Source organism: uncultured Corynebacterium sp., assembly GCF_947253065.1.
Taxonomy (GTDB): Bacteria; Actinomycetota; Actinomycetes; order Mycobacteriales; family Mycobacteriaceae; genus Corynebacterium.
The window spans coordinates 1-86,738 of record NZ_CAMXWS010000004.1; the positions used below are offsets into that span (position 1 = coordinate 1).

Annotated in this window: 78 protein-coding genes and 4 tRNA genes; 63 read left to right on the forward strand and 19 right to left on the reverse strand. The window is 59.5% G+C overall.

Translation table 11 applies throughout. The features are described 5' to 3' along the window. Positions 1 to 40: 40 nt before the first annotated feature. Positions 41 to 1,078, reverse strand: a complete 1,038-nt coding sequence (locus Q0X21_RS01790; protein WP_297849986.1) for an HAD family phosphatase — start codon at positions 1,076 to 1,078, stop codon at positions 41 to 43. A 117-nt stretch (positions 1,079 to 1,195) separates the two neighbouring features. Between Q0X21_RS01790 and Q0X21_RS01795 the strand changes: the two genes are divergently transcribed. From Q0X21_RS01795 to Q0X21_RS01845, 11 genes are all read left to right on the forward strand, one after another. Further along, entirely contained in the window at positions 1,196 to 1,444 is a 249-nt protein-coding gene (locus Q0X21_RS01795) for a glutaredoxin family protein (RefSeq protein ID WP_297849987.1), read from the forward strand. 115 nt (positions 1,445 to 1,559) lie between these two features. After that, on the forward strand, positions 1,560 to 2,951 hold the full coding sequence (locus tag Q0X21_RS01800; protein ID WP_297849988.1) for a glutamyl-tRNA reductase: 1,392 nt from the start codon (positions 1,560 to 1,562) through the stop codon (positions 2,949 to 2,951). Next, the gene (gene hemC, locus Q0X21_RS01805) at positions 2,948 to 3,862 is read left to right on the forward strand and encodes a hydroxymethylbilane synthase (RefSeq protein ID WP_297849989.1); all 915 of its coding nucleotides are present in this window, start codon (positions 2,948 to 2,950) and stop codon (positions 3,860 to 3,862) included. Before Q0X21_RS01800 ends, hemC begins: the two co-directional genes overlap by 4 nt. A 196-nt stretch (positions 3,863 to 4,058) precedes the next feature. Beyond that, entirely contained in the window at positions 4,059 to 5,783 is a 1,725-nt protein-coding gene (locus tag Q0X21_RS01810) for a uroporphyrinogen-III synthase (RefSeq protein ID WP_297850059.1), read from the forward strand. Positions 5,784 to 5,841: 58 nt separating this feature from the next. Further along, positions 5,842 to 6,915 (forward strand): porphobilinogen synthase, encoded by a 1,074-nt coding sequence (gene hemB / locus Q0X21_RS01815; protein WP_297849990.1) that lies wholly within the window; start codon positions 5,842 to 5,844, stop codon positions 6,913 to 6,915. After that, entirely contained in the window at positions 6,915 to 7,571 is a 657-nt protein-coding gene (locus tag Q0X21_RS01820) for a hypothetical protein (protein ID WP_297849991.1), read from the forward strand. The genes hemB and Q0X21_RS01820 overlap by 1 nt, the downstream gene beginning before the upstream one ends. Before the next feature lie 34 nt (positions 7,572 to 7,605). Further along, complete coding sequence (locus Q0X21_RS01825; RefSeq protein WP_297849992.1) at positions 7,606 to 8,079, forward strand: hypothetical protein; 474 nt, start codon at positions 7,606 to 7,608, stop codon at positions 8,077 to 8,079. A gap of 74 nt (positions 8,080 to 8,153) precedes the next feature. Further along, on the forward strand, positions 8,154 to 10,835 hold the full coding sequence (locus Q0X21_RS01830; RefSeq protein WP_297849993.1) for a cation-translocating P-type ATPase: 2,682 nt from the start codon (positions 8,154 to 8,156) through the stop codon (positions 10,833 to 10,835). Positions 10,836 to 10,868: 33 nt separating this feature from the next. Beyond that, positions 10,869 to 11,918 carry a uroporphyrinogen decarboxylase gene (gene hemE, locus Q0X21_RS01835; RefSeq protein ID WP_297849994.1) on the forward strand — a complete coding sequence of 350 codons (1,050 nt, stop codon included), beginning with the start codon at positions 10,869 to 10,871 and terminating at the stop codon, positions 11,916 to 11,918. Further along, positions 11,918 to 13,342: a protoporphyrinogen oxidase gene (locus Q0X21_RS01840; protein WP_297849995.1), complete on the forward strand. Its 1,425-nt coding sequence runs from the start codon at positions 11,918 to 11,920 to the stop codon at positions 13,340 to 13,342. The genes hemE and Q0X21_RS01840 overlap by 1 nt, the downstream gene beginning before the upstream one ends. A 35-nt stretch (positions 13,343 to 13,377) precedes the next feature. Beyond that, positions 13,378 to 14,130 (forward strand): DedA family protein, encoded by a 753-nt coding sequence (locus Q0X21_RS01845; RefSeq protein ID WP_297849996.1) that lies wholly within the window; start codon positions 13,378 to 13,380, stop codon positions 14,128 to 14,130. 28 nt (positions 14,131 to 14,158) lie between these two features. Here Q0X21_RS01845 and galK read toward each other — a convergent pair whose 3' ends face one another. From galK to Q0X21_RS01870, 5 genes are read right to left on the reverse strand one after another with little or no spacing between them, the layout of a single operon-like run. Next, the gene (gene galK / locus Q0X21_RS01850; RefSeq protein WP_297849997.1) at positions 14,159 to 15,385 is read right to left on the reverse strand and encodes a galactokinase; all 1,227 of its coding nucleotides are present in this window, start codon (positions 15,383 to 15,385) and stop codon (positions 14,159 to 14,161) included. Beyond that, positions 15,382 to 16,491 (reverse strand): galactose-1-phosphate uridylyltransferase, encoded by a 1,110-nt coding sequence (gene galT / locus Q0X21_RS01855; protein ID WP_297849998.1) that lies wholly within the window; start codon positions 16,489 to 16,491, stop codon positions 15,382 to 15,384. The genes galK and galT overlap by 4 nt, the downstream gene beginning before the upstream one ends. A gap of 4 nt (positions 16,492 to 16,495) precedes the next feature. Continuing rightward, positions 16,496 to 16,792 carry a hypothetical protein gene (locus tag Q0X21_RS01860; RefSeq protein WP_297849999.1) on the reverse strand — a complete coding sequence of 99 codons (297 nt, stop codon included), beginning with the start codon at positions 16,790 to 16,792 and terminating at the stop codon, positions 16,496 to 16,498. 50 nt (positions 16,793 to 16,842) lie between these two features. Next, positions 16,843 to 18,486, reverse strand: coding sequence for a sodium:solute symporter family protein (locus tag Q0X21_RS01865; RefSeq protein ID WP_297850000.1), 1,644 nt, complete (start codon positions 18,484 to 18,486; stop codon positions 16,843 to 16,845). Between the two features lie 18 nt (positions 18,487 to 18,504). Continuing rightward, complete coding sequence (locus tag Q0X21_RS01870) at positions 18,505 to 19,392, reverse strand: hypothetical protein (RefSeq protein WP_297850001.1); 888 nt, start codon at positions 19,390 to 19,392, stop codon at positions 18,505 to 18,507. A 119-nt stretch (positions 19,393 to 19,511) separates the two neighbouring features. On the opposite strand from Q0X21_RS01870, the gene hemL reads away from it, so the two are divergent. The 7 genes from hemL (at position 19,512) to Q0X21_RS01905 (ending at position 26,184) form a co-directional block, all read left to right on the forward strand. Beyond that, entirely contained in the window at positions 19,512 to 20,852 is a 1,341-nt protein-coding gene (gene hemL, locus Q0X21_RS01875; protein WP_297850002.1) for a glutamate-1-semialdehyde 2,1-aminomutase, read from the forward strand. A gap of 27 nt (positions 20,853 to 20,879) precedes the next feature. Next, entirely contained in the window at positions 20,880 to 21,482 is a 603-nt protein-coding gene (locus Q0X21_RS01880; RefSeq protein ID WP_297850003.1) for a histidine phosphatase family protein, read from the forward strand. Next, positions 21,482 to 22,093 (forward strand): TlpA disulfide reductase family protein, encoded by a 612-nt coding sequence (locus tag Q0X21_RS01885; protein ID WP_297850004.1) that lies wholly within the window; start codon positions 21,482 to 21,484, stop codon positions 22,091 to 22,093. The genes Q0X21_RS01880 and Q0X21_RS01885 overlap by 1 nt, the downstream gene beginning before the upstream one ends. After that, a complete protein-coding gene (locus tag Q0X21_RS01890) occupies positions 22,094 to 22,876 on the forward strand; it encodes a cytochrome c biogenesis CcdA family protein (RefSeq protein WP_297850005.1) in 783 nt (260 codons plus the stop codon). 33 nt (positions 22,877 to 22,909) lie between these two features. After that, positions 22,910 to 24,631, forward strand: coding sequence for a cytochrome c biogenesis protein ResB (locus tag Q0X21_RS01895; protein WP_297850006.1), 1,722 nt, complete (start codon positions 22,910 to 22,912; stop codon positions 24,629 to 24,631). Positions 24,632 to 24,736: 105 nt separating this feature from the next. Continuing rightward, positions 24,737 to 25,747 (forward strand): c-type cytochrome biogenesis protein CcsB, encoded by a 1,011-nt coding sequence (gene ccsB, locus Q0X21_RS01900; protein WP_297850007.1) that lies wholly within the window; start codon positions 24,737 to 24,739, stop codon positions 25,745 to 25,747. A 122-nt stretch (positions 25,748 to 25,869) separates the two neighbouring features. After that, positions 25,870 to 26,184, forward strand: a complete 315-nt coding sequence (locus tag Q0X21_RS01905; RefSeq protein ID WP_297850008.1) for a helix-turn-helix domain-containing protein — start codon at positions 25,870 to 25,872, stop codon at positions 26,182 to 26,184. Positions 26,185 to 26,187: 3 nt separating this feature from the next. Here Q0X21_RS01905 and Q0X21_RS01910 read toward each other — a convergent pair whose 3' ends face one another. Next, a complete protein-coding gene (locus Q0X21_RS01910) occupies positions 26,188 to 26,496 on the reverse strand; it encodes a hypothetical protein (protein ID WP_297850009.1) in 309 nt (102 codons plus the stop codon). Positions 26,497 to 26,562: 66 nt separating this feature from the next. On the opposite strand from Q0X21_RS01910, the gene Q0X21_RS01915 reads away from it, so the two are divergent. Further along, the gene (locus tag Q0X21_RS01915) at positions 26,563 to 26,901 is read left to right on the forward strand and encodes a DUF4229 domain-containing protein (protein ID WP_297850010.1); all 339 of its coding nucleotides are present in this window, start codon (positions 26,563 to 26,565) and stop codon (positions 26,899 to 26,901) included. On the opposite strand, the gene Q0X21_RS01920 is transcribed toward Q0X21_RS01915, so the two are convergent. Both Q0X21_RS01920 and Q0X21_RS01925 read right to left on the reverse strand, forming a co-directional pair. Beyond that, positions 26,898 to 27,839 (reverse strand): AEC family transporter, encoded by a 942-nt coding sequence (locus Q0X21_RS01920; protein WP_297850011.1) that lies wholly within the window; start codon positions 27,837 to 27,839, stop codon positions 26,898 to 26,900. The genes Q0X21_RS01915 and Q0X21_RS01920 overlap by 4 nt on opposite strands. 47 nt (positions 27,840 to 27,886) lie before the next feature. Continuing rightward, complete coding sequence (locus Q0X21_RS01925; RefSeq protein ID WP_297850060.1) at positions 27,887 to 28,858, reverse strand: 1,4-dihydroxy-2-naphthoate polyprenyltransferase; 972 nt, start codon at positions 28,856 to 28,858, stop codon at positions 27,887 to 27,889. Between the two features lie 97 nt (positions 28,859 to 28,955). On the opposite strand from Q0X21_RS01925, the gene Q0X21_RS01930 reads away from it, so the two are divergent. Further along, positions 28,956 to 29,834, forward strand: a complete 879-nt coding sequence (locus Q0X21_RS01930; RefSeq protein ID WP_297850012.1) for a glycosyltransferase — start codon at positions 28,956 to 28,958, stop codon at positions 29,832 to 29,834. A 164-nt stretch (positions 29,835 to 29,998) separates the two neighbouring features. On the opposite strand, the gene menE is transcribed toward Q0X21_RS01930, so the two are convergent. Next, positions 29,999 to 31,135, reverse strand: a complete 1,137-nt coding sequence (gene menE / locus Q0X21_RS01935) for an o-succinylbenzoate--CoA ligase (RefSeq protein ID WP_297850013.1) — start codon at positions 31,133 to 31,135, stop codon at positions 29,999 to 30,001. A gap of 165 nt (positions 31,136 to 31,300) precedes the next feature. On the opposite strand from menE, the gene Q0X21_RS01940 reads away from it, so the two are divergent. From Q0X21_RS01940 to Q0X21_RS01965, 6 genes are all read left to right on the forward strand, one after another. Further along, positions 31,301 to 32,461 (forward strand): AAA family ATPase, encoded by a 1,161-nt coding sequence (locus Q0X21_RS01940; protein ID WP_297850014.1) that lies wholly within the window; start codon positions 31,301 to 31,303, stop codon positions 32,459 to 32,461. A gap of 69 nt (positions 32,462 to 32,530) precedes the next feature. Beyond that, on the forward strand, positions 32,531 to 33,670 hold the full coding sequence (locus Q0X21_RS01945; RefSeq protein WP_297850015.1) for a sensor histidine kinase: 1,140 nt from the start codon (positions 32,531 to 32,533) through the stop codon (positions 33,668 to 33,670). A gap of 1 nt (position 33,671) precedes the next feature. Next, positions 33,672 to 34,322 (forward strand): response regulator transcription factor, encoded by a 651-nt coding sequence (locus tag Q0X21_RS01950; protein WP_297850016.1) that lies wholly within the window; start codon positions 33,672 to 33,674, stop codon positions 34,320 to 34,322. A 55-nt stretch (positions 34,323 to 34,377) separates the two neighbouring features. After that, on the forward strand, positions 34,378 to 35,094 hold the full coding sequence (locus Q0X21_RS01955) for an ATP-binding cassette domain-containing protein (RefSeq protein ID WP_297850017.1): 717 nt from the start codon (positions 34,378 to 34,380) through the stop codon (positions 35,092 to 35,094). A 5-nt stretch (positions 35,095 to 35,099) separates the two neighbouring features. Continuing rightward, the gene (locus tag Q0X21_RS01960; protein WP_297850018.1) at positions 35,100 to 36,545 is read left to right on the forward strand and encodes a hypothetical protein; all 1,446 of its coding nucleotides are present in this window, start codon (positions 35,100 to 35,102) and stop codon (positions 36,543 to 36,545) included. 307 nt (positions 36,546 to 36,852) lie between these two features. Beyond that, positions 36,853 to 37,908: a LacI family DNA-binding transcriptional regulator gene (locus Q0X21_RS01965; protein ID WP_297850019.1), complete on the forward strand. Its 1,056-nt coding sequence runs from the start codon at positions 36,853 to 36,855 to the stop codon at positions 37,906 to 37,908. Positions 37,909 to 37,967: 59 nt separating this feature from the next. Here the strand turns inward: Q0X21_RS01965 and Q0X21_RS01970 are convergent, their stop codons facing one another. Genes Q0X21_RS01970 through Q0X21_RS01995 form a run of 6 tightly spaced genes read right to left on the reverse strand, consistent with a single transcriptional unit; the run spans position 37,968 to position 43,508 of the window. After that, positions 37,968 to 38,663 (reverse strand): DUF1868 domain-containing protein, encoded by a 696-nt coding sequence (locus Q0X21_RS01970; protein ID WP_297850020.1) that lies wholly within the window; start codon positions 38,661 to 38,663, stop codon positions 37,968 to 37,970. Between the two features lie 23 nt (positions 38,664 to 38,686). Further along, the gene (locus Q0X21_RS01975; protein WP_297850021.1) at positions 38,687 to 39,997 is read right to left on the reverse strand and encodes an ABC transporter substrate-binding protein; all 1,311 of its coding nucleotides are present in this window, start codon (positions 39,995 to 39,997) and stop codon (positions 38,687 to 38,689) included. After that, positions 39,997 to 40,827, reverse strand: coding sequence for a carbohydrate ABC transporter permease (locus Q0X21_RS01980; RefSeq protein WP_297850022.1), 831 nt, complete (start codon positions 40,825 to 40,827; stop codon positions 39,997 to 39,999). The genes Q0X21_RS01975 and Q0X21_RS01980 overlap by 1 nt, the downstream gene beginning before the upstream one ends. An 8-nt stretch (positions 40,828 to 40,835) precedes the next feature. Then, positions 40,836 to 41,789, reverse strand: coding sequence for a carbohydrate ABC transporter permease (locus tag Q0X21_RS01985; protein WP_297850023.1), 954 nt, complete (start codon positions 41,787 to 41,789; stop codon positions 40,836 to 40,838). Next, the gene (locus Q0X21_RS01990) at positions 41,789 to 42,868 is read right to left on the reverse strand and encodes an ABC transporter ATP-binding protein (RefSeq protein WP_297850024.1); all 1,080 of its coding nucleotides are present in this window, start codon (positions 42,866 to 42,868) and stop codon (positions 41,789 to 41,791) included. Before Q0X21_RS01990 ends, Q0X21_RS01985 begins: the two co-directional genes overlap by 1 nt. 10 nt (positions 42,869 to 42,878) lie before the next feature. After that, on the reverse strand, positions 42,879 to 43,508 hold the full coding sequence (locus tag Q0X21_RS01995) for an HAD-IA family hydrolase (protein ID WP_297850025.1): 630 nt from the start codon (positions 43,506 to 43,508) through the stop codon (positions 42,879 to 42,881). A 288-nt stretch (positions 43,509 to 43,796) separates the two neighbouring features. Between Q0X21_RS01995 and Q0X21_RS02000 the strand changes: the two genes are divergently transcribed. After that, the gene (locus Q0X21_RS02000) at positions 43,797 to 44,729 is read left to right on the forward strand and encodes a DMT family transporter (protein ID WP_297850026.1); all 933 of its coding nucleotides are present in this window, start codon (positions 43,797 to 43,799) and stop codon (positions 44,727 to 44,729) included. A gap of 37 nt (positions 44,730 to 44,766) precedes the next feature. On the opposite strand, the gene Q0X21_RS02005 is transcribed toward Q0X21_RS02000, so the two are convergent. Continuing rightward, a complete protein-coding gene (locus Q0X21_RS02005; protein ID WP_297850027.1) occupies positions 44,767 to 45,720 on the reverse strand; it encodes a 1,4-dihydroxy-2-naphthoyl-CoA synthase in 954 nt (317 codons plus the stop codon). Between the two features lie 133 nt (positions 45,721 to 45,853). Here Q0X21_RS02005 and Q0X21_RS02010 point away from each other — a divergent pair, with 133 nt between their 5' ends. The 9 genes from Q0X21_RS02010 to Q0X21_RS02050 all read left to right on the forward strand — a co-directional run bounded on the left by Q0X21_RS02010 (position 45,854) and on the right by Q0X21_RS02050 (position 53,898). Continuing rightward, positions 45,854 to 46,075 carry a type II toxin-antitoxin system Phd/YefM family antitoxin gene (locus tag Q0X21_RS02010; protein WP_297850028.1) on the forward strand — a complete coding sequence of 74 codons (222 nt, stop codon included), beginning with the start codon at positions 45,854 to 45,856 and terminating at the stop codon, positions 46,073 to 46,075. Beyond that, entirely contained in the window at positions 46,072 to 46,476 is a 405-nt protein-coding gene (locus Q0X21_RS02015; RefSeq protein WP_297850029.1) for a type II toxin-antitoxin system VapC family toxin, read from the forward strand. The genes Q0X21_RS02010 and Q0X21_RS02015 overlap by 4 nt, the downstream gene beginning before the upstream one ends. Next, entirely contained in the window at positions 46,473 to 47,447 is a 975-nt protein-coding gene (locus Q0X21_RS02020) for an o-succinylbenzoate synthase (RefSeq protein ID WP_297850030.1), read from the forward strand. The genes Q0X21_RS02015 and Q0X21_RS02020 overlap by 4 nt, the downstream gene beginning before the upstream one ends. Before the next feature lie 107 nt (positions 47,448 to 47,554). Next, positions 47,555 to 49,150, forward strand: coding sequence for a DASS family sodium-coupled anion symporter (locus Q0X21_RS02025; RefSeq protein ID WP_297850031.1), 1,596 nt, complete (start codon positions 47,555 to 47,557; stop codon positions 49,148 to 49,150). 36 nt (positions 49,151 to 49,186) lie between these two features. After that, the gene (locus Q0X21_RS02030; RefSeq protein ID WP_297850032.1) at positions 49,187 to 49,846 is read left to right on the forward strand and encodes a hypothetical protein; all 660 of its coding nucleotides are present in this window, start codon (positions 49,187 to 49,189) and stop codon (positions 49,844 to 49,846) included. Positions 49,847 to 49,856: 10 nt separating this feature from the next. After that, positions 49,857 to 51,500, forward strand: coding sequence for a 2-succinyl-5-enolpyruvyl-6-hydroxy-3-cyclohexene-1-carboxylic-acid synthase (gene menD, locus Q0X21_RS02035; protein ID WP_297850033.1), 1,644 nt, complete (start codon positions 49,857 to 49,859; stop codon positions 51,498 to 51,500). Next, positions 51,500 to 51,943 (forward strand): DUF3592 domain-containing protein, encoded by a 444-nt coding sequence (locus tag Q0X21_RS02040; protein ID WP_297850034.1) that lies wholly within the window; start codon positions 51,500 to 51,502, stop codon positions 51,941 to 51,943. Before menD ends, Q0X21_RS02040 begins: the two co-directional genes overlap by 1 nt. A 45-nt stretch (positions 51,944 to 51,988) precedes the next feature. After that, positions 51,989 to 53,137: a glycosyltransferase family 1 protein gene (locus Q0X21_RS02045; protein ID WP_297850035.1), complete on the forward strand. Its 1,149-nt coding sequence runs from the start codon at positions 51,989 to 51,991 to the stop codon at positions 53,135 to 53,137. Positions 53,138 to 53,211: 74 nt separating this feature from the next. After that, complete coding sequence (locus tag Q0X21_RS02050; protein ID WP_297850036.1) at positions 53,212 to 53,898, forward strand: demethylmenaquinone methyltransferase; 687 nt, start codon at positions 53,212 to 53,214, stop codon at positions 53,896 to 53,898. A 21-nt stretch (positions 53,899 to 53,919) separates the two neighbouring features. Here the strand turns inward: Q0X21_RS02050 and Q0X21_RS02055 are convergent, their stop codons facing one another. Beyond that, the gene (locus tag Q0X21_RS02055) at positions 53,920 to 55,161 is read right to left on the reverse strand and encodes a geranylgeranyl reductase family protein (protein ID WP_297850037.1); all 1,242 of its coding nucleotides are present in this window, start codon (positions 55,159 to 55,161) and stop codon (positions 53,920 to 53,922) included. A gap of 80 nt (positions 55,162 to 55,241) precedes the next feature. Between Q0X21_RS02055 and Q0X21_RS02060 the strand changes: the two genes are divergently transcribed. The 24 genes from Q0X21_RS02060 to Q0X21_RS02170 all read left to right on the forward strand — a co-directional run bounded on the left by Q0X21_RS02060 (position 55,242) and on the right by Q0X21_RS02170 (position 82,025). After that, a complete protein-coding gene (locus Q0X21_RS02060; protein ID WP_297850038.1) occupies positions 55,242 to 56,258 on the forward strand; it encodes a polyprenyl synthetase family protein in 1,017 nt (338 codons plus the stop codon). 74 nt (positions 56,259 to 56,332) lie between these two features. Continuing rightward, positions 56,333 to 56,418 (forward strand) — tRNA-Tyr (locus tag Q0X21_RS02065). A 144-nt stretch (positions 56,419 to 56,562) separates the two neighbouring features. Continuing rightward, positions 56,563 to 58,116, forward strand: coding sequence for a lamin tail domain-containing protein (locus Q0X21_RS02070; RefSeq protein WP_297850039.1), 1,554 nt, complete (start codon positions 56,563 to 56,565; stop codon positions 58,114 to 58,116). A 203-nt stretch (positions 58,117 to 58,319) separates the two neighbouring features. Then, positions 58,320 to 58,392 (forward strand) — tRNA-Thr (locus tag Q0X21_RS02075). Between the two features lie 29 nt (positions 58,393 to 58,421). Next, positions 58,422 to 58,493: transfer RNA gene (locus Q0X21_RS02080), tRNA-Met, on the forward strand. Between the two features lie 135 nt (positions 58,494 to 58,628). Then, positions 58,629 to 58,704: transfer RNA gene (locus tag Q0X21_RS02085), tRNA-Trp, on the forward strand. A gap of 23 nt (positions 58,705 to 58,727) precedes the next feature. Then, positions 58,728 to 59,051 carry a preprotein translocase subunit SecE gene (gene secE / locus Q0X21_RS02090; RefSeq protein WP_297850040.1) on the forward strand — a complete coding sequence of 108 codons (324 nt, stop codon included), beginning with the start codon at positions 58,728 to 58,730 and terminating at the stop codon, positions 59,049 to 59,051. 211 nt (positions 59,052 to 59,262) lie between these two features. After that, a complete protein-coding gene (gene nusG / locus Q0X21_RS02095; protein ID WP_367172640.1) occupies positions 59,263 to 60,126 on the forward strand; it encodes a transcription termination/antitermination protein NusG in 864 nt (287 codons plus the stop codon). 227 nt (positions 60,127 to 60,353) lie between these two features. Beyond that, positions 60,354 to 60,782, forward strand: a complete 429-nt coding sequence (rplK, locus tag Q0X21_RS02100) for a 50S ribosomal protein L11 (RefSeq protein ID WP_297850042.1) — start codon at positions 60,354 to 60,356, stop codon at positions 60,780 to 60,782. A 118-nt stretch (positions 60,783 to 60,900) separates the two neighbouring features. Beyond that, complete coding sequence (rplA, locus tag Q0X21_RS02105; RefSeq protein ID WP_297850043.1) at positions 60,901 to 61,611, forward strand: 50S ribosomal protein L1; 711 nt, start codon at positions 60,901 to 60,903, stop codon at positions 61,609 to 61,611. Positions 61,612 to 61,768: 157 nt separating this feature from the next. Beyond that, on the forward strand, positions 61,769 to 62,041 hold the full coding sequence (locus Q0X21_RS10335) for a colicin E3/pyocin S6 family cytotoxin (protein ID WP_367172636.1): 273 nt from the start codon (positions 61,769 to 61,771) through the stop codon (positions 62,039 to 62,041). Continuing rightward, entirely contained in the window at positions 62,034 to 62,255 is a 222-nt protein-coding gene (locus tag Q0X21_RS02110; RefSeq protein WP_297850044.1) for a hypothetical protein, read from the forward strand. Before Q0X21_RS10335 ends, Q0X21_RS02110 begins: the two co-directional genes overlap by 8 nt. 67 nt (positions 62,256 to 62,322) lie before the next feature. Beyond that, positions 62,323 to 63,291: a serine hydrolase gene (locus tag Q0X21_RS02115; RefSeq protein WP_297850045.1), complete on the forward strand. Its 969-nt coding sequence runs from the start codon at positions 62,323 to 62,325 to the stop codon at positions 63,289 to 63,291. A gap of 199 nt (positions 63,292 to 63,490) precedes the next feature. After that, the gene (locus tag Q0X21_RS02120) at positions 63,491 to 65,104 is read left to right on the forward strand and encodes a TIGR03773 family transporter-associated surface protein (RefSeq protein ID WP_297850046.1); all 1,614 of its coding nucleotides are present in this window, start codon (positions 63,491 to 63,493) and stop codon (positions 65,102 to 65,104) included. Beyond that, entirely contained in the window at positions 65,101 to 66,720 is a 1,620-nt protein-coding gene (locus Q0X21_RS02125; RefSeq protein WP_297850047.1) for an anchored repeat ABC transporter, substrate-binding protein, read from the forward strand. The genes Q0X21_RS02120 and Q0X21_RS02125 overlap by 4 nt, the downstream gene beginning before the upstream one ends. Beyond that, positions 66,717 to 67,670 carry a choice-of-anchor M domain-containing protein gene (locus tag Q0X21_RS02130; protein WP_297850048.1) on the forward strand — a complete coding sequence of 318 codons (954 nt, stop codon included), beginning with the start codon at positions 66,717 to 66,719 and terminating at the stop codon, positions 67,668 to 67,670. The genes Q0X21_RS02125 and Q0X21_RS02130 overlap by 4 nt, the downstream gene beginning before the upstream one ends. Beyond that, positions 67,670 to 68,470: an anchored repeat-type ABC transporter ATP-binding subunit gene (locus tag Q0X21_RS02135; protein ID WP_297850049.1), complete on the forward strand. Its 801-nt coding sequence runs from the start codon at positions 67,670 to 67,672 to the stop codon at positions 68,468 to 68,470. The genes Q0X21_RS02130 and Q0X21_RS02135 overlap by 1 nt, the downstream gene beginning before the upstream one ends. After that, positions 68,463 to 69,368 (forward strand): anchored repeat-type ABC transporter permease subunit, encoded by a 906-nt coding sequence (locus tag Q0X21_RS02140; protein WP_297850050.1) that lies wholly within the window; start codon positions 68,463 to 68,465, stop codon positions 69,366 to 69,368. The genes Q0X21_RS02135 and Q0X21_RS02140 overlap by 8 nt, the downstream gene beginning before the upstream one ends. Further along, positions 69,349 to 71,781 (forward strand): choice-of-anchor M domain-containing protein, encoded by a 2,433-nt coding sequence (locus tag Q0X21_RS02145; protein ID WP_297850051.1) that lies wholly within the window; start codon positions 69,349 to 69,351, stop codon positions 71,779 to 71,781. The genes Q0X21_RS02140 and Q0X21_RS02145 overlap by 20 nt, the downstream gene beginning before the upstream one ends. Before the next feature lie 239 nt (positions 71,782 to 72,020). Further along, positions 72,021 to 72,545, forward strand: coding sequence for a 50S ribosomal protein L10 (gene rplJ / locus Q0X21_RS02150; protein WP_297850052.1), 525 nt, complete (start codon positions 72,021 to 72,023; stop codon positions 72,543 to 72,545). Between the two features lie 70 nt (positions 72,546 to 72,615). Continuing rightward, complete coding sequence (gene rplL, locus Q0X21_RS02155) at positions 72,616 to 73,005, forward strand: 50S ribosomal protein L7/L12 (protein WP_297850053.1); 390 nt, start codon at positions 72,616 to 72,618, stop codon at positions 73,003 to 73,005. Positions 73,006 to 73,127: 122 nt separating this feature from the next. Then, the gene (locus Q0X21_RS02160) at positions 73,128 to 74,078 is read left to right on the forward strand and encodes a DUF3068 domain-containing protein (protein WP_297850054.1); all 951 of its coding nucleotides are present in this window, start codon (positions 73,128 to 73,130) and stop codon (positions 74,076 to 74,078) included. Between the two features lie 340 nt (positions 74,079 to 74,418). Next, positions 74,419 to 77,916 (forward strand): DNA-directed RNA polymerase subunit beta, encoded by a 3,498-nt coding sequence (locus Q0X21_RS02165; RefSeq protein WP_297850061.1) that lies wholly within the window; start codon positions 74,419 to 74,421, stop codon positions 77,914 to 77,916. Positions 77,917 to 78,023: 107 nt separating this feature from the next. Further along, on the forward strand, positions 78,024 to 82,025 hold the full coding sequence (locus tag Q0X21_RS02170) for a DNA-directed RNA polymerase subunit beta' (protein WP_297850055.1): 4,002 nt from the start codon (positions 78,024 to 78,026) through the stop codon (positions 82,023 to 82,025). Positions 82,026 to 82,271: 246 nt separating this feature from the next. Here the strand turns inward: Q0X21_RS02170 and Q0X21_RS02175 are convergent, their stop codons facing one another. Continuing rightward, positions 82,272 to 82,901, reverse strand: coding sequence for a DUF1707 domain-containing protein (locus tag Q0X21_RS02175; protein ID WP_297850056.1), 630 nt, complete (start codon positions 82,899 to 82,901; stop codon positions 82,272 to 82,274). A gap of 257 nt (positions 82,902 to 83,158) precedes the next feature. On the opposite strand from Q0X21_RS02175, the gene rpsL reads away from it, so the two are divergent. The 3 genes from rpsL to fusA all read left to right on the forward strand — a co-directional run bounded on the left by rpsL (position 83,159) and on the right by fusA (position 86,340). Beyond that, positions 83,159 to 83,530 carry a 30S ribosomal protein S12 gene (gene rpsL, locus Q0X21_RS02180; RefSeq protein ID WP_034665197.1) on the forward strand — a complete coding sequence of 124 codons (372 nt, stop codon included), beginning with the start codon at positions 83,159 to 83,161 and terminating at the stop codon, positions 83,528 to 83,530. 6 nt (positions 83,531 to 83,536) lie between these two features. Next, positions 83,537 to 84,004 carry a 30S ribosomal protein S7 gene (rpsG, locus tag Q0X21_RS02185; protein WP_297850057.1) on the forward strand — a complete coding sequence of 156 codons (468 nt, stop codon included), beginning with the start codon at positions 83,537 to 83,539 and terminating at the stop codon, positions 84,002 to 84,004. A 212-nt stretch (positions 84,005 to 84,216) separates the two neighbouring features. Further along, positions 84,217 to 86,340, forward strand: coding sequence for an elongation factor G (gene fusA / locus Q0X21_RS02190; RefSeq protein ID WP_297850058.1), 2,124 nt, complete (start codon positions 84,217 to 84,219; stop codon positions 86,338 to 86,340). Positions 86,341 to 86,738: the final 398 nt, after the last annotated feature.

Below are 86,738 nucleotides of genomic sequence, written 5' to 3' on the forward strand. Positions count from 1 at the left end.
TGATCGGGCGAGCTTGGTGGGAGGGTGCTCTCGTTTGTAATTAGTGGCGCTTGCGTCGGCGCCACAGGAATGCGCCGACGCCGGCCGCGGTGATGCCGGCGGGCAGAATCCAGCTGAACAGAACGCGGCGCACCGGGCGGTAGTCGCGGATGAGCCAGCCGTGCTCTTCTGCATGCTTGCGCAGCTTGCTGTCTGGGTTGATGGCCACTGGTGTGCCCACCATGGACAGCATGGGGATGTCGTTGGCGGAATCGGAATAGGCGGTGCACTCGGCAAGGTCGAGACCTTGGATGGCGGCAAGGGCAGCGACAGCGTGAACCTTGCCGGGGCCGTGGAGGATATCGCCGACGAGGCGGCCGGTGAATTTACCGTCTTCTTCCTCAGCGACAGTGCCAAGCGCGCCGGTAAAGCCCATGCGGCGGGCGAGGAACTGGCCGACCTGGACGGGGGTGGCGGAAACAAGCCAAACTTGCTCGCCGGCGGCGACATGTAGGGCGGCGAGTTCGCGGGTACCGGAATAGGTGCGGTCGATGAGGCGCTCGTCGACAATATCGCTGCAGATTTCTTTGAGTGCTTCGACTTCTTGGCCTTTAACGAAATCGAGGGCCATTTCGCGGCCGGAACCGATGGCGTCGGGAAGCTCTTTGCCGAAGACGCGGTACTGGATCTGTGCCACGAGGTACGGGAAAATCTCGCTCAAGCTCAAGAATTTACGGCGGAATAACTCGTATCCGAGCAGGATTAGCGAAGAACCCTGGATGAGGGTGTTGTCGATGTCGAAGAAAGCCGCGGCACCGGCCTGTTGCGGAATGTCCGGGTCAGGTTTGGTCACTTCGATCCCGCCGGCAGTGGCGGCGGCGCCGGAGACAGAATCAACACCTGTGACGAATTCGTCGATGCTGATGCCAAAAGTCTCTTCAATAGCGGCTTCGGCGGCGGCTTCACCGGCGGTGCGCTGGTGGGCATCGTCGATAGGCGGAAGCGCTGTTTCCTCAATGAAGCGGCGCAGATTTCCCCGTGAAATAGACCATTGCGCGAGGTAATCGCGGCCGGAAAGGGGTCCGTTGTCGGGGCTCACGGCGAGATGGTCTCCTTATTTCACTTCAGGGCACGGGGCGCAGCACATTGCCGCGGGTAGTCTTGGTGAACATCGTATTCCCTTCAGTAGAGCGTAACCGTGACAAGGAGGCCCCGCATGGCGCGTTTGGTGCAAGTAATGGTCCGGCAGACCTGCGGTTCGTGCGCACGGGTCGTGGATCAAATCACCCCAGTGGTGGCGGAAGCAGGCGCGCAACTCGAAATAGTTGATGTAGATGAGAGCGATGAGCTCGCCGCTGAGTTCGGGGACCGCGTGCCAGTGATCGTCATCGATGATGAAGAGTTCGCTTGCTGGGAAGTAGACAATGACGAACTTGCGGCGGAGCTGGGGGCAAAAGCTGGGTGACCCCGTGAGGGCAGGGCGGTTGTGGCGCTCCTGCATGTCGGGGGTAGTCTTTGGGTTGACTTGTGGCGCTGCCTTTGTGCTGGTTGCCGAGTGAGCTGGTCTGGAGGAATTTTTCGTGAGTGTTCTCGTGGTGGGCATGTCCCACCGCTCGGCGCCGGTCGCGCTGCTTGAGCGGTTGAGCATGGATGACGCCGTGAAGAACGAGGCTGGCGAAGCTTTCACTCAGCAGCCGAGCCTGTCTGAGGCAATGATCATCTCCACCTGCAACAGGCTTGAGGTCTATGCAGTCACGAATGCTTTCCACACTGGTGTGAATGATGTGCTGCGTGTACTGGAGCAGTTCTCCGGTGTTGACGTCGCTGAACTGCGGAGTTACTTGTACGTCCGCTATGCGGATGCGGCGGCAGAGCACCTGATGCGCGTGGCTGCTGGCTTGGATTCCATGGTGGTGGGCGAGCAGCAGATCATCGGCCAGGTGCGTGCGGCGTACCAGGATGCCACCGAGCGTGGCACGATCGGCCCGGCCCTGCATGCATTGGTGCAGTCTGCACTGCATACCGGTAAGCGCATCCATTCGGAGACCGCTATTGACGATGCGGGTGCATCAATGGTTACCTTCGCGCTCGATGAGGCGATGAAAGAAATGGGTGTGGAGTCCCTCAAGGGACGCACAGCGTTGGTGCTCGGTGCTGGGGCAATGTCGTCATTGGCGGCAACGAACCTGGGTAAGCGTGGCGTGGACCGGCTCATTTTGGCTAACCGCACCCGTTCACGCGCGGAGCGTCTCGCCGAGCATGCACGTGAGGCAGGCGTGGCAGCAGAAGTCGTGGATTTCTCTGCCCGGGCTGGTGCTTTGTCGCGTGTGGATATTGCTGTGTCCGCCACCGCGAGCGATGGTTTCACGCTCACTCCAGAAGATATTTCGGGCCCGGCGACCTTGGTGGATCTGTCTTTGCCACGCGATATTGATGATGCGGTGGTGCAGCTTGACGGTGTCACGTTGATCAATATCGAAGCGCTGCACGCAAAGCTTGACGACGATGATGTGAACCCAGGCTCAACGCATGAAGGGTCTTCGGCACGTCGGATGGCTGAGCAGATTGTTGCTGATGAGATCGCTAATTTCAGCAGCGAGCAGCGTGTGCGAGATGTCGCACCGATGGTCAAGCAGCTGCGCGTGAATGCGGCGGAGACTGCCCAGGCGGAATTGGAACGGCTCCGTTCGCGCCTGCCGCAGCTGGATGCCGATGAATTCGAAGAGGTCTCCCGCACTGTTAAGCGTGTGGTGGATAAATTGCTCCACCAGCCGACGGTGAAAATCAAAGAGCTCGCGGCGTTGCCCGATGAGGTCAGCTATGAGATCGCTATCGAGGAATTATTTGGCCTCACCGGCGGGAAAGATACGACGACCGGCTTAGCTGGTGGCGATACAACCGGGATTAAATCCGCTGGAAGTTTTGAGAAGAACTCGCTGTCCGGGTTCTGCGAGAAAGGAAACGAGCAGTGACTGAAGCGACCAACAACACCAATGCGTCCCGTACCTTGCGCGTAGCTACGCGTGGTTCGAAACTTGCCCAGACCCAAGCAGGGCACATGCGGGATGCGCTTATCGAAGCTGGCCATGACGCCGAGCTGACCATTGTCACCACCGCTGGTGACCTGAGCCAGGCGCCGGTTGAACGGATCGGTGTCGGTGTGTTCACCACCGCGATCCGTCAGGCCGTTTTCGATGATGAGGCCGATGTGGCGGTGCACTCTTTCAAGGATTTACCCACGGCAGATGAGCCGCGGACGCACTTGATCATTCCGGTGAGGGAGGACCGCCGTGAAGCGCTTATTGCGCGCGATGGTCTGACGTTGGCGGAGCTTCCGCAGGGCTCGAAGGTGGGTACGTCGGCGCCGCGTCGTATTTCGCAGCTGAAGGCAATGCGTCCGGACCTGGATATCCGTCCGCTGCGCGGCAATATTGATTCGCGTATGGGCCGTGTGACCAGTGGCGAACTTGATGCCGTGGTTCTCGCTTACGCTGGTTTAACCCGTGTTGGTTTGGGTGATCGTGCGACGCAGGTCTTTGACCCGACTGAATTCATGCCAGCTCCCGCGCAGGGTGCATTGGCGGTGGAATGCCGTGCGGATGATGATTATGCGCGCGCAGCGATCGACAAATTGGTCAGCGCTGATGATACGAAGTGCGCGATGGCAGAGCGCACTGTTCTGGCTGTACTGGAAGCTGGCTGCACGGCACCGGTGGCTTCCACCGCGACTATTGATGGCGATGAAATCACCCTGCGTGGTGGCGTTTTCGCGCTCGATGGTTCGGGCCAACTCGTGGAAGAAGCAAAGGGCACGGACCCAATTGAATTGGGCCGTGAAGTGGCCAAGAAGCTTTTCGACGGCGGAGCTGCCCAGTTCCTCTAGCCCTCGCTCGACGGCATTAATTTCTTGAATTCGCCCTACTAAATTAAGGTGTAGTTACCATACGCCGTCAGCGCCGCTACTCATCTGGTCCCCGTTTTGGTTTTTTGGGGCTTTTAGCAGGCGCGATGCGCACCTTTGTAAGTAATGTTTGTCGCGATCTGCTTAGAAAAGATTTGAGTCAATGACGAGTGCTGCCATGCCGCTGTCCGCGGATGAAAACGCGTCTGTTACCCCTTCGGCGACCCCAACGCCGCGGGGCAAAGTGATTTTCGTTGGTGCTGGCCCAGGCAACCCTGATTTGCTCACCATCCGTGCGCGCGAGGTGCTTGAGCGTAACGCAGTCGCAGTGATTGATCCGGACGTCTCTGCAGGTGTCCGCGATGTTGTGGCTGCAGGCCTGCCTGTGCCGGAGGATAAACTCAAGGCGGCTGAGGAAGCATACGAGGAGATGTGCGCTAAGGCGAAGGAGGCCGGTGCACGCCGTAAACCGCCGAAGCCGGCGGATCCGACTGCCGCGGAGTTGTCTGAGGTTGAGCCCCAGGGCGAGGGCATTGTCGCTCCGCTTGAATCGGCTTTGGATGAGGCTGCTGCTGCGATCGATCGTGGGGAAACGGGCGATGGTGATGTGATTCGTTTGGTTGCCGGTAACCCGTTGACCCGGAACGCGATCATGGAGGAGATCTCCGCAGTTGCTGCTGCTGGCCTGGAATTCCAGGTGGTGCCGGGCATGTCTTTGCCGTCGACGGTGCCGTCTTTCGCAGGTATCGGTCTGGGCTCTACGTACACCGAGGCAGATTTGAATAATGAGCCGGTGGACTGGGACGGCCTGGCCGCGGCTCCGCAGCCGTTGGTGCTGCAGGGTGAGGCACACCATTTGTCGGTGATCGCTGAGGAGCTCACTTCACGTGGCTACAGCGCATCCACTCCGTTGACTGTGACGGTCAATGGCACGACGCGTCTGCAGCGGACATTTGATGCGACGCTGGGCACCGTGGGCAAGTTGGACACGGATTTGGATGGCACGCTTGTGGTCACCATTGGCACGGCCGTTGATGATCGTTCGAAGTACTCCTGGTGGGAGAACCGTCCTCTGTATGGCTGGCGTGTGCTCGTGCCGCGCGCGAAGCAGCAGGCGGGCCCGATGAATGCACGTCTGACGTCGTACGGTGCAATTCCGCAGTCGGTGCCGACGATCTCGATGGAAGCTCCCCGTAACCCGGCGCAGATGGATCGTGCCATCAAGGGCATTGTTGAGGGCCGCTACCAGTGGATTGTGTTCACCTCGGTCAACGGTGTGAACGCCGTATGGGACAAATTCGAGGAGCTCGGCCTGGATGCCCGTTCGTTCGCGGGCGTGCACCTTGCGGCAGTGGGCACCAAGACCGCTGATGCGATTCGTGCTCGTGGCATGTTCCCGGAATTGTTGCCGCACCGCACGAAGCAGAATGCGCAGGGGCTTGTCGACGTCTTCCCGGAGTACGTCGAGGAGATCGACCCGGTTGGCCGTGTGCTGTTGCCGCGCGCGGATATCGGCACGGACGTGCTGGTCGATGGCCTGGTGGAGAAGGGCTGGGAGGTCGACGATGTCGTGGCCTACCGCACTGTGCGAGCAGCACCGCCGGCGCCTGAGGTGCGCGACATGATCAAGACCGGTGGTTTTGATGCTGTCTGCTTCACGTCTGCTTCGACGGTGAAGAACCTCGTGGGCATCGCAGGCAAGCCACATGCGCGCACGATCATCGCGTGCATTGGCCCGATGGCTGCAGCAGAAGCGAAGGAGCAGGGACTGCGTGTCGACGTTGTGCCTGAGGTGGCGGATGTGCCCTCGCTTGTCGACGCATTGGCGGAGCATGTTGCCGGCTTGCGCGCTGCTGGCCAGCTGCCGCCGCCGCGTAAGAAGCGTCGCACTCGTCGTTCCTAAGACACTTTAAGTACTGACATTCACCGGCCATTTTCCCGTGGTCGGTGAACTTCCTAATATGGGGTGCGTGTCTGATTCAGCTCTAAATCCCCAGAATGTTGGTCCCGTGCGTCGTCCGCGTCGTCTGCGCCGCAGCCCAGTGATGCGTGCGATGGTCGCCGAGACCCAGTTGCACCCGAGTGATTTCATCCTCCCGTTGTTCGTCGCTGACGACCTTGGGGAAAGCGGTGAGAAGCGCGAGATCCCGTCCATGCCAGGTGTGTACCAGCACAGCATGGATTCTTTGGTGGAGATCTGCCGCGAAGCCGTGGAGCTCGGTGTTCCGTGCGTGGACTTGTTTGGTGTCCCGCGCGATGAGGACAAGGATGCAGAAGGCTCGCAGGCGTGGGCGCCGGACGGCATTTTGAATCGTGCGCTGTCTCGTCTGCGTGAAGAATTCGGTGATGATCTGCTGATCATGGCCGATACGTGCCTTGATGAATTCACTGATCACGGCCACTGCGGTGTGGTCACTACTGATGCTCACGGCAATGATGTTGTGGACAATGATGCGACGCTGCCGCTGTATGTGAAGATGGCGGTTTCCCAGGCAGAAGCCGGCGCGCACATTGTGAGTCCGTCGGGCATGATGGACGGCCAAATTGAGGTGATCCGTGCCGCGCTTGATGAGGCAGGGTGGCAGGATGTCGCCATCATGGCGTATTCCGCGAAGTACGCTTCGGCATTTTTCGGTCCATTCCGTGATGCTGTCGGATCTTCGCTGACTGGTGATCGTCGTACGTACCAGCAGGACCCGGCGAATATTCGTGAGTCCCTTCTTGAGGTGGAGTTGGATCTTGCCGAGGGGGCGGATTTTGTGATGGTCAAGCCGGCTCTGCCATACCTGGATGTGCTGACCAAGATCGCGGAGATCTCCCCGGTCCCGGTGGCGGCCTACCAAGTCTCCGGCGAGTACGCGATGATTCAGGCGGCCGGTGCGAATGGGTGGACTGATCGGGATGCCACGATGATGGAGTCCTTGATGTCCATCAAGCGTGCTGGTGCTGACCAGATCTTCACATATTTCGCACTTGATGCAGCTCGAATTCTTTCAGGACAAGCAGGTGGCGCTGGCAAGAAAGCAGGCAAATAATGACGGTGCCTAATCCCGGCAATTGGCCAGGCAGCGGGGTGGAGCAGCCGGTGGGGAAGAAGGGGGCGTCGATAAGCGATAGCTCTGATCCGCACGACCGGAAGACCCCTCCGGAGACTGTGCGCTACCTGCTGTTGGCATGGGTGATCATGCTCGGTGGCGAGCTTGTACACCAGCTTTTCGGTGTGGTTATGGGCATGCTCAATCCATCGCGGATGATGGAGGCGGCGCGTGAGGCGAATAAGTCTGTCGGCAGCGACGCGATCGGCGATGACCAGGTCAAATTCATTGTTTATGTCGCGTTGGGCCTGATGGCAGTGTTCACGCTCGCTGTCGTATTTGTGCTCGTCTTGGCTTTGAAAGCTGTGGCGCAACAAAAGGGCTGGGCGCGCAATGCGCTGATGCTACTGGTGGTTTTCTCCGTGTTCTTCGCTATGCGCATGCTCACGGTGGTGCTGGTTGGCGGTGCCGCAACGGATGGTGTGCCTACCGCTGTTGTCGCGCTCGACGGGGTGATTCAAATCATCGCTGGTGTTGCTGCCGTGTGTGGTCTGATTTTCGCGTCTCAGGAAGAGACGAAGAAGTGGACCGCGAAGCCGGAGTCTGGTGCCAATGGTGCGCGGCGCGACCATAATGATTCCAGCCCTGTTGCGTAGAAACTGACCAGAAAGCACCCCCATCATGGCCGGAATGTTCCCAACTTTCATTAGTCACCCGGATGACGCCAACCGCCGTTATTCGGCGCAAGCTGGCGATGAATGGCCACGGAATTTGCAGATCGGTTTTTATCTGATCTGCACAGCGTCGGTGATCATGCTGCTCACTGGCATGTTGCTGTTTTCTGAGGGTGCACCTCAGATGGGCGATGTGGCAGCGCAGCAAAAAGCCACGATGAATTGGCGCACCGTGACATTCGGCAACATCATTCTGGGCGTTTTGCTCGTTTCGGCAGCGGCATATTTCCGGCAGGGCAATAAGGTCGCGCGGCGCTTCGCAGCTGGTTTCACTGCGGCCGCCCTGTTTTTGAATCTGACTGCTTTTCTGGTTCACCTGGTCACGGCGTGGACAGCTGTGTTGGTTGCTGTCCTTCTTGCTTTCGCGATGCTGTTTGCCTTCCGCCCGGACTCCAATGCGTTTGTGGATAAAATGAGCCCCCGGTTCTAAGCTGACCATTCAGATTAATGACGAGCATGAAATGGCTTGTCGCAGACTACAAGTGCGCAAAAGAGGTGAAATAAGTGCCCCACGAGATGGACGAAGAGAATAAAGAGGCGGCAACTGCTGCTGACTCTGCTGTAGATCTCGGCGATGATGCCAGCGAATCTGATGATTCGGGTGAGCTTGGCCGCTCCATCGAAGACGCGCACGAAGCGGCACGCCAAGCTGGTTTTGGCATTGGTAGCGAAGCGGATGACACCGATCATTCTGGTTGGGCCGCCGCCGGTGAGGTCCCAGACCGCCCTCACGTTTCTTATTCCTTCCTATTGGAGGGGCTTCCAGCTGCGCCGGACGTGGAGGAAGTGGAACAGGCAGTTGAATCTCTCGACGGGGTGGAGTGCCGCATTGTTTACCCGCGTTCGACGGCATGGATCACCGCGACGGTAGACACGAGCCCGCAGGCGATCATTTCGAAATTCGCGGCGATGGGGGTCACGGCGACAATGTCGGAGACCTCCTTGTTGCGGTACACAACGCGCACGCAGAGCGCGGAGCACCATGCTCGCCGGAAGCCAATCAAGGACATGCCGAGCCGTATGCGTCGGCAGCGACGTCTGCTTGAGCGTTCGCTCGACCAGGCACGTCAGGCGGGTTACGGTCAGCGCCGCCAGACGCACAAACAGCACGAAGATGTCTTGTACACCGCGCGCGATCTGGTCACTCCGGCGCGCATGTGGTTGGCGCTTGTGCTCACTATTCCGGTGTTGGTTTTCGCGTATTTCGAGCCAGCTCAATTTGATGGTTGGCAGTGGGTTTCGCTCGCGTTGTCCACACCGGTTGTCACGTGGTGCGCGTTGCCTTTCCACCGCGCGATGTTGGGCGGTGTGCGCAGAGGTATCGCGGCCCTTGATGGGGCGAGCTCGGTTGCTGTGCTCATTGCGTATTTGTGGTCAGCTGCGGTGATCGCATTTGCCCCGACCGGGCACCGTGGGTGGCATTCCGGCTTTTCCTGGTTTGCCACGACTCAGGGCACAGTGGATGGGCCTGAGCTTTTCCTCGACGTGGCTTGCGGGATTACGTCGTTGTTGCTCATCGGTCGCAGGTTTTCCATCCGGTCGCGCAGCACGCTTATCGACGAGCTTGCCGACGCCACGCTAGATCCGGAAACCGAGTACACCCGCGTGAACAAACGACGCGGAGGAGCGGACTGCGACGAGGAGAAAATCCCTGTTTCAGAAATCAACCATGGTGACGACATCAAGGTGTACCGCGGGGAGATCATTCCGGTGGACGGCAAGATCATGGGTGGCCGTGCGATGTTGCGCCCGGGATTGATCGATGTTCACGAACCAGTGGACGTGAAGGTCGGCTCGTTTGTGTACGCCGGTTCTGTGATTCACGAAGGTGAGATCAAGGTTCGTGCGCAAAAGACTGGTCACTCGACTCGTTGGCAGGCTGTCCAGACCTGGTTGATGGATGTGGAGCGCCGTCAGCGTTTCGCTTCGATGGAGTACGCCCGTGGTGCGGCTTTGCTGTTGCCGTTGGCGATGGCTGTGGCATTGTTCAGCTTCATTCTGTGGGGCTTGATTGCACGTGATTACAACGCTGCACTTCGCACAGCCCTTGCGGTGCTTGCTGGTGTGGCGCCGGCCGCATTGGCTCTTTCGCCAGCGCTGGCTTTGCGCCTTGGTGTTGAATCCGCGGCACGCAACGGCATGCTTGTTCGTGAGGGCGAGACGCTGCGCAGCCTTGAAGATGTGGACACGGTGGTGTTCAACCGCGTGGGCACGTTGGCGGAGTCGAAGATGTTCGTCGAGTCCGTCACGGCGCTGGAAGGCGAGAGTGAGGAGATGGTGCTGCGCATCGCTGGTGCGTTGTCCATGGAATACACTCACCCGGCTTCCCGTGCGTTAGTGCATGGTGCCCGTGAGGCGCGTTCGCAGGCAGACGATAATCCGGCGCTGCCAACGCGCTATGAACTCGTTGCTGTTGAACAGCAGCCGAGTGGTGATGTGACGGGTCGAATCTCGCTGACTTACGTCGATGAGGAAGGCTGTGAGACCGTCTCTCAGGTCGAGGCGCACCTGTGGCGTCCGGTGAACCTGTCGCATCTGCATGGCCGGTTGGCTGTGGCGGCCACCTCGGGTGGCACCCCGATCGTTGTTGGCTGGAAGGGCAAGGACCGCGGTGTGGTCACGTTGTTCGATCCTTTCAAGGACGATGCCGATGAGGCTGTGACGATGTTGGAATCGCGCGGCATTGAGACGGTCATGCTCACCCGTGATACCTATCCGGTGGCGCGTCGTTTCGCTGATTATTTGGGCATTTCAACGGTGCTGGCGGGTATTACCAATGACCGTAAGCCGGGTGCGATCCGCAACCTGCGCGCCGGCGGAGCACATGTCGCAATGGTGGGCGATAACACCGTGATTGATGCGCTGCGGGCAGCGAATATCAGCATGATGTACGCCAGTGCTGATGACATTGATACCGGCCAACGGCGGAAGCGGAAGCTGTCTGCGGTCTTGCTCCGTGAGGATGTCGCGGCGGTGCCACAGCTGATCGTTCATGCGCAAAGAGTCGGTGCGCTGATTGATCGGAATCAGGCGCTGTCGTGGGGGTACAACATCACGATTCTCGCTGTTGCTGCCGCAGGCGCTATCCCGCCGATCGTTGCGACGGTGCTGATGCTCGGCTCATCAGTGCTCATTGAACTGCTCTCTCAACGGGCGCGGCACTTCCCCCGAATCGACCGGTTGTGACACCTGTGGCCTGTATGGGCCACAATGGACAGCATGACTCGACGTGAGCTGAATCAAGCCCCCATTGTGGAGGCCGCTTTGGGCCGTACACCGTCGCGAACCCCCGTGTGGTTCATGCGACAAGCTGGCCGATCCTTGCCCGAATACCGCGAAGTGCGTGAGGGCATTGCCATGCTCGACTCGTGCTTCATGCCGGAGCTGCTCGCGGAGATCACGCTACAGCCAGTCCGGCGCCATGATGTCGATGCGGCGATCTTGTTTTCCGATATTGTCGTGCCGCTCAAGGCTGCTGGTGTTGATGTAGAGATCGTCCCGGGCCGTGGCCCGGTGATGGGCGAGGCGATCCGCACGAAGGAAGATGTGGCTAATTTGCCGATTCTTGACCATGAGGTCGAAGAAGTCGCACAGGGCATTGGCCACATTCTGGATGAGTTGAGTGATACTCAGGCCCTCATCGGTTTCGTTGGTGCACCCTTCACTTTGGCCAGCTATCTCGTTGAGGGTGGGCCGAGCAAGAACCATGAGAAGACCAAGGCCATGATGCACGGTGATCCGGAGACGTGGCATGAGCTCATGCGTCGCCTGGTGCCCACGATCACCGCGTTTTTGCGTACGCAGGTCGAAGCTGGCATTGATGCGATGCAGCTGTTTGATTCCTGGGCTGGTTTCCTTACGGAGGCGGACTACCGCCGCCACGTGCTGCCGTATTCCACGGAGATCCTGGAAACAGTTGCTGGTGAGATCCCGCGTATCCACTTCGGTGTCGCTACCGGTGAATTGCTCGGTGCGATGTCGGAGGCTGGCAGCGAAGTAATGGGTGTGGATTGGCGCGTGCCGTTGGATAAGGCAGCTGAGCGCTTTGCATCCCCACGTGTTCTGCAGGGCAACCTGGACCCAGCATTGCTGTTCGCGGGCGAGGACATCGTGCGTGAGGAAGTCACCCGCATCAAGGCCGAGGCTGCCCGCGCAGTGGCTGCAGGCACCGCCACGGGCCACATTTTCAACCTAGGCCACGGCGTGCTGCCGACCACTGATGCCGAGGCGATCACCGAGGCAGTGCGCATCATTCACGAGGAGAGCTAATGAATATCGCCATCATCGGCGCAGGCTTGGCTGGTCTGACCGTCGCCTATGAGCTCCGTAACGCTGCGAACATGCACGTGGACGTCTACGAGGCCACCGACCGGATTGGCGGCAAGCTCCACACCGTCGCTTTCGAGGGCGGCCCGACGGATATGGGTGCGGAAGCATTCATGGCCCGCCGCAAGGATGCAGTCGATTTCTTCACGGAGCTCGGCCTGGGCGATTCGCTAGTTGAGCCTTCTGGTCTTCGTTCGCTCGTCTGGGTCGACGGGAAGGCACAGTCGTTGCCGACCGGCGGCGTCATGGGCATTCCGGGAGAATCAGCGACGGTCGCGCACCTCGTTTCAGAACAAACAGCGAAGCTTATCGACGACGAAGCTAACCGCCCCGGCTTCACTTGGCCCGAAGATGGCGATCTGAATGTCGGCGCGCTTGTGCGTGAGCGTTACGGCGATGATGTGGTGGACAATGTCGTCTCTGCCTTGCTGGGCGGGGTGTATTCGTGCACGGCTGATGATCTCGGTGTGCGTGCCACGATCCCCCAACTCGCTGCTGAATTTGATCGACTCGCGGCCAAGAATCCCGAGCGAACCGTTCACCTGTCCACTGCCGTGCGCAACCTCGAGGCACAACGCAAAGAGCTGCCCACCGGCCACGGTGCGGTATTCAACGCGTTCCGTGATGGCTACCAAGAGGTCTACGAGACTCTCGCGGAGAAGTCCGGGGCAGATATCTACATCGATGCTTTTGTCTCCGGGATCCAGCGCGCTGAATCCAAAGACAGCAAGGACGACAACAGTGGGGCGACCACCGGCTTCCGCCTCAAGGGTGGGGAGGACAAAGTCTATGACCATGTTGTCCTCGCTGTTCCCGCACCGACCGCCGCGCTGTTGCTCAAGCAGATCGCGCCGGAGACAGCACAGAGCTTGTCGGGCATAAAGCTGGCTAATTCCGTGGTGGTGGGCATGCGCTTTGCCACCGATGAGGGCCTGCCACAGAATTCTGGCGTTCTCGTCGCCACTGGGGCAGATGATGTGAAGGCGAAGGCCTTCACGTTCTCCTCCCGCAAATGGCCACACCTGGCTGAGCGTGGTGGCGCGCTCGTCCGTGCTAGCTTCGGTCGCTTCGGCGACGATATTGCAATCCGTGCTGATGAGGATGACTTGGTGGACTGGGCGCTCGATGACCTTGCCACCATCACCGGTTTTGATGGCCGCGAAGCGGGTCTGGAAGAGATCTACGTCCAGCGCTGGTTTGGCGGGTTGCCGCGCTTTGATGAGAAGCATGTGGAAACGGTGGCGGACGTCGATAAGCAACTTGCTTCCCTCGACGGCATTTCCGCAACGGGTGCGTGGGCCGGTGGCGTCGGCGTGCCCGCTGTGATCGCGCATGCGCGCAAGGTGGCCCAAGAGCTGGCGCGGTGACATTCGTCGTTGTTCACGCGGTAGGTTAAGAAACCATGTCGCATGACAATGACAAGATTGACGCGAACCAGCCCGGCGTGGACAACGAGCCCACCGCCAACGAAGCTGAGCGCGAATGGTGGGAAGAGCCCGGCATGCCGTGGAATTCCAAACCGACCAAGGAAGACTATTGGTGCCTTGGTTGGATTGGTTTTGTCGGCTTGTTCGGAATGGCCCTGATCCCGCTGCGTGCGTGGCTGCTGGGTCTGGATCCGCCGATCTTGTTGGCGTTGACCGGTTCCCGTATCGGTGCGGCCTCCACCGGCGCTCTCGCTGCAGTGGGGGAGGCATCCGGCTGGCTTTGGTACGTGCTCATCGGTTCGCTGGTGGCCATCAAATTCGACTGGGTCTATTGGTGGGCAGGCAAGCTGTGGGGCCGTGGCATCTTGGATGTGCAAGCGCAGAATTCGAAGCGCACAGCAAAGAACTTCGAACGGGTGGAAGGTTGGTTCCACAAACTCGGTTGGCTGGCGATTTTCTTTGCCTACCTGCCTATTCCGCTGCCCATCAAGTTTGTTGTGCTCGTGCTCACCGGTGCCACTGGAATGTCGTGGCAGAAGATGATGGTGTTGGACTTCCTGTCCAAGACGGCGTGGACGCTGCTGTACTTCTGGCTCGGCTGGATGATTGGCGAGCCAGTCGTTTATGTCCTTGAGCAGTACGCCAAGATCGCCAACTGGATCGCGATCGGGCTGCTGGTGGTCATCTTCGTCGGCGTGTTCCGCCGCCAGGCGAAGAATGCGAACTAGGTAGCAGCGCCGATCGCGATCGGGCGAACTACACCTTCCGGGCACCGTCCTGGGCGCTCGTGGCGTAGATCGCGGGGGTGGGGAAACCGCCTTTATCGGTGGCTTCAATGATCGCGGTGGCGATCGCTTCAGCCCGGTCTGCGGGGCACAGAGCGATGGTGGAACCACCGAATCCACCACCAGTGATACGGGCACCGACAGCACCAGCAGCACGTGCTGCACGCACGGCTGTTTCAAGTGCATCCGGGACGATCTCATAATCATCACGCAAAGACGCGTGACTGTCGTTCATCAGACGACCGAAGTGTTCGATATCCCCGGCCTTGAGCGCTTCCACCGCTTCGATGGTGCGTGCGGTTTCGGAATGGACGTGGCGCACACGGCGGCGCACCACCTCCGGATCATTACCCAGGGCATCTTCGGGGTGATCAGTTGTCCAGGTGACTGCCCGCTCAACAATGTCATTTTCACGGAAGGTGCAGGACAGAGCGGCTGCGGTGGCGTCGATAAGCCCGCGGCGTGAACTGTACTCGCCGGTGGCGTGGGAGTGCTCGACGCGGCTATCCACGACGAGCAAGGTGTAGCCCTCAAGATCGCAGGGGACCTGCTCGTGCGTGTTTTCCAGGAAGTCCAGGGCGAGTGCGAAGCCAGCGCGTCCACGCACGACTGCATTTTGGTCCAGCCCGCCAGTATTGGCGCCGACGTAGAAATTCTCCGCGCGCATCGTCGCGGCAATGAGATCCTCGTCGCTGGTGCCCAGCTCATAGAGATCACGCGCAGCCACGCCGACTGCGCACTCGAGCGCGGCGGAACTGGACAGCCCGGAACCGAGCGGAACATCGGAAACGACCGCGAGATCCATGCCGCCCGCGCCGAGCGCGTGAACGGTGCCGGCGATATAGCCCCGCCAATCTGGCAAGATGCCTGGCTGCGCATCCGTAGCATTCACTGCCGCGTCGAGGTCCGCGAGGGGGACAGAGGCATCCAGCAGCTCCCCATTCGGTGACTGGGAGAGCATGCGCAAAACACCGTCGTCACGCTTCCGTGCTGCGACCGCCGTTGCCATAGTGGTGGCAAACGGCAAACAGACACCAAAGGCATAGTCGACGTGATCACCAATCAGATTCACACGGCCAGGGGCGAGCCAGGTGCCCACCGACTCAGAAGAAGCAGCGGTATCAGGGGTGTGTGCAGTGAGGAATTCGCGTGCCGCCGCGGCGAGCTCTTCCGGCGAGCGAGTAGCAGAAACGATCATGCGTAATGCTCCTTGATGGTGGATGCGATGGTTTCCGGAGTGGTGTCGTTGATCCACACACTCATGCCGGATTCGCTTCCGGCGAGGAACTTCATGCGATTCGGTGATCGCATCAACGAGAACAACTGCAGGTGGAAACGACCATCAGTTGGCGCATCCACCGGGGCCTGGTTCCACGCCGCGATATACGGGGTGCGCTCCACGCCCTCGAAGAAGTGATCAACAGCGGCGAAGAGCTTGTGGCAGATCGCTGCCAGGTCATCGCGTTCCTCATCGTTAAGTGCTGCGAAATCCGGGACGGCACGCTTTGCCATCACCATGACCTCCAGCGGCCACTTGGCGCCGGCGGGTGTGAAGACAAGGAAGTGCTCAGAATCCTCAATCACGCGGGTAGCGGCGCGCTGCTCGGCGGCGATAATGTCGTCGAAAAGCTCGTGGCCGTGTTGCTCACGGTGACTGGCGGCGCGCCGGGCAATTGCAGCGGTGCGGGGTGGAACGAACGGGTAGGAATAAATCTGCCCATGCGGGTGGTGCAAGGTCACACCGATTTCTTCGCCACGGTTCTCAAAGGGGAACACGGCCTTTACCTCGTCGATCGCGGAAAGCTCCGCGGTACGGTGAGCCCAGACGTCGATGAGGGCGCGCTTGCGCTCCAACGACAGATCCTTAAACGAGCCATCAGCATCAGGGGTGAAGCAGACGACCTCGCAGCGGGCGAGTGCTGGTGCACGCTCGAAAAGGTCCTCGCCGTCAACACGCAGATCAACATCCTCGCTGATCGTCTGGTGCATGCTGAGTGAAGGGAACCGGTTCTCAAACACCACTACCTGGTAATCCGCCTCCGGGATCTCACTCGGCTTTTGGCCCGGACGCGTCGGCGCCAACGGGTCCTCATTTGCCGGTGGGAGGAACGTGCGGTTCTGGCGGTGCGCTGCGTAGATTGCCCACTCACCGGTCAACGGGTCGCGGCGCATCCACGATTCAGTCTCCACCACCGGCAGGCCACGCTCATCGGCGGCGGTGCGGTCCGGGGTGCCGGGCTCGTCGAAGTAGATGAGCTCGCGGCCATCCGACAGATTCGTGCGAGTGATCTTGAGATCGGTCATGTGCTTAAGCGGCTTCCAGAGTCTCGGGGTTGAAAACAATCGGGCGCAGCCGTGCCCACGCGAAGAAAACCACGGCGGCAACGGCCAAAGCGATGCCCACCCACAGGTTATCGGCGGAATCCTTCGCGGCGCCGGTGTCAGCATTGACGCCCGGGTCCAGAACAAACGAACAAATGATGAGCACCAGGCCATAGATGGCCAGCAGAGCAGCGATGACATTGCGGATATCAAATGCTGCGGTGGCTGCCTTCGGCTTCGGCTCCTGTGCGGGATTTTGTCCCTGAGAATGTGCAGTAGTCATGTGAATCAGATCCTTAAATTGATCGAGAATCAGTGGCCGACATCAGCCGTTTAGAGGAACACCAGGTTGAGAGCAACAACGAGAACACCGGCGATGATGCCGAGCGGGATCGTGCGCTGGTACCAGGGGAGGGTGGCCTCGGAGGCGTCGACAAGCTGTTCCTTTGGGGTGACGCTGCGGACAAAGCCAACGAGCTCCTTGTCCGGCTTCGGGGCAGTGAACAGCGAAACGATGACGCTGACTGCGATGTCCACGACGAAAGCGAGGGAAGCTGCGACGAATGCGGTGCCCTGACCCGGAAGGGTGACCATCGGGTTCTCGCCCAGCGAGAGCGCCCAGAAGCAGATCGCTGCTGCGGTACCGGCGACCAGGCCGGACCAACCTGCATGCGGGGTCATGCGCTTCCAGAACATACCGAGGATGAAGGTGGCAAACAGCGGGGCGTTGAAGAAGCCGAACAGTGTTTGCAGGTAGTCCATGATGTTGCCGAAATTCGCGGCGAGCAGCGCGGTGAAAACAGCAATCACGGTCGCACCCACGGTGGCCAGACGGCCAACGCGCAAGTAGTAATCATCCTCACGGTCCTTGACCACATAGGTCTGCCACAGGTCGTAGCTGAACACGGTGTTGAACGACGAAATATTGGCGGCCATACCGGCCATGAATGCAGCCAACAGGCCAGCGATACCAACACCCAGCAGACCGTTGGGGAGCAGGTCACGCATCAGGTACAGCACCGCGTCGTTCGGGTTTGCCGCACCCTCCATGATCGGGGTGACCAGAACAGAGGCGATCATGCCGGGCACGACCACGATGAATGGGATGAGCATCTTCGGGAAGGCGCCGATGATCGGAGTCTTGCGTGCCGACGCCAGCGAGTCCGACGCCATTGCGCGCTGGACCTCCACGAAGTTGGTGGTCCAATAACCGAAGGACAAAACGAAGCCCAGGCCGAAGACAATGCCCACGACAGACCACACCGGGTGCTCGAAACCGGACAGGCCCTGGCCAGGCCATGCGGAGAAGTGAGTCGGGTCATTGATGGATTCCTTCAGTCCGCTCCAGCCACCAACATGACGCAGACCAATGATGGTCAATGGCAAAAGCGCAGCGATGATGACGAAGAACTGCAGCACCTCGTTATAGATCGCTGCAGACAGACCACCGAGGGTGATGTAAGCCAAAACGATCACGGCAGCGACCACCAGGGTTGCCCACAACGGCCAGCCGAGCAGTGCTTCGACGACGGTGGCCAGCAGATACAGGTTCACACCAGCGATGAGCAGCTGCGCAACTGCGAAAGACAGAGCATTGACCAAGTGTGCGGCTGGACCGAAACGCTTGAGCATGAACTCCGGCACGGAACGGACCTTGGAGCCGTAGTAGAACGGCATCATCACAATGCCGAGGAAGATCATGGCGGGAACGGCACCGATCCAGAAATAGTGCATTGTCTGCACGCCGTATTCCACACCGTTGGCGGACATACCGATGATTTCCACCGCGCCCAAGTTGGCGGAGATGAAAGCTAGGCCAGTGATCCAGGCGGGCAGGCCACGGCCGGAGAGGAAGAAGTCGATGGAGGACGACACGCCGCGTTTAGCTGCCCAGCCAATGCCCAAGACAAAGGCGAAGAAGACAGCGACGAGGAGATAGTCGACCCAGGAGGCGTCGAGCCGCAAGGCGGTATCCATGTGCGGGAATCTCGCTTTCTAGTTTTCGTGTGTAATCGCCCGTACCGACCAGCCCACCGTCAGGTGGCCGCCGGGGTCGAGCACGGTCAGATCCTCGCCGGTGGCGAGTGCATTTGGGGGAGCAGTCATCGGTTCGACTGCTACGTGACGCTGCGGGGAGGTGAAGATCTGTGTCCACGGCAGATTCGCCGTAGCGGCCAGTTCCACACCGGTTCCGCTTGCATCCACCAAGCGTGCGACACGTGGCCGGTCGGGCACTGGGTCGTACCCGGCATCATCAAGCCACGTATCGCACATCTGGATGGGACTATTCGGCCAGGGCTCGAGTTCCCCGGTCGGGATGTTGCGTGCATCCAGCGGTTGTCGCTGCGCGATGGTGTGGTGCAAGGTGCATTCATCTGAATGCGCGCCTTGTGCCTCCAGGTAGGTGTGCACACCGAGTGCGCACGGGGCTGGTTCATCGGCGAGGTTCACCGCTGTCATGGATGCATCAAGGCCGTCGTCGGTGAGCTGGTAGTGCACGGTCAGCTCGATTGGCCAGGGCCAACCAGGCTCAGGGCCGAGCACGGTGCGCAGCGTTGCGTGATCATCGCCTGTAGCTGACCGGTCGATCTCAAAGATGCGGTGCACGGTGAAGCCGTGGAGTGCATGTCCGAGGTTCGGCTCGGTCACTTCAAGCGAATAGGTGGTGCCGCGGAAGGTGAAGGTCGCATCAGCGACGCGGTTCGGCCAAGGCGCGAGCACAATATTTGCAGCTTGCGGTGGGTGCGTGCCCTTTTCAAAGCTGCGTAGCAACGGACGTGAATCAACCGTAAGCGAACGAATTGCCGCACCGGAAGCAGAAACACTAGCTTCCACCGCGCCGCGCTTCAGCGTCATTTCGGGGACCAAGTGGTCAACATCCATACCCCGAATTATCCAACTGGATACCCCCGAACCAAAAATCTGTCCCGCAGATTCGGGGGATGAACCACAGCGATTCGGGGTTCTTCGCGCATGAGGGGCTCTGGCCTAGAATCGTGGCCATGACTTCTTCCGCATCTAATGTGCCATCCGCCCCGACGTCGCAGAATACCGCTCGCTCCGCTGAGCTTTTCGCGCGCGCCAAGGCCGTCACCCCAGGTGGCGTGAATTCGCCGGTGCGCGGCTTCGGTTCTGTGGGGGGACAAACACGCTTCATCAAGGAAGCGCACGGCTCGACGCTTATCGACGTCGACGGCAATTCCTACGTTGACCTCGTCGGTTCTTGGGGCCCGATGATTCACGGCAATACCCACCCGCAGATCGTTGAGGCTGTTGAGAAGGCCCTGAAAGATGGCTTGTCTTTCGGTGCGCCGACTGAGGCAGAGGTGCGATTGGCCGAGATGATTGTGGATCGCACCAGCGTGGAGCAGGTCCGCATGGTCAATTCCGGTACGGAGGCCACGATGAGTGCTGTGCGCCTGGCGCGTGGCTACACGGGCCGGTCGAAGATCCTGAAATTTGAGGGCTGCTACCACGGCCACGTGGATGCTTTGCTGGCATCTGCTGGTTCCGGTGTGGCCACCTTCGCGCTGCCGGATACCCCTGGTGTGACTGGTGCGCAGGCAGGCGACACGATCGTCGTGCCGTACAACGACCTTGATGCTGTGCGTGAGGCTTTTGCTGCTCACCCGGGTGAGATCGCCGCGATTATCACCGAGGCTGCTGCCGGCAATATGGGCACGGTCGCCCCGGTGGAGGGTTTTAACCAGGGGCTCAAGGACATTGCTCATGCTGATGGCGCGCTGCTGATCATCGACGAGGTCATGACTGGCTTCCGCACCTCCTACCAGGGTTGGTACGGCGTCGATCATGTCGCAGGTGACCTGACCACCTTTGGCAAGGTCGTTTCCGGTGGTCTGCCTGCTGCAGCTTTCGGTGGCCGCAAGGAGATCATGGAGAAGCTCGCGCCGACCGGTCCCGTTTATCAGGCAGGCACGCTGTCGGGTAATCCGGTGGCGATGGCGGCTGGTGCTGCGTCGCTAAGCCTTGCTTCTGAGGAGATCTACCCGCAGCTTTCCGCGAATGCCGACCGCATGGCTACCTTGCTGCACGAAGCGCTTGATCGCGCAGGTGTCGCACACAATATCCAGCGCGCAGCCACGATGTTCTCCGTGCGCTTCGCTGAAGGTCAGGGCAATAATTTCGCCGACATGAAGGCAGCGGACACGTTCCGCTACGCGCCCTTCTTCCACGCGCTTCTCGACGCAGGTGTGCACGCCGCCCCGAGCGCCTTCGAAACCTGGTTTGTGTCCACGGCTTTGACCGATGCAGACTTTGAAAAGATCGAACAGGCGCTGCGTCCTGCAGCTGAAGCAGCGGCGGCAGCCACACCGGACGCTTAAAACACACGGCGCGGAGAGGAACCCACCATGGCGAAAACCGTCGTGCACCTGGTGCGTCACGGGGAAGTGCACAACCCGGGCAAGATCCTGTATGGGCGGCTACCCGATTTTCACTTGAGTTCCCGCGGGCGCTCCATGGCGGCATGCACCGCGAAGAGCTTTGCGGGCCGGGACGTGGTGTACTTGGCGGCCTCCCCAATGGAGCGCGTGCAAGAAACCGCAGCGCCGATCGCGGAAGTGACCGGTCTGGAGATCCAGACTGACCGGGATCTGATCGAAGCTGGCAATATCTTCGAAGGCCTGCGCACCAAGGGTTTCCCGAATCAGCTGCTCAACCCGATCCGCTGGCGGCATATGACGAATCCGCTCAAGCCGAGCTGGGGTGAGCCGTACACGGAGATTCTCGAGCGCATGCAGCGTGCTGTTGCTGGTGCGCGCCGGGAAGCTGAAGGTCATGAGGCGATCTTGGTTTCGCATCAGTTGCCGATTGTGATGATGCAGCGTTGGGCCGCTGGCAAGCCTTTGGCTCACGCCTCCCGCCAGTGCGAACTTGCCAGCGTGACGTCCCTGGTTTTTGAAGGGGACACTTTGACCGATTGGACCTACGACGAGCCAGCGAGGGATATCTAATGGCTAACCGCCCCCGCAAAATCGCCGCACTGTTGTGCGCAGGTGCACTGTCCGCAACGACGTTGACGGCGTGCACGAGCCCGGATTCCGCTGAGACATTCTCCTTCCATTCGCCCGGTGGCCAGGTGGAGATCTTCTATGACGAAGCGGATCGCGCACCGCTGGAGAATTTCTCCGGTGAATCGCTGATGGAGCCCGGCAAAGAAATCTCCCTGTCAGATTTCGACGGCCAGATCGTCGTGCTCAACGCCTGGGGGCAGTGGTGCGCGCCGTGCCGCGCGGAGGTCGACGACTTGGAAGAGGTGCAGCAGCATCTCGCTGACACTGGTGACGGCGGTACGCCAACTGGCACTGTGCTGGGCATCAATGTGCGCGACTACCAGCCGGAGATCGCCCGGGACTTCGTCACCGACAACGGCGTGACCTACCCGTCGATCTACGACCCACCGTTCCGCACCGCCGGTGCGCTGGGCGGTTTCCCCACCTCGGTGATCCCCACCACCGTGATCCTGGACAAACAACACCGCCCGGCCGCGGTGTTCCTGCGCGAGATCTCCGCCGATGACATCATCGAAGTCACCGACCGTCTGGCGGCTGAGGCAGAGGCGTAAATGGGACAGACATTCGCTGACCTCGCCGCCTCCGGACCGCTGCTGCTGGGAATTCTCGCGGCGGCGCTCGCCGGGCTGGTGTCTTTCGCCTCCCCGTGCGTCGTCCCGCTCGTGCCGGGCTACATGTCGTATCTCACCGGCATCGTCGGTGGGGAAGTGACCACTGAGAACGGTGAAGTAGCCGTGGGGCGCAAGCGCAAATGGGCAGTGGTCGGCGCTGCATGCCTGTTCATTCTCGGTTTCACCGTCGTCTTCCTGCTGGCCACCGTCACGGTGCTGGGGGCGATCAGCCTGATCAGGCTCAATGAAGAGACACTCATGCGCGCCGGCGGTGTGATCACCATCCTCATGGGCCTGGTGTTCATGGGCACGGTGCCCATGCTGCAGCGCGATACCCGCATGCAACCGAAGAAATGGGCGACCTGGCTTGGCGCGCCGCTGCTCGGCGGGGTCTTCGCGCTCGGCTGGACCCCGTGCTTGGGGCCCACGCTCGGCGCGGTGATCTCCGTGTCGGTGGGCACCGATGGGTTCACTGCCGTGCGCGGCATCATCCTGGTCGTCGCGTACTGCCTCGGCCTGGGCATTCCGTTCCTGCTCATGGCGCTCGGCTCCGCGCATGCGGTGGAGGCGATCGGTTTCCTGCGCAAGCACTCGCGTACTATCCAGATCATCGGCGGAGTGGCCATGATCATCGTCGGTGTGCTGCTGCTCACCGGAGCATGGAACGTGTTCATCGGTTGGACCCGCCAATGGGTGGACGGCTACGGCACCACCTTGCTGTAGTTGTAACGGACGTGAAAATGATTCGGAAACGACATGCTTAACACCGCGATGACTTGGGCAAAGAAGCTCTGGCATTGGCTGACCAGTATGCGTACCGCGCTGGTCCTGCTGTTCCTGCTCGCGCTCATCTCCGTTCCGGGCGCACTTTTGCCGCAGCGTGAGATCAGCGAAAGCCAGGTCAACGAGTACCTGGAAGCCAACCCGGTGATGGGCAAGATCTACGACAAGCTCATGCTTTTCGACGTCTTCTCGTCCCCCGTCTTCGTCGCTCTGCTGACGCTTTTGATCATCTCCTTGATCGGCTGCATCATTCCGCGCTCGATCGACCACTACAAGGCATATAACGCGGATCCGACGCGTGCACCGAAATACCTGCAGCGCATGCCACACCACGCCACCGGCGAGGTGGACATGCCGGTCGAAGATGCAGTGGCACACGCGAAACGCACCCTGCGCAAGTGGCGTGTCGCGCGTTATGAGCCTTCTGCCGACCGCGCCGGGGCAGTGTCCCTGTCCGCGGAGCGCGGCTACACCCGTGAGCTCGCGAACTTGTTGTTCCACATCTCCATCGTGGCGATCATCGCGATTTTCGCGTACGGCCGCATGGTCTTCTACGAAGGCCAGGTCATCATGGTCACCAATTCCGAATCGGAATACGCAGTGCCCGTGGAACAGACACGCGAGTTCTGCAATACGTCCCCCGCCAATTTTGATACCTTCCGCGCCGGACCGCTTTTCGACGGCACCGGTCTCACCCCCTTCTGCTTCGTCTCCCACGACTTCACCGCGGAATACCTAGATAATGGCCAGGCTGATTCCTTCGGCTCCCGTGTCTCTTTCGCAGCAGGCGATGAGATGGCTACCGACCCTGAGACCTGGGAGGACTACCGGCTGCAGGTCAACCACCCACTGCGCATCGGCGGTGATCGTGTCTACCTGCAGGGCCACGGTTTCGCCCCGCAGATCACGGTGACGTGGCCGAATGGTGAATCCCGCACGCAGATGATCCAGTACCGCCCAACGGACCTGACTTTCTTCTTGTCCAACGGCGTGATGCGCTTTGATCCGCCGGCGGGCATGTACCCGGATCTTGGCGAGCGTCGCCAGCACCAGTTGGCCATCGAAGGTGTCTTTGCCCCGACTGCGCAGTGGACTGGTCCGAATGGTGACATGCTGCAGTCTGCGTTCCCGTCGATGAATGACCCGGCGGTCTCGCTCGATGTCTATGCCGGTGATGCCGGTCTGGATACGGGCCGCCCGCAGAACTTCTTCACTCTGGACCAAGCACTCATCGCAAACGGGCAGCTGCAGCGCGCCGACCGCGTGCATCTGGCCGCCGGGGAGGAAGCGCAGATTCCCACCGGTAAGAAGACACCGGAGGGCGAGGACGAGGTAGTCACCGTGCGTTTCGACGGTGCCGCTGAATACGCCAACTACCAGATCTCCCGCGACCCGACGCAGTTCTGGGCACTCGTGGCCACCACGATCATGCTTGGTTCACTGATCGGCTCACTGCTGATCAAGCGTCGTCGCGTGTGGGTGCGTTTCTATCCGACCGATGGCGGTACCGTCCGCGTGGAACTCGCCGGTCTTGCCCGCACCGACCGCGCCGGATGGGGCGGTGAATTCGATGACATCGTCGAAGAGATCCTGCATGGTCGTAGCACTGATACTGACGATGGCGCTGACACTGACAGTTCCGGTCGTGCTGGCGGTGCCGATGAGCGCGACGATGACGAAGAAGAGTGGCACTAGCTTTTCTAGGTGGGTGACGTTCCCAACAGGGCATTTCACCCCCGTTGGCGCGTTTTCAACCTGAACACCTTGGCCGTTTTGGCGACGTGGAGTAGCGTAACTTCCATGCCCGTCAATACTTCCCTGGCCCAAGTGTCCGATCTGTCGCTGCGCACCGCATTCGCGGTCTACATTGTCGCGCTGATTCTGGCCTGCATCCACTACATGCGTTCACAGGCAGTGATTGATCTGCGCCGTGAGCTAAAGACAGAAGCCAAGGATCGTGAACTCATCGCGGTTGGCGATGGGGGATCGACGGCGGTTGATGGCGTCGATAAGCAGGCTACTACCGCTGCGGACCTGGAAACCGCGCGTGAACGCTCCCGCAAAATGGCGGGCGCTGCGCAGGGCTTAATCTGGGTCGCGATTGCATTCCACGTGGTCGCCACCGTGACTCGTGGCCTTGCCGTGAGCCGTTTTCCCTTCGGAAATATGTACGAGTTCGTGCTCAGCTTCACTGCGATTGCGATGGTCGTGGCTGCCGTGATCATTCAGAAGAAGCGCTGGCACACGATGTGGCCGTGGCTGCTCGCCCCGGTGATCGTGCTGATCTTCTTGGATGCGACGGTGCTTTACGCTGAGGCCGCTCCGCTGGTGCCGGCACTGCAGTCGTTCTGGTACCCATTCCACGTTTCCACCGTGTCTATCGGTGCGTCGCTGGGTCTGATCTCCGGCATGTTCTCCCTGTTGTACCTGCTGCGTATCTGGCAGCCACGCGGTGAGGAAAAGGGCTTCTTCGGTGCGGTGGCTAAGCCGCTGCCGACGGCGAAGAAGCTGGACTCTTATGCATACAAGACCGCGATTGTCACCCTGCCGGTCTTCGGTATTGGCATCATGCTCGGCGCGATCTGGGGCGAGGTCGCCTGGGGCCGTTTCTGGGGCTGGGACCCGAAGGAGACCGTCGCGCTGATCACCTGGATTCTCTACGCGGCATACCTGCACGCACGCGCTACTGCTGGCTGGCGCAATTCGAAGGCGGCGTGGATCAACGTGGCGGCATTTGTCACCAGTATCTTCAACCTGTTCTTCATCAACCTGGTGGCTAGCGGCCTGCACTCTTATGCTGGTCTGAACTAGGTTTTCAGGAGTTCGTCGGGAGTGCTTTTCGCACTCCCGATTTTGCTTTTGGGGGCTGGACTAAGCGCACAGCGTGTAGTAAAAATTATTTTCACTTACGTTTGGTGACAAGGAGATTTCACTTGCCTTCCCCTCGCAATAAAACCGGCAAACCCGCGAGCGATATCCCTGTCCTGATCAAGCTGGGCGCCACATTGGCGCAGCGGCGCCGTGAGGCTGGGCGCTTGCAGCAGGAAGTCGCCACCGCCGCAGGAGTGTCACGCTCAACGCTGCACACCATTGAGCACGGTGGTGCGGGCGTGCGATGGGAGAAGGTCGCCGCAGTCGCAGACGCGCTGGGGTTGACCATTAAGTGGGTGGAAAAGACAGATGCGGATGTTTCGACCGATGCATCCACTGATGCTTCCGCTGCTGCGGGGGCCGGGGAGAACGCTTAAGCCTTAAGACTGCTCCGGATCTGACCCGGTGTCTGGGTCTTCCGGCCGCTGCAAGCGTTCGCGTCGCAGCCGGCGCTCTTCCTCTTCGCGTGCTTTGCGCTCAGCTTCTTCTTTTGCGCGCCGCTCTTTAAAGCGGTTCTTCTCGATATTCCAGAGGAATTCCTCGTCATCATCCGGCCCCTTGATGGCCGGTGGCTGCTGTTGCTTATTCGGGCGCAGTGAACCGTAGCGCTCGTTGCTGCCAGGCCCGAACGCCCGCCACAGCATCCACACTGCGAGGATGACCAGAAGAATGAGAATGACGCGTCCCATGCCTCCACGATACTGGCAGGTGGTTGGTTTCCTCGATAACGGTTGGGGCGGGTACCCTCTACAGGCGTGACGGACTCAGCAGCACCTCAGACCAGCCACGACTCGACGGCCCCCGCCTTGGATGAATCGGTGCGTAAGCGCGCCAACCGCGCAGCCCTCGTTTATGGTGGGCTGCGTCTTGCGCTTTTCGTTGTGCTCACGGTGGTTATTCAGGCAGTAGCAGTGCTTATCGACGCCCCGATTCCCCTCGTCATGTCCGCCTTGCTTGCCCTGATCGTGGCATTCCCGCTGTCCATGCTGATCTTCTCCAAGCAGCGCGTTGCCGCTACCGAAGCAATGGCGATGTGGAATGAGCAGCGTCGTGCCCGCAAGCAGTGGGTCAACGACGAGCTGGCTGACCGCTAGATCCCTTTGCCGAAGAGCAAGGCGATGATGATCATCGCTGGCAGGGACGCGAACGTTGTGATGAAGACTGTGTCGCGTGCGACTGTTTCACCCGCCTGATAATTCGCGGTGTAGTTGTACACATTCTGGGCCGTGGGCAGTGCTGACAGAATCACAGCGGCATAAAGCGCCGTTCCCTCCAGACCCGCTGCAAATCCCAAGAGCCAGGCAATCGCCGGCATGAATGCCAGCTTGAGTGCCGATGCCGTGATCGTGGCCGGACGGTCCGGGCCTTTCGCCAGCACGCTGCCGCCACGCAAGCTGGCGCCGAAACTCATCAGGATCATCGGGATGGAAGCCCCACCGAGAATCTCCAGCGGCTCCATCACCGGCGCAGGCACAGTCCACCCGGCAGCCGAGACCGCCAGGCCAGCTAGGGGAGCGACCACCACTGGGGCGGTAATGCCCGATTTCACGGCCTTAAGCACGTTCTGCTTGCGCGATCCGTCCGAATCCGGATTCACATCAAGCCCCGCGATGACAACAGGCGAGATGATCACCATCTGCATCAACAGCACCGGCGCCACGTATGTCGCATCACCGATGACATAGATCGCGATTGGAAGACCAATATTCACCGAGTTGAAATAGCTTGCCGACGCTGCCCCCGCCATCCGTGTCGGCACATCCGCCTTGAAGAACACAGTGGAGATGCCCCAGAACACCGCCATGGTCACCGCAGTAGCCAAAAAGACCACCACGACGACAGGGGAGAGGAATGTCGACGTATCTGACTTAGCCACCGTGGTGAACAGCAAAGAGGGGGAGGCCACCCAGTAGGCGACCCGATTGAACATCAGACGCTGCTCGCCCGGACCGATGACACCGCGGTGTGCCAAGACATATCCCGCGCTGATGACAACGAAGATGATGGCAAAGCCAGTGATGACATCTAACACGTATAAAAACTCCCAGCAGGGGTGTGCCCCCACGACTCAATTAAGCGCTACATATTGTCAGGGATATGCGTTGTCCAGCCGAAATCGGTGTAAGGAACTGCCTTGCCCAAGGTCAGGAACGGCGAGCCAGCGATCAGGGCTCCAGCTAGGACGATCGCCCACACCAGCATTGCTCGGCCATTGGCGCCGAGTACCGGGATCAGGTCTTTGCCGGTGGCACCGCGGTGGACCTTCAAGATCGAACCAAGCGCCAGCGGCAGTGCGATGAGCGCCAGCAGCGTCGGTGTGTAGGCCGCGCCGATGAAGACCGTGATCACAAAAGGTGTGAGGGTCAGGGCGATGAAGAGGCGGCGAGCTCGGACGTCGCCAAGCATGACTGCGAGTGTGCGCTTGCCTGCTTCCGTGTCCGTTGGAATATCGCGGATATTATTGGCCAAATTGATCGCAGCAGAGATCGCGCCAACGCCCACCGCGCAGCCGACGCCCACCCAAGAAATGTTGCCGACCTGCGTGTACTGCGTTCCCAGCACGGCAACGAGACCGAAGAAGATGAAGACAGACACCTCGCCGAAACCGCGGTAACCATACGGGTTCTTCCCGCCGGTGTAGAACCATGCGGCGAGGATGCAGACGATGCCGACGAGGATCAGCCACGGCGCGCTGATGATCGCCAGGATCAGTCCAGCAACAGCAGCAATACCGAAAGAAATGAATGCCGCAAGCTTCACCTGCTCCGGACGCACAAGGCCAGATGCTGTGAGGCGTGTCGGACCTGTTCGGTCGTTATCTGTTCCGCGGATCCCGTCAGAATAGTCATTGGCGTAGTTGACACCGATGATCAAGCCCATCGCCACCACCAGCGCGAGCAAAGCCCCCGGCAGGCTCAGCCAGAACTCAAAAGCCGCGGCACCAGTACCCACGATCACGGGTGCGGCAGCGTTGAACCAGGTGTGCGGGCGGGCGGCCTGCCACCAATCTTTCGCAGTGGCCGACCCGGCGTTATTGCTAGTGTTATTCATTTCACCGGAGGATCCGGTGGTGTCATCGCTCTCACTCATGACAACCATCATGCACTCAAAGCGGGACCCAAGTGAAGCTCGACTAGAGTAACGCTTCATGTGGATCGACTATGCCGTCCGCCAAGTGCTGCACACTGCCGGAACGATTGCCCGCCAACCGGGCTTGCTTCTGGCTGCCCGCGCACCCCGGCTGTCGTTCCCCCAACTCGGTGAGGCCGGTGAGGATAAGACAGTCATTTCATTGACGTCTCACGGCAAGCGCCTTTCCACGTCTGTGTACTGTATTGCCTCCCTGCTCGTGGGGACTCGTCGTTTCCCGGTGATCCTCTGGCTCGATGAGGAGGATTACAACGGTCGTTGGCCCAAGGGCTTGCACCGTCTGCAGGAGCGCGGCTTGATCATTCGCTGCTCCGATGGCAAGTACGGGCCGCACACGAAGTACTTCGGCACCTTCCGTGAGATGGCTGGAACCGGTACACGCGTGATCACGGTTGATGACGACATGATGTACCCACGCTGGTTCGCCGAGAAACTGGTCAATGCCGCTGATGCGGATCCGCGCTGCGTGGTGGCTTATCGCGCACACACGATCACGCTCGATGAAAACGGCATGCGGCCATATAAGGAATGGCGCGCAACCAAGTCCACTACCCCCTCACATCGGCACTTTGCCACCGGTGTCTCGGGCGTTGCCTACCCGCCTTCCATGGTGGATTATGTTGCGCAGCAGGGAAGAGCATTCGAAGACAAGGCCTTGCGTGCCGACGATGTCTGGCTCAACCACTGCGCCCTCCGCTCCGACCACCTGGTCCGGCAGGTCTACCCACACCCGCGCGAGTTCTCCGTTATCCCGGCTAGCCAGCGTGAAGCACTCGTGCACCACAACCACTGGCGTGGTGGCAACGATGTGCAGATCGCGAAGACGTATACGGACGAGGACGTCGATAAGCTGCAAGCTGCTTTGCCGGTGGACTAGCTCCTTGATGGTGGCGTCCGAAACTATCGGCTGAGACAAAGCGGTGAATCTGTTTACATCGGCCACCCTGCCCACCCAAGGCCAAAACCGTGCAGCCAGGGCTTATAAACGCCCAGGCATACGGCCGATGTAAACAAATTCACTCCGCTGATGGAGTGCCCTGACTAGAACAGCTCGCGGACTGCCAAACGGTCGACCTTGCCCGGCCCGATGGTGGGCATCTCATCGATGTGGCGGAGATCCTTGGGCACTTGCCAGCGGGGGAGATCATCGAATGCCTCCATCAAGTCACTGACTGGAGCCGGACCTGTGTATGCAGCGCATACCTGGTGGCCGAAGCGCGTGTCGGGAATGCCCACGACGCAGGCAGCGGTGACACCGTCGATGCTCTGCATGAAGGATTCGAGGACTTCGGGCTGGAGCTTCAATCCACCGGTCTCAATGATGTTGTCCAGCCTGCCGGTGACGCGCAAGATACCGTTGTCCAGCTCGCCAGCATCGGAGGTGGCGTACCAGCCGGGCTCGGCAAAGGCTTCATGATCGGGGATATTGCGGTAACCGCGGGCGATCATGGGCCCACCGAGGTAGATGCGGCCACCGCTGACACGGACCTGTGCCCCGGCAAGGGGGGTGCCGTTGTAGACGCAGCCACCTGATGTTTCTGATGATCCGTAAGTGGTTACCACATTGATGCGGAGTTTCTTTGCGGATTCGAGCAGCTTTGGGTCGATCATTCCGCCGCCGACAAGAACGGCGTCGAAAAGCCTGAGTGCTTCAATGCCGGTGAGCGTGCTCATGGTTTTGTCCAGCTGCATCGGGGCAAGAGAGGTGTACATGTGCTCACCGGTGGTAGCGAGTTCATCAGCGCGTGCAGCGAATTCAACGACGTGGAACCCGCTGGTGAGGTCCACAAATGCGGGCTCAACTCCCGCGACCATGCTGCGCACAATGACCTGCAGGCCAGCGATATGGTGCGCGGGCATGGCCAACAGCCACTGCCCAGGCCCGCCGAGGAATTGGTGGGTGGCATCCGCGCTGGAAATGAGGTTGACCGGGGAAAGCTCCGCGCCTTTTGGCGTGCCCGTCGATCCGGAGGTGGCTACCACCATGGCCACAGAATCATCGATCGACTGGCCCGCCCGCATTGTCGTCCGCAGTGTTTCTGCCCGGTCCCGGTCGTTCTTTGGCACCGGCAGGACCGCGCATTGCCCGGCGATCGCTGCTTCTAATTCCGGCATGATCGCCAGCGGGTCAGCGAGGTCAACGGGGAGCAATTCGAGCATGTTTGGCACGCGCGTCATCCTAGCGCGGGTGCGTTTCGGCCCGACGGTCCGACATTTACGTTTGTTTACGATTGGCCCAAACGTAAATTACTCTATAGCGAATATTGCGAGATGGAAGAATTTACCTGCTACTTTAGTGTTTACGCTTGTTTACGATTGGCTTAAACGTAAAAAGGGGGAGCCATGAATATCAGTCCGTACACTCCTGGCCAAGTCGCGCGAGAGATCTATGGGCGCGACAAAATACTGGAAGATCTTAAAAGGGATTTAGCGTTCCAGATTGCCGAACCGCACCTGATAGGGCGTATCAAGGTTTACTCGGGGCCAAGAGGCGTTGGAAAGACCAGCCTGCTGCGTTCAGCACAGTCGTACTCCGTTTCGAAAGGATTTGAGACGGTGTGGGTGACTGCTGGAGAGGGTTCTCTGGTGACCTCCTTGATTGAGTCATTGTCAGGTCTCACACGCTCGTGGAAGGGAGAACTCGGGGACAAGCTCGGCGAGCTTCTCGAGTCAGTGAGGATTCAGATAGGCGGCATTTCAGTTGGAGGGGTATCCGGGGAGGAAGCGGAAATCACTGCTCCCAGTAGATTGCTGCAGGAGATTCTCATAGCGGCTGGTCAAGCAGCTGTACAACGTGGAAACGGGCTCATCGTATTTATCGATGAAATTCAAGCAGCAGATGCGGAGAGTCTGAAAGCTGTCGCCTATGCATGGCAACATTTGCAATCTGAGGCCCCCAATTTGCCGATGGCGGTTTTCAGCGCAGGTTTGAGCCATGCCCAAGATGTGATTACTGATGCAGTCAGTTTCGCAGAGCGCTTCAGCTACCAGCACCTGGGAAATCTTTCAGGCCGAGACTCCAAGGAGGCATTGCGGCGCCCAGCTGCGGATAAGGGAGTTCGTTGGGACGAGGAGGCGCTTGAAATGGCGCTGGATTCTGCGAATGGTTACCCCTACTTCATCCAGGTCATTGGAGATGAGACATGGCGGTCCAGTGGGTACCCAGGGTCCGGCACAACAATTGAGGCTGAACAGGTTCGAGCCGCGTTGGAGGGATTTAACGCAATGCGAAATTCTTTCTTCCGGGCTCGTTGGCAGAAGGCAACGCCAGCAGAAATGAGCTTTTTGCAGGCGATGGCAGCTGAAGGAGATGAGCCGGTCAAGCGTGCTTCCATTGCTCACGCGATGGGCAAGCAATCGGATGGGCTCGGCGTAGCTAGACGCTCTCTATTAAATAAAGGCCTTATCGACACAGCAGGGCATGGATATGTTCAATTCAGCGCTCCTGGTTTTGCACGATTCATACGTGAAGAAATTGACCCCGGTATGGATTCGGGTTTCTAGTTTCCTGGATCTCAATCTCCTCCCGTGGGAGGAGGAGCGCACCGTCGCTGGCCGGATAGGCTCGAGCGCGTGCATGTGAAATCCGGTGAGCTCGTGGTGGCCCTCTTGGGGGCAGTGCTGGCGCTGCTGCACACTGCGTTGCTGTTCACCGAGGATGCGGGCGCAGCGGAGTGGGTGCAGGCACTGTTGTCGTGGGGGTTCGTCGCTGCTTTGTCGAGGTGGCAGTCGCGCCCGAGGACGGCATCGGCGCTGATGGTGGGGCTGAATGTGGCGTGGTCGGTGCTGTGGCTGGTCGCGCCGACGAATATCGGTTACACGTTCTGGGTCGTCCTTGTCCCGCTGGCTATCTATACCGCGCGACGCAACGCCCGCAGTGTGAAAGCGAAACCAGGGATGACACTCGCCGGCATTCTCACGGCAGTAGCGGCCGCGTGGTGTTTCATCTCGCCGTTCATGTGGACGTGGGACGAGCGGCTCGTGCTGTTCTACCGGCGGCCGTTCGATGCGGCGTTGATGCTGGCGCTTCATTGGACGGTCCTTGCGGTGGCGTACCTGGTCGCGGCGAACGGGGCGGCTGAGGAGGAGTCCAAGGAAAATAAGGCCCGGATGCGGGAGGAGCGCTTGGCGGCGGCGCGGGAGCAGGAGCGGCTGGACACGGCACGCGACATTCACGATGTGCTGGGGCATTCGCTGGCGCTCATCAAGGTGCAGGCGAATGCGGGGCTTACCGCGGGCACGGAGCGGGAGTCGCTCGAGCTCATTCGGGACACAGCGGGGGACGCGCTCGCAGACATCCGCCTGCTGGTCAAAGGGTTGCGCGACGAGGGGCCGGGGCTCGCGCCAGCCGCCACAGCTGACGAGCTACCAGGGGTGATCGCGCGTTTCCGCGCCAGCGGCATGGACGTTGCGCTCGACGCGTCGGAGCGCCTCAGCATACCCACTGTCACGGCCCAGGCGGCCAACAGGATTGTCGCGGAAGCGCTCACCAACGCGGTCAAGCACCAGGAGAATCCGGTTGCGCGGGTCACGGTCGAGCAGGGCACAGAGGCGATCGTCGTGACCGTTGCGTCGACGGGGCGCATGGCGCCGCGGCCGGGGGCGGGCACGGGCATCGTCGGTATGCGGGAGCGCGCTCGCGCCACAGGCGGATCGCTCGAGGTCACGCAGGAGAACAACACGGTCACCGTCACCGCGACGTTGGGAGTATGAGATGCGCATTCTGCTTGTCGACGATCAACCCATGCTCCTTTCCGCCCTCTCCACCATCCTGAACACACAGCCGGATATTGAGGTGGTGGCCACTGCCGCGAACGGTCAAGAAGCCATCGAACAGGCGAAGAACCACGGCATCGATGTTGCGGTGCTGGACATCCGGATGCCGGTGCTCGACGGGATTTCGGCGGCGCGGCAGATCATGCCGTTGGGGCCCAAGGTGATCATGCTGACCACGTTCGACGACGATGCTCTGGTGCAGCAGGCGATTGAAGCGGGCGTGCACGGCTTCCTCCTCAAAGACGCAGATCCGGACGTGCTTGCCGACGCCGTCCGCACGGTCGCCCGCGGCGAGTCCGTCCTGGCCAGCGGTGTGACGGGGAGGGTGCTGGAATGGGTGAGAGGAGGTGTGGATAAGCGAAATGCGTTGAGTGATACTCAGCGGCAGGCACTGTCGCTGCTCACGCGACGGGAGGTCGAAGTGCTCGCGGAAATCGGAGCGGGGGCGACGAATGCTGAGGTGGCGGCCCGGCTGTTCATCGCGGAGACGACCGTGAAAACGCACGTGAAGAATTTGCTGCACAAGCTCGGCGCGCGCGACCGCGTGGCACTGGTGCTGATCGCGCAACGGGCGGGAATCGCTGAGTAGAAATTCCTCCCGCAGGAGGATCACAGCGCTGACCTGGCGCTGAAGAATGGTGCGCATGATCAACTCGCACCTTGCCTGCAAAGACGTTTCCGTCGCTTTCGGCGACCACCGTGCACTGGACGGAGTGTCGCTGACGACCGTTCCCGGACGTGTGCATGCGCTGCTCGGGCCGAATGGCGCCGGCAAGTCGACGCTGATGTCGGTGCTGCTCGGACTCGTTGAGCCGAACAGCGGCGCGGTGACGCTGATGGGGCAGCCGTTTGAGCGTTCGCGGTTGCGCTTTGTCGGTGCGTCGATCAACGACCCGGCGTTCTACGGGCACCTCAGCGCGCGCGACAACCTGCGGGTGCACACGACGCTGCTCGGGTTGCCGGATTCGGAGGCGGACCGGGTCATTGAGCTCGTCGGGCTGGGTGCCGCGGGCAAGAAGAAGGCGTCGACTTTCTCCACCGGCATGAAGGGGCGCCTCGCACTGGCGCAGGCGCTGCTCGGCGAGCCGCCAGTGCTGGTGCTCGACGAACCGCAGAACGGCCTCGACCCGGAGGGGATCGCGCACCTGCGTGGGTATTTGCGGGACTATGCCCGCGCCGGGCGCACGGTGCTGGTCAGCTCGCACCAGCTCGGTGAGGTGCTGCACCTGGCCGACGATGCGACCGTGATCGCCGACGGTACGGTGCGTTTTGCTGGGGAGCTGCGCGAACTCGGGCCGAACCTGGAGGAGTCCTTCTTCCAGCTCACCCGCGGTACCGCTGTGGCAGGGGAGGTGCGCTAGACACGATGCGGGAATTGCGCGCTGAATGGATTCGGGCCAAAGGGTCCGTCCTGTGGTGGCTCGCTGGCGGCGGCCTGGTTTTGAGCGTGGTGCTCTCCGCACTGTCACTGGTGGGCAACATTGACGACGCCACCGACATGCTCAACTGGCAGGCATTGCTGGTCACAGGAATGCTCGCCCCGATCGCCGCGCTGTATGCCGGACTGGTGGAGCAGCGGGAGAAGCAATCTCGCTCGGGCGGTACGCTGTGGCGCCCGGCATCGAGGCATGCGACGCGTGCTGCACGCCTGCTGGTCGTGTGGGCTGCGCTCGGGCTGTTCTTCTTGCTCAATTTTGGTGCAACGTGGGCACTTGCTGTGCTGTTCGGTCTGGACCATGCGCCACGTGTCCTGTTGATCGGGCTTTTCTCGTGGGTCGGCGCGCTCGGTGTAGCTGGTCTCGCTGCTGGGATTAGTCGGCGCTATGGTCTGCTCGCTGCGCTTCTTGGCTCCTTGGTGTGGCAGTTCGGCCTCGGCCTTCTCGCGGAGCGTGACTGGTGGTGGTTCAACCCCGGGGCATGGCCAATGCGGCTGGTCGTGCCGGCGATGGGCCTCCACATCAACGCCACACCGCTGGAACCGGATTCTCCTCTGTTGAACGAATCACCGTGGCCAGCTTTCGCGCTGTGTGTGCTGCTCGCGGTGGTGGGGATGGTCTGCGCAGTGGCGGTATCGCCACGGACTGCGCCGCTTCGTCTGCCTCGCCGGACTGTCCATGTGATGACCGCTCCGGTGGCCGATGACCCCGCGTTGCCGGCGGTGAACCGCCCGGTCGCCGCACCGCGTCTGGCCGCGCTGCGTGGCATTCACCGTGCTGCGCTGAACCCGGTTGTGATCGCGTGCGTCATTGTGTCCGCGCTGGTCATGCTGTTTGCCTTGCGCTATGACGCATCCGTGCGCACGGGCCTGTTCACCTACGCGATCCTTCCCGTCGGCGCGGGCCTTTTGCCGGTGCTTGTGTGGCCACAGCTGCGCCCGGCATGGTCGCTCATGCAAATCGAGCACCCCCGCGTCCGTGGGGCACTGCTTGGTTGGCTACTCATTGTGGTCGTGCTTGTCGCGCTCATTGCCACAGCTTTTGGCGGGGCAATGCCTATCGATAGCGCCCGTCGTTTTCTACTCGCCGTTCTGATCGGCGGTGCGATGGCATTTATTTCGCTGGCCGTCACCGTCCGCTGGGGCGTGGGCTGGGCCCTTGCTCTAACGCTGGTGGTGACCATCTTTTCCGCCACGATCGGCGGGGATGTCCTCGCCGACAGTGCTCTTTGGATCATTGCGCCGACCGCTTGGCCGGAGACCGCCGCGACCCCAGCGCGCTTCCTCATAGCGCTTGCGGTGGGTGTGGCGCTCTTCGCTGGAAGCACAGCACTCACACACCGGTGGCTGCGGGGATCGTTGCGGATTTCATCGTGATGGACATACGTAGCTGTTGCCGTGATTTTCTTGCGTTAGGGACTGGTGAGCACAGTCTGGGAAGGGCTTTGTATAAAAGTCCTGTGTAGCGTGCTGTTCAGGTCTAGCAATCATGGATTGACGCCGTAGTTTGTTCTGGAAATCTTGGGATCTTGCGCCAAGCAGATCTGGTAATTAGTTATAAATAAGGAAAAGGGCGTAGCAGACCTAGTCCTGTGGATCAAGGGCTTTGAGCTACGCTCGTTGCCTTTTTAATTTGGGCAGCCGAATAATAAATAGAATTGCGAGTAACTCCTAAAACCGAAATATGTCTGTCGCGAAAAAACCGGGATCCCCTAGGCACACACGTGCAGGGCGCAAGCTTGTTAAGCCCACGATTGTGGATGTCGCCAAGGTAGCGGGGGTCTCTAAATCGACAGTCTCCCGAGTGATCCAAGAAGATGCCCGAGTTGCAGACCAAACGAGGAAAGCCGTTCAGAAAGCGATCGCTGAACTGGAGTATATCCCTGCTTTTTCAGCACAGATGATGCGTGCAGAGCCTGCGCCGACGATCGGTCTTTTCTTGAGCTCCGTTGAAATCCCTGTGTTCGCACAACTCAACCGCTATCTGCATGAAGAGCTGTTCGCGAGGGGCTACCACGTCATTCAGCACACGATCGTCGATGCATCGCACGATAACCGCGAGGCTGTGATGGAGAACCTGGCACGAATGCCTATCCAGGGAATGATCGTGTCAGTTGGTGGGGTTGAGCCTGATCAGTTGCAACGCTTCGCGGATCGGCTGCCGTTGGTTGTTGTCGGCCGTCCAGAACCTACCGGTGAGCTGCATGCAATTGGCTTCGATGAAAAACAGCATGCACGAATGTTGATCGATCATCTCGTTGAATTAGGGCACGAACGCATCATGATGCAGGATGCGCCGAAGGATCGTTCAATGGGGACTTGGGCGCGAGTGCACGCCCAGAAGCAATATGCCGAATCGATCGGGCTCGAGGTACACAGTGAGAACGCTTTCGGGGTGCATGGCGCTGAGCTTCGAGCCTGGGTGGAAAAGACTGTTGAGAGAGGTTTCACCGCGATAACCTCGCTGTACGATAGGAAAGCCTTGGAAGTGCTTCGGGCAGCGACCGAGAGCGGGATTGATATTCCTGGGGATGTTTCCGTGACTGGTTCGGATGGGGTTCTGGACGGACTTGATCTGATCGGGTTGACGACGATTAAGAAACCAGTCGAGCTGGTAGGACGGAGAGCCGCAGAACGAATTGTGGGTCTTGTGGAATCCCCTGACGCCTCCTTCGAACCACTGCATGAGCATCATGCGGGCGAGCTAATCGCCAGACGCACTACGGCTCAACCAAGATAAACAAACTGCCAACAACAAAAGCCGCCTCCGTGGTCTGGAGGCGGCTTCTGGCTGTGTGGCTAGAAGAACATCAGGGGCGGGAAAGCCAGCATGTCGTCGAAGATATTGAATGCTGGTCGTTCAAGTTCCAGAGTGTCGAGTTCTGTTGCCCAGCCGGTGTAGATCTCGGAGAGATCTTGATTGACATCATTTGTCAGCTCCGGGTCGGTCAAACGGTAGCCAAGACTGCAGTGGAACCTGTAGCTGTCCAGATTCGTATCCTTCGCTTCGAGGATTTCACGGAGTGCCTCCCGGAAGCTTTTCAACGCCGCAGCCATTTCTTCGTCCGCCGGTACGAGTCCGACAGTCAGAGAGACTCCGAGATCGTAGACACCAGTGGGGCGCATACGCAGGTTCGGAAGCTCAGGAATCTGGTCGACATTTTCACGCAGACGGTCACACATCAGTGCTGCCGCGGTGGCCATGTTCGGAGCGGACTTCAGCCAGTCGGGCCACCGATCTTCTTCGCCTGCAAACTCGCGGCTTTTCAGACCGGGGTAGACGGTCATGTGAAAACTCGCAGGAGGTAGCAAAGCGAAGTGATGATCGAGACCGCGTTCGCGCACATCCGCCTGGATGCGCTCACACAGTTTGTAGCTTTCGCTATCTGGAACAACGTGAGCAACAAAAGTGGAGCCGCGATGCCTCTTTGCAACACCACTGGGTGTGAATTTTTCGAATGTTCGCTGATCTGGAGCGAGAGGGAGTTTAGACATACAGGAGTGACCTTCGATCGAAATTACTTACCAGCACGCTCGTTGTACGAGGCAATCTCGTTGTTTGCGCCCTGCTGAGCTTCGGCGAGAGCCTTCTTAACGTCGGTACCGTTCGCGATGGAAGACATTGCGGCCTCGTAAGACTTCCGGGCAGCGTTGAGCGCACCGGTCTTGCATCCAGCGGTCACCTTGTTCTCCGGCGTGCTCTGCAGCTGCTCGATGAGCGCTTCCTGCTGGGGCTCCAGATCGGACAAGCTTTCGCCAGCACCGGTGGTCGTGGGCAGGTAGCCGGTCTCGTCAAAGATCTTCTTCTGTACATCGTCCGAGCCCACGTACTTCATGAACTCAGCTACAGCTTCCTGTGTCTCTTCGGAGTGACCTTCCTTGATCGACCACAGCGAATTACCGCCCGGGACAGCGCCAGCCTCATCGGTGTCGCGCGGGAGGGAACGGATCGACCATTCGAAGTTCGGGTTACCACTTTGAATGTTGCCGTAGTTACCCGATGAATTCAGCTGGATGGTGGCCTCGTTGGACAGGAAGGCACCCGTAGCTGCGGAACCATCGGACCCGGGGTTATGGATCGCGCCCTTCGCGTACAGTTCGCCGATGCGCTCCCAAAGGGCGACATTCTCCTGAGACTCGAGGTTGAACTCGGTGGCCTGTTCAGAGACACCGTTTTCAGGCGAGCACAGATAGTCACCCATCGAGGACTGGAGTTCCTCCATGTACCAGCCGGAGTGGTGGAAAGTCAGGCCAGCATGACCCGTCTTCTCGTGGATCTTCTCGGTGGCATCCAGCAGACCTTCGACAGTCTTAAGATCGTCGGGGTTGACACCAGCCTGCTCTAGCTCATCGTCGTTCGTGTACATGGCCGGCTGAGACACCATGAATGGCATCGAGTAGACCTTGTCTTCGAACTGGTAGTAGTTCTTCACCGCGTCGACCAGATTGCCGTAGTCATAATCATCAGTGATCTCCTGAGCCGGAGTAATCACACCGGAATCACGCAAGTACGCAGTCTGGATATCGGAAGCCTGCAGCATCGCAGGCAGGTCGCCGGTCTGCACGGACGCAATAAACTTCGAAATGGAGTCCTCGTAGGAGCCCTGGTAAGAAGCATTGACCTCAATCTCGCCTTCGTGCTCGGCGTTGAAGTCGTTGACAATCTCTTCGAGCGTCGTCGCAGCAGCACCAGAAGCGGAGTGCCAAAAATCAACGACGATTTCTCCATCGGCATTCTTGGTGGTTTCACCACCGCCGGCTCCGCCGCATGCGACGAGGGTGGTGGAGGTCAACAGGGTGGCAGTGGTGAGTGCGAAAAACTTCTTCATTACTTAACAGCTCCTTCGGTAAGCCCGCGGGTCAAGTACTTCTGACCAAAGATCACGAGCAGGACAGTGGGGATGACAGCGATGATCAGACCGGCAAGAACAAGGCCAGTGTCCACAGCGGTTTCGTCTGCGAGCGCCTTGATGCCGGGCTGGATGGTTCGGACAGATGCCGACTGGGTGATGAGCAACGGCCACATGTAGCCGTTCCACGCGGCGATTGCGCTGGTGACAATCGCAGTCATGCACACAGATCGGTTGAGAGGGAGAAGGAAGGACCAGAGGAATTTGAATGGCCCTACGCCTTCCAGGATGGTTGCCTCATGGATTTCTTTCGGGAAATCGCGGAAGGCTTGGTAGAAGAGGAACAGGGAAAAACTAGAAGCCAGATAGGGCAAGAAAATGCCAACCACAGTGTCGTAGAAACCCATCTGGCGCACCGTCAGGTAGTTACCAATGACAGCGACCTCTGACGGGATCATCATCGGAAGCAGGAAGAAAATAAGCCACTTCGATGCTGCTGGAAGACGCCCAAAAACCAGTGCGTATGCGGCGAGGACGGATGTGATGAACTGTCCAGCAGTCTGGCAGACAGTCACGATCACAGAGTTGATCAACTGTTGCCCGATTGAGGACTGGCTCCAGGCACGTGGGTAGTTGTCAAAGGTCGTTTCGCCGAAAAAGAGGGACTGCAGGCCAGCTTGGATATCGCCCGAGGCGCGGAATGAGCCGATCAGTGCGTAGACGACCGGAAAAGCGATGCTGAGGCACACGAGCAGCAGCCAGATCCAGATCACGGCTGTCGCAAAGGGGGAGCGCAGATTGTTATTCACTGCTACACCTACTTCTTTCCTCGGCTAGTCAGCCGGAATTGGATCAGGGTGAGTACAAGGATGATGAGGAACAGGACCATGCCGCGAGCAGACGCTGCAGCGAAGTCAGCGGTACCTCCGCCGAACGCCAAGTCGTAGATATCCAGCACCATCGTGCGTGTTGAGTTTCCAGGGCCTCCGTTGGTGAGCACCTGGAAGACCGTGAATTCTTTCATCGCGGCCATCGCCTGTGTCACAGAGAGGACCAGAAGCATCGGAGCGATCGACGGCAGGATGATGTACCGGATGTACCTGAAACCTGTGGCACCGTCGAGGTTCGCTGCTTCGATCATCTCGGCGGAGATGCCGTCGATCGCCACCATCATGAGCAGCGCGACGAATGAGATACCGATCCATACGTCTGTGATCAGAACGGAGATCAAGGCGACTTTCGGGCTCGTGAGCCAACCGACCTGGTCGAACCCCATGAGGCCGGCAACCTGGTCAAAAAAGCCGACGACGGGAGCGAACATTTGGCGGAAGACAAGAGTGCCCACAGCGGTCGAGATCGCCATCGGGATGAGAACCACGGGACGCATCCAGAAGGTTCCCTTCAACCGGTAAGAGAGCGGGAGCGCGATCGCAAGCCCCAGTGCCAGCTTTAGGATGACCGACAGAACCGTAAAGATCAGGGTTCGAGCGAACGTGGAGAGAAACGTCGGGTCGGCGAACATGCTCGCGTAGTTGTCGAAGCCCGCGAAGCCGGCAGGACGACCGAACAAGTCAGTCGATGTGAACGACAAGTAGATAGCCCGGAAGAACGGGAAGAAATCGAATACGCAGAAGAACAGCAGAGCCGGCAAAATGCAGAACCAGGCCCAGGTTTCCGGTTTCTCGCGGGGAACTCGTTGCTTTTCAGGCTTCTCGAGATCTGCGTCTGGGGTCGGGGCGTTGTCCGCGTTGCCCTTCAACGACGTAGTCATCAGTTCAGCCTCTCCTTCGTCTCTCCGTCGAAGAGGTGGATGAACTCGTTGTCGAAGTCGATGCCGAATACATCCCCACGGGTAATCTTCGCGGTGTTCGGCACACGAATGAGGATGTCACCAAGATCATTCAAACCGTCGATGGAGACGTGAACGTACTTATCGGACCCGAAATTCTCTACATACTCTGCGCGAGATCTTGCGACGCTTTCTTCAGCCGACACAACGCGGAAATTTTCCGGGCGCATGCCCACGAGTACCTTCTCGGTTGAGGGCTGAACCTTGAGTGCCGGAAGAGGAAGTTGAATGTGGCCAATGGCAATCTGGTTGCCTTCGATAGTTCCTGTCGCCATGTTCATTGAGGGAGTGCCAATGAACTGAGCCACGAAAGCGTTGGCGGGCTGCATGTACAGCTCGTCAGGGGTTCCTACTTGTTGCATATTTCCGCCCTCGAGGACGGCGATACGGTCTGCCATGGTCATGGCTTCCGTCTGGTCATGCGTCACGTAGAACATTGTGGTGTTGAGGCGGCGCTGCAATTGGCTGATCTCAGCACGGGTAGACACGCGGAGCTTCGCATCAAGGTTGGATAGTGGCTCATCCAGCAAGAAGACCTGCGGATCGCGAACGATTGCACGGCCCATAGCGACGCGCTGGCGCTGACCGCCAGAGAGCGCCTTGGGGTACCGCTCGAGGTACTGGTCAAGATCCAGTAGGCGCGATGCTTCAGCTACTCGACGAGCTTGTTCGTCCTTCTTGATGTTCTGCATCTTCAGTGCGAACGCCATATTCTCCGCGACAGTCATGTGCGGGTAAAGGGCATACGACTGAAACACCATTGCCACGTCACGCTTGGACGGGGCTACCGTCGATGCAGGAACGTCACCGATATAGATTTCACCTCCTGTCAGTTTCTCGAGACCCGCAACCATGCGAAGCGTGGTGGACTTGCCCGACCCGGATGGGCCGACGACAGCTACGAATTCGCCGTCACGAATTTGCAAGTCCATGTTGTTGATAGTTGGGCGGGGGTTGCCGGGATATTGGAGGGTCGCCTTGTCAAAGGTGATTGCTGCCATGTCACTTCCCCTAGGGATTGTTCTTTGGAAGGACGTCGAGGTCGTGGAGCAGTTCACGAGCTTGTTGGGGTGACGACCAAAGGTGGCCGTTCCAACCTGCTTCGTTCGCTCCGACGATGTTGATCTCTCGGTCATCAAAGAAGTGGAAGATGGGTGACTCCACACCGGAGAACTGGCTTTGCACGTGCGCGTAGATGGCGGCGTCGGGTTTCTTGATCCCGTGATCCGAAGAGAACAAGAGGTGGGAAAAGCACGACGACCAGTCACTGTGGCGCACTTGTTCAGCCATCTGGCGTGGAGCGTTGCTCAAGATTCCCAGTGGCACACCGGAGGCCTCTAGATCCTTGACCAACTGAAAGGGTTCCCGCGCAATCTGAGAGTTAAGGCTTGCGTCTTTTCCCGCCGCAAGCTCGATGACCGCTCCATTTGCTTCAATTCCCGCCGCATCTAAAACGGGGGACCAGAAGAGGGAATCGGACTGCCCAAGGTCGTAGTCGTCGCGGAGGTTCCAGTAGGCATCCTTGAACGCATCTCGGTCGAACTCACCGACATGTGAAACAAGAAAGTCCTGGAGCTGTTCCATCCGGTTACCTTCCGGCACCAGAACTCCTCCGATGTCGAAAATGACGATCTCAGTCATGTGCTTCCCTTCCTGTGGCAAATACGTGGGAACGTTCTCACCTAATCGCAACGGAGTTTCCACAAGGTGAGATTCAGTTGAATATCGCTTAAACAGATGGGAACGATTTCATGCGGTTCAGGCGGTATATTTTGTTTGTATGCTTGTGCCGTGTGCGGGGGCGATTGAGTTTGGTAAACCGGCCTCTTATACGCGAGAAACGTTGGTCTTGGCGAAGGGTCCGGTGAAGATTCCATTTCGCGCGCACGATCATCTGGTGATTGAAAACCGTTAAAGGAAGCGAGATCCATGCTTGTAGGAGCTGCTCTTGGCGTTGGCGCCTTCGTTCCTATTCAAACTGCGGTCAATGACCGCTTGCGTGCCAGCATTGGTGCGCCGATTCCCACCGCGTTTGTTTCTGTGTTCTCAGCTTTTCTCTGTGCGATGATCATCGCTCTCGTCGTCTCTGGCGGTTCATTGGATCTTGCTCGCGCAGCGGGAGAGCCGTGGTGGGTGTGGATCGGCGGCATCATGGGCGTGATCTTTATTACCGGGAACGTGATCATCTTTCCGAAGCTCGGTGTGGTGGAGACAATCGTCATTCCCATTCTTGGCCAGGTCATTATGGCCCTGGCTATTGATCATTTCGCTCTCTTCGGGGCTGTTGAGAACAGGATTAGCTTCTGGCGCTTGCTTGGTGCTGCTGTTGTCATCGCTGGCATCGTCATGGTGCATGTCGTGCGTGCGCCTGGGGAGCTTGATTCTTCGGTCGTCGAAGGTGATGCGGGCGAGGTTTCAGTATGGATTTGGCGTGCGGTCGGCGTGATGATGGGAATGTGTTCGGCGACGCAAACCGCAGTTAATGGCTATCTCGGCACGGTCTTGGGTAGTTCTCTCCAAGCCGGTTCGGTGAATTTGGCAGTCGGCTCAGTTTTTCTGCTCACGCTGAGTTTGTCGTTGCCGAAATCGCGCAGAGCTGTCTTCTCTGGCGTTAAACCCGGCCCGTGGTGGATGTGGATCGGTGGCATTTTCGGCACGATTCTGGTCGTTGGTGCTGCCATGCTTGCGCCGATCCTCGGCACCGGCACGACCGTTATCGGCATGCTCGCTGGCACGATCATCTGTGGCCAGATCATTGAGGCTGGCGGGCTGCTGGGCACGCCCCGCCAGCGCCTGCAGCTTTCACGCGTGATCGGATTGATTCTCGTGTTTGTGGGCGTCGCGATGGTGCGTGTGCTCTAGTTTCATCAACGCTCCGACTGGCGCTCTCGGTCCGCTTTTAGTAGTAGAACGGGAACTCGTCCCAGTTCGGGGGTCGCTTCTCCAGGAAGGAGTCGCGGCCTTCGACGGCTTCGTCGGTCATGTAAGCCAGGCGGGTGGCTTCGCCGGCGAAGACTTGTTGGCCCATGAGGCCGTCGTCAAGCAGGTTGAATGCGAATTTGAGCATGCGCTGTGCGGTGGGGGACTTGCCGTTGATTTCGCGGGCAACCTGGATTGCTTCGTTCTCGAGTTCGGCGTGGTCAGCGACGATATTCACAGCACCCATGCGGTGCATGTCCTCGGCGGAATAGGTGCGGCCGAGGAAGAAGATCTCGCGTGCGAATTTCTGGCCGACTTGCTTGGCCAGGTAGGCGGAGCCGTAGCCGCCGTCGAAGGAGCCGACGTCGGCGTCGGTCTGCTTGAAGCGTGCTTCCTCGCGCGAGGCGATGGTCATGTCGCACACGACGTGGAGGGAGTGCCCACCGCCGGCGGCCCAGCCATTGACCACGGCGATGACCACCTTGGGCATGGTGCGGATCAGGCGCTGGACTTCAAGAATGTGCAGGCGCCCGCCCTCGGCTTTCACGCGGGCTTCATCGACGTGGTCGGCGGTGGCGGCTTCCACATCACCGTCGTGGCTGGTTGCGTACTGGTAGCCAGAACGGCCGCGAATGCGTTGGTCGCCGCCGGAACAGAACGCCCAACCGCCATCCTTCGGGGAGGGGCCATTGCCGGTGAGCAGCACGACGCCGACGGACGGGTCGCGGCGTGCGTGGTCGAGCGCGCGGTACAGCTCATCGACCGTGTGCGGACGGAACGCATTGCGCACCTCCGGCCGGTCGAAGGCGATGCGCACGATGCCGTTCGCGCGGCCCTCGCCAGCGTGACGGTGGTAGGTGATGTCAGTGAAATCAAAGCCGTCGACGGTCTTCCACTGGGAGGCGTCGAAAGGCTGGGCGGTGGAGTAAGGCATGGCTGTGATCTTACGGATCCCACGGAGTCCACGGTGATGTCCCGAAGCTTTTGCAGGCAGGGGATGGTCGAGCGCCGGTGGTAGGGTTAGTCCACAAAAGTAGACTAAGTAAGAGCAAGTAGGAGGAGCCCATATGGAAAGCATCAATGTCCATGACGCAAAGACGCACTTCTCCCGGCTTCTCCGTCAGGTAGAGGCAGGGGAGGAAGTGGTGATATCTCGGAGCGGAAGACCTGTGGCGCGAATGGTTCCGCTTGAGGTCGATGTGGCTCGTCCCCTCGGTTTTGTTGACTACACACTTCCGGACAGTTTTTTCGACGATCTCCCCGAGAGCGAACTGGAGGCGTGGGAATGACACAGGGCGCTAGCTACATCCTTGATACTCACGCGTTCATGTGGGGTTTAACGGACCCGACGCGGTTGGGGGAGGCAGCTTTCGAAGTGATGCGCACGCGAGAGAACCGTCTGTTCGTATCGGCAGCATCAGCATGGGAGATCGCAACGAAGTTCAGGCTAGGGAAATTGCCTGGCGCAGATTTCCTTGTGCGTAATTTTGAAAGATATGTGGCGGAATTAGGGGCACAACCTTTAGATATTTCAACGTCGCATGCATTGCTGGGAGGAAGTTTGGACTGGGAGCACCGTGATCCTTTCGATCGGATGCTTGCGGCGCAGGCACTGATTGAAGGTCATCGGCTCATCACACGCGATGTTGCCTTCAGTGACGTACAAGGCCTTGAGGTGATTTGGGATTGAGTAGAGAAAAAATAGACGACATTCTCGACCGCGCCCACGTCGTTGCCCTTCCGATGGCAGTGCCGTTTCGGGGGATTACGACGCGGGAGGCATTGCTTATCCACGGCCCGGCGGGCTGGGGCGAGTTCGCGCCCTTCGTCGAATACGGCGATGCGGAGGCCGCGACGTGGCTGAAAGCTGGCCTGGAAGCGGCCTTCGAAGGCTATGCGGATCTTGATACTGGCGATGGCTGGGTGGAAGTCAACGGCACTGTTCCTGCGGTCGATGCGGATCGGGTCCCGGAGGTGCTCGAGCGCTATCCGTCGGCGCGCACATACAAGATCAAGGTCGCGGAAAAAGGGCAGACGCTTGCCGACGATGTCGCTCGCGTCGCCGCTGTCCGTTCCGCCCGCCCAGAAGCGGCCCTGCGTGTGGACGCCAATGGTGGGTGGAGCGTTGATGAAGCAGTGCGCGCAGCTGAAGCCTTGGGGGAACTCGAATACATCGAGCAGCCCTGCGCCACGGTGGAAGAACTCGCAGAGGTGCGTGCCAGGGTGGACACTCCGATCGCGGCGGATGAGTCGATCCGTAAGGTGACCGACCCATACCGAGTTGCTGAATTGAATGCTGCTGATGTGGCAGTGACCAAGGTGGCACCGTTGGGCGGAGTGAAACGGTTGATGCAGATCAGTAGGGATCTCGGATTGAAACTGACCGTGGCCTCGGCACTCGACACTGCGGTGGGCATTCACGCTGGTCTGATCGCGGCGAAGGTGACCGGCTCGCAGGCGGCGGGATTGGCCACGCAAAGGCTGTTCGTTGAGGATGTCGCCGAACCGTTTGAATTTGTGGAAGGTCGCATGCGTATTAGTAATGCCGCCCCGGATCCTGACCGTCTTGCAGCCTTGGCCGCGCCGGGGCAGCGCAAAGACTGGTGGTTTGAACGGTTGCACCGATGTATGGGGTACTTTTCCGCTGAATCGGGCATGTAAACCTTTTGGTTTGGGGGCTTCCGGGGGTGATTTCTAGTGTGTGGGAGACATTTGTCTTAAGTTATGCGTAGGAAATCTTTAGCTCGAATACAGGAAGAGAGCTCATCATGACCACAGGTTATTCAACCGCCGTGACGGAGCACGCCACGGAACTATCGGATGGCGATCTCGCCGAAGCGCCAGAAAAGGGTGTTTGGCGCCGTCAACTCATTGGCCTGATCCTGGGCCTGGTCGCTGCAGCTGTTGTCTACTTCATCTTCCCGTCTGGTGCGGCTGATGTTGTGCGTGAATCTTCCGGTGCTGATCCGGAGGTGGAGTACACCGCTCAGACCATGCGCGTTGTCGCTGCCGTTGCTGTGTGGATGGCTATCTGGTGGATGACTGAGGCGATTCCGCTCGCCGCCACCGCGCTTATCCCGTTGGCAGTGTTCCCACTGGCCAATGTGGCGAAGTTTAAAGAGGTCGGTAGCCCGTACGCCTCATCCACAATCTTCCTGTTCATGGGTGGCTTCCTCCTGGCTCTGGGCATTCAGCGTTGGAACCTGCACCGTCGTCTGGCGCTATGGGTGGTCAAGCTGATCGGTACAAGCCCGCGCCGCATCATCCTGGGTTTCATGGTGGCTACTGGCTTCCTGTCCATGTGGGTGTCCAATACGGCTACCGCTGTGGTGATGCTGCCGATCGGTGTTTCGGTTCTGACCCTGACTGCTGATCACGTCGGTGGCATGCACAAGCAGAAGAAATTCGCTACCGCCCTCATGCTGGCTATTGCATACTCCGCATCTATTGGTTCGCTGGGCACCCTGATTGGTACCCCGCCGAATACGCTGCTGGCTGGCTACATGAAGGAAACGCACGATATTGAGATCGGCTTCGCCAAGTGGATGCTGGTTGGCGTCCCAGTTGCTGTTCTGTTCATTCTTATCGCGTGGGTCGTGCTGATCAACGTGTTCAAGCCTGAGATTGATGAGATCCCGGGCGGTAAGGAACTGATCCGCGACGAGCTGGACAAGCTCGGCGGGTGGACCACCGGCCAGATTCTCTCCGCGATCATTTTCGTCGCCGCCGCATTGTCCTGGGTCTTCGTCCCGCTGGGCATTGATTACTTCGGTTGGGAGATCGGCTACGACGATGCTGCTGTGGGTATCATCGCTGGTCTGCTCATGTTCACCATCCCGGCAAGGAAGGATGGCACGCGCATTCTGGATTGGGAGACCGCGAAGGATATCCCGTGGGATGTTCTGCTGCTCTTCGGTGGTGGCTTGTCGCTGTCCGCGATGTTCTCCCAGTCGGGTCTGTCTCTGTGGATCGGTGAGGCTTCCAAGGGTCTTGCGGGTCTGCCGATGATTCTGCTGATCGCTGCTGTCGGCGCTCTCATCCTGGGTCTGACGGAGCTGACCTCGAATACTGCTACGGCCGCGACCTTCCTGCCGATCATGGGCGGTGTCGCAGTTGGTATTGGTCTGACGGCATCTGGTGATATCAACGTCCTGCTGCTGACCATCCCGGTTGCACTGTCCGCAACCTGTGCATTCATGCTGCCGGTTGCAACCCCGCCGAACGCGATTGCCTACAGTTCCGGCTACGTCACCATGGGTGAGATGATCAAGGGCGGTGTCTGGCTGAACGTCATCGGCCTGGTCCTGGTCACCCTGGCCACCTACGCCATCGCTGTTCCGGTCTTCGGTCTGACGCTTCCGTAACGGGCCTGGTCCATGGTGGGGTCTAGAATGACCCCCATGGATAACGAGACTCGACAGTTTGGGCGGCCCGACGACCGTGGTGATCGTCATGGTCGCGGCGATGATGCCGCTGACATGAACACCCGTTACTTGTCCCCGTCCGATTCTTCCGCGCATTCCCAATCTTCCCCGCGCCAGTACATGCCGGGGGAGGGGGATGCGCGTTATGCGTCCCAGGGGGATTATCCGGAAACGCAGTACGGCGGTTATGGCGGTGGTTACGGGGGCTACGACGGGTATGAGCCGTATGAGCAGCCGTACCAGCCAGCACCGACTTCCGCGGAGAAGTCCGGTGGGATCAACACCGGTCTCGTCATGGCGGTATTGGCTTTCCTGCTCGGGTTGGCTGCCATTGCCATGTTCTTTTTGTGGCGTGGTGCGGAAACGCGGGCGAATAAGCCGGAGGTGCCGCCAGCAACGATCACGCAGACAGAAACGGTGACCACGACGCCGTCGAGTCTGCTGGATGAGTTGTTCAAGCGTGACCGTGAGAAGAACAACGACGAGAATCCGGATGGTACCCCGGGGGAGGATCCAGCCCTGCCATCGTTGCCGGAAGATTTCCCGACTGAGCTGCCCACCGATGTGCCGGATGAGTACCGCCAGGATGCGGAAGACCTGCTCAATCGCATTGATGAGTTTTTGAATGCCCGTTAAGGATATGGATATGTACCCTTCCACCCAGCTCGCGGCGTTTGTGGCGGAAGAGCTCGCAGCGCACGTCACAGATGTCGTGTTGTGCCCAGGTTCGCGCAATTCACCGCTTGCATACGCGTTGCTTGCCCGCAGGGATATCACTGTGCACGTGCGTATCGACGAAAGGGCGGCCGCTTTCACCGCCTTAGGCCTGGCCCGTGTGCAGCGCCGCCATGTCGGTGTGGTGATGACATCAGGGACCGCTGTGGCAAACACGTACCCGGCTGTGGTTGAGGCGCATATGTCGCATGTGCCGTTGGCGATCATTAGTGCTGATCGTCCGGAGCGTCTGGTGGGCACCGGTGCCTCCCAGACAATCTGGCAGCAGGGCATTTTCGGGCGCTATGCCGAAACACAGCAGGTGACTGAGCCGGGGGATGCAATCAGTTTTGCTGCGGATCAGGTGCACATCAATGTCGCCTTTGATACACCGCTCGTGCCCGAGCAATTGCCGGAGCCAGCAGGCACGCCACGTCGGGTCGGTCCGGGGCGGTTGTGTCCGTCGGAGAGCCAGCGCGCAGTGGTCAGTGCCGGTGCGGCACAGGTGGACCACGGGGTGGTTGACGTCGACCTGACCAAGAACACTCTTGTCATCGCCGGTGATGAGGCGTGGGAGGTGCCGGGCCTGGAGCATGTGCCCACGATCGCGGAGCCGACTGCGCCGACACCGTTCCACCAGGTGCACCCATTGGCAGCGCGTTTTTTCACACAAGATGAAGTGGCCATCAGTCATGACGGTGGGGATTTCGCTGCATCCACGAAGCCTGATCAGGTGATCGTGGTGGGGCACCCGACCTTGCACCGTGACGTGATGGCTCTCATGGCTGATCCCGCAATTGAGGTGATCGGGCTGACGCGCACGGACATCATCACGGGTAGTCCGGACCGCGTAGGCAGCCGTGTGAATGCGACCGGCCAGTCGACGGATACGTGGTTGAAGATCTGTGAGGCCGCCGGTGATGTCGGTGCGCAGACGGTCCGCGATGCGCTTACCGATGACAGCTTTGGCTTCACCGGCCTGCACGTTGCTGCCGCTGTATGTGACACGCTCGCGGTGGGCGATGCATTCGTTCTGGGTGCCTCAAATCCGGTGCGTGATGCCAGCTTCGTGGGCATGCCGTTTGATGGCGTGAACACCTATTCCGCCCGTGGTGCAGCGGGGATCGACGGCACGGTGTCGCAAGCTATCGGCGTTGCTCTTGCCACCCAGGCATTGCACCCGGATGAGATCCGTGCCCCACGCACTGTGGCATTGGTGGGGGATCTGACTTTCCTGCATGATGCCGGTGGTCTGCTCATCGGTCCAGACCAGCCGCGCCCGGGCAACCTGACCATCGTGGTGGCAAACGACAACGGAGGTGGCATCTTCGAAACGCTCGAAGTCGGAGCGCCAGAGGTACGTGACAACTTCGAGCAAGCTTTCGGCACACCACATGATGCTGATCTGGAGTCGATTGTGGAAGGCTACGGTGCTTCCTACCACAGGGTGGAGAGCATCGGGGAGCTGACGGAGGCGCTGCTGGATGACGTCGATAAGCCAGAGCCCGTGACTGTGATTGAGGCAGTGACCACTCGTGCAACGCGTCGGGCGCTCACGGAACGGCTGAAGAAGTGATGCGGGACATCCTGCGGCGGCGTTTGCACCAGCTCGTCATCGTCATTTACCTGTGCGCGATGTTGGGCAGCATTGCCATGGTCGCTGGACCTGCCTACAACGATTACGCGATCTCGCGCGACCCGGGCCGTGGCATCGCCACCGTTACTGGTGTGAGTGCGACGCAGACCTCCGTCGAATACCAGGATGAGAACGGCAAATTCCACTCTCCAGCACACGGCTTGCTCTACCCATCCGGGCTCGGCGATGGGCAGCAGGTCTGGGTGACCTATGCCAAGAGCAACCCGGATATCGTCAAAGTGGAAGGCCGTGACTGGAAGTTGGCTATTCTGCCTGCACTGTCTGTCGGTGTGGTGTCCACGATCATCGCAGCAGCTGCGTGGTTGGCGGTGAGCTTGATCGGTAAAAAACGTGTTTCGGGGCGAAAATTCACCTTGCGTTGACGTGTAAGAAAACCTTCATTAGCGCTTTAAAGGAATAATGCGCTCATGCGTGTCGCCATTATTGCCGAGTCTTTCCTGCCCAATGTCAACGGAGTGACCAACTCGATCCTCCGCGTGCTGGAACATCTACAACGCACGGGGCATGACGCTGTGGTGATCGCGCCGGGAGCGCGCGTGAACCAGGAAGAGATTCCGGAATATGCGGGCTTTCCCATCGTCCGCGTGCCTACCGTGATGGTGCCCTTGGTCGATTCTCTGCCCATCGGGGTGCCGAATGGCACGATCACGCGCGTCCTGCGCGAATACAAGCCAGATATCGTCCACTTGGCTAGCCCGTTCGTGCTTGGCGGTGCTGGCGCGATCGCCACGAAGCGTCTCAAGCTGCCCACGATTGCGCTTTTCCAAACGGATGTTGCTGGCTACACCGCGCGCTATCACGTCGGGTTCCTCGAATCAGCTGCGTGGGTGTGGGCGCGCAAGCTGCACAATGCGACGCAGATGACGCTTGCTCCATCTTCGGTGACGATTGGTGAGCTGGAAGCTCATGGCATCAAGAACATTCACCGCTGGGGCAGGGGTGTGGATTCCGAGCTCTTCCATCCGCGCCGTCGCTCGGAGAAACTGCGCAAGAAGTGGGACCCGACGGGCAAGAAGAAGCTCGTCGGCTTCGTGGGCCGCTTGGCGTCCGAGAAAGGCGTGGAGCGTCTTGCTGCGCTGCATGGGGATCCGAATATTCAACTGGTCATCGTTGGTGATGGCCCACAGCGCCGTGAACTGGGCAAGCTCATGCCCACGGCAGTTTTCACGGGCCAGCTGGGCGGCAAGAAGCTCGCAGCAGCATATGCCAGTTTGGATCTCTTTGTGCACACCGGTGAGTTTGAAACCTTCGGCCAAACCCTGCAGGAAGCACAGGCCTCTGGCACTCCGACGATCGGACCGCGCGCTGGTGGGCCGATTGATCTTATCCAGGAGGGCTACAACGGTGATTTGCTGGATGTGGACACATTTGAACGTGACCTGCCCGCTGCAACTGCCGAGATTCTCAAACCGGAGAACTTGGAGCAGATGAGTTTGAATGCACGCGAGTCCGTGGCTGATAAGACGTGGCCAGCCCTGTGCGACCAGCTGCTGGGCTACTACACCGAAGTGATCAACGGCTACCCGCACAAGCACCGTCGTCCATTCACGAGCTAGTTCGTGCCTAAGGCAGGGCGCTGGGGCCAGCTCAGTGGGTGCGCTACACGGGCTGTGCCCTAGACTCGAGTGCTATGGCCAAGGCGAACCTGGAGAAGAACCCGCTGGATGTTGCGGGAATGTTTGATGAAGTGGGAAAGAACTACGACATCACCAACACAGTTATGACCGGTGGCCTGGACCGCTACTGGCGCAAACGCACCCGCGAACGCCTGAATCTGAAGCCGGGGGAGAAGGTCCTTGACCTCGCCGCCGGTACAGCAGTATCCACGGTCGAGCTGACCAAGTCCGGTGCATGGTGCGTGGCATGTGATTTCTCCCAGGGCATGCTCGCTGCCGGCAAGCACCGTCCAGTGCCCAAGGTGGTGGGTGATGCGATGCACCTGCCTTTCGCCGATGAGACCTTTGATGCCGTGACCATCTCCTATGGCCTGCGCAATGTGCATGATTTTGAGGCGGGTCTGCGTGAGATGGCCCGCGTGACCAAGCCGGGTGGACGCCTGGTGGTCAATGAATTCTCTACCCCGATCGTGCCGGTATTCTCCACCATTTACCGCGAATACCTGCCCCGTGTCATTCCTCTTTTGGGCAAGGTCTTTTCTTCAAATGCAGAAGCTTACGAGTACCTCGCTGAGTCCATTCGTGCATGGCCGGACCAGGAAAATCTGGCAAACGCGATCAATGCGAATGGGTGGAAGAACTGCGGTTGGCAGAACCTCGCAGCGGGCATCGTGGCGTTGCATGCTGCTGAAAAACGCTAGATTTTTCGCCGCACAGCAGCTCTAGTTGGTTGGCTCCCACAGCGGGCTATCGTCCCGGAGGCGTGAAACTGCCGCGCCGGACAGGCGCCACGCCCGGGCAACCAGGTCACGGTCTTCATCGGTGATCAGGTTGCCCATCAGTCGTGCCGCGGCTGGCATGAGGTAGCGGCCACCGAGGCCACGCAGCGCCAGTGGTCCTGCTGCAGGAAGGAACTGCGGGTAGGTCAAAACACGCGCGAGGGTGCGGGCGAGCACGAATGCTTCGCCGTATTTCCGACGTAGCTCAAAAGGCCATGCCAATGTCAGATCGGGCTGCTTGCCAGCAGAGGTGATCAGGTCGACGGCCATGATGGCGGTTTCCAGACCGTAGTCAATGCCCTCACCATTCAAGGGATTCACACATGCGGCGGCATCACCAATGAGCATCCAGTTCGGGCCAGCGACATTGGATACCGCACCACCCATGGGCAGTAGGGCAGAGGTGATATTTTCCGGTTGGCCCAATTGCCATTCATCGCGAACCTGATCGGCGTACTGCACCAGCAGCTTCTTGGTGTTCACCTTCGCTGGGCGGGCATCGGTGGATAGAGCACCGCAGCCGAGGTTCACCGTTCCATCACCAAGCGGAAAGATCCACCCATAGCCCGGCTGGAGCACGTCAGCATCATCGCGCAGCTCCACGTGAGAGTGCATCCACGGTTCTTCGCTGAATGGGCTTGAGCAGTAGGAGCGTGCAGCGATTCCATAGACCTCGCCCCGGTGCCATTTCCGGCCGAGCTTTTTACCAAAAGGCGAGCGCACCCCATCGGCAACAATTACCCATTTCGCCTGCAGGGTGCCCTGTGGGGTGACTACACCGGTGATCTCACCACTATCACCGAATTCCGCGTCGGTAGCCGGGCAGTCATAGAAGATCTCGGCGCCGGCGGCGGAGGCGAGGTCGGCAAGTGCGGCGTCGAAAAGCGTGCGCGGTGACGCGGAACCTTCCGTGCCGTAATGCCCATCCGGCCATGGAGCCGTGACGGAACCGCCGTAACCATGCAGCTTGAGCCCCTTGTTGCGGTAGGGCGGAAGCGCGGCGGAAAGCCCCAATTCTTGCAAGGCGTGCACGGCGCGCGGGGTCAGCCCATCGCCGCATGTTTTGTCGCGGCCAGCGGGTGTGGCATCAACAACAGCGACGCTAAAGCCAGCGCGGCGAGCAGCAATCGCGGCAGCGGAACCAGCAGGCCCCGCGCCGACAACGACGCACTCAAACGATTTCATCGAACATATTGTGCCAGATGACTTATGTGTGGACTACGGTAAAGGGGACGCCCACCCGTACGACCCCGCAAGGACGATAGATGACCAACGGCACACCCACGTCGCCCGCTGTCGACAAGCAGCTCGACCTCGGCGATGAGGCCTTGGCGCAGCGTGTCACCGATGGGTTGAATCGGGTGGAAGAGCTCATGTTTGAGCGTCTCTCCGGCGGCGCGGACTTCCTCAGTGAACAGGTCACGCACCTGGCTAAGGCTGGTGGCAAGCGTTTCCGTCCGCTGATGGCTGTGTTGGCCAGTGAGTTCGGCCCCAACCCGCAGGCGGACAACGTGATTCGCGGCGCCGCGATCGTGGAGCTCGTTCACCTGGCCACGCTCTATCACGATGACGTGATGGATGAGGCAGCTAAGCGCCGTGGCGTGGAGTCCGCCAATTCGCGGTGGACGAACACAGTGGCCATCTTGTCCGGCGACTATTTGCTCGCTGAAGCGTCGCGTTTGATGAGTGAGATCGACACGGCTACCGTCCGTCACTTCGCGGAGACATTCAGCGATCTTGTCACGGGTCAGATGCGCGAAACCGTCGGCGCACGTGGTGGCGACCCGATCGAGCACTACCTCGATGTCATCCGCGAGAAGACCGGTGTGCTCATTGCCTCTGCCGCGTATCTCGGTGCGACCCACTCGGGTGCGGACGAGAAGACGGTGCGCACCATGACCGAAGTCGGTGAAGCGATCGGCATGGTCTTCCAGATCGTCGACGACATCATTGACATCTTCTCGGACACCGACCAGTCCGGAAAGACCCCGGGAACGGACCTCCGCGAGGGCGTATTCACCCTCCCGGTCCTCTACGCCATGCGCGACGAAGGGGAAGCGGGCAAGCAACTCCGCGAGCTGCTCACCGGACCGCTCACCGAAGATGCTGACGTGGAGCGCGCACTCACTCTCATCGAGCAAACCGACGGCCGAAAGCGCGCGCTTGACGACGTCCACAGGTACCTCTCCATCGTCGACACCCACCTCGACACGCTGCCTGATGTTCCGGCGAATGCGGCGATGCGTCAGATCGCCCGCTACACGGTTGATCGTGTCGGCTAAACAGTCCAAAATTAGCCCGTTAGCCTGCTGATTTGTAGTTTCTGTGACCGGCTGCTGTAGAGTAGTCCAAGCACGCCAGGTTGCCCGAGCGGCCAAAGGGAGCGGACTGTAAATCCGCCGGCATTAGCCTTCAGAAGTTCGAATCTTCTACCTGGCACCACCAAATAACACGCACAGTGGATCTCACACGGTGCGTGTTTTTTCATTTCATGTTGGTGTCACTTTCATGTCGCAGCATGTTCAAAAATCGGGGCTATTTTCAAACGCGCACTGACAAGTTTTCGACGTTTTGAAGGAAGTTCCTGTGTCCCGTTCCCGTTTCCGCGCTGCGCTCGCTCTGCCTGCGACTGCTGCTCTTATCCTGTCTGGTTTCGCTGTTCCAGTTGCCGTTGCTGCTGATGCAACCTCATCGATCGTGATTAACGAGGTTGAGGCTAATGGCTCCCCGGACTGGGTTGAGCTGGCCAACACCAACCCGAACGAGGACATCGATATCTCCGGCTGGTCCATCTTGGACGATGATGATTCCCACGCTCCGATCGTCATTCCGGAGAACACGACAATCGAGTCCGGTGGCTACTACATCATCCACACCAAGAACCAGACTCCGGACGGCTCGGAAGGATTCGGGCTAGGGGGCAAGAAAGATCAGGTCCGCCTTTTTGACGCGAGCAAGAAGCTTATCGACGAAACCGCCTGGGACTTCCCCGATAAAGCCGATTCCACCTGGGGCCGTGTCCCTGACATGACCGGTGATTTCGCTATCACCGGCGAGGCCACCAAGCAGCTGAAGAACAAGGCTGCTGACAGTGAAGAAGAAACCCCGGACACCCCGGAAAAGCCAGTTGAACCGTGGCCGTACGACAATTCCTATGACATTGACCTTGGCGGCGATTTCGCCGGCGAGGACATGTCCGGCGTAGACTTCGATGAGAACGGTCGCGCATGGGTAGTGAACAATGGCTCCGGCAAGCTCTACGCCCTCGACTACAACGAGGCTGACAAGAAGTACACGCTCGCGGGTACCTGGACGCTGAAGTACGCCGATGGAACGGGTGCCCTGGATACCGAGGGTGTCACGGTCGGCCCGGACGGCGCGATTTATGTGTCCACTGAGCGTAATAACGATGACAAGAAGGTCTCTCGTCCGTCCGTCCTCCGCTTTGAGGTTCAGGAGGGCGCGGAAGAGCTCAAAGCTACTCACGAGTGGAACCTGAAAGAGGTCGTCGGCGAGATCGAGGCGAACTCCGGCTTGGAAGCCATCGCTTACCTCCCGGAGCAGAAGCTCTTCGCAGTTGGTGTCGAGGCAGACGGCAAGGTTTACTTCCTCGATCTGAAGGAAGACGGCACCTTTGAACTCAAGCAGACCTACCAGTCGCCGTTTTCCGGCGTCATGGCGCTTGATTACCGCCAGCAGGACAAGCAGCTCCGCGTGCTTTGCGACGAAGCCTGTGACGGTCAGTCCATCCTCCTGTCCCACAACGGCACTGAATTTGCCCCGGCATCTGAGATCCAGGCACGTCCGGCCGAGTTTGCCAACCTGGCTAACGAGGGCTTCGCATCGTTCACCTCGACTGGTGAATGCGTTGACGGCAAGGCCGCGGAGACTACTCGTTTCCTCTGGGCTGACGATGGTGTGGCCGACGGTATCTCACTGCGCGGTGCGCAGGATACGAAGACCGTTGATTGTTCTGATGGCGCAAACAGTAGCTCTTCCAGTGAAAATGCCAATGTCGGTGTCATCGTCGGTGCTGTCTTCGGAGCAGTGTTGGCCTTCATTGCAGGCGTGCTGTCCGCTGCTCCCATTGCAAAGTGGGCGAAGGATAACCTCAATCTGGACATCAAGCTGCCGTTCTAGCTGGTGAACAGGCGTTTTAAGCCAATTGGGCTGATCCCTTTTTCGTTCATTTTTTGAGGGCGAAAAAGGGTTTCTATAGCGCACGTTATAAGCGTTATAGAAGCACTGAAAACGCGCATTAGCCTGGCGATTTGTGTCGAACGTATAAGACGGGTTAATCTTTCAAAGGCTTCAAACGAGCGGGTAACGCTTAAGAGGCTTAAGCCCCCTTAGCTCAGTCGGCAGAGCGTCTCCATGGTAAGGAGAAGGTCAACAGTTCGATTCTGTTAGGGGGCTCTGTTGTTTGCTGGCGACAGCGAACACATGGCGGTGTAGCTCAGTGGTAGAGCAAGCGACTCATAATCGCTGTGTCGAGAGTTCAATTCTCTCCATCGCTACTCATCTCACCGGTGTTTTCACCGGCAAGATGTGCTCACCCTCACCGGGAACCACCTAGGTGCCGTGGTAGGGTTGGCGTACTGTCAGCCGGGCAGTCCGAGAAATCGGGCGTCGGCAGTGAAAGCAGTGCACCTAGGGGCGTGGCGCAATTGGTAGCGCAACGGTCTCCAAAACCGTAGGTTGCAGGTTCGAGTCCTGTCGCCCCTGCCAAATAGACCAAGTCGAGGAGAGCTGTGACTGATAACCAGCCTGGACGGAATACCGCTAAGCCGACCGGCAAGCGCCAGCGCAGTGGCGCTAGCTCCGTCACCTCTGATTCGTATGAAGCGAAGCGCGTCGATAAGACCGCCGCTGAGGACAATGACAAGCCGGGCAATGGCGTGGCCGCATTCCCTGGCGAAGTTGTTGGCGAAATGCGCAAGGTCGTCTGGCCGACCAGCAAGCAGATGCTCAACTACACCCTCATCGTGTTTGGCTTCCTGATTGTTCTCACCGCACTCGTGTGGGGCGTCGACCAGGGGGCAGCCTGGGTAGTTGAAAAGGTGCTAGTGCCTTAGGCTATAATCGCGCTTACGAGAAAATATCCCGCCGCCCAGACACTGGGTAAGGCGGGATCAGTTTTTCGCCCGGCAGGTAAGCTGGGCAACCATTAGGACGAGAACACCACTAAACATGCGCGCCAGTTTTTCGACATCGGCGCGTGCCCGACTTCAAGGAGCGGAAATGGCCGAGGATAACGAGTTCAGCGTAGAAGCCAACGAAGCTGAAATGGTCGCCGAGGGCGGCGCCGTGCAGGAGTCCACTGACCCGGAAGTCACCGAAGCAGACGCGACTGAAAACACAGCTGATGCTCCCGACACCACAGAGCTCCAGAGCGAGGAAATGGTAGCCGAGGGCGATGTTTCTGAGTCCGATGCCAAGGATGAACCTGCAGCTGATCCGGAAGCTGCACTGGCTGCAGAGCCGGAGGAGAGCGCTGACGCTGAATACAAGGCTCGCCTGCGCAAGTACACACGCGAGCTGAAGAAGTTGCCGGGCCAGTGGTACATCATCCAGTCCTACTCGGGCTACGAGAACAAGGTGAAGACCAACCTGGACATGCGTATCCAGACCCTTGAGGTTGAGGACTCCATCTACGACGTCGTCGTCCCGATCGAGCAGGCACTCGAACTCAAGGATGGCAAGAAGAAGCTGGTCAAGCGCAAGCTGCTGCCGGGCTACGTCCTTGTCCGCATGGATCTTAACGACGCGGCGTGGTCCGTTGTCCGCGAGACCCCGGGCGTGACCTCGTTTGTTGGTAACGAGGGCAATGCAACCCCGGTCAAGCACCGCGACGTTGCTAAATTCCTCATGCCGAAGGAACCGAAGGTCGAGGATGACCTGTCCAAGACCGATGCGAATGCCGAGGGCGAGACCGTCGTGGCAATGCCGGAAGAAGAGGCAAAGCCAAAGGTCGCTCACGACTTCGAGGTCGGCGAGGCAGTCACCATTCTCTCCGGTGCACTCGCCAGCGTGTCCGCAACCATCAACGAGATCGATCCGGAGACCGGCAAGATCCAGGCACTCGTGTCCATCTTTGGTCGTGAGACCCCGGTCGAGCTCACTGCCGATCAGATCGAACGCATCATGTAGCGTTCCGCTCCCTAAACGCATGAAGACCCGGCTCCGGCTGGGTCTTTTGCGATTTGAGCTAGTGGGCAGAAGTGACATACACTTATCGATCGTGCCTGCCACAGGTAGGTGCGTGAAAACGTTTGTCCCCGGTGGCTGCGTCGATAAGCGAAATGCTTGTACGTGGCATCCGGAAGGCCCAGTTATTCATCGTGGCTTGGGCCTGTACCTAGGAAAGAGGTAATCCGATGGCTAAGAAGAAGGTCACCGGCCTGATCAAACTGCAGATCGAGGCTGGTATGGCTAACCCGGCACCGCCGGTCGGTCCGGCCCTCGGTGCACACGGCGTCAACATCGTCGAGTTCACCAAGGCATACAACGCTGCGACCGAGTCCATGCGCGGCAACATCATCCCGGTGGAGATCACCGTCTACGAAGACCGCTCCTTCGACTTCATCCTGAAGTCCCCACCGGCTGCGAAGCTGCTGCTCAAGGCTGCTGGTATCCAGAAGGGCTCCGGCGTTCCGCACACTGACAAGGTCGGCTCTGTGACCTGGGACCAGTGCAAGGAAATCGCTGAGACCAAGAAGAATGACCTCAACGCTCGTGACATCGAGGCAGGCGCCGCCATCATCGCCGGCACCGCTCGCTCCATGGGCATCGAAGTGAAGAAGTAAAACACCTTCACCTCATCGGCGGGGCGCACATGTACCTCGCCCGTGGAAGGGTCTGGTCTGACCCGCACCACAATTCCAACTACTGACACGTCAGTATCTGACAAGTAAGGAAAACAAAATGGCCAAGAAGCACTCCAAGGCTTATGCCGAGAAGCTGGCAAAGGTTGACCGCGAGAAGGTCTACACCCCGCTCGAGGCAGTCAAGCTGGCTAAGGAAACCGCATCCGACAAGTACGATTCGACCATCGACGTTGCAATGCGTCTGTCCGTCGACCCGCGCAAGGCTGACCAGCTGGTCCGCGGCACCGTCAACCTGCCGAACGGCACCGGTAAGACCGTCCGCGTTGCAGTCTTCGCTGAGGGCGAGAACGCTACCAAGGCTCAGGAAGCTGGCGCTGACATCGTCGGTTCCGACGAGCTGATCGAGCAGATCAACGCAGGCAACATCGACTTCGACGTTGCAATTGCTACCCCGGATCAGATGGCTAAGGTCGGTCGCGTTGCTCGCGTCCTCGGCCCGCGTGGTCTGATGCCGAACCCGAAGACCGGCACCGTCACCCCGGATGTGGCAAAGGCTGTCTCCGAGTCCAAGGGCGGCAAGATCGCCTTCCGCGTGGACAAGGCTTCCAACCTCCACGCTCTGATCGGCAAGGCATCCTTCACCCCGGAGCAGCTCGCTGAGAACTACGGCGCTCTCCTGGACGAGGTGCTGCGTCTCAAGCCGGCATCCGCCAAGGGCATCTACCTGAAGAAGGTCACCGTCTCTGCAACCCAGGGCCCTGGCGTTCCGGTGGACACCCACGTGCAGAAGAACTACACCGAGGCGTAAATGGTGTGAGGCGTAAGCCTCCTATTTACCTCGTGCATTTGACCCCGCTTCGGCGGGGTCTTTTGCTTTGGTGGCTTTATGCTAGGGGTCATCCCAATGTCTGCCGGAAGGCTGGTGCGTGTGGGGTCGGTATCGGAATGGAACCGATTGCGACTCCGTGCCGTCTAACTATGTAGACGGAAGGGGGGGCGTTTTGGCCGCGAGTTATATTCCTCGACCGAGGAAAAGCTTTGTCAACAGTTTGGAAAAAGTCCGCGGGCGTGGTGCACCTCGTTGGAGGGACCGGAACGCCAAACGTATTTTTGAGTATGACCCCTTGCATGGACATATTGAGGGCTATAACCTGCAAGGAAAGCACATTGGAGTGTTTGACGTGATCTCAGGCGAACTAATTGGCCCGGCAGTGAAAGGGAGGAGGATCGATGTTTAAGACTTTTGTGGAGGCATGTCTCGACGGAAACGTGCGGCCGGACGATGTCGACGACTGGGTCGAAGCGTGGCACGATGATGCCTCCGGAAGTGAGAACATTTCGCTCGAAGAATTCCTTGGGTTCACTGCGGGGGAATATGCCCGGTGGGCAAGGAATGGGGCTGCTTTGCAAGAGATCCTCGACAACCGCCGCTCGCAGAGGCAGGCCATATAAAGCGAAAACGTTTTGGTGGCTTACCGCCAGTGGTAAGCAGCGAACAGAGCGGGTATGACTGGCTGTCATGCTGAAGCGCGTTGCTCTTTCACAAAACCAAACCGGTGATCAGCGCTTGGCGGGGTTGCTCGCTGCGTTGGTCGCTGAAGCGGGTAAATCCGTCTACCCACTGCACAACATCGCGGCATTCGTCCTCGAAGATGGGTGTGCCCGTTTCGCTGGGCTCGGGGCAGATGAGCACACCGAGTTTGAAATCGGGTCAGTTACGAAGACATTCAATGCTGATCTTCTGGAGCAAGCGATTGAATTGGGTGAGGCTACCTCCGACACAACCGTGGAGGATCTGCTTGGGGACCGGGTGCGAGGCACAGCAGTGGCGGCGGTGACGCTGGCGGAACTAGCCAACCACACCTCCGGTCTGCCGAGGACGGGAAAGCAAAGACTGAGCAACAGGGTCAGGGCGGTGCTGGGCTTGAACCCCGACGTGGGTATCACCCCTGGGGATGTCATCGATCAAGCGGTAGCAGCACAGTTGGAAGGGTGCGGTACCGAGATTTACTCGAACCTTGGCCACGACTTGCTGGGGTTGTTATTGGCCGAAGGTGCGGGGATGAGTTATCCCGAGTTGATCAAGCAGCGCATGTTCGACCCGTTGGGGTTGGGGGAGACCTACGTGGCCCTGCCCGGCACTGTGGGGCCTGATAAGCCGCGAGGGGTGTCTGTGCTTGGGCAGCGTGTCCAGGCATGGGAAATGGACGGCACGGCTCCTTCTGGTGGGGTGCGGTCCACTGCCGCCGATATGGCGAAATATGCCGCATATGCGCTTGAGCGGGACAATTTCCGTTTCACTTGGATGAACATTGCAGGTACTGGTCTGTATTGGCATAACGGCGGAACACTCGGGTTCTCGTCGATGTTGCTGCTCGACACGGACAAACAGCGAGCGTCTTTTGTCGTGGCTGACTCATATACGGACATTGAATCGCTCGCGTTCGAACTTCTCGGCTTGGAGGATCCGGCTAAGAAAAAGAACTGATTTCCGCCTGTGGTGGAAAAGGTCGGCCTTATTGAAAACAGTTACCACCAAATGTGGGTAGCGTCGCCACTCTGTTATGAAAACTGTTTTCAATTGACGTAATCTAACGTGCGTTCATTTCTCGCAAAATGAAAAGAGGAACGACGAAGTGTCGCGCGTAGATACAGGAGTAGGACGAGTCCCTCATAAAGGCGAAGACGTGCTGGAACGCGCTGGTAAAGCCGTTCTTCGAGCTGTCGTTGTGGTGATTAGTGGCATTCTGGCACTCGCAGCGGGAGCGGGCTACGTGCATGCAGCTGAACTGACTTTGCACCGCGGGCATGTGGATGTCTTTCACGTCTCGGCCAGCGGTGGGCAGCTCAAACTCGACCTTCGAGAGGACGTGACTGGCCAGCACCAGACTCACGATCCGAAGGATGTTCTGCTCGAGGTGGGGGAGAACACCAAGACCGATGTGACGGCTGGCGTTGCGCAGATCGGCGAGAGTGGCTATCTCCTGCCACAGACCCAGGAAGCCGACAAACTCTGGCCCGGTTGGGACACAAACGATGTGAAGTCCGGCGGGTTTGATGCTGTTGACATCACGTTTGAAGAGGTTGATGGACCGGGCGAGGTGTATCTCTTCCAGCAGAAGGGCTTTGGCGATGTTGCCTCCGTACTCGCGGGCGGCGAGCTGGCGTTGACCCCCGGCAGTGTCATTGAGCAGGAAGAACCGTCGCACGTTCATACCAACTGGCTGTTTACCAAGCCAGGTACCTACACGATGACAGTGAAGGCTAGCGCCGACGGCGTGGAGTCGAATGAAGCAACGTACACGTGGCAGGTGGGCGGTGAAGGATCCGGCGAGGACGCAGAGTCTGGCACCGGGACAACTAATAAAGACCGTTCTGCGACAGCTATGAGCAACGGTGCCTCCGAACCGGGGACGTCGAAGACTACGGCGAAGAACGCCGGAAAAAATGAGTCTTCGAACAAGGGATCAGCCGCGAACAACAGCACTGCGTTGGGTAGCAAGACAGCTTCTGGCCAGCAGGCTGGAGAAGCTAGCGAGAAATGCACCGCTGCTTTGGTGCCGCGGGTGAAGGATGATCGGACCTCGCCAGCCGAGTGGAAGGACCCGGCGGGTCTTACCTTCGGTCTGGGCAACGAGGCGAAAGCGAAACTGCCACAGGCGGTCGGACCGGTTCCGGCGGGGAATGTGTGGATGATTGGCTCCGTTCAGCAGGCCGGTGTTCCGTGGTTGGGGGCGAATACTCAGCACGAATCGCTGATTCAAAACACTACTGGCGAAGTGACGTGGGAAATCACCAAATTTGACGGTCCGGGACCGATGGCAGTGTTCACCCAAGGCGGGCTCGGCCAGGTGGTTGGCGAGGAATGGTTCCGTGCTAGCAACGGCAAGGCACAGGGCAGCCACACGATTCCGGGAAATACGCACGTGCACCCGTCGTGGGTCTTCGGCAAGGAAGGCACCTACAAGGTGACGGTGAAGCAGTCCGCGAAGACAAAGAGTGGTGAGACCGTGAGTGGATCCGCCACCTTGACGTTCGTCGTCGGCGGGAAGGGCAACGCTGATAGCGGGCACTTTGATTTCGGTACGGTCTTTGATCCCCAAGGCAGTTGCTCTAGCGACAGTGCTGCAGGCGGAACCGGTGGAAGCGGAGGTAGCGCCGATGCAGCGTCCGGTGCTGCTGGTGGCAGCCTCGCGGACACGGGCATGTCGATCATGACTTTGCCGTTCGCCATCTTGGGTGTTGGTGTGTTGGCGTTCGGTGCCGGCATGATCCGTATTTCTAGGAAACTCTTCGGATGAGTTGGCAGCGCAGCGCACGCGCAGTAGTGGCGTTGGGGATGGTGACAGCACTTGCTGGGTGCAGCGGACCGTCTTCTGCATCAGAAGATGCCGAAGATAAGACGAAGGTCGTGGCTACGACATCAATTCTGGCTGACATTGTCTCTCATGTCGCCGGTGACGCCGCGGACGTGACTGGCCTGATCCCAGCGGGAGCTGATGCGCATAGCTACGAACTCGGACTGCGAGCAGTGCGTGAGATTGCCTATGCGGATGCGGTATTCACCAACGGGTTGCTGCTGGAGCCTCGGCAGTTGCAACGCACCGTCGAGACCACGGTGCCGGAGAACGCGCCTGTCGTTCCTGTTGCGGAGCAGGCGCAACGGCACGGTTTCCAACCGCGGCTCCTCGTGGAGGATGCAGGCTTGGACGCACCCTGGTTGGGCCTGCGCGTTGCCGTCCCAGAGGAAGACAATGCAGTCGTGTCCAAAATGGCGGTTGCTGATCTGGAGCTCACCAATGTTGAAGGGCCAGGGGAGGTGGCCGCGTACATCGTTGGCACTTTTGGCACCCCGGAGTTGCTCTTCAATTCCGCTGATGGCACGAATAAGGAAGATTCGACGACGCTTCCGGTGGATGCGCATACACATGTGAGCTGGGCGTTCAGTAAGCCGGGGGTGTATAAACTCACCGTCGGTGCGAAGGCACGCGCGGACGTGAACGCGGAGCCGACTGCGCTCCAGGAGCAAACATTCACTGTTGCGGTCGGAGTTGATCCGCACGCAGCGGTGGCGGGCGCAGAGGTGCTTGATCACGGCCACGTGGACATTACAGCGGAATTCGGTCGCGATTATGCCGGCGGGATTTCGTTGCTCGGGGATGCGCCGAAAAGCGACCGACGTGGGGTCACGCAGTCCACGCGCCATGAATATGACCCGGACACAACGGTGATCGCCGTCCCGAGTGCAACGCTTCAGGAGGTGCCGGCCGGGCGCGAGTACCGCTTCTTGGGAAACCCAGGCGACGAGACGTATCTGCTCCCACAGGCAGTCCTGGGCAAGCACGTTCACGGTGAGTATGACCCGCATTTCTGGCACGACGTCGAGGCCGTAAAGGCAGTGGTCAAGGTGATACGCGACGAGCTGAGCGCAACAGACCCACAGCACAGTGCGGACTACAGCACCAACGCGGAGCGCTACCTCGCCGAGCTGGACACACTCGACAGGGAGATGAAACAGATGCTGGGGACAATCCCCCAGGGTAACCGCAATTTGGTCACCACGCACGACGGTTATGGCTATCTCGCTGATGCGTATGGGCTCACCCTTGCGGGGTATGTCAGCCCGAACCCGTCGGTGGAGCCCAGCCCGCGCGATGTCATCGCGTTGACCCGCACGTTGGAAAACCTCCACGTCCCGGCAGTCTTCCTTGAACCAGCGGCACAGAGTCATCCAGCAGAGCTCACGCAAGTGGCGGGAAGACTCGGGATTCGCGTGTGCACGATCTGGGGCGACGCGCTGGACCCACCCGGGAAAGGCCCTGCACGCAGCTACATCGACTTCATGCAGGCCAATGCCCAATCACTCGCCAGCTGTTTGGCGCCCACGAATCCCGCCCCAGAAAGGAAAAACTCATGAATATTCGAACCAGCATCGCAGCATCCGTCCTCACAGCAGGGCTTTTCGGGGCACCGCTTATCGACGCCCCGTTAGCCCTCGCCCAAAATTCAGACACTGACCCAGCCCTGCAGCAGACGGTGCAGGAGGACGAAAAGATCGCACCACTGGGAGAAAAGGTGGTGATCTCCGCTGGGCATGCAGACCTCGGCCCGTTATACGTGGACGGGGAATTGACGTTCATGGTGCGTGATGATTCGCAGGTGCCACCGGTGTGGCGCCATTTGGAGGATGTCGTCTTCGAGGTTTCTGATGAGGCAAAGCAGACCCTTCCAGAGGGCGAAGACTTTGACTTCACCGGTGCGAAGGGCGGCGATGAGGTGTGGGTGGTTCCACAAAATGAGATCCAAGGTGTCCCGTGGTTGGGGTGGAATACTCAGTCGCCCAAGGTGGTGGACACCACCGATAGGGGAGTCAACCTTGAATTCGGTGGCCATGAAGGTGAGGGGGACTTCTCCCTGTTTTTGCAGACGGGTGGTTTCAGTGAGCCGCAGCAGCTGTGGAACTCGCGGCTGAAGGGCAATCAGCCGATGTGGGTTGAGCTGAACACGCACACGCATGCCAATTGGGTATTCACAAAGCCGGGTGTTCATCTCGTCGGTGTCCGCGCGGTGGTCAAAGACAAAGACGGCGCGGAGCACGCCTCCGAGCAGGTCGTGCGCTTTGCAGTTGGTGACGGCGCTGATGTGCAGCAGGCGGCTAATGCCGAATTCACTGGTCCGTGGCGGACCGCGGATGGGGAGCAACAGCAGGACGTCGATAAGCAAGAAAGCGCGGTGTCTCCCGTGCTGTGGGTGCTTGGCGGGCTGGCTGTTGCAGCCGTGCTCCTTGGCGTATTGAGCTCCGTGATTTTGCGGCGCGCGCGTGCAGCGCGCAATGAGGCGGAAGAATCGATCGGCAGGGAGCGCTAATGGGAGATTACCTGCAAAAATCCGTTGTTGTTGCGAAAGGCGTCGGCGTGAATTACGGCGCGACTCGGATTTTCGAGCGAGTGGATTTCTCCGTCCGTGCTGGAGAATTCGTGGGCTTGCTCGGGCCGAATGGTGCAGGCAAAACAACGTTGATGCGTGCGCTGCTCGGGCTTGTGCCAGTGCGCGCCGGGACAGTGTTGATTGCGCGACGGATAGGCAAGGCTGCTCGTCGTGCGGTGGGCTATGTTCCACAGCGGCACTCGGTGGCCTGGGATTTTCCCATCGATGTCTATTCGATGGTGCTAGGCGGAAGGCTCGGTCTGCGTCCGTGGTGGCGCCCGGCGGGCCGCGTGGATCACATCGCCGCAGCGAAAGCTGTTGAGCAAGTCGGCCTGTGGGAGCTGCGCGATCGCCCTGTGGGAAAGCTTTCGGGCGGCCAACGGCAACGCGTCCTTGTTGCACGTGCGTTGGCGCGCAACCCGGAGCTTTTGCTTCTCGACGAACCGTTCACCGGCCTCGACATCCCCACTACCGAGCAACTTCTAGATCTGTTTCGGCAGCTTGTAGACGATGGAGTGGCTGTGGTGATGTCCACCCACAATATCGCTGAGGCCGTCCATTCCTGCGACCGTTTGGTGCTGTTCAACCGCGGGATCGTCGCCGACGGCGCACCTGACGAGCTCGCTGAACCTGAGCCGTGGTCAATGACTTTCGGGGTGGACTCGCACTCGCGTTGGCTCGCTGGGATCGGGCTGGATTTTGCAGATACCGCTCAGGATCGGGGAGGTGTCCATGCCTGAGATCAGCTTTTTGCAATTCCTGATTGATTTAACAAACCCACAGTTGAGCTTTCTGCCTCGTGCCCTGATCGTCGCGGTGATCGCATCGGTAGTGTGCGCGGTGGTGGGGTGCTATGTGGTGCTGCGTGGCATGGCGTTCATTGGCGATGCTGTCGCTCACGCGGTGTTCCCGGGGCTTGCAGTGGCATTCGCTCTGCAGGTTTCAGTGCTGCTTGGTGGTGCTGTTTCGGGCATGGTGGTGGCCGTGCTCATTGCGGTGTTCTCACAGCGTGAAAGGGTGAAAGAAGACACCGTGATCGGTATTTTCTTCGCGGCTGCTTTTGCGCTGGGGCTGGTGATCATCTCCCGGGTGGAGGGGTATACCGCCTCACTGACATCGTTCTTGTTCGGTTCGCTGACCGGTGTGTCCACCAATGACATGTGGGTCTCCTTGGCCGCCGGGACAGTCATCGTCGTACTGATCATTGGGCTGCAGCCGTGGTTGACAGCGGTGAGCCTTGACCGTGAGACTGCGCGCTCCATGAACCTCCCTGTGCTGGCGCTCGATCTGTTGCTGTACCTGGCAGTGACCACCGCGGTGGTGATCTCGGTGCGCACGATCGGCAACATTCTCGTCGTCGCGCTGCTGGTTACCCCAGCCGCGATCGCCCGAATGTACACGGACAAGCTCAGCATCATGATGGCGCTCGCTGCCGGTGCCGGTGTCACCGGTTCTGTGCTTGGTGTTTGGCTGTCCTGGGCATACGACACCCCGACGGGTGCCACCGTCGTGCTGTGTCTGACCGCGATTTTTGTTCTCAGCTGGCTGTTTTCTCCCCAACAAGGACTCGTTGCTGAGCGCATCCGTAACCGCGACCCGAAAGAAAGGATGACTGTTGATGCAGTTTCCAGTTCTTAGTTTCTCAACCCGCCGTGTGGTCGCCGTAGCTACAGTAGGGTTTCTTGCTGTCGGCAGTGGTGCGCTAACCAGTCCGGTGGTCTTCGCAGCCGATGAAGTAGACCCCAGCCATGTCCCCGGCGATGCTGGCTTTGGGGTGGATCTTCCCGCAGACACGACGATGACCGCACAGGACGGTAAAGAGGTCGAGCATCCCTGCGCCGGCAGGAAGCTGGCCTATCACTCCCACGTCGACGGGCTGTACGGCACCCGCGACGCGGATAACAACTTGGCCGTCATGGCTGTTGATGGTCAGGCCGTTGTGCCCATGGACGATCTCTGCTTCCGTCTCGCTCCTGATGCGGATCCTGAAGGCAAGGAACTGAGCCGCATCGCAGTGCCCGATTCAAAAGATCTGTCTTTCCTGGGTGAGCCTGGCTCGCTGGTGTGGTCTGCCCCGCAGTCAGTGAGCTTTACTGATAATTGGCGTCCGATCTGGGCTGGGTTAGGTGCATTTGACCCGAACCATGAGATCGACGGCAAAGTGCCGGACAATTTCACAGACGACACGATGCACTTTGATCTCAAGGACTACTCCGGCCCGGGGGAGATGAATATCTTCTTTGCCGGCTCCGGCGGTGAAGGCGATGTTGAGCACGTCTTCAATAGCGCGGATGAGGAGAAACACAGCATTGACTACGAGGTTGGTGCGCATGGTCACTTCAACTGGACATTCACCAAACCAGGCATCTACGCGATTACCTGGCAGGGCCGCGCTGAGATTGAAGACGGCACACAGGAACTCACCGAGCCAGTCACCCAGTACTGGCTTGTGGGGTCCGACGAAGAGGTCGGCCTGCCGGAGGGAACCACAACAGAACTGCGTCCCATCACCACACCCGCGGGTAATGGCGGTGACTCAACGGTCCCCGAGCAGCCGCAGCCTGAAGAACCCAGCAACCCCCGCACGCCTAGCGAAGATTCAAAATGTCACGCGGCACGGGCATTAGCCGGTAAACCCGATACGTTCATCTCACAGGGACACCTCGATATCGCGCTTGCTGGCGGTGGGGATAAGCCACTGTCATTCACGCTTCGCGACGGCTCAACCCCCGGGAAAACTGTCTCTCGCGAAAGCGGCTCTTTTGCTTTGGAAGTCCCTGACACAGCGAAGGCGAACCCGAAGGGTGCGACCCGTGACGCGCTACCGGGAAAACCCGAGACGCTCTGGACCTTGCCCCAGTCGCAGCAAAAGGGCCTGCCGTGGCCTGGTTTCTCCACCGAGCACCTCGCGCCGGGCACCTTGGATGCGGGCAGCACTGTGGAGGTATCCATCAGTGACTTCACCGGTCCGGGTCGCATGCTCGCTTGGCACGAATCGTTGTCTGGTTTGAAGGTCGAACTGGATTCCGGTGACCGCAGCCGGAAACTCTCGTATCCGATGAATGCCCATGACCACCTGGCCTACGGCTTCGATGCGCCTGGTTACTACTCGGTGCAATACCGCGTGACGGGAAAGACTGTTAACGGCACTGATATTGATGAGACCCTCGATGTTCCATTCCTTGTGGGCGACGACACCATTGCGGCTGCGAAGAAAACAAAGGCTGCTGGCTATGCAGAGATTGGCAACGTCGATGAACTGTGTGTCGGAGCAGAACCCGGTGGTGCCGAAGACGAGGAGTCCCCTGAACCCCCAGGCGAACCCGAGGACCCTGCCGGTGCCAGCGGAAGCAACCCTTGGACATCCAAAGACATTGGGATGGTCGAAGGTGCAATCAAGAAATTTGATAAGCAGCTCGAGGCGAGTCTGAAAGCCATCGGCGAAGCGAATAAGAAAGCCAACAAACAAGCCGACCAGGAGGCAAAGAAGACCGTCAAGGCCGATAAGTCGAAGAAGGCTTCTCGTGCCGGTGCCGTCGAAAAGCCTGCCAAGAAAATGAACAGCACCACCGGCGGCACGGACACAACCGCAACAACTAATGCAGTCGGTGCGCCAGCGTCGACGAATGTTGCTGCAACCTCAAGCTCTAGCAGTGCTGCCCAGAACAAAGATGTACCGCAGCCGGCAGCAGCCAGTGCTGACAACAGCGTTGCCTCTGGTGGCACCGCCAGCGGGGACAGCGTAGACGCGGCGGAAAGCGCCGACGGTGAAGATGACAATGTCGAGTCGGAAGAGGGCGAAACTTCACCGATCCGCTCGTCGATCGATGGGGACAATCTCGAATACCTCGATGACGGGGCTCAAAGTGGGGAAGGGGAAGAGCCCACGAGTCTCGATGGCGCAGGGGCGATCGCCTCTCTCACAGCCGGCGGTTTCTGGTCCGGATTGGCCTTGGGCATTGGTGTGATGGCACTCATCGGCGGCATTGTGTTGTTCGACGCTGCACGTCGCATGGTCAAGGATTTGGAGAAATCAAAGTACGCACGTTAAAGTAACCAACCGAAGTTTGAACGGGAGAGATCCCGAGCTCAAGTTTCACCGAAGACCGTCGGTCACTTGGCCGGATCTGATCCGGTTGAGTCGAAGGAATCCCCTAGGGATCGACCCACGCAGGAGAAACGTGGCATTCCTCCGCGCTTTAAAGCGCTTGTGCCTCGTGCTTCTGCACGGGGCAATTTTCATTGCTCCGGGCGGACAAGACATGAAGTAATGGGAAGGAGGCGTGTGTCATGGCAAACCCGAAGAATGTTGCTGAGCTTGCTGCCTTGAAGGACAAGTTCAAGGATGCTAGCTCTGTCTTCCTCACCGAGTACCGTGGTCTGACCGTTGGTCAGCTGCAGGAGCTGCGCGGTGAGCTCGGATTTGACGTTGAACTGCACGTCGCCAAGAACACCCTCGTGAAGATCGCTGCTAATGAGCACGGTATCGAGGGTCTCGATGACCTCCTGACCGGTCCGACTGCTGTCGCTTTCATCAAGGGCGACGCAACGGTGGACGCTGCGAAGGTCATGAAGAAGTTCGCCAAGGGTAACGAGGCTTTCGTTATCAAGGGCGGCTACATGGACGGTAACGCTCTCGACGCAGCCCAGGTGGATGCTGTCGCAGAGATGGACAACCGCGAGACCACTCTTTCCAAGCTTGCTGGCGCATTCCAGGGTTCTCTGGCGAAGGCTGCTGGCCTCTTCGAGGCTCCGGCATCCAAGACGGCACGACTCGTTGCCGCACTGCAGGACAAGCAGGAAGACGCCGCTTAAGGCGACTTCCAAAACAAGTACGCACACCAAACATCTGGCCACATAAGGCCACAACAGAAAGGAAGCCACCATGGCTAAGCTCTCCAAGGATGAGCTCATTGAGCAGTTCAAGGAAATGACCCTTATTGAACTTTCCGAGTTCCTGAAGGAATTCGAGGAGGTCTTCGACGTGACCGCTGCAGCTCCGGTTGCTGCTGTTGCAGCTGCTCCGGGCGCTGCTGGCGATGCTCCGGCTGCTGAGGAGAAGGACGAGTTCGACGTCGTTCTCGAGGACGCTGGCGACAAGAAGATCGGTGTCATTAAGGCTGTCCGCGAGATCGTCTCCGGCCTGGGCCTGAAGGACGCTAAGGAGATGGTTGAGGGCGCACCGAAGGCCATCCTCGAGGGCGCTAACAAGGACGACGCTGAGGCTGCAAAGGCCAAGCTCGAAGAGGCTGGCGCAAAGGTCACCCTCAAGTAAGCTTCGTCGCTTCACGCATTTCGCCCCCGTCGCTTATCGACGGGGGCTTTTGCCTTTCCTAAACACCTGCTTTGTCCCGTCACTTTTCGATGATTTCTTGGTGGGCTTGTAGACTCGCTCGCATGCTTCCAAAGTCCCGCATCGTGTCAGCCCTGCTCGTTGGGTTGGGTCTGGCGTTGATCGTTGCTGGGCTCGTGGCACCGCGGTTTCTCAATGGTGATGCACGGTTCCCGTTGAACCTGGAGAACACAACGTGGACTCTCCATGACCCGGAAGGGGTAGTGGGGGAGGAAGACGGGGCCGTGACTGTCCCGGTCACCCACCAGTTGCACATGACAGTGCAGAACCCGGCTTCCGAACATGTCGTGGCATTGCGTGTCGGTGATTCATTGCTGCGGGCAGACAAAGAGACCGATCTGGACAACCTGGTCGCCGCATCAACATGGTCGCTGGAGATTGATCGTATGTCGGGCCAATTCGAGGGGCCTGCACGGTTGAGCTCCATGATGGCTTTCCCAGAGACAGAAGTGCCTGTTGATGGTGTGTGGCTGAAATTCCCGTCGAATCTGGAACCGGGGGCCTACCAGGTTTTCGATCCAGTCCTGCGTGAAACAGCGCCGGCTACCTTCACCGGTGAAGAAGAGCAGTACGGCCGCACCGTGTACACATTTGAGCAAAAGGTTCCGGATACTAACCTCGCTGCGAAATTCAATGATGGGCAGAACACCATGACCATCCAGGGGGAGGATGGTGGCATGGTGAAGGCTTTCCGTCACCATGCAGCAACGCGCACCTTCACTGTTGATCAGATCACTGGGCTAGTGATCGGCATGACGGAAAAAGTTGATGACTATTATGCGGATCGTTCCGGGGCGCGCGTGAAGGAGATTGTCTCCTACGACGCCGCGATGGATGAGGAGCAGACCCGTCAGCTTGCGGAGCAACTGCCGAAAGTGACGCAGCGGATCTCCCAGGGCGTGACCTATGGAGTGATCGGTCTTGGTGCTTTACTCACCCTGGCTGGACTCCTTGGGGCATTCCGACCGGGCGGCAAGCGCAGCCGTGATCACTGATGCTGGGCACGCCAAGCCGAGTCGGTTGCGGATTCTGCTTAGCCGAGTGGTAGAGTTCCCCGCGAACAGCGACGGCAGTTCAAGTTTTCACGAGGTGAATTTTTCACTTCGTTTGCGCTTTACAATCTGACAGTGGGGGTATAAGCTGTCTCCTTGCGCTGGAAGCCGTCGCCAGTGTGTATGAGGAAAACCTTGGATCAATGCGAAAACATTGATTTGACAAGGTGATTTTGTGCATTCTGGACTCGCGAAGGCTTCCACAGCTGTCGCAGCTAACATTAAATGCTAATTATCCAGCGGGTGACCAGTGCATATGCGCCGTGTACGGGCCCCGCGTGAGGTGCTGGAAGGACCCATCTTGGCAGTCTCCCGCCAGACCAAGTCAGTGGCCACTATCCCCGGAGCTCCGGAGCGCTACTCGTTCGCGAAGATCGACGAGCCAATCGCGCTTCCTGGGCTTCTTGATGTTCAGTTAGAATCCTTCGCTTGGCTCGTCGGCACGCCGGAGTGGCGTGAGCGCCAGGCAGAAGAGCGTGGCGAGGACGCCCGCATTACATCCGGCCTTGAGGACATCCTGGAAGAGATCTCTCCGATCCAGGACTACTCGGGCAACATGAGCCTGTCTCTGTCCGAGCCACGCTTCGAGGATGTCAAGTACACCATCGACGAGTGCAAGGACAAGGACATCAACTACTCCGCACCGCTTTATGTGACGGCGGAGTTCATCAACAATGACACCCAGGAGATCAAGTCCCAGACTGTCTTCATTGGTGATTTCCCGTTGATGACGGACAAGGGCACGTTCATCGTGAACGGTACTGAGCGTGTCATCGTCTCCCAGCTGGTTCGTTCCCCGGGCGTCTACTTCGACGAGACGATCGACAAGTCCACCGAGCGTCCGCTCCACTCCGTGAAGGTCATCCCTTCGCGCGGTGCATGGCTGGAGTTCGACGTCGATAAGCGCGATACCGTCGGTGTGCGCATCGACCGTAAGCGTCGTCAGCCGGTGACCGTCCTGCTGAAGGCTCTCGGCTGGACCGAGGCTCAGATCAAGGAGCGCTTCGGCTTCTCCGAGATCATGATGTCCACGCTGGAAAACGACGGCGTGGCAAATACCGATGAGGCACTGCTGGAGATCTACCGCAAGCAGCGCCCGGGCGAGCAGCCGACCCGCGATCTTGCGCAGTCCCTGCTTGAGAATGCCTTCTTCCGTGCGAAGCGCTACGACCTTGCTCGCGTTGGCCGCTACAAGGTCAACCGCAAGCTCGGTCTGGGCGGCGACCACGATGGTCTGATGACCCTGACGGAAGAGGACATCGCCACCACGCTTGAGTACCTCGTGCGTCTGCACGCTGGTGAGCGTGAGATGACCTCCCCGGAGGGCACCGTCATCCCGATCAATACCGATGACATCGACCACTTCGGTAACCGTCGTCTGCGCACCGTGGGCGAGCTGGTGCAGAACCAGGTCCGTGTGGGCCTGTCCCGTATGGAGCGCGTCGTGCGTGAGCGCATGACCACCCAGGACGCTGAGTCGATCACCCCGACCTCCCTGATCAACGTTCGCCCGGTTTCCGCGGCGATCCGCGAGTTCTTCGGCACCTCCCAGCTGTCGCAGTTCATGGACCAGAACAACTCCCTGTCTGGCCTGACTCACAAGCGTCGTCTGTCCGCGCTCGGCCCGGGCGGTCTGTCCCGTGAGCGTGCCGGCATTGAGGTCCGAGACGTTCACCCGTCCCACTACGGCCGCATGTGTCCGATTGAGACTCCTGAAGGCCCGAACATTGGCCTGATTGGCGCACTGTCTTCTTACGCACGTGTGAACCCGTTCGGCTTCATTGAGACGCCGTACCAGAAGGTTGTCGACGGCAAGATCACCGATCAGATCGACTACCTGACGGCTGATGAGGAGGACCGCTACGCAATTGCCGAGGCGGCCACCGAGCACGACAAGGACATGAACATCACCGCTGAGCGCATCGAGGTGCGTCTCAAGGACGGCGATATCGGTGTCGTGGGTGCCAAGGGTGTTGATTACGTTGACATCTCCCCGCGTCAGATGGTCTCCGTTGCTACGGCGATGATTCCGTTCCTCGAGCACGACGATGCTAACCGTGCCCTCATGGGTGCGAACATGCAGAAGCAGGCTGTGCCGCTGCTGCGTTCCGAGGCTGCATACGTGGCTACCGGTACGGAGATGCGTGCTGCGTACGACGCAGGCGACATCGTCATTGCCAAGAACGCTGGTGTGGTTGAGGACGTCTCCGGCGACGTGATCACCATCATGGACGACGAAGGTCAGCGCGAGTCCTACCTGCTGCGCACCTTCGAGCGCACCAACCAGGGCACCTGCTACAACCAGACCCCGATCGTCTCTGCAGGCGACCGCGTTGAGGCTGGCCAGGTTATCGCTGATGGCCCGGGCACCAAGAACGGTGAGATGGCACTGGGTACCAACCTGCTCGTGGCATTCATGCCATGGGAAGGCCACAACTACGAGGACGCCATCATTCTCAACCAGCGCGTTGTGGAGCAGGACATCCTGACCTCTGTGCACATTGAGGAACACGAGATCGATGCCCGCGACACCAAGCTGGGTGCTGAGGAAATCACTCGTGAGATCCCGAACGTCTCTGAGGACGTGCTGAAGGACCTCGACGAGCGCGGCATCATCCGCATCGGTGCAGACGTCCGCGACGGTGACATCCTCGTCGGTAAGGTCACCCCGAAGGGCGAAACCGAGCTGACCCCGGAGGAGCGCCTGCTGCGCGCCATCTTCGGCGAGAAGGCCCGCGAGGTCCGCGATACCTCCATGAAGGTGCCGCACGGTGAGGTAGGCAAGGTCATTGGCGTTGCTCGCTTCTCCCGCGACGATGATGACGATCTGGCCCCTGGCGTCAACGAGATGATTCGCGTCTACGTTGCCCAGAAGCGCAAGATCCAGGACGGCGACAAGATGGCAGGCCGCCACGGCAACAAGGGTGTCGTTGGCAAGATCCTCCCAGAAGAGGACATGCCGTTCATGGCTGATGGCACCCCGGTGGACATCATCCTGAACACCCACGGTGTGCCGCGTCGTATGAACATTGGTCAGGTCCTCGAGGTTCACCTCGGTTGGCTGGCTAAGGCTGGCTGGACGGTCAACCCGGATGACCCGGCAAATGCGAAGCTGCTGGAGACCCTGCCGGAGCACCTCTACGACGTGCCGGCTGACTCGCTCACCGCAACCCCGGTGTTCGACGGTGCTACCAACGATGAGATCGCTGGCCTGCTGGCCAACACCAAGCCGAACCGTGATGGCGAGGTCATGGTTGATGGCGACGGCAAGACCGTGCTTTTCGACGGCCGCTCCGGCGAACCGTTCAAGTACCCGATCTCCGTCGGCTACATGTACATGCTCAAGCTGCACCACTTGGTCGACGAGAAGATTCACGCTCGTTCCACTGGCCCGTACTCCATGATTACCCAGCAGCCGCTGGGTGGTAAGGCCCAGTTCGGTGGCCAGCGCTTCGGCGAGATGGAGGTGTGGGCAATGCAGGCATACGGCGCTGCCTACACCCTGCAGGAGCTGCTGACCATCAAGTCCGATGACGTGGTGGGCCGCGTGAAGGTCTACGAGGCGATTGTCAAGGGCGACAACATCCCGGATCCGGGCATCCCGGAGTCCTTCAAGGTGTTGCTCAAGGAGCTGCAGTCGCTGTGCTTGAACGTCGAAGTTCTGTCCACTGACGGCACCCCGATGGAGCTGTCCGGTGACGACGACGATTACGACCAGGCAGGATCCTCGCTGGGCATTAACCTGTCCCGCGATGAGGGTTCCGCAGCCGACACGGCATAGGCGCGTCCGCGCGCTTATGCCGTGCGTCGGCAAGCAAATAAGACTTAAAACGAAGAACTAATTCAACTTCAATCCTCCCGCGAAATGGGAGGTGAAAGGGCATTTACGTGTTTGACGTAAACCTCTTCGATGAGCTCCGCATCGGCCTGGCCACCGCCGAAGACATCCGCCGCTGGTCGCACGGCGAGGTGAAGAAGCCGGAGACGATTAACTACCGCACCCTCAAGCCGGAGAAGGACGGCCTGTTCTGCGAGCGCATTTTCGGTCCGACTCGTGACTGGGAGTGCTCCTGCGGCAAGTACAAGCGCGTCCGCTACAAGGGCATCATCTGTGAGCGCTGTGGCGTCGAGGTGACCAAGTCCAAGGTGCGTCGCGAGCGCATGGGCCACATCGAGCTGGCCGCGCCGGTTACCCACATCTGGTACTTCAAGGGCGTTCCTTCCCGCCTGGGCTACCTGCTGGACCTGGCTCCGAAGGATCTTGAGCGCATCATTTACTTCGCTGCCAACATCATTACCTCTGTCGATGAGGAGGCACGTCACAATGACATGTCCACCCTCGAGGCAGAGATGATCCTGGAGAAGAAGGAAGTCGAGCAGGACACCGAGGCTGAGATCGCCGACCGTGCCCAGAAGCTCGAGGAGGATCTCGCTGAGCTCGAGTCCGAGGGCGCTACCGCCGCTGCGCGCAAGAAGGTGCAGAATGCTGCCGATAAGGAAATGCAGCACATGCGCGAGGCAGGCGAGCGCGAGATCGAGCGTCTCGACGAGATCTGGAACACCTTCATCAAGCTCGCTCCGAAGCAGATGATTATCGACGAGAACCTCTACGAGGAGCTCGTTGACCGCTACGAGGATTACTTCACTGGTGGCATGGGTGCTGAGGCTATTCAGACCCTGATCCGCAACTTCGACCTCGATGCTGAGTCTGAAGAACTGCGCACCATCATCGCTGAGGGCAAGGGCCAGAAGAAGGTCCGTGCACTCAAGCGTCTGAAGGTCGTCGCTGCTTTCCAGCGTTCCGGTAACGACCCGGCTGGAATGATCCTGGACGCTATCCCGGTGATCCCGCCGGAGCTGCGTCCGATGGTTCAGCTCGATGGTGGCCGTTTTGCTACCTCCGACCTGAACGACCTGTACCGTCGCGTGATCAACCGCAACAACCGCCTCAAGCGCATGATCGATCTCGGTGCTCCCGAGATCATCGTGAACAACGAGAAGCGCATGCTGCAGGAGTCCGTTGACGCGCTGTTCGACAACGGCCGTCGTGGCCGTCCGGTCACCGGCCCGGGCAACCGTCCGCTGAAGTCCCTGTCTGACCTGTTGAAGGGTAAGCAGGGTCGCTTCCGCCAGAACCTGCTGGGTAAGCGCGTGGACTACTCCGGTCGTTCCGTGATTATCGTTGGTCCGCAGCTGAAGATGCACGAGTGTGGTCTGCCGAAGCTGATGGCCCTCGAGCTGTTCAAGCCGTTCGTGATGAAGCGCCTGGTGGACAACGACTACGCGCAGAACATCAAGTCTGCGAAGCGCATGGTTGAGCGCCAGCGCCCAGAGGTGTGGGACGTCCTCGAAGAGGCAATTGCTGAGCACCCGGTGCTGCTGAACCGTGCACCGACGCTGCACCGCCTCGGTATTCAGGCCTTCGAGCCGGTCCTGGTCGAGGGTAAGGCTATTCAGCTGCACCCGCTGGCATGTGAGGCGTTCAACGCTGACTTCGACGGAGACCAGATGGCTGTTCACCTGCCGCTGTCCGCTGAGGCACAGGCAGAGGCACGCATCCTGATGCTGTCCTCCAACAACATCCTGTCCCCGGCATCCGGTAAGCCGCTGGCTATGCCGCGCCTGGATATGGTCACTGGTTTGTACTTCCTGACCATGGAGAAGGGCGAGAACGAGATCGGCGGCCAGGGTGCATACGCTCCGGCCGACGAGAACGGTCCGGAGCAGGGCACCTACTCCGATTACCGCGAGGCCATCATGGCGTACGACCGCGGTGTGCTGGGCCTGCAGGCTCCGATCAAGGTGCGCATCAGCCACCTGCGTCCGACGCGTGAGATCGAGGCAGAGCAGTTCCAGGACGGCTGGGAGAAGGGCCAGACTTGGACCGCTGAGACCACCCTTGGTCGCATCATGTTCAACGAGATGCTGCCGTTCAACTTCCCGTACCAGGAAGGCGCAATGGTGCGTAAGGGTGGCGGTGCCGGCAAGGTGCTGCTTGGCGACATCATCCAGTCGATGGTGGAGAAGTACCCGATGATCACCGTCGCGCAGACGATGGACAAGCTGAAGGACGCCGGTTTCTACTGGGCTACTCGCTCGGGCATCACCATTTCCATGTCCGACGTGATCGTGCTTCCGAACAAGACCGAGATCTTGGATGAGTACGAGAAGGAAGCCGAGGCCATCGAGCGCAAGTACTGGGAGAAGGGTGCTCTCACCGAGGAGAACCGTTACGACCGTCTTGTGGAGCTGTGGCAGGACGCCACCAACAAGGTTGGTCAGGCCGTCGAGGACCTGTACCCGGATGACAACCCGATTCCGATGATCGTGAAGTCCGGTGCTGCCGGTAACATGCGCCAGATCTGGACCCTGGCCGGCATGAAGGGCATGGTTGTGAACTCGCGTGGTGAGTACATCACGCGCCCGATCAAGACCTCTTTCCGCGAAGGCCTGTCCGTGATGGAGTACTTCAACAACTCCCACGGTTCCCGTAAGGGCCTGGCCGATACCGCTCTGCGTACCGCAGACTCCGGCTACCTCACCCGTCGTCTCGTCGACGTGGCTCAGGACGTCATCGTCCGCGAAGAGGACTGTGGCACCCACCAGGGTGTTAAGGTCCCCGTCGCAGTCGAGGCAGGCGGCAAGTTCGTCCGCCACGACCTCGTGGAGACCTCGGTTTCCGGCCGCGTGCTGGCATCTGATGCGACCGACGCTGATGGCAAGGTCATCCTTGAGGCAGGCAGCGACCTGTCCGAGGAGCGCATCGACGCTCTCGTCGAGGCCGGCGTGGCTGAGATCAAGGTCCGCTCCGTCCTGACCTGCCAGACCCCGACCGGTGTCTGCGCGAAGTGCTACGGCAAGTCCATGGCCACCGGCAAGCTGGTGGACATCGGCGAGGCTGTCGGCATTGTCGCTGCGCAGTCCATTGGTGAGCCGGGTACCCAGCTGACCATGCGTACGTTCCACCAGGGTGGTGTCGGTGGCGACATTACCGGTGGTTTGCCGCGTGTTCAGGAGCTGTTCGAGGCACGTGTGCCGAAGAACCGCGCCCCGATCGCATCCGTCGACGGCGAGATCTCCCTGTCCGATGAGGGCAACTTCTGGACCCTGACCATCCACCCGGAGGACGGCTCCGACGACGTGGTCTACGAGAAGCTGTCCAAGCGCCAGGGCCTGGCTCAGGTGCGTCGCCCGATGGAGTCCAACCCGGACGCCATGATCGAGCGCTCGCTCAAGGACGGCGACAAGGTCAAGGTCGGCGACCGCCTGCTGCGCGGTGCTGCTGACCCGCACGACGTGCTCGAGGTTCTCGGCCGCCGTGGTGTGGAGAAGCACCTCATCGACGAGGTTCAGGCTGTCTACCGCACCCAGGGTGTGTCGATTCACGACAAGCACATCGAGATCATCATCCGCCAGATGCTGCGTCGCGGCACGGTCATCGACGCGGGCGCTACGGAATTCCTGCCGGGCACCCTCGTTGACCTGTCTGAAGCACGCCAGATCAACAGCCAGGCAGTCGCCGAGGGTGGCGAGCCGGCTGAGCTGCGCAGTGAGATCATGGGTATTACCAAGGCCTCCCTGGCAACCGAGTCCTGGCTGTCCGCCGCCTCCTTCCAGGAGACGACGCGTGTGCTTACCGACGCCGCCATCAACAAGCGCTCCGATAAGCTCATCGGCCTCAAGGAGAACGTGATCATCGGTAAGCTGATCCCGGCCGGTACGGGCATTTCCCGCTACCGCAACATCTCCGTCAAGCCGACGGAGGCCGCACGCTCCGCCGCCTACTCGATCCCGACCTTCGGCGATTCGATTTACGGCGACGAGGGCTACGGCGAGTTCACCGGCGCATCCGTTCCGCTGGACGAGTACGGCTTTGACACCTTCCAGTAGGTTCTAGCCCACGCTTAACGACGCACCCCGGCCCCTCATCTTCCGCTCACCGCGGGGGAGAGGGGCCGGGGTTTTGTGCGGTCCAGGTGTCCCATCAGGCGTACTTCGGGCCAAACCCAGCTATCTAGATCCAGCTAATTCGTGGTTTCATGCCGATTAGCTGGATCCAAACAGCTGGTTCTTGTTCTCAATGTTCGTTGACGCCGTTCAACGCCCAACAATGCGGGCAAGCTAGAGTCCGTGCCACTAATGCACGCGCGCGTCCTTAGCAGCCCGAACGATGCCGACGCCCCCCATGAGGCCGATGCCGCGGATGCGGATGGTGGGTGCGCTGGGCGGAAGGTCGCTCATTGATACGGAGCACGACGGGTGGTCCTCGATGCCGAAGCCGCCCATGATGCCGATGCCTTCACTGATCACTCGGACATTCTCCGGGACGATGATCTCCATGCCGCCCATGATGGCGACGGCATTGATGACCGTTTCTTGAGCGGACAGCTTCGCAAAGCGCAGGTCGAGCAGGTTGCCACCCATCGTGGTGAATGAGTGGTGGTGTGGTGCGATTTGCCAGGACCCTTCGCGGGAGGACCCTCCCATGATCGACAACGTCAGTGTTGCCCCGCCGCCTGCAGGGGTGATAGCGGGGGAAGGGGCCTGTGGCACGGACGCCGGGACTGATAAATCAGCGGTGAGTGCTTCGAGCTCATCAGCGTATGTCACGCGCCAGAGCTGTCTATTGCGTTCATCAAAGTCGTCGATGTTGAGCTGCCCGTCAGCCAATGCGGCAGAGAGAAGGTCCGCTGCTGCCTGTCGTGCGCTGGTAGAGACACGTTTCCGGGGCAGATTATCGCCTGTCTTTTCAATGTCTGAGGACATGCATTAAATATAAGGCCGTTGAGCGGAGCTTTCTCGACAAAGTGAATTTGCTATTCGAGGGTTGTGTTCAGTAAAGTTTGCCAGGATTCCACTGTCGGACAATCATGTGCGGCGCAAGTGGAAAATGAACTCCACGTCCACCTCGGACGGTGCGGTGTTCACGTGAAACGGCAGGGCCCCGAAGAAGAGCCCCCATTTTTGCGTGTTTGCACACTGTGCGGTTCAAGGAGGACACCAGTCGACAAGAAAGTGTTGGTATGCCAACTATTCAGCAGCTGGTCCGCAAGGGCCGCCACGATAAGAGCAAGAAGGTGGCAACTGCTGCGCTGAAGGGCTCCCCGCAGCGCCGCGGCGTGTGCACCCGTGTGTACACCACCACCCCGAAGAAGCCGAACTCCGCTCTCCGTAAGGTTGCGCGTGTTCGTCTGACCTCCGGTATTGAGGTTTCCGCCTACATTCCGGGTGAGGGCCACAACCTACAGGAGCACTCCATGGTGCTCGTCCGCGGTGGTCGTGTGAAGGACCTCCCGGGTGTTCGCTACAAGATCGTCCGTGGCGCACTGGATACCCAGGGTGTCAAGGACCGCAAGCAGGCTCGCTCCCGTTACGGCGCGAAGAAGGGACAGTAAAGAACAATGCGTAAGCAGCAAGCTCCGAAGCGTCCCGTAGTCAAGGATCCGGTTTACGGTTCCGAGCTGGTCACCCAGCTGATCAACAAGATCCTGAAGGACGGCAAGAAGTCCACCGCACAGCGCATCGTTTACGGCGCGCTTGAGATCTGCCGTGAAAAGACCGGCACCGACCCGGTGGGCACCCTGGAAAAGGCACTGGGCAACATCCGTCCGGACCTCGAGGTTCGCTCCCGCCGTGTTGGTGGCGCTACCTACCAGGTTCCGGTTGAGGTCCGCCCGGGCCGTTCCACCACCCTCGCTCTGCGTTGGATGGTCACGTTCACCCGCCAGCGCCGCGAGAACTCCATGACCGAGCGTCTCGCTAACGAGATCCTGGACGCATCCAACGGTCTCGGCGCATCCGTGAAGCGTCGCGAGGACACTCACAAGATGGCAGAGGCCAACCGCGCCTTCGCTCACTACCGCTGGTAGTTTCCCGCTGCGCTGTGTGCGGCGTCGAAAAGCAAGCATGCTTATCGACGCCCACCTGGCCCGAAGATTCACCTCTTCCTAATGCCAGATCAGCGTTTAAGTGGCACAATCGACCAAGGAAATATCCGAAAAAGGCGTCTAGGGTCGCACCGGGTAGAACCGGGATCACGGCTCCCAAGGGCGTCTACGACATATGAGTTGGGGTACACAACGTGGCACAAGAAGTGCTTAAGGACCTGAACAAGGTCCGCAACATCGGCATCATGGCCCACATCGATGCTGGTAAGACGACGACCACCGAGCGTATTCTCTTCTACACCGGTATCAACCGTAAGGTGGGCGAGACCCACGACGGTGCTTCCACCACTGACTGGATGGCACAGGAGAAGGAACGCGGCATCACCATTACCTCCGCTGCCGTGACCTGCTTCTGGAACAACAACCAGATCAACATCATCGACACCCCGGGCCACGTGGACTTCACCGTTGAGGTCGAGCGTTCCCTGCGCGTGCTCGATGGCGCTGTCGCCGTCTTCGACGGTAAGGAAGGCGTTGAGCCGCAGTCCGAGCAGGTGTGGCGTCAGGCTGCTAAGTATGACGTTCCGCGTATCTGCTTCGTCAACAAGATGGACAAGCTGGGCGCTGACTTCTACTACACCGTCGGCACCATCGTCGACCGCCTCGGCGCTAAGCCGTTGGTTATGCAGCTGCCGATCGGCGCTGAGGATGAATTCGACGGCGTCGTCGACCTCCTTCAGATGAAGGCCATCACCTGGCGCGGCAAGACCGAGATCGGTACCGAGGGCACCATTGAGGAGATCCCGGCCGACCTGCAGGAGAAGGCTGAAGAGTACCGCGAGAAGCTTCTCGAGACCGTCGCTGAGTCCGACGAAGAGCTCATGGAGAAGTACTTCGGCGGCGAGGAGCTCACCCTCGAGGAGATCAAGGGTGCAATCCGTAAGCTGACCATCAACTCCGAGGTCTACCCGGTCTACTGCGGTACCGCTTACCGCAACAAGGGCGTTCAGCCGGTTCTCGACGCAATCGTCGACTTCCTGCCGAACCCGCTCGACGTCGGTGAAGTCAACGGCACCGCCATGGACAGCGGCGAGCCGATGACCCGTAAGCCGTCCGTCGACGAGCCGTTCTCTGCACTGGCATTCAAGATTGCTGTGCACCCGTTCTTCGGCAAGCTCACCTACGTGCGCGTCTACTCCGGCCAGGCAATCCCGGGCGAGCAGATGCTCAACTCCACCAAGAACAAGAAGGAGCGCGTGGGCAAGCTCTTCCAGATGCACGCGAACAAGGAGAACCCGGTCGAGCACGCTGACGCCGGTAACATCTACGCGTTCATCGGTCTGAAGGACACCACCACTGGTGACACCCTCTGCAACCCGGACCACCCGATCATCCTGGAGTCCATGGACTTCCCGGATCCGGTGATCCAGGTCGCCATCGAGCCGAAGACCAAGGCTGACCAGGAGAAGCTGGGCACCGCTATTCAGAAGCTCGCTGAAGAGGACCCGACCTTCACCGTCCGTCTTGATGAAGAGTCCGGCCAGACCGTCATCGGCGGCATGGGCGAGCTCCACCTCGACGTCCTCGTCGACCGCATGAAGCGCGAGTTCAAGGTCGAAGCAAACATCGGCTCCCCGCAGGTTGCTTACCGCGAGACCATTCGCAAGAAGGTCGAGTCCCTCGACTACACCCACAAGAAGCAGACCGGTGGTTCCGGCCAGTTCGCAAAGGTCATCGTCACCATCGAACCGTACGAGCCGGACCCGGAGACCCTGGAAGAGGGCGAGTCCGCAACCTACAAGTTCGAGAACGCCGTCACCGGTGGTCGCGTGCCGAAGGAATACATCCCGTCCGTCGACGCTGGTATCCAGGACGCAATGCAGTACGGCTACCTCGCTGGCTACCCGCTGGTCAACATCAAGGCAACCCTCGAGGACGGCGCCTACCACGACGTCGACTCCTCCGAGATGGCCTTCAAGCTGGCTGGTTCCCAGGTCCTGAAGGAAGCTGTCGCTAAGGCGAAGCCGGTCCTCCTCGAACCGATGATGGCCGTCGAGGTCGTCACCCCTGAGGAGTACATGGGCACCGTTAACGGTGACATCAGCTCCCGTCGTGGCCAGGTCTACGCCATGGAAGACCGCTCCGGCGCCAAGGTCGTCAAGGCAAAGGTTCCGCTTTCCGAGATGTTCGGCTACATCGGTGACCTCCGCTCCTCGACCGCAGGCCGCGCGAACTTCACCATGGTGTTCGACTCCTACGCCGAGGTCCCCAGCAGCATTGCTCAGGAGATCATCGACGAGCGCAACGGCAACGCCTAAACCGCTCGCCCCAGGGTGCTTTCCGCTGGTTGTGTCAGCACGGAAAGCACCCCGCGCCGCGGTAGCGGCCGTGCTGAGAGGCTCACAACCAACGTGAGACTTTGAGCCGGCCGTTACCACTAGGTAGGTCCACGCCACGTGGGTCGCCCAAACCAGGTGAAGGAACACTTCAAAAAGATCCCCAACATGGTTTGAAAAACGGCGTTAAAAAATCTAGGATCATGTAACTGGCACATTGTGAAATGGCCATTGTTTCCATGCCCGACGCACCGGCACACCGCCCCCAAACGGTGGAACACGGTGGACCGCGTGCTAGGAAATGAAAGCAAGGCAAAAGTAAACCACGTGGCTGCGAGAGTCGTAGTCACATGCACGTCCAGGAGGACAAACAGTGGCAA

Excerpts from the sequence above, each read along its gene's own strand:
- Q0X21_RS01795 (WP_297849987.1), top strand. The coding sequence starts at position 1,196 with ATGGCGCGTTTGGTGCAAGTAATGGTCCGGCAGACCTGCGGTTCGTGC.
- Q0X21_RS01810 (WP_297850059.1), top strand. The coding sequence starts at position 4,059 with ATGCCGCTGTCCGCGGATGAAAACGCGTCTGTTACCCCTTCGGCGACC.
- hemB (WP_297849990.1), top strand. The coding sequence starts at position 5,842 with ATGGGGTGCGTGTCTGATTCAGCTCTAAATCCCCAGAATGTTGGTCCC.
- Q0X21_RS01820 (WP_297849991.1), top strand. The coding sequence starts at position 6,915 with ATGACGGTGCCTAATCCCGGCAATTGGCCAGGCAGCGGGGTGGAGCAG.
- Q0X21_RS01825 (WP_297849992.1), top strand. The coding sequence starts at position 7,606 with ATGTTCCCAACTTTCATTAGTCACCCGGATGACGCCAACCGCCGTTAT.
- hemE (WP_297849994.1), top strand. The coding sequence starts at position 10,869 with ATGACTCGACGTGAGCTGAATCAAGCCCCCATTGTGGAGGCCGCTTTG.
- Q0X21_RS01840 (WP_297849995.1), top strand. The coding sequence starts at position 11,918 with ATGAATATCGCCATCATCGGCGCAGGCTTGGCTGGTCTGACCGTCGCC.
- Q0X21_RS01845 (WP_297849996.1), top strand. The coding sequence starts at position 13,378 with ATGTCGCATGACAATGACAAGATTGACGCGAACCAGCCCGGCGTGGAC.
- galK (WP_297849997.1), bottom strand. The coding sequence starts at position 15,385 with ATGATCGTTTCTGCTACTCGCTCGCCGGAAGAGCTCGCCGCGGCGGCA.
- galT (WP_297849998.1), bottom strand. The coding sequence starts at position 16,491 with ATGACCGATCTCAAGATCACTCGCACGAATCTGTCGGATGGCCGCGAG.
- Q0X21_RS01860 (WP_297849999.1), bottom strand. The coding sequence starts at position 16,792 with ATGACTACTGCACATTCTCAGGGACAAAATCCCGCACAGGAGCCGAAG.
- Q0X21_RS01865 (WP_297850000.1), bottom strand. The coding sequence starts at position 18,486 with ATGGATACCGCCTTGCGGCTCGACGCCTCCTGGGTCGACTATCTCCTC.
- Q0X21_RS01870 (WP_297850001.1), bottom strand. The coding sequence starts at position 19,392 with ATGGATGTTGACCACTTGGTCCCCGAAATGACGCTGAAGCGCGGCGCG.
- hemL (WP_297850002.1), top strand. The coding sequence starts at position 19,512 with ATGACTTCTTCCGCATCTAATGTGCCATCCGCCCCGACGTCGCAGAAT.
- Q0X21_RS01880 (WP_297850003.1), top strand. The coding sequence starts at position 20,880 with ATGGCGAAAACCGTCGTGCACCTGGTGCGTCACGGGGAAGTGCACAAC.
- Q0X21_RS01885 (WP_297850004.1), top strand. The coding sequence starts at position 21,482 with ATGGCTAACCGCCCCCGCAAAATCGCCGCACTGTTGTGCGCAGGTGCA.
- Q0X21_RS01890 (WP_297850005.1), top strand. The coding sequence starts at position 22,094 with ATGGGACAGACATTCGCTGACCTCGCCGCCTCCGGACCGCTGCTGCTG.
- Q0X21_RS01895 (WP_297850006.1), top strand. The coding sequence starts at position 22,910 with ATGCTTAACACCGCGATGACTTGGGCAAAGAAGCTCTGGCATTGGCTG.
- ccsB (WP_297850007.1), top strand. The coding sequence starts at position 24,737 with ATGCCCGTCAATACTTCCCTGGCCCAAGTGTCCGATCTGTCGCTGCGC.
- Q0X21_RS01910 (WP_297850009.1), bottom strand. The coding sequence starts at position 26,496 with ATGGGACGCGTCATTCTCATTCTTCTGGTCATCCTCGCAGTGTGGATG.
- Q0X21_RS01925 (WP_297850060.1), bottom strand. The coding sequence starts at position 28,858 with ATGAATAACACTAGCAATAACGCCGGGTCGGCCACTGCGAAAGATTGG.
- Q0X21_RS01930 (WP_297850012.1), top strand. The coding sequence starts at position 28,956 with ATGTGGATCGACTATGCCGTCCGCCAAGTGCTGCACACTGCCGGAACG.
- menE (WP_297850013.1), bottom strand. The coding sequence starts at position 31,135 with ATGACGCGCGTGCCAAACATGCTCGAATTGCTCCCCGTTGACCTCGCT.
- Q0X21_RS01940 (WP_297850014.1), top strand. The coding sequence starts at position 31,301 with ATGAATATCAGTCCGTACACTCCTGGCCAAGTCGCGCGAGAGATCTAT.
- Q0X21_RS01950 (WP_297850016.1), top strand. The coding sequence starts at position 33,672 with ATGCGCATTCTGCTTGTCGACGATCAACCCATGCTCCTTTCCGCCCTC.
- Q0X21_RS01955 (WP_297850017.1), top strand. The coding sequence starts at position 34,378 with ATGATCAACTCGCACCTTGCCTGCAAAGACGTTTCCGTCGCTTTCGGC.
- Q0X21_RS01960 (WP_297850018.1), top strand. The coding sequence starts at position 35,100 with ATGCGGGAATTGCGCGCTGAATGGATTCGGGCCAAAGGGTCCGTCCTG.
- Q0X21_RS01965 (WP_297850019.1), top strand. The coding sequence starts at position 36,853 with ATGTCTGTCGCGAAAAAACCGGGATCCCCTAGGCACACACGTGCAGGG.
- Q0X21_RS01970 (WP_297850020.1), bottom strand. The coding sequence starts at position 38,663 with ATGTCTAAACTCCCTCTCGCTCCAGATCAGCGAACATTCGAAAAATTC.
- Q0X21_RS01975 (WP_297850021.1), bottom strand. The coding sequence starts at position 39,997 with ATGAAGAAGTTTTTCGCACTCACCACTGCCACCCTGTTGACCTCCACC.
- Q0X21_RS01985 (WP_297850023.1), bottom strand. The coding sequence starts at position 41,789 with ATGACTACGTCGTTGAAGGGCAACGCGGACAACGCCCCGACCCCAGAC.
- Q0X21_RS01990 (WP_297850024.1), bottom strand. The coding sequence starts at position 42,868 with ATGGCAGCAATCACCTTTGACAAGGCGACCCTCCAATATCCCGGCAAC.
- Q0X21_RS01995 (WP_297850025.1), bottom strand. The coding sequence starts at position 43,508 with ATGACTGAGATCGTCATTTTCGACATCGGAGGAGTTCTGGTGCCGGAA.
- Q0X21_RS02000 (WP_297850026.1), top strand. The coding sequence starts at position 43,797 with ATGCTTGTAGGAGCTGCTCTTGGCGTTGGCGCCTTCGTTCCTATTCAA.
- Q0X21_RS02005 (WP_297850027.1), bottom strand. The coding sequence starts at position 45,720 with ATGCCTTACTCCACCGCCCAGCCTTTCGACGCCTCCCAGTGGAAGACC.
- Q0X21_RS02010 (WP_297850028.1), top strand. The coding sequence starts at position 45,854 with ATGGAAAGCATCAATGTCCATGACGCAAAGACGCACTTCTCCCGGCTT.
- Q0X21_RS02015 (WP_297850029.1), top strand. The coding sequence starts at position 46,072 with ATGACACAGGGCGCTAGCTACATCCTTGATACTCACGCGTTCATGTGG.
- Q0X21_RS02025 (WP_297850031.1), top strand. The coding sequence starts at position 47,555 with ATGACCACAGGTTATTCAACCGCCGTGACGGAGCACGCCACGGAACTA.
- Q0X21_RS02030 (WP_297850032.1), top strand. The coding sequence starts at position 49,187 with ATGGATAACGAGACTCGACAGTTTGGGCGGCCCGACGACCGTGGTGAT.
- menD (WP_297850033.1), top strand. The coding sequence starts at position 49,857 with ATGTACCCTTCCACCCAGCTCGCGGCGTTTGTGGCGGAAGAGCTCGCA.
- Q0X21_RS02040 (WP_297850034.1), top strand. The coding sequence starts at position 51,500 with ATGCGGGACATCCTGCGGCGGCGTTTGCACCAGCTCGTCATCGTCATT.
- Q0X21_RS02045 (WP_297850035.1), top strand. The coding sequence starts at position 51,989 with ATGCGTGTCGCCATTATTGCCGAGTCTTTCCTGCCCAATGTCAACGGA.
- Q0X21_RS02050 (WP_297850036.1), top strand. The coding sequence starts at position 53,212 with ATGGCCAAGGCGAACCTGGAGAAGAACCCGCTGGATGTTGCGGGAATG.
- Q0X21_RS02055 (WP_297850037.1), bottom strand. The coding sequence starts at position 55,161 with ATGAAATCGTTTGAGTGCGTCGTTGTCGGCGCGGGGCCTGCTGGTTCC.
- Q0X21_RS02060 (WP_297850038.1), top strand. The coding sequence starts at position 55,242 with ATGACCAACGGCACACCCACGTCGCCCGCTGTCGACAAGCAGCTCGAC.
- nusG (WP_367172640.1), top strand. The coding sequence starts at position 59,263 with ATGGTCGCCGAGGGCGGCGCCGTGCAGGAGTCCACTGACCCGGAAGTC.
- rplK (WP_297850042.1), top strand. The coding sequence starts at position 60,354 with ATGGCTAAGAAGAAGGTCACCGGCCTGATCAAACTGCAGATCGAGGCT.
- rplA (WP_297850043.1), top strand. The coding sequence starts at position 60,901 with ATGGCCAAGAAGCACTCCAAGGCTTATGCCGAGAAGCTGGCAAAGGTT.
- Q0X21_RS02110 (WP_297850044.1), top strand. The coding sequence starts at position 62,034 with ATGTTTAAGACTTTTGTGGAGGCATGTCTCGACGGAAACGTGCGGCCG.
- Q0X21_RS02115 (WP_297850045.1), top strand. The coding sequence starts at position 62,323 with ATGCTGAAGCGCGTTGCTCTTTCACAAAACCAAACCGGTGATCAGCGC.
- Q0X21_RS02125 (WP_297850047.1), top strand. The coding sequence starts at position 65,101 with ATGAGTTGGCAGCGCAGCGCACGCGCAGTAGTGGCGTTGGGGATGGTG.
- Q0X21_RS02130 (WP_297850048.1), top strand. The coding sequence starts at position 66,717 with ATGAATATTCGAACCAGCATCGCAGCATCCGTCCTCACAGCAGGGCTT.
- Q0X21_RS02135 (WP_297850049.1), top strand. The coding sequence starts at position 67,670 with ATGGGAGATTACCTGCAAAAATCCGTTGTTGTTGCGAAAGGCGTCGGC.
- Q0X21_RS02140 (WP_297850050.1), top strand. The coding sequence starts at position 68,463 with ATGCCTGAGATCAGCTTTTTGCAATTCCTGATTGATTTAACAAACCCA.
- Q0X21_RS02145 (WP_297850051.1), top strand. The coding sequence starts at position 69,349 with ATGCAGTTTCCAGTTCTTAGTTTCTCAACCCGCCGTGTGGTCGCCGTA.
- rplJ (WP_297850052.1), top strand. The coding sequence starts at position 72,021 with ATGGCAAACCCGAAGAATGTTGCTGAGCTTGCTGCCTTGAAGGACAAG.
- rplL (WP_297850053.1), top strand. The coding sequence starts at position 72,616 with ATGGCTAAGCTCTCCAAGGATGAGCTCATTGAGCAGTTCAAGGAAATG.
- Q0X21_RS02160 (WP_297850054.1), top strand. The coding sequence starts at position 73,128 with ATGCTTCCAAAGTCCCGCATCGTGTCAGCCCTGCTCGTTGGGTTGGGT.
- Q0X21_RS02175 (WP_297850056.1), bottom strand. The coding sequence starts at position 82,901 with ATGTCCTCAGACATTGAAAAGACAGGCGATAATCTGCCCCGGAAACGT.
- rpsL (WP_034665197.1), top strand. The coding sequence starts at position 83,159 with ATGCCAACTATTCAGCAGCTGGTCCGCAAGGGCCGCCACGATAAGAGC.
- rpsG (WP_297850057.1), top strand. The coding sequence starts at position 83,537 with ATGCGTAAGCAGCAAGCTCCGAAGCGTCCCGTAGTCAAGGATCCGGTT.